The organism is Pararhizobium polonicum, assembly GCF_001687365.1.
GTDB lineage: Bacteria > Pseudomonadota > Alphaproteobacteria > Rhizobiales > Rhizobiaceae > Pararhizobium > Pararhizobium polonicum.
The window spans coordinates 107,574-220,210 of the sequence record NZ_LGLV01000005.1 but is presented as its reverse complement, the minus strand read 5'-3'; the positions used below and the strand labels follow the sequence as shown (position 1 = coordinate 220,210).

The following is a 112,637-nucleotide window of genomic DNA, read 5'->3' as shown; positions in this document are numbered from 1 at the left end:
AGCGACGAGGCTGCCCAGGTGCCGCCGCCGGACAAAACCTCCTTGTAAAGAGAGACCGCCCTGGCAATATCGCGCGGCACAAGAACGCCCTCGGCATAGACGCTCGCCATCCCCGCCTTTGCCCCTGCATCGCCGGCCGCTATCCCCTGCTCGTAAAAGCCGAGGGCCTTGGCAGGATCGAGACCGACGGCCTGCCCCTGACGGTAGAGGTCGCCGAGCTTGGCGGCAGCCGCCAACCTGCCCGCCTCAAGCGCCTTCGCATAGAGATCGACAGCCCTGGGAATATCCTTCGCAACCACCTTGCCGTCACGATAGATGTTGCCAAGGCTGATCATCGCGCCGGCATCACCGGCCCGAACCGCCTGTTCGTAATAGCCAACCGCCTTGGCAGGATCGAGACCGACCTCATCCCCTTTGAGATAGAGCCCGGCCAGCGATGAGGCTGCCCATGTGCCGCCCGCGGAAATGATTTCCTCATAGAGAGCAACCGCTTTCGGAACATCGCGTCCGACCAGAACACCGTCTGCATAAAGGCTTGCCATCCCGGCTTTTGCCCCGGCATCGCCAGCCGCTATACCCTGCTCGTAAAAGCCGATAGCCTTGGCGGGATCGAGGCCGAGCGTCTGGCCCTGACGATAGAGATCGCCGAGCTTGCCTGCTGCCGCGACCCCGCCCTGCGCGAAGGCTTCGGTATAGAAATCGACCGCTTTGGCGATATCCTGCGGAACAACCTTGCCGTCTCGGTAGAGATCGCCTGCCGCTTGCAGTGCCGTCGCATCCCCTTGCTGCGCCATGGCTTCGATGCCTGCAACAGCGGATGAGAGATCATCCCCCGGCTTTGCCGCCTTTATCGTCGCCAGCAGCGCCTTTAGCGCCTGCTGCTGCGGCGTCTCCGGCGCTTTCTGGTCCGTGCTGCCAGCGGCCTGCTGTGAAAAGGAAGGAGAGGCGTTCAATACAGCCAAACCCAGTGCGCAATAAAAAAAAGCGGACTTATGACCCAGTTTCATGATAAAATCCCACTGGTTTATTGAGATAAAATATAATTTTGACGTGAAATTACCTTATTGATGCAGAAATCGGCATCGAACGAACATATGTCCAGCAACCATGCTGCGAAAATCGATCTGTATTATTTTTTTATCCGGCCTGCTTTAAACAACACACCGTCGCAGCGCGCGGAGCACCACACATATCAAGCAATGACAACCGTACATCTATCTTTTCAGAATATGCATAACCTTCAGGCTGTCTCCAGCCCGCGTCTCAAAGAAACGCGCCTTAACTATTCCATCTCGCAACTGCGAAAGCCTCTATGAAATTCAATTGAAGTATGTGAAAACATTCGTACCAAAACAAGCCAAAAGCGACGACGACCTTGATCTAAGAGGTCAATTTTAAGTCGTTCCGGCCTGTTAGAATATGCATATTATATACGTATAAATGAGCAGGCTCTGTCCTTCAAGGCTGGTATTTTCAGCGACAGAGATCAAGCATACCATTGTTTTATAATCGCATTTCGTTTTTTTTCGACGAGATCGCGCCTGACTATTTTGATTACGAATTGTTAGACCTAAAGGACATATTGCATGAAAATCGCGATTTTCGGCTTGGGTTACGTCGGATTCACCGCAATGTGCTGCATCGCAAAAGAAGGCCATCACGTTGTTGGCTTCGATGTCAGCGAAAAAAAAGTAAACCAGATCAATCAAGGGACTGCGCCGATCACCGAGCCGGGGGTCGAAGCCCTCTTGCGGGAAGGTCTTGAGGCCGGACGGATCTCCGCCCATACCGAGATCAGGCAGCATCTTCAGGACTGCGACATGGCGATCGTCTGCGTCGGCACGCCGAGCGCGCCCGACGGCTCGCACAACATGACCTATATCGCCGAAGTCACACGCCAGATCGCCGCCGCCGTCGGCAGGAACAGACCGTCGCCGCTGACCGTCGTCTATCGCTCGACCATCCGGCCGGGAACGGTCGAGGGGCTGATCGCCCCCATCCTTGCCGCCGAACTGGGCGATGCGTTCGAGCAGAGCGTCGAGCTCGTCTACAACCCGGAATTCCTGCGGGAATCCTCGGCGATCCAGGATTACTTCGATCCGCCCAAGATCGTCATCGGAACGGTCGACGGCAAGCCGAACGCGCGAATGGACCGGCTCAACCAGAATATCGCGGCCCCGACCTTCTATGTGCATCTGGGCGAGGCCGAGATCACCAAGTTCGTCGACAACACCTGGCATGCGGTCAAGGTCGCCTATGCCAATGAGATCGGCCGTGTCTGCCTGCAGCTCGGCCTGAGCGCCACCAAGGTGCACGAGATCTTCGTCTCCGATACCAAGCTGAATATCTCGCCCTATTATACCCGCCCCGGTGGGGCCTTCGGCGGCTCCTGCCTGCCCAAGGATGTGCGCGCGATGCAATATATCGCCGCCGATTGCGGCGCCCATACCCATCTGGTCGATGCGCTGCTGCGCTCAAACGAGGCGCATAAATACCGGCTTTTCCAGCATGTGACGCGCAATCTGGCGCCCGGCGCCACGGTCCTGCTCGTCGGGCTTGCCTTCAAGGCGGACACCGACGACCTGCGCGAAAGTCCCAATATCGACCTGGCGCGCGGATTGCTGCGCGAGGGCTACAAACTGTCGATCTTCGATCCGGCAATCGACGCGACCAAGCTTGTCGGCGCCAATCTGGGCTATGCCTATACCCAGATCCCGACGCTGTCGCACCTGCTGGTCTCGAAGGAGACGGCGGAGGCCAGGGCCTATGACCGCGTCATCACCACCAACCTTACCTACAGGAAAATCAACCTTGAGAAGAATGGCGATGTCGTCAATCTGAATGCGTTGTCGTGAGGGCCGCCGCGATGGACACGACAGTTCAAACCGCCGACGCCAGCGCAACCACATGGAGCACGGCCATTTCCGGCGCGCTTTCAGGCCGCAAGATTCTGATCATCGTCGAAAACCTGCCGGTGCCCTTCGACCGCCGCGTCTGGCAGGAGGCGAGAACCCTGCGCGCCGCCGGCGCCGAAGTCGCCATCATCTGCCCGACCGGCAAGGGCTACACCGCGCGCTACGAGCATCTGGACGGCATCCACATCTACCGTCATCCGCTGCCGCTCGATGCCGGGGGTGCGCTCGGCTACCTGCTGGAATATGGCGCGGCACTGACCTGGGAAACGCTGCTTGCCTGGAAAATCCTGTTTCGCCACGGCTTTGACACGCTGCACGGCTGCAATCCGCCGGACCTGATCTTCCTGATCGCCTGGCAGTTCAAGCTGATCGGCAAGCGCTACATCTTCGATCACCACGATATCAATCCGGAGCTTTACGAAGCCAAGTTCAACAAACGCGGTTTCTTCTGGCGGCTGATGTGCCTTTTCGAATGGCTCACCTTCAAGACGGCGAACACGGTGATCTCCACCAACGAGAGTTACAAGAAAATCGCGATCGAGCGCGGCGGCAAGAAGGCAAAAGACATCTTCGTCGTCCGTAGCGGCCCGGACCTGACGCGCGTGAAGGCGGTGCCGCCGAATCCCGCCTTGAAGAACGGCCGTGCGTTTCTGGTCGGCTATGTCGGCGTCATGGGCGATCAGGAAGGCATCGACCTGCTGCTCGAGGCGGCCCGCAATCTGGTCTACGATCTCGGCCGGCAGGACATCCAGTTCGTGCTGGTCGGCGGCGGCCCGAGCCTTGCGGCGTTGCAGGCGATGTCGGACAGCATGGGACTTGCGGACCACGTCACCTTCACCGGCCGCGCACCGGACCAGACGCTGTTCGAAGTCCTGTCGACGGCGGATGTCTGCGTCAACCCAGACCGCGTCAATCCGATGAACGACAAATCGACGATGAACAAGATCCTCGAATACATGGCCGTCGGCAAGCCGATCGTCCAGTTCGACGTCACCGAGGGCCGCTTCAGCGCCCAGGAAGCCTCGCTCTACGCCAAGGCGAACGATCCCGTCGATTTTGCCGGCAAGATCGCCGAGCTGCTGGCCGATCCCGATCGCTGCGCCCGGATGGGCGCTTTCGGACGCAACCGCGTCGAGACGCAGATGGCCTGGAGCTACGAGGTGCCCAAGCTGATCGATGCCTACAGGAATGCATGCCCCTAGGCCCGCTACGACGCTGTTTCGCGGGGCCGCCGGTATGTTTGAAGCGATGTTGCACAGGTTGATGGATGGCGATCAAGGACGTAATCGCAGGTTTGAAACCCCACCGCGCCGACATGCGATTGCCGGGCGCCGGTGGAGCCCTGCCCTGCATATGTGCAAGGCTTCCACGATGAAGGTCGCTGTCGTCACCTATTTTCACGACAATCTCACCGGTTTCATGGATTTTTCCTACCGGGTGGCTGCGCTGGGCACGATTGCAGACGTCGATCTCTATTGCCGGTATTCGGTGCGGCAACGGCAGGAGTTTGCCACCTCCCGCTTCGACGAGATCGTCGTTCTACCCAGATTCAAAGGGCTTCTGTCGCAGCTTGACTATTTCATGCGCGTCACACGTCTTATCCGGAAAAAGGCCTATGATCTCGTCGTGATGCTGGGAAGCCAGGGCAGCGCCTTCGTTCCGGCCTTGCCGAGGACAGCGCGTATTGCACTCTACTGGAACGAACATCCGTCCCATTTCTTCGGACCGAGCCGCCTGCGGCCGATGCGGCCGATCCGCAAGATTCTCCGTGGCCTGTGTTATGCGGGGGCTAAGAAAGCCGATCTCGTCATGCCGATCGGCGAAGCGCATCGCCAGGACCTGCTCGCACACGGCGTTGAGGCGCAGAAAACGCAGCTCATCCAGATGGGCGTCTCGGATGCCTTCCGGCCAATCACCACAGGCGGCGAACCCGCCGTCAACGGCAGGGTTCGCTTCGTCTATGCCGGTTCCGTCGAGCCGGATCGCGGCCGTGACATCATGCTCGATGCATTCTGCAGCGCGCAGGACAAGGGGCTTCCGGTTCACCTGACCATCGTCGGCGCCGTCGAAGCACAGCGGCAATACTGCCAGGATTTCATCAGGCAGCGCGGCGCCGAAAACACCATTACCGTGCTTGGCCGGGTTTCCGGCGCCGAGGTGATCGGCCATCTCCGCGACAAGGATTTCGGCATCTGCATCTGGGCGGACAAGGAATATTACCGGTTCAATCCACCGACGAAACTGTTCGAATATCAGGTCGCGGGGCTTCCGGTCCTCGCCAACACGATCGCGACCCACACGCATTTCATCGACAACGGCGAAAACGGCGTCATCTTCGAATACGATTCGCAATCGCTTTTGCAGGCATTGGCCCAAATTACCCGGCATCCGGAAAAAATCGCGCACCTGAAAACGCGGTCGCTTTCGAGGTCGGAACATTATCTCTGGAGGAATATCGAGCCTGAATTTCTGCGGCAGATCGAGGCGGCCACGGCCGGAGACCGGCCATGAACAGGTTCATCCTCTATCTCTCGGGCCGTATCCCGGCGCTGTTCATCACATTTTTCTTTCAGATCTTCCTTGTCCGGCATCTGGACATGCACGAATACGCGATCGTCGGCATCGTCTTTGCATTCGCCTCTCTGACGGGCACGCTGATGTCTGCGGGAACCCAGCGCATCATTCCGAAATACATCCCCGCGGTCTCGTTTTCGAACCTGTCGCTTCGTCCCATCCTGGCGATCCTGGGTGGAAAATATGCCGCGATCGCCATTGTCCTTTCCCTCTGCCTTGCCGCCGCGCAAGGGTCGGATCTGGAAATCGCGATGCTGATCGCCGGCAGCAGTGCCTGGATCATCGCCTTTTACTGCATTGCCTCCTGCCTGTACCTGGATACGGAAGCGGTATCGCAGACGCTGGACCAGCAACGCATATCGCGCATCATCGCGCTCGGTGAACCGGCGATCCGCGTTCTCATCATCCTCGGCCTCTACGTCCTGCATGCGCCGCTCGACAGCACGGTGGTGATTGCCGTGATGGCGGCAACGCAGGGCATCGCCTGCCTTGTTCTCGGCGCGAACAGCCTGCGCGTGCTGATCAGGCGGCGGGCGGCGGAACGCACTCTCCCGGCCACGGCCCCAGTCACGGCATTGTCTGATGTCTTCGCAACCGGGCTGGCCGGGTATATCGCCGGCCTTGCCTATCTCGCCACGTCGCCGGCCATGCTGCGGCTTCTGGTGGTCGGCGCATTTACGACGCAGCAGCTGGCCGCGCTGATCTTCTGCCAGTCTCTCGTCAGCAGCCTGATCCGCTATGCGCCCGGCGCCATGATCTTTCCGCTGGTGGAAGCGCGGGCCGCAAACTACCGCGCCGACAGCGGGCTGATTGATGTCCAGAGGGGGGGCACGCTGTTTTCCCTGCTGATCAAGCTGGATGCGATCCTCATTCTGCTGGTGCTGACGATCGTTGCCCCGCATGGCGAATTGATCTTGCATATCCTCGCGGGCGACCGGTTTGCCGGGCTCGGCTATTTTCTCCCCATCCTGCTGATGATGCCGACGATTGCCATCAGCGTCGCGGTGTTGCAGGTGATCGCCAGTTTCTCTGGATCCTACCGGGGCCAGAACCTGTCCGCGCTGGTCAGCGTGATCTCCATCTCGGCCATTCTGTTGTTCGCCGGCCGCCTGAGCGCGCCGGTCATCATGATGATCCCCGTGGCGGATAGCATCGTTCGCGCAGCCGTCATCTATCTGACAATCCCACGGGAAAACCGGGCCTTTCTCGATTTGAAATTTCTGGGCTGGACCAGCGCCATCAGCGCGGCACTGCTGACCTACGCTTTCGCCCGATCCCCCTCGTTGCCGGCGGACCTCGCCGTGCAAGTCGTCCTGATGGCCTTGATCGCCTATGTCCTGCTGTTCAGGAATGCGCTGGCCGAGCCGGAAAAACGGGTCCTGCACAGCCAAATCCCCGCCCGGCTTTTGGCCCGCATACCGTTTGCCTCACGGGTCCTTGCGACGGGTGGCACGCCATGAACGACACCCGGACATCCATCTTCATCGTCACCAAGGACAAATATCCCCCCTTCCGGGTCGATATCACCGAGCTCTATCTGCGGTATCTCTCCCGCGACTACCGGCTGACATTCGTGATGCGGCGGGATGAGGATTCCCGCCCGCAACCGCAACCCAATGCGAATGTCGACTATCTGCTGCCGCCAGCACATACCGGAGGCCGGATGAGCCGGTTTCTGAGCGGCTTCAGGCTGCATATCGCCGGCATAAAACGAATTCTGCGCGACCGGCCCGATATTATCCAGTGCCGCGACACCATGTTTCTGGCCCTGGTCTATAGCCTTGTTGCACTGCTGATACGGCGCCCCTTCGTTTACTGGATGTCGTTTCCGATGGAGCTCGGCAATCTCCACAGGGCCAAGATCTATTTTTCCCGGCGGGCGCCTTGGAAAGGGCTGCTGCAGCTCGGCTATGGCTGCCTGGGCTTTGTCAGCCTCTATCTGATCGTCCTGCGTCTGGCCCGCCACATTTTCGTCCAGAGCGACCAGATGAAAAAGGACGTCGCTGCACTCGGCATAGACGAAACCAAAATCACCGCCGTACCGATGGGGATCAATCTCGACCGCTTCAATCCCGATACGATCCCCGCGTCCACCGACCCTATCTACGGCAATCGTCAATCGGTCTTCTATTCCGGCACGCTCGATCCTTCCCGCACCATGGAAGTCCCGTCTGCGGGCGTCGCACGCTTCATCGCACGGCATCGGGACATGATCTTCGTGATCGCCGGCAGGGCAACGCCGGCAGAGCGCGATGTCGTTCGGCGTGCCATGCGCCAGCACGGCGTCGAAGATCACCTCGTCCTTCTCGACCATATGCCGCTGGAAGACATGCTGTCGCATGTCAAGCATGCCAGCGTCTGCCTCGCCCCCTACCCGGTTTACTCGAGGATGCTGCGCTCGGCCACGCCGACGAAGCTGGTCGAATATCTGGCCATGGGAAAAAGGACCGTCGCCAATGCGCACCCGGATCAGGTGTTTCTGCTCGATCACACCGGATTGGGCGTTGTCACGGATTTCACGGCAGAGGGTTTCGAAGCCGGATTGCAACGCGCATTCGAGGCGGGCGAGCCTTCGCCGGAGGATATTTCCAAGGCCAAACATTGGCTTGAGAACAACCGCTCCTACCGCGTCCTGTCCGGCCTCGTCACGGATGCCTACCGCGCCCATTGTACCGGAGCCCGATGAATGATGCTTGAGACCGCCCCCTCGCAAAAACCTGTGGGCACGTTGGCCTACATGTTCTTTTTCATCTCGCTTCTGTTCCTTTGCGGCGCCTACAGCCTTTACTTCAATCCGATCGAGATCACGCGGGGACCGGAGAGCACGACGGATATCCGGCGCTATCTGCTCTTGCTGATCATGCTGATCTCCGTGCTCCTTATCGCCGGGCGATCGGGATCCCTGCTCACTCTGATCATCCGGTCAAAGTACCATTTTCTCTTTGTCTGCCTCTGCTTCCTGTCTGCCCTATGGTCTGTGGACCGCTATATGACCATCACCTGGTCGATTTCGCTTTTTTGCCTTTACGTCTTTGCACTGGCCATCACGCTCCGGCTATCGGGCGACGCCATTCTCGACCTCTACCTCAAAGTCGGTGCGACCCTCATCCTGCTGTCGATTGCCACGGTCGTTCTCTTGCCGGAGATGGGTATTCATCAGCAGAGCGACGCGGTGCAGTATGTGCATGCGGGATCCTGGCGGGGTGTTTTCGATCACAGGACGAAGCTCGGACAGTTTTCCGCGCTTTATGTCGCCATTCTCTTCTTCTGCGGCGCACCGACCTTCCGCATCGCCAGCCGCATCCTGATCGGCCTTGGCGCATTGACATGCATCATCATGTCGAACTCCGGCGGAGCGCTGATCTCGTTGGTCGTCTGCCTGATCGCCGGCTTCGTGGCGCGCAGCTTCTACCAACGCGACAATCGCTTTCTCTTCACACTGACCATCCTTTTCGCAACAACCATCGTCCTGTTCTTCGGCATCAGCCTGTTTTACGCGACGCTCGACGTCCTCGGCAAATCCACCGACCTGACAGGCAGGGCCCCCCTCTGGCAGATGATCCTGAACATCCTCGGCCCCGACAACTGGCTGGGATACGGCTATGTCGCCGGCTTCTTCCAATGGGTCCGCCCCAATCTCGGCTACGAACTGGCAACACTGCCGAACAGCCAGAATGCGTATCTCGATCTGTTTGTTTATTTTGGGTATCTTGGTGTGGGATTGTTGGTTTTATTTTCGGTATGTGAGTTTTTGAGGATGTACAAAATATTAAATAAAAAGGAAAACCTAAATATATTGATCTCTACATTTACTATATATATCTTCACAATACAAATTAGCTTCGTAGAGTCATTTATACTGGAATATTTATCGTTCCTTATTACTGTATTTTTTACATTCTCCATTTCCAACTCATATAAATCTAAAAAATTTGCAAAAAAACAGATACACCTAAAAATTCATGACTCCATACGAATGGAACCCATTATGTATTCTCAAATGGATATTTAAATGCCCGCTATCAGTAAGATCATCAACTTAGGACAGTTTTTCGAGCACAAGCGTCTCCGCCTCCTATCACGAGCGGCAGAAGGCGTAATTCGCGTTTTATTCCAGGCGTCTATACCAGCCCGTGCACAGATCGCGAAGTCTGTTTTCTTCCACCACAGCGGCCTCGGCGTGGTCATCAACCGCCTATCGGTGATTGAGGATGATTGTGAGATCGGTGTCCATGTCGTTCTGGGCGGCAAGGCTCCGACTATAGGCGCTCCTCACCTTGAAAAAGGGGTGATCGTCCACGCAGGCGCGAGAATCATCGGCCCGATACGCATCGGCGCAGGAAGCGTCGTGGCCGCGAATGCCGTGGTCACTAAGGACGTGCCACCGAATAGTCTTGTTGCCGGCGTTCCGGCTGTCGTCAAGCGTTCCGATATCGACAATAAAATGTACCGGCACGATGCACCTCAGATCGCGCTGTCCAAAGCGGCAGAGCTTTAACAGTTTCTGCAATTGCAAAGAGTTTTCGACATGCCCCGTCGCCCCACCTATGTCTTGATTGCCACCCCGCTTGGCGAAGGGGGAATGGGTGGCATTGACCGTATTATGGATGAGGTACGCAAGATAGCACGGTTGATGCCCCTCGAATACGTCAGTATTTCCTTTGGTGCAACGCGCGGCCAGGGAAGTATAGCGCTCTCTCCGTTCTATCTTGCCTGGTTTCTCGTAAGGATGGCGCTGCTCAAGGCTCTGGGCAAAATCGACGTCCTGCATATCAACCTGTCCAGCCATGGAAGTACCCGGCGCAAGATCATCGTTGCACGGTGGTCAGCTATTTTGCGCATACCCTACATCGTTCATCTTCATGGATCCCGCTTCCGGCGATTCTGGAATGAGAGCACGCCGAGCGTTGCAAGCGCAATCGTAGAAATGTTCGCATCGGCTTCTCGTATTGTCGTTCTCGGAAATATCTGGAAATCCTTTGTAGCGGAGAAAGTTCCCGACACCATCAACCGGATCGTCATCATTCCCAATGCGACGCCGACGCCCCGGCTTTCTCATGTGGAAGACGAAACAGGCCGCCTGCGAATCTTGTTCCTTGGCCGCGTCGGCGCTCGAAAAGGTGTACCGCAGCTTGTCGAGGCGCTGTCTATGCTTCCGAAAAATGATAACTGGCGTGCAACCATTGCCGGCGATGGCGACGTAGAAGAAATGCGTCAGGAGATTGAGCGACGGGGCCTGAGCGATCTGGTCGCACTGCCGGGCTGGGTTGGGCCGGATGACGTGGCCAAACTACTGGCCGAGTCGGATGTTCTCGTGCTGCCGTCCTTTGACGAAAACTTGCCGATGTCGGTCATTGAGGGCATGGCCGCAGGCCTCGCGGTCATTGCAACACCGGTCGGCGCGGTCGAGGATATCATTATCGACAGAGAAACCGGTCTGCTCGTCCCCACCGGAGATTCGAAGGCAATTGCTGCTTCGATCCAGTTTCTTCTCGATCAGCCGCAGGCACGCGAAGCCCTTGGAGAAAAGGCTAGGCGCCTGCACAGGGAGCGGCTGGAAATTGGCATGTATTTTGCCGAGCTTATTGATCTTTGGACAGGAGAAAAATTTGGGCATAACAATTTTCGGCGGCCATATGGAGACCAGAATGGTCTATGATTTCAAAGATATAAAATACATACCCGGACTAGATGGAATTAGGTTCTTCGCCGTCAGCATAGTGTTGATGTCACATTTCGGTTTTGGCAAATGGATACCCGGCGGCTTTGGTGTCACCATCTTTTTCTTTCTGAGCGGTTTCCTGATCACGACACTTTTGATCCAGGAGAGCCAAAAGAAAGGCACCATCTCGATTGGCAATTTTTATATTAGGAGATTTATTCGCCTCGCTCCGGAAATGATCATTCTTCTCATTGGATCGTCCGCCATCGCCCAATCGATAGGCCTTTCGCCTTCGCTCGGAGACATCGTAGCTGCTCTCACATATACGACAAATTACTATATTATTTACCTTCAAAGCGTTGCCTCTGACGGAGTCGCCCACATGTGGTGGCCCCATTTATGGTCACTTGCCGTCGAAGAGCATTATTACCTGTCATTCCCACTTATATTCGGGCCGATTTTCAAAGGTCCGAAACTCCTCTTGTTGTTTTTTTTCGTGTCACTTTTCGGCTGTCTGGTTTGGCGGTATTTTGTCATTGTTAACGAAATTTCCGGAATCGATTGGCAACATGCGTACGGCTATCTTGCATCCGAGACACGTTTCGATTCGATCGCTTACGGTGCGTTGTTTGCTTTTGTAGCGCAGAGACCGGAGCGTCTGTCTTCTTCCGCAAGCGGCACGACGTTGGTTGCTGGACTGATCCTCTTATTAGCATGCCTAATTGTACGTGATGAATTTTTCCGCGAAACTCTCAGATACAGCCTTCAAGGCATCGGGATTTTTCTTGTTTTTTCGCATATGTATCTGTCAGCAAGTCCGAGTTGGCTCACCCGGATTTCAGAGTTCACGCCGCTTCGCATTGGCGGCGTTTTATCCTACGGTGCCTATCTTTGGCATCTGGAGTTTTTGCGCCTTACCCATCATTTTTTCAACATTACGCCCGTAGCCCTGCCTATACATCAGAGACTTCCATTTGCAGTAGCAGGATTTGCCTGCACGTTTGCTGTGGCCTGGCTATCCTATCGCTACATCGCCAAACCCGTAATGAGGTTTAGGGCTAATTTCGGATCCCATACCGTCGTAGGAATATCCAACACGCAGCCAGAGCCCGTTGGCCAGACTGCCGTGCCTCGGGAAACATTCTGACATATTGAATTCATAATTTCTCTAGGAGAGACCAATGAGTGCTTTTCAAACTCACCTTTCTTTGCAGCAGTCAAAATATGCAATTCTTGTTTTCACAACATTGCTCGCCGGCATTTTTCTGAGCCACCGACCGAGTCACGCAGCAGATAATTGCGATGTCTACGAAACTCGAGTCGTTACAACCCCGGCTCCTCCGCAATGGGGGCCAACATATAAGAACTACGATGCTATGTTGGCAAAATTCCCCACGAAGGCTGACGCTATCCTTTTCGGGGATTCCCTGGCAGAAGGCTGGCCGACGGAATCATTCAGATCGATTTTCCCAGGCAAGGCGATCGGCAATCTCGGCGTCGGCGGCGATCTCATTCAAAACGCGCTCTGGCGTCTTGAACAGATGCCGGTTTCCGAGATTTCTCCTGAAACGATTGTGATGATCCTAGGCACCAACAATCTAAAGGCACGCTCCAAGCCCTGCGCAATAGAAGCCGGTCTAACGAAAGCAGTCGAAAAGCTGCACGAAATCTGGCCGCAGGCCGTCATCTACATGTTTACGATTCCTCCGCGCGGCAAAATCTTTAACGATTTTGAGGCTGACCGCCAGGCTGTCAATAGTTTCATTGAGACGATGCCGTCTCAAAACAGCTATGTGCGAACAGTTACGGGTTTCGATGATCTGATCGCTTGTGGAATGAGAGGAACAGATCAAATGCAATCCTGGTTTCCCAATTATTTTCCCGACAAATGCGCCAATTATCGCGACGACAGTTTGCATCTGACCTCGGCCGGTTACGACGTGCTGTCAGGAATATTGAAGCAAGGAAACAACTAACCCGTGCCGCCCTCCTGGTACATCAACCGCCTGCGAGCAATGAGCCCCGCCGAGGTCGCGCATCGCATTGCCGAGAAGGCCAAAAAGTCGCGCGCCAAGGGACGGATCGAGGGGTGGGAGCGGTATCGGGATTCCGGTCCCCTGCCCCGTCTTCCGGGCTTGCGCGAAAATCTCGCCGCTGCACCGAAGCGGGTGAAGCGTGAGATCATCGAGGCGAGTGCCTCCATCCTGTCGGGCCGTTTCGAGGCTCTGGGCGCCGACTGGCCGCCGAGGGCACCGGAAAGTCTGTTCCCGGCGGAGATCTGGCGGTTCGATCCCGTGACCGGCGGGTTGTGGCCGGGGGCGGACAAATATTGTTTTGACATTCCGTATCGGCACGAGCGGGTGCTTGGCGATGTCAAATATGTCTGGGAATTCAACCGGCTGCAATTCTTGCAGCCGCTCGCGGCCGATGCGGCGCTGACCGGCAATCAAGCGGCCCTTGCGGTGATCGAAGCGGCGGTTGAAAGCTGGTATGCGGCCAATCCGCCCTTCCGGGGCATCTGCTGGAATTCAGGCATCGAACTTGGGCTGCGCGCCATCAGCCTTCTCATCGTCACAAGCCTGTGCGGCACACTTCTCTCGGCAACGACGGTCGACAGGATCCGCGCGATCCTGCATGCCCACATGGTCTGGATGGCGCGGTACCCGTCGCGCTTTTCCTCCGCCAACAATCATCTGGTCGCGGAGGTCGCGGGGGAGTTGCTGATCGCGCTTGCCATGCCGGACTTGCCTCTGTCTGCCAAGCTTGAAGCCAAGGGCCGGAGGATTCTGGTCGAAGAGGCAAACAGGCAGATCCTGAACGACGGCGTCGGCGCCGAGCAGTCGCCGACCTATGGGGCGTTTACCGCTGAATTCATTCTCCTCTGCAGCTTCGTGGCGCGGGAGGCCGGGAGGCCGCTGGCATCCAGGATCGACGCGCGGCTGAGGCTGTTTTCGATCCATATCGCGTGGTTGTCCAGCGACGACGGGCGCGTGCCAGGCATTTGCGATGACGACGAAGGGCGCGTCCTGACGCTTGCGCGGCACGAGCCGGCCTATGCTGCTTCCGTCTGCGCCGCGATCGCCGGTTATCTCGGTGAACGACCGGCCGGGCCTCGTCCGCCGGAGATGGATTTGCGCGACGCGCTGTTTGGTTCGGCTTTGGCCGGCAGTCCTGCGCCCTCCGGGTTCAAAACGTTTGCCGAGGGTGGCTATACGGTGATCCGCGAAGCGAAACGCGGCCGCGATCTCGGGATCGTCTTCGATCATGCGCCGCTCGGCTATCTCTCGATTGCCGCCCATGGCCATGCCGATGCGCTGTCGGTGATCGTCACGTTCGATGGCGAGCCGCTGTTCGTCGATCCCGGCACCTATCTCTACCATTCGGGCGGAGAATGGCGGGACTGGTTTCGCGGGACACGCGCCCACAACACGCTGAATATCGGCAGTGCCGACCAGAGCATCATGTCCGGTGCCTTCAACTGGTCGCACAAGGCCGTGACGACGCTGGAAGCTGCAGCCGGCGGCGAGGCCTGGTCAGTGACTGCGGCGCATGACGGCTATCAAAAGCGTTTTGGCGTGGTCCATCGCCGCACCCTGTTTTCGACGCAGGATGGCTTTGCCATCCGTGACGAATTGACCGGGATCGGCAGCCACACGGCCGAGATCGTCTTCCAGCTTTCGCCCGAATGCGATGCCGCAATGGAAGATGGACAGGTGTTGATCGCCCGCGGCGGCAAGACCGTCGCGGTGCTGTCCTGGCAGGAGCCGGGCGATATCACCATCAAGGCGGGCGGTGGGATCGGCGAAGGCGGATGGTATTCGCCCGCCTTCGGGAAAAAGGTCGAGGCCAAACGCATCCGCTGGCGCGGCATCGTTCCGCTGGAAGGTGTCACCTGCCGCCTTTCGCTCACCAAGGCTGAGTAGCCTGGGTCCGGTGGCCGAGGCGACCGGCAACCCAATCTCCAGACGGTGGGCGTGCTATTTCCGCTTCATCGCCTCGGCCAGTGCGGCGCCAAAGGCACCTTGGGACGGCGCCTGCGGTTTTTGCTGCTGGGTGCGGGCGAGCGTCTGGCGGGCCTGATGGGCGGCCTTCGGATCGCTCTTCATCTCGCGGGTGCCTGACTCGGCGGCACCGTCCTTGCGCATGGTGAGGCCGATGCGCTTGCGGGGGACGTCCACCTCGGTGACGCGCACCTGCACGACATCGCCGGCTTTCACCACCTCATGCGGATCCTTGATGAAGCGGTCGGCCAGCTGAGAGACGTGCACGAGGCCATCCTGATGCACGCCGATATCGACGAAGGCACCGAAGGCGGCGACGTTGGTGACGGTGCCTTCGAGCAGCATGCCCGGCTTCAGGTCCTTGATGTCGTCGACACCGTCGGCAAAGGTCGCGGTCTTGAAGCTCGGGCGCGGGTCGCGGCCGGGCTTTTCGAGCTCGGCGAAAATGTCCTTCACCGTCGGCAGGCCGAAGCGCTCGTCGACGAAGGTTTTCGGGTCAAGCTGCTTCAGCGCGGCGCTGTCGCCCATGATGGCGCGCAGATCACGGCCGCAGGCGGCGACGATCTTCTTGGCGATGCCATAGGCTTCGGGATGCACGGAGGAGGCATCGAGCGGCTCCTTGCCGTCGCGGATGCGCAGGAAGCCGGCGCATTGCTCGAAGGTGCGGGCGCCAAGGCGCGGCACCTTCATCAGGTCCTTGCGGCTGGTAAAGGCGCCGGTCGCATCGCGGTGGGCGACGATCGCCTCGGCCGAGGATTTGCCGAGGCCGGAAACGCGGGCCAGCAGTGGCGCCGAGGCCGTGTTCAGATCGACACCAACAGCATTCACCGCATCTTCGACGACAGCTTCCAGCGAGCGATTGAGACGGCCCTGATCGACATCGTGTTGGTACTGGCCGACACCGATCGATTTCGGCTCGATCTTCACCAGCTCGGCAAGCGGGTCCTGCAGACGGCGGGCAATGGAGACGGCGCCGCGCAGCGAGACGTCGAGACCGGGGAATTCATCGGCGGCGGCCTGCGAGGCGGAATAGACCGAGGCGCCGGCTTCCGAGACGATGACCTTGGTCGGCTTGGGGCCAGCCGGCAGCTGCGTCAGCATGTCAGCGACGAGACGCTCGGTCTCGCGGCTGCCGGTGCCATTGCCGATAGCGATCAGTTCGATCTTGTGCTTGCGGATCAGGCTTGCGAGCTCGGCCTGCGTGCCGCGAATATCGTTCTTCGGCGGGAACGGATAGACGGTCGTGGTCTCGAGCAGCTTGCCGGTGCCATCGACGATGGCCACCTTGACGCCGGTGCGGATGCCCGGATCAAGCCCCATCGTCGCACGCGATCCGGCCGGAGCTGCGAGCAGCAGGTCCTTGAGATTGCGGGCAAACACATGGATCGCCTCTTCTTCGGCCCGTTCGCGCAGCTCGCGCATCAGGTCGAGCGACAGCGACATGGACAGCTTGACGCGCCAGGTCCAGCCGATCATCTCCATCAGCCATTTGTCGCCCGGCAGCGTGCCGCCGACCCTGTAGACGGCGGCGATGGTGCGTTCCACCGGCTTGACCGGCGATGTGTCGTCGAGATCGACGACGATATCGACGGAGAGGAATTCCTCGTTCCAGCCGCGCAGCATGGCAAGCGCCCGGTGGCCGGCAACGGTTGCCCATTTTTCCGAATGATCGAAATAATCCGAAAACTTGGCACCGGCCTCCTGCTTGCCCTCGACAACCTTGGAGCGGATCAGTGCGGCCTGGCGCATATGGGCGCGCAACCGGCCCAAGAGATCGGCATTTTCGCTGATGCCTTCGGCGATGATGTCGCGGGCGCCGTCGAGCGCCGTTTTCACATCCGGCACATCGGCGGTGATATAGGCGGTGGCGCGGTCTGCCGGCGCGATGATCCGGTCGGCAAGAATGGCTTCGGCCAGCGGTCCGAGCCCCCGCTCGCGGGCGATTTCAGCCTTGGTGCGGCGCTTCGGCTTGTAGGGCAGATAGATGTCTTCCAGTTCCGCCTTGGTGGTGACAGCAGCGATCTTGGTTTCCAGCTCGGCCGTCAGCTTGTCCTGGCTGCGGATCGAATCGAGGATGGAGATCCTGCGGGCCTCAAGTTCGCGCAGGTAGACCAGCCGTTCGGCCAGATTGCGCAGCTGCGTGTCGTCCAGCCCACCCGTCACTTCCTTGCGGTAGCGCGCGATGAAGGGAACGGTCGCGCCCTCGTCCAGAAGCTCGATGGCTGCGATCGCCTGAGCGGGCGTGGCCTTGATTTCCTGGGCGATGAGGACGGCGATGGACTTTGATGGCAGGGACATGGCATTCCGTGGTTTGCTGTGATTTGGCAGGGACCATAGATGTACATGCCTTCAAGGCCAAGTGAAGGCGCCCGCCAGCCACCGGGCGTCCACAGATGGATGCCGGGTGGCTGGCGAGATGCTCAGAATTCCACCGGCTCCAACGGTGGGCGGATCTTTTCGAATTGCCGCAGGCGCTCCTCCCGCTCGCCGATATAGTTGCGCGTATAGGGTACCGCTTCCAGCTCATGCGACAGCTGGATCTGGAAGATCGACAGCTTGTCATAGAGGAAGGCCGTTTCCGACGATGCCAGGTAGAATTCCCACATCCGGAAGAACCGCTCGTCATAGAGCCGGACCGCTTCCTCCTTGCGGGCGGTGAACCGTTCGCGCCAGGCCCGCAACGTATGGGCATAGTGCATCGGCAATATCTCGATATCGCGGATCACCAGCCGAGCCTTCTCGATGGCCGGGACGACTTCCGACAGCGCTGGCATGTAACCGCCGGGGAAGATATATTTCTCGATCCAGGGATTGGTCGCCCAGGGTTTTTCCGCCTGGCCGATCGAATGCAGCACCATCACGCCCTTGGGCGCCAAGAGGCCTGCCATCTTGGTGAAGAAATGACCATAGTTCGCCATGCCGACATGCTCGAACATGCCGACCGAAACGATGCGGTCGAACTGGCGATCGACCATCGTCCGGTAATCCTGCATCTCGAACCGGACGCGATCCCCAAGCCCGCGCTTTTGCGCCCGGGTGCGCGACACCTTCAGCTGTTCTTCACTCAGCGTAATGCCGGTGACATCAACGCCGGACGACTCGGCCAGATACATTCCCATGCCGCCCCAGCCGGAGCCGACCTCGAGCACCGTCTGGCCCGGCTCCAGCAGAAGCTTGGCGGCGATATGGCGTTTCTTCGCCGCCTGCGCCTCGTCCAGGCCGATCCCGGGCGGATCGAAATAGGCGCAGGAATATTGCCAGTCCTGATCGAGGAACAGGTCGAACAGCTTGCCGTCGAGATCGTAGTGGTGGGCGACATTGTGCCTGTTGCGGTTGACCGGCAGGCGGCTTTTGATCTGCTGCTCGGCCACATGCAGGAGCGCCGTCGCCGTGTTGCTGATCGTTGCCGCCTTTTCCAGGCCGTTGGCCTTCACCATCGACAACAGGTCGAAAATATTGCCGTCGTCGATGACGATGCGACCCTCGACATACATTTCCCCGAACCGGAGGCCCGGATCGCGCAGAATGGCCTTTTCAGCTTCCTCATCCAGCGTCCGCACGGTCACCGGAACGCCGGACCCGTCGCCGAGAATGGCTCTTTCTCCAGATGAGAGGATGAGTGTCAGATTGCCTTTTTGAACCAGCCGGCGGAGCATTTTCAGAAATGTCGTGTTCATTCCGGACCTCGACCACAGATGCACAGCATTCTGGTGAATGGTCACGTGCCGCCGGCCTTGGCTTTGCCGGACGTCAGGAAACGAGGAGAACCGCAGCTGGAGCGCCGTCGGCGTCGTCCGGGAAGACGGGATGTGGGCAATTCGCTAGAGCGGTTGCCATCCGGCTGCCGGGCAGATCGTCTGGGCGCCCCTATCCGGGAGCTCTATCCATCAGAACACCCGTTAAACTAGCGCCGTTTCGCCAATCCGCAATGGCTTTGCGGGGCCCTCAAAGATTTATTTACTTAGCAAATCCCGGGTATCAGAGAGTAACCACGCCCTCTCCCGCAAGACGGCGGCGGTCATGCGGACGGTCAAGGTCGAGTACAGGGCCGAGCGGAACAATTCCGGTCGGGTTGATATGAGCGATCGAATAGTAACCGCGCTTGATATGATCGATCCGCGCCGTTTCGCGAATACCCGGCCACTGGTAGATTTCGCGCAGATAGTTCGACAGGTTGGGATAATCCTCCAGCCGCCGCAGATTGCACTTGAAAGCGCCGTGATAGGCGGCATCGAAACGGATCAGCGTGACGAACAGGCGGATGTCTGCCTCCGTCAGGTGGGTTCCGGCGATATAGCGGTTCTGCGACAGATGCGTTTCGAGCGTGTCCAGCATGCCGAAAAGGCTGGTGACGGCCTCCTCGTAGGCGCCTTGCGTCCTGGCAAAGCCGGCCCGGTAAACACCGTTGTTGACCCTGTCGTAGATCGGTGCGTTCCAGCGATCGATGACCGGACGCAGGCTTTGCGGATAGAAATCCTGCGTATCGCCCGTCAGATGATTAAAGGCCGTGTTGAGGATGCGGATGATATCGGCGGATTCGTTGTTGACGATCCGGCCCTCCTTGCGGTCCCATAGTACGGGGACGGAGACCTTGCCGGTATAATGCGGATCGGATGCCGTGTAGAGTTCATGCTGATAGCGGATCTTGCCGGTGCGTGAACCGGCATCCTGCGGCTCGGCATAGGTCCAACCGTTTTCGCCCAGTTCCGGCTCGGCAATGGATACGGAGATGATATCCTGCAGGCCCTTCAGATTGCGCATCATCAACGTGCGCGAGGCCCAGGGGCAGATGAAGGCGACAAACAGCTGATAGCGGCCGGCCTCGGCGGGACATGCTGCCTGCCCGTCCGGTCCCGGTGATCCATCGGCCGTGATCCAGCTGCGGAAGCTCGTCGGTTCGCGATGAAAGGCGCCGTTCTTCATCTCGCTGGCGGCAACCTCGCCCTTTTCCCACTTCCCATCGACCAGCTGCGGCATCGTCACTGTCCTTGTCCGGGCCCGGATGTTCCGGACGCTTCATGCCGCTCTGGAATCTCACGCGCGCGCGCAGACGGCAAGCCGCCGCCTCTTCAACAGACTGTTCGATGATTGGTACCGCCAACCGGCGGAGGCAGCCCCGTCTTGACGGGATGATATTATGTCGATAATTCTCGACATATGGACAATACGACCACCGTCACCGCTCTTGCAGCCCTCGCCCAGACCACGCGCCTGGATGCCTTCCGGCTGCTCGTCACCCACGAGCCCGATGGATTGCCCGCCGGTGAAATCGCCCGGCTGCTCGGCATTCCGCACAACACCATGTCGACACATCTGGCGACGCTGCAACGGGCCGGCCTGATCACCGCCGAGCGGCAGAGCCGTTCCATCGTCTACCGCGCCAGCCTCGACAGCCTGCGCGATGTCGTGACGTTCCTTCTGAAAGACTGCTGCGCCGGCCATCCCGATCTGTGCGCGCCGTTGATCGCAGACCTCGTCCCCTGCTGCCCGCCACGGGAAAAGACCCATGTCTGACGGTGTGGAACAGCGGCGTTCTCCAGACATCCAGTTGCGACGGCGGATCGTCGCCGAGGCGCTTGGAACCGGCCTGCTGGTTGCAACGGTGGTTGGCTCCGGCATCATGGCCGATACGCTGACGAACGATGCGGCGCTGGCGCTGCTTGGCAATACGCTTGCGACCGGCGCCATACTGGTGGTGCTCATCACCCTTTTCGGACCGATCTCCGGCGCGCATCTCAATCCGGCCGTATCGCTGATTTTCGTCCTGAAGGGCGATCTGCCGTGGCGCGACTTCGGGTTCTATGTCGCGGCACAGATTGTCGGCGGCATTGCCGGAACGGTAGCGGCGCACCTGATGTTCGATCTCCCGATCATCGAGGCGTCGCTGAAGGTCCGAACCGGCGGTGCGCAATGGTTTTCCGAGTGGGTGGCAACCTTTGGCCTCGTTGCCACGATCCTCGCCGGCATCCGTTTCGAACAGAGGTCCGTCGCATGGCTGGTCGGGCTCTACATCACCGCCGCCTACTGGTTTACCGCGTCGACGTCCTTTGCCAACCCCGCCGTGGCGCTGGCGAGATCGCTGACCAATACTTTCTCCGGCATCCGGCCGCTCGACCTGCCAGGCTTCGTCATCGCCGAATTTCTGGGCGCGCTGTGTGCGTTTGCCCTGATGAGCTGGCTGCTGCGGCAGCCCTCCACCAACGTTGACCTGCGAGACCCATCATGACCGTCACCATCTACCACAATCCCGACTGCGGCACGTCCCGCAACACCCTGGCGATGATCCGCAATGCCGGGATCGAGCCAACCGTGATCGACTATCTGCAAAACCCGCCGAGCCGCGACGAACTCAAGGCGATGATCGCAGATGCGGGCCTCAGCATCCGCGAGGCGATCCGCGAGAAAGGCACGCCCTTCGACGCACTCGGCCTTGGCGATCCCGCGCTCAGTGACGGCCAGCTTCTGGACGCGATGCTGGCGCACCCCATCCTGATCAATCGGCCCTTCGTCATCACGCCGTTGGGCACACGGCTGTGCCGTCCCTCCGAGGTGGTGCTCGATATCCTGCCGCAGACGCACAAGAGCGCCTTTGCCAAGGAAGACGGCGAACAGGTGCTTGATGAAAAGGGCAACCGTCTTGTCTGATTTGCCCGCAGCCAGCCTTACCCATCTGCGGCAGCCGGACATGGACGCATTGCGTGCGCCGTTCTCCAGCCACCCGCCGCGCATTCTCATCCTCTACGGCTCGCTCCGGACCGTATCCTACAGCCGCCTGCTTGCCGAGGAAGCGGGCCGTCTGCTGACGCATTTCGGCGCGGAGGTGAAGTTTTTCAATCCGGACGGCCTGCCCCTGCCCGACGCGGTGCCGGCCAGCCATCCGAAGGTCCAGGAACTGCGCGACCTGTCCTTATGGTCGGAAGGCCAGGTCTGGGTCAGCCCGGAGCGGCACGGCGCCATGAGCGGTATCATGAAGGCGCAGATCGACTGGATCCCGCTGTCGGTCGGGTCGGTGCGCCCGACGCAAGGGCGGACGCTGGCGGTCATGCAGGTCTGCGGCGGCTCGCAGAGCTTCAACGCCCTTAACCAGATGCGCATCCTCGGCCGCTGGATGCGGATGATCACCATTCCCAACCAGTCCTCCGTCGCCAAGGCCTATCAGGAATTCGACGCGGACGGCCGGATGAAGCCGTCCGCCTATTACGACCGGGTGGTTGATGTGACGGAGGAACTGGTCAAGTTCACGCTGATCACGCGCGATGTCTCCGGCACTCTCACCGACCGCTATAGCGAGCGCAAGGAAGAGGCTGAAAAGCTCGAACAGCGCGTCAACCTGAAGAGCCTATGAGATAGAGAAAAGGCGCCGTTTCCAGCGCCTTCCACTTACTTCGGGAATTCCAGGCCCATTTCGCGGAAACGCTCGGGGTCGTCGCCCCAGTTTTCGCGCACCTTGACGAACAGGAACAGGTGCACCGGCTGTTCGAGGATTTCTGACAGCTCCTTGCGCGACGCCATGGAGATCGCCTTGATCGCATCGCCGTTCTTGCCGAGCGCGATCTTCTTCTGGCTGTCGCGCTCGACATAGATGACCTGTTCGATGCGCACCGAGCCGTCCTTGCGCTCTTCCCACTTCTCCGTCTCGACATGCGACGAATAGGGCAGTTCCTGATGCAGGCGCAGGAACAGCTTTTCGCGGGTGATTTCAGCGGCAAGCTGGCGCATCGGCAGATCGGAAATCTGGTCCTCCGGGTAATACCAGGGACCTTCCGGCAGCTTCATGGCGAGATAGTCGAGCACGTCGTCGCAGCCGGAGCCGGTCAGCGCCGAGATCATGAAGGTGCGCTCGAAATCGACGAATTCGTTGGCGGCGGTCGCCAGCTTCAGAAGATCTTCGCGCTCGACCTGATCGATCTTGTTGAGAACCAGCATCTTCGGCTGTTCGACATGCTTCAAGCCTTCGAGAATGGTCTCGGCATCGCCCTTCAGGCCGCGCTCGCTGTCGATCAGCATCATGATCGCGTCGGCATCCTTGGCGCCGCCCCAGGCGGTCGTCACCATGGCGCGGTCGAGGCGACGGCGCGGCTTGAAGATGCCGGGCGTGTCCATGAAAACGATCTGCGCATTGTTGTGGATGGCAATGCCACGCACGATGGCGCGCGTCGTCTGCACCTTGTGGCTGACGATCGACACCTTGGCGCCGACCAGCTTGTTGACCAGCGTCGACTTGCCGGCATTGGTAGCGCCGATCAGGGCGACGAAACCGGACCGGGTCGGGCCTTTTTCGGTTTCTGCTGCGGTTGATTCTGTTTCGCTCATAATATCCGTAATTTCCGATTGGGCGGCCGGGCGCCGGTCAGGCGCGCGAGATCGCATTGTCTGTCAAAGGATTGCCTGATCTTTCGGGAGGAAACTGCCTCCGGACAGATCAGGCCGTCGTCGCTTTCTTCCAGACGCCTTCGCGCTCCAGAATTTTCGTGGCGGCCACCTGCTCGGCGGCACGCTTGGACCGGTCGATGCCCGTTTCCGGCGCAATGCCCGGGATCTCGACCGTCACCGTGAAGCGCGGATCATGGTCCGGGCCGGAGCGATCGTCGATCCGGTAGTTTGGCGTCGCCCCGAACCTGGCGTGTGCCCATTCCTGCAATTCGGTCTTGGCGTCGCGCCGCGCACCGTCGACACGGCTTGCCCGCGCTGCCCAGTGACGCTGGATGAATCCACGCGCCGCCTCCAGCCCGCCATCGAGATAGATCGCGGCAATCAACGACTCTACCACATCGGCGCGCACATTGAGCATCGATTTTCCGGTGAGCTTCTTTACGTCGGCGCCGGTGCGGATGAACAGATGCAGCGACAGCGTATCGGCAACGAGCGCGCAGCTGTCGGCACTGACAAGCTGGTTCAGGCGAACCGACAGCTCGCCCTCGTCGGCATCCTTGAAGGTCTGGAACAGCAGTTCGGCAACGCAGAGCCCGAGCACCCGGTCGCCCAGAAACTCCAGCCGCTCATAATTGGAACCTCTGGCATTGCGGGCGCTGGCATGCGTCAGCGCCCGGTCGAGCCGTTCCTTCTGGACGAAGCTGTAACCGATCGCCGCCTCAAGCCGCTCCCGGTCCTCCGTGTTCAGCGAACGGCCCTTGCTCATTCGACGCTCTTGAAAAGACGGTCGTAACGCAGGTTGGCCGGCCACTTCCAGATTTGCGCGAACGAGGTGTCGTGGCCGAGCGAGAAGAAGATCATCGAGGCGCGGCCGACAAGGTTCTGGGCCGGGACGAAGCCGACATCGAAGCGGCTGTCAGCCGAGTTGTCGCGGTTGTCGCCCATCATGAAATAATGGCCTTCGGGAACGATGAACTCGCGGGTATTGTCGCCGCGCGAATTCTGCTCGATGTCGAGCGTGTCGAAATTGACGCCATTATCCAGCGTTTCGCGGTAGACTGGAACATCGGCGCCGGTGTCATACTGATCGTCGGCGCGGAACATGCCATCCGGCACGCGCTGCACGGCCTTGTCGTTGATGTAGAGAATGCTGTCGCGAACCTGGACCCTGTCGCCCGGCAGGCCGACCAGCCGCTTGATATAGTCGATATCCGGGTTCGGCGGGAAGCGGAACACCACGACATCGCCACGCTTGGGCTCGCTGGCAAAGATGCGGCCGCTGAACAGGTCCGGCGAAAACGGCAGCGAGTATTTCGAATAACCGTAGGCGAACTTGTTGACGAAGATGTAGTCGCCGACCAGCAGCGTCGGCATCATCGAGCCCGACGGAATGGTGAAGGGCTGGAAGAACACGGTCCGGATCACCACAGCCAGGAGCAGCGCCTGGATGATGACCTTGACGTTTTCCCAAAGGCCGTCGCTCTGCTTCTTTTCGATATTGTCTGCCACGCCACTTATTCCTTGATCTGGTCACCGCGCGGACCTTCAAAGTCTCGAGCGGATGTATCGTTTGCGGTTCCGTATCCTGCCGGAGCATCCGATCGGAGGCTGCCTGACGCATATCGTGCGCGGCGCCGTCTTTTCAAATGAACTTGAGCCCGCTTTTGCGGTCCGCTTCATCCGGACATGCTCTAAACGCTTCCTCAATCGGGGGCAACGGGCAGAGCTTCAATTATGACGAAGGCCTGCGCCAGCGGGAAATCGTCTGTGATGGTCAGGTGAATGACGCCGCGGTGGCCGGCGGGCAGCATTTCCGCGAGCCGCTCGGCGGCGCCACCGGTGAGTTGCATGGTCGGCTTGCCGCCCGGCAGATTGACGACGCCCATGTCCTTCCAGAAGACGCCCTGCGCCAATCCGGTTCCGAGCGCCTTGGAACAGGCCTCCTTGGCCGCGAAACGTTTGGCATAGGACTCGGCGCGGTTTTTCCGGCCTTCCGATTTGCGGATTTCGATATCGGTGAAACAGCGCTGGCTGAAGCGCTCGCCGAAGCGTTCGAGGGAACTCGCGATGCGCCTGATGTCGATCAGATCACTGCCGATGCCGATAATCATCGAAACGAAAACACCTTAGTGAGAGTTCATGCGCAACAGCTGCGACAAGAGCAAACAGTCTGCCGCCTGCCAAGTTAAAATTTCGACAGAAACCAAAGATCGCCCGTTCATCCGGCCGTGTGTGTCTGCAGCTTGCTTTGACGACGCAGCTGCCGGCGGGACTGAAACAGCTTGGCCGCATAGAAAGCCGCCACATAGAACACAACGGCGCTGGCGGCGGCAACCGGCACGGAACCGATCAGCATCGGCTTCAGGACCGGTTCCCACAGATGGGAGAGCTCGAGATGACGCAGCATGTGGAGAATGTCCTGACCGGCCAGAGCGCCGCTTCCTCCCGTCCCAAGAACGATGAGGCCAACCTCATAGGTTGCCGCGAGAATGAACGGGATGGTCAGGGGATTGGCAAGTGCCGTCGATATGCCGGCGGCGATCAGATTTCCCGACAGGAGATAGGCAACGGCCAGAGCAATCAGAATGTGAAAGCCGACAAACGGAGTTGCCGAGGACGCAGCACCGGCTGCAACGCCGACCGCGATCGAATGGGGTGACGACGCCAGCCTGAGCACGCGGATCGACAGATAACGAAGCCCGCGCGAAAAACCCTTTCGCGGCCAAAGAAACTCACGGAGCTTTCCCGACCAAGTGGCCGGCTTCTTGCGTCTGAACAACATGATGCTCTGATAGACGATGCGGATATGGCTGTTCAATGGCAGAGACGCGAAAATCGGCATTTCCCGCGTTTGAAGCACAAATATGCCGCATACCGGGCGTTCATGCCCATGCGCTCAGCGGAGACTGCGCATCATGCGCAGAGAGCGGACCCGCTATACGCCATTTGCATAGGTCCCGGCAGCCTGTCGATACAGGCAGCCGGACGATGGCGTGGCTTAGAACGAGTTGCGGAACAGGCCACGATCGATCTGACGCTGACGGTATTCCAGGTCGATACGGTCGAGCGAACCATTGAGATAGTTCAGTTCACGCTCTTCGGCAGTCGGTACGCGCAGGGCGCGGGTGATTTTCTTCAGTTGCTTAAACATGGTAAACCTCTTTTGTTTACCTCCCGACGCTGAAGATAGTCGAGGCGGCGCTTCTTCACCAGAGCTACAAAGAGGCGGCAGCCATGCACATGATGCATGGCCTCCACCTTTCTGCCCCAGAGAATGCACAATCGAAGTGCAATTGCTGCCGGGCTATGCGGAAAGACGGCCAATCGTGGCCGAATATAGACGTGGACAGGATCGGCGTTTTCCGCAGATGAGACGGCAAGGCCGCGAAACAGCCCTACTCGAAGACGCGCTTGACCGTGGAGACGCTCGGCAGGTCGCGGATCTGGGTGATCAGGTGATTGAGCTGGCGCAGGTCCCAGACCTCGATATCCAGCTGGAATTCGCTGAAATCCGCCGCCACCTGCCCCATCGACAGGGTGCGGATGTTGATGTCGCTGGTGGCGATCGCCTGGGCGATTTCGGCAAGGGTACCCGGTTCGTTCAAGGCATTGATCTGAATGCGCGCCATGAAGCGGGTGTTGTTCGCCTCGTCGAGATCCCAGCGCACATCGATCCAGCGCTCCGTTTCCTCGTCGAACTTCTGCAGGTTCAGGGACTGGATCGGATAGATGGTGATCCCCTTGTCCTTTTCCATGATGCCGACGATGCGGTCGCCCGGCACGGCGCCGGAGGGACTGAAATGCACCTCGGCATTGCCCGACAGCCCACGGATGGGCAGGGCCTCCGGGCCTTCGCCCTCAAGAATATCGAACATGTCCTTCGGACGTCCGGGCAGCTTGAACACCATGCCGGCGGCGCTGCGCATGTTGAACCAGCCCTCGTCCTGCGGCTTGACCGTAACGCGCTCGTCCTGATGATCGGGAAAGACCGCCCTGAGCACATCGAGCGACGAAAGTTCGCCACGGCCGACGGCGGCAATCGCATCCTCGATTTCCTTGTGGCCGAGGCGGTGCAGAACAGGCTTCATCGCCTCACGGGTAAACGACTTGCCCGCCCGTTCGAACGTGCGCTCGAGGATGCGGTAGCCCAGGCCTGAATATTGTTTCCTGACGGCAGCGCGCGTGGCACGGCGGATCGCGGCGCGGGCCTTGCCGGTCACAACGATCTCTTCCCATGCCGGCGGCGGCACCTGGATACCGGAGCGGACGATCTCGACTTCGTCGCCGTTGTTGAGGCGGGTGACGAGCGGCATGATGCGGCCGTTGATCTTGGCGCCGACGCAGGTATCGCCGATATTGGTGTGCACCGCATAGGCAAAGTCGATCGGCGTCGCGCCGCGCGGCAGCGCGATCAGCTGGCCCTTCGGCGTGAAACAGAAGACCTGATCCTGGAAGAGTTCGAGCTTGGTATGCTCGAGGAATTCTTCCGGATTGTCGCCTTCGGCCAGACTTTCGATGGTCCGGCGCAACCAGGAATAGGCATTGGATTTCGGCGACAGCTTGACCTCGCCCACCGGCTCGACGCTGTCCTTGTAGAGAGTATGGGCAGCAATGCCGTATTCGGCAATCTCGTGCATCAGCCGGGTGCGGATCTGCAATTCGATGCGCTGACGCGACGGGCCGACGATCGTCGTGTGGATCGACTGGTAATCGTTCTGCTTCGGCGTCGAGATATAATCCTTGAATCGGCCGGGAACGACGCGCCAGCGGGTGTGGACGATGCCGAGCGCGCGGTAGCAATCGGGGATATCGGCGACGATGATGCGGAAACCCCAGACGTCGGACAGCTGCTCGAAGGACAACGACTTCGACTGCATCTTCTTGAAAACCGAATAGGGCTTCTTCTGCCTGCCCTTGACGACGGGACCCGTCAGGCCCCTGGCCTGCAGCAATTCGCCCAGTTCGTCCTCGATCTTCTTGATCAGGCCTTCGTTGCGGGTCGAAAGCTCTTCCAGCCGCTTGGTGACGGTTTCGAAGGCTTCGGGATTGATATGACGGAAGGAGAGGTTTTCAAGCTCCTCGCGCATATCCTGCATACCCATGCGGCCGGCAAGCGGCGCATAGATATCCATCGTCTCTTCGGAAATGCGGGCGCGCTTTTCCGCCGACATGTGGTCGAGCGTGCGCATGTTGTGCAGACGGTCGGCAAGCTTGACGAGGAGTACGCGCACATCGTCGGAGATTGCCAGCAGCAGCTTGCGCAGGTTTTCGGCCTGCTTGGCCTTCTTGGTCACAAGATCGAGCTTCTTGATCTTGGTCAGCCCTTCGACCAGTGCGCCGATATCCTCGCCGAACAGATCGTCGATTTCGGCACGCGTCGCCGTCGTATCCTCGATCGTGTCGTGCAGCAGCGCCACGGCGATCGTCGATTCATCGAGATGCATCTCGGTGAGGATGGCTGCAACTTCAAGCGGATGGGAGATGTAGGGGTCGCCGCTCGCCCGTTTCTGCTGGCCATGCTTCTGCATGGCGTAAACATAGGCCTTGTTGAGAAGCGCTTCGTTTACATCGGGCTTGTATTTTTGAACGCGCTCAACGAGCTCGTATTGGCGCATCATCCGCTAGAGGCTCCAGGAGAGATCCGGACAGAACCGGAAAAGAAAAAGTGCGCCAATCATAGGAGTGGCGCACTGCTTTGCAAATACCGGTGTTACGCGAATTCTGAACGAAAACGCGGCATTGCATCAGAGCGTCGCATCCGGCGATGGGCCGGATACGGCATCGGCTCAATAGTCGTCGCTTTTTTCCGGCGGAACCAGGCCTTCGATACCGGCCAGCAACTCTTCTTCCGACATGCGGTCGAAGGTCACGACTTCCGGCTGATCGTCGTCTTCGCCCGACTGGTCGGCAAAAACCGTGGCAGCGTCGCCGCCGATCATCGAAGCCGGATCGGGCTCGGGCTCATCGACTTCGACATGCTTCTGCAGCGAATGGATCAGGTCTTCCTTGAGATCGCCCGGCGACAGCGTTTCGTCGGCGATTTCGCGAAGCGCGACGACCGGGTTCTTGTCGTTGTCGCGGTCGATGGTGATCGAGGCACCCTGCGAGATCAGGCGGGCGCGGTGGCTTGCGAGAAGCACGAGCTCGAAACGGTTATCGACTTTGTCGATGCAATCTTCAACGGTGACGCGGGCCATTGCCTGTCCTTTGGATCTCAAGAGCGCAGTTTCAATCGCGGATGCCGTAAGACGTCCCGGTCGCTGCGCTGATTAACAACACCGGAACCCGTCCAGCCGTCGGCTTGACGGTATGCGCGGCTCCGATTTCAGGAATTAACCTGCCCGATACAATCAAAACCACACAAATTCAAGTTTTTCCTGCATTGCGCAAAAAGATATCCGGGCAATTTCAAGCGGGGCTCGATCGCTCGACAAAAAAGCGGCGGCGGAGGCCGTGGCAAATCGATAGGCTTTGACATCCGTACAAATGATGATTGAATGCCCGCCTAGCCCTGTTGCCGCTCTGGGGAGAGAGAAGATATCGGCAACGAACAGGACCTCCTCTACCTGTTGGCAAAGAATCCCTAAACAAAGGTAGATATTTCTTATTTTGAACAAAAAACTGCAAGAAATAGCTATTCCAACTGGAATTTTCTTAGACTAAAGCGAATGCTGGCTTAGAGAGCTGGAATACAATAAAATCTTAATGTAATCGAACCGTTCCGACACTGACGACTTTTCTGCTCGGTCAGGTTGAAAAATCAAAAACATTGAGACAACAAAAAGGAAATACGATGTTCGACCCACGCGAAAAAATCGCGCTCTTTATCGATGGGGCCAACCTCTATGCCGCGTCGAAAAGCCTTGGTTTCGACATTGACTACCGCAAGCTGCTCAAGGCCTTCCAGAAGCGGGGCTACCTTCTGCGCGCCTACTACTACACGGCGCTGATCGAGGACCAGGAATATTCCTCCATCCGGCCGCTGATCGACTGGCTAGACTATAACGGTTACAAGGTCGTGACAAAGCCCGCGAAAGAGTTCACCGATTCGCTCGGACGGCGCAAAATCAAGGGTAACATGGATATCGAACTGGCCATCGACGCGATGGAACAGTCCGAAACGGTCGATCATCTGGTGATCTTCTCCGGCGACGGCGACTTCACCACGCTGGTGGAAGCGCTGCAACGCAAGGGCCGCAAGGTCTCGGTCGTCTCCACCATGTCGACCCAGCCGCCGATGATCGCCGACGATCTGCGCCGGCAGGCCGATCACTTCATCGAACTGGTCAGCCTCAAGGCCGAAGTCGGCCGCGACCCCTCCGAGCGCCCGGTCCGCGTGACCGAACCGGTCCACGACGAATTCCACGACTGAATATGAAAAAGGACCGGCCGGGTTTCGGCTGGTCCTTTTCTTCGTCGTTCCGGCTGTCCCGCGTCACCCGCGTCAGTGGTGATCCTTCATAATTCTGCTCTTCTGCCTGTTCCAGTCGCGTTCCTTCTCGGTCTCGCGCTTGTCATGCAGCTTCTTGCCCTTGCCAAGCGCCAGCTCCAGCTTCGCCCTGCCCTGATCGTTGAAATAGATCTTCAGCGGGATGAGCGTCATGCCGTCACGATTGATGGCGTTCTGCAGCCGGTGCGCCTCGCGTTTCGACAGAAGCAGCTTGCGGCGGCGGCGCGGCTCGTGGTTGAAACGATTGGCCTGCAGATATTCCGGCAGGTAGGAATTGATCAGCCACATCTCGCCGCCTTCGTCGGTGGCGTAGGATTCGGCGATATTGGCCTTGCCTTCGCGCAGCGACTTGACCTCGGTGCCGGTCAGAACCAGACCGGCCTCGTAGGTGTCGATGATCTCGTAATTGAAGCGGGCCTTCCGGTTCTCCGCGACAATTTTATTGACCACGCGCTGGCTGCCTTTGGGTGCCATCAGTTCATCAGCCCCGCATGGCGCAAGGCTGCGTCAATGGCGGCCTCCGTGGCCGGCTCGAGCGTGGACAACAGCGGCGAGCGCACGGTGCGGCTCATCTGGCGCAGGCGGTTGAGCGCATATTTCGCGCCGCAGAGACCGGGCTCCATGAAGATCGCCTTGTGCAGCGGCATCAGCTTGTCCTGATAGTCGAGCGCCTTGGCATAATCGCCGGCCAGCGTCGCCTCCTGGAATTCGGCGCAAAGCCGCGGCGCCACGTTGGCGGTTACGGAGATGCAGCCGACGCCGCCATGGGCGTTGAAACCCAGAGCCGTCGCATCCTCGCCGGAAAGCTGGACGAAACCTGTACCGCAAGCCATGCGCTGCTCGGAAACACGCTCGATCTTGCCGGTCGCATCCTTGACGCCCATGATCGACGGATAGGCCTTGTGCAGGGCGGCCATCGTTTCGACGCTCATATCCACGACCGAACGGCCGGGAATGTTGTAGATGACGATCGGCAGCTTCACGCTTTCGGCAACCGCCGCAAAATGCGCAAAAAGCCCCTTCTGGGTGGGCTTGTTATAATAGGGTGTCACCACCAGAACAGCGTCGGCACCGGCCTTTTCGGCATGCTGCGCCAGCTCGACGGCTTCAGTCGTGTTGTTGGACCCGGCACCTGCGATGACCGGCACGCGCTTTGCCGCGGTCTCGATGCAGAGTTCCACCACCTGTTTGTGCTCGGCATGCGACAGGGTCGGCGATTCACCGGTGGTGCCGACCGGCACGAGGCCGTGGCTGCCTTCGCTGATCTGCCATTCGACATAGGCGGCAAAACTATCCGTATCCACGGCTCCGGAAGCGGTGAACGGGGTGATGAGAGCGGGAATGGATCCCTTGAACATGCACGACTCCTGACGGCGCCCGGGAAGCTAGAAACCAACCCACGCTTTGGCCGCATTTCATGGTTAGAAAACTGGCGCACCATAATCATGTGAGGTGCCTGCGGCAAGCACTCTATCGCGCCATTCATCGCCGGTTTCCGTGTAATCCTCCGGCATCAGCGGCGTTTCATGCATTTCGGGGCGAAACCATCCGCCGGCGTGGACGCGCCGATATTTATGGGATTGAATGGAAACGGGTAACCTTTCGTTAACAATTGCATCGCCAAATGAGGCACTGGCACGGGGAAGCGTGGGGTTCTTGATGCGTGGACATATCTCTCGCCGGATGATCGCGGTTCTTGGCGCGTCGGCGGTGCTGCTGTCGTCGTTTGCCGCCGTCGCGCAGGACACCCCGATTCCGCTCCCCCGGTTCAAGCCGCAGACGCTGGCAAAAACGGACAGGTCGCCCTCCCCTGAAGTCACCGGCTCGATCGTCTCCGCCACCGCCGTCGTGCCGATCAATTCGGACCTCAAGACCGGGCTGGATGCGCTTTCCAACAAGGATGCCGGGAAGGCCATTGCGGTGCGCGACACCATGACCAAAGGCACGCTCGACCGCCATATCCTCACCTGGGCCATTGCCGTTTCCGGGCAGAAGGGCGTGCCCTCCTACGAGATCGCCAGCGCCCAGCAGGAACTGAAGGGCTGGCCGGGCCTTGGCGCGCTGCGCGCCAATTCGGAACGCGCCCTGTATCGCGAAAACCCACCGGCCGCCGACATTCTATCGGCTTTCGGAACCACACGGCCGGAAACACCCGAAGGCACCATTATCCTTGCCCGCGCCTTGCAGGCGAACGGAGACAAGGCCACAGCGGGCAAACTGCTGCGTGGCCTCTGGGTGAAAGACACCCTCGACAAGGACACCGAAACCAAAATCCTCGCCGAATTTCCGGACCTCTTGACCACCGCCGACCATCAGCGCCGCATGGAAATGCTGCTCTATCGCAGCCGTCTGGATCAGGCCGCGCGCTTTGCCGATCTCGGCAAGGCCCAGTCGCTTTACCGGGCGTGGGTCGCGGTCGCGAAAAAAGCCGGCAATGCGGAAGCGCTGATCGCTGCCGTCGATCCCTCCTGGCACAGCAAACCGGCCTACCTGTTCATCCGCATCGAGTATCTGCGCAAGCAGGAGAAATACGAAGAGGCGGCCGCGCTGCTGGCCAATCTGCCGAAAGACAAGGATGCACTCGTCAACACCGGCGAATGGTGGGTGGAACAACGGATCATCAGCCGGGGATTGCTGGACCGGGGCAAGTTCAAGGCTGCCTATACGATTGCGGCCAACCATGTCGCGTCCGACCCGGCCGATATCGTCGATGCGGAATTCCATGCCGGCTGGTTTGCCTTGCGCGGACTTGAAGACGCGCCGGCTGCCGCGCAGCACTTTCAGCGCATCCTGAAGGCGTCCAACAGGCCGATTTCGGTTTCGCGCGCCTGGTACTGGATGGGCCGCGCCGCCGAAGCCGGTGCCCCCGGCAACGCGACCGAGTATTTCACCAAGGCTGCGGCCCTTCCCGGCACATTCTATGGCCAGCTTGCAGCGGCCAAGCTTGGCCGCACGGGCCTGAATGTCACCTACCCATCGCCGACGGCCGACGACCGGACACGCTTCGATAATCGCGAGGCGGTCCGCGCCATTGCGCGTCTGGAAGATGCCGGGCATGGCTGGCGGGCAGACAGCCTCTACCGGGCACTTGCCGAGGAGATGACGAGCCCCGGAGAGCTTGCCATGCTGTCGGCGCGGGCGGAAAAGACCGGAGGCCACCAGCTGTCGCTGCAGATCGGCAAGATTGCCTTCGGCCGCGGCATCGATGTGGCGGCCCTCGCCTTCCCGATCGGCGTCATTCCGGCAAGCGCCAATATCAGCGGTTCCGGCAAGGCGCTGGCCTATGCCATCGCCCGCCAAGAAAGCGCCTTCAACCCGGCTGCCATCTCGCCTGCGAATGCGCGCGGGCTGCTGCAGATTCTTCCCGGTACGGCCAAAGGGGTCGCCGGACGCCACGGCCTTGCCTATTCCCAGGAACGGCTGACGACCGATACCGCCTACAATGCCACGCTGGGCGCGCACTATCTCGGCGAACAGATCGACGATTTCGGCGGCTCCTATATCCTCACCTTCGTCGCCTACAATGCCGGCCCCCGCCGCGTGCCGGACTGGATCAACCGCTACGGCGATCCGCGCGGCAAATCGATCGACGACGTCGTCGACTGGATCGAGCGCATTCCCTTCGCCGAAACCCGCAACTATGTGCAGCGGGTAATGGAGAACTATCAGGTCTACAAGTCCCGGCTCGGGCAGACGGCCGATATCGTCCACGATCTGCGCATGGGCCGCTGACCCAAAGGCAGGCCTGCAAACCAGCTGGAACGAATACCGGCCTTGTCCGGCCGCACAAAGTCCGGCCGCCCTCTTCCCGTGCCGCCTCGATTCGCTATGGTTCTCCTACTGTGAGTGGAGGAAGAGCGCGTGACGAACACCATCGGGACCAGCTTTGAGGAGCGTCGTTTTTCAGCCAGCGACGGGTTGCAGCTTTATGCCCGCGACTACGGCCATGACGATCCGAAAACGCGGGGATCGCTGCCGATCGTCTGCCTGCCCGGCCTCAGCCGCAACAGCCGCGACTTTCATCTCCTGGCAACGCAGCTCACCAGGCAGCCGGAAAGGCCACGCCGCGTCGTCACGCTCGATTATCGCGGACGCGGATGTTCATCCTGGGATCCCGACAAAAGCCACTATCAGCTGCCGGTGGAAGCCAGTGACGTGCTGACCGCCTGCGCGGTTCTGGATATCGGCCGGGCGATTTTCATCGGCACCTCGCGCGGCGGCCTGATCCTGCATCTTCTCGCGGCCATGCGCCCGGCATTGCTCGGCGGCATCGTGCTCAACGATATCGGACCGGTCATCGAAATCGCCGGCCTGCTTCTGATCCGCCAGTATCTGGAGGCACAACAGGTTCTGTCCAGCTGGGAAGAGGCGACCGAAAGCCTGCGGTGCGTGCACGGAACGGCCTTCCCGGCACTCGACGCCGCCGACTGGGCTGATATGACAACGGCGATCTTCCGGGAAAAGGACGGCAAGATCATTGCAGATTTCGACCCCGCCCTGATCGAACCGCTCCGGAGCATGGATGCAAACACACCGATGCCGGATCTCTGGGCGCTGTACGACGGTTTCAAAACGATGCCCCTGATGGCCATCCGGGGAGAAAACTCCAGCATCCTATCGCCGGCAACCTTCGCGGAAATGGCGCTGCGGCATCCGGACATGACCTCGGTCATCGCCCACGGCCAGGGTCACGCCCCCCTGTTACATCGCCCCGATCTGTTTGCCGAGATCACCGCATTCATCGACGGGATTTCATAGGAGTGCACTTCTGCCGCGGCACGCCGAAAAAACACCATCAAACGGAAAAAGCCCGATCTTTCGACCGGGCTTTCCATCACTGACATGAAGCCAGAGATTAGAAGTCGCGCTGCAGACGCAGGAAACCGGTGGTTTCGTCGCCACCGACCTGCTTGTAGGTAGCCGTTTTGTCGACGTCCTGGTACTGGACAGTCGCCAGAGCCTTGAGGCCAGCCGTGATCTTGTAACCAACGGTCAGGCCAACACGCCAGGCATCGACGCCATCGATGAACGCGTAGTCACCGAAGTACTGAGCAGCCGGTGTGATTGTCAGCTTGTCGGTTGCCTTGAACTCGTACGATGCTGCAACGGTCCATTTGGATTCGTTGTAGTATGCGTTCGGGTCCGTTGCGTAGATGCCAGCAAGGTTCAGCGTGCCGGCGCCGATTGCAGCGGTCAGGATAGCGCGGATGGCGCCTTCTTCACGGTCATTGTCATAACCACCGAGAACGGTCGCTGTTACACCGCCAACCGAGCCGGAAAGCATGGCAGCAACGCCGAAGGCGTTGTCCTCAAGAAGGAAATCGTTCGGCAAGGCCGGCAGAGCAGCCGTACGGCCGATGCCCTCGAGTTCGTCAACGGAGATACCGGCCTTGAATGCGCCACCATCGTACGTATACGAGATCGAGTTGAACAGGGAGTTGGACTGAAGCACGTCGGTTTCGCCAGCGATACCGTCATCCCACCAGCTGTAGTAATAGCCGAACTTGAAGCCGGCAATCTTGAACGAAGCCGTATCAAGCTTGGTCGCGCCACCATTGCCGGCGAGATCGGCATTGGTCTGCAAAACGATCGTGCTTTCAAGCGTGCCAAGTTCCGTGTCGTTCTTGGCGTCGATCTGCAGCTGACCACGGGTAACCGTATCCCAATCGGACGTACCACGGCCGCGCGATTTACCGCGAAGGTCCAGATCAGGACCGAAATTGGTCTGAAAACGGATGTAGCCGCCGATTTTCAGGCAGGTTTCCGTACCCGGGATGTAAAAATAGCCCGTGCCGAAAGCGTCGCAAACGCGAACATATTCCATAGGTTCCGGCTCAGCAGCTACGATTGCGTCAGCTGCCTGGGCGCCGGATACTGCTGCGAGAGCTGCAGCGGAGCCGAGAAGAAGGCTCTTGATGTTCATTCTGATCTCCAGTCAAAAATTTAAAATAAAGCCACGTGTCATACTGAAGACGGTATTCTTTTCCCCCATCCCCAACACAAGAAGCCGGGCGACCTATCGTCCGAGCTTCCGGGAGGGTAATTACGAGGGCGCGGATTCGGCAGAATGACAGACCGGCCCATTTATCCAGTGCGACAGGCCTTCTTTGTATGACGTTGCAGGAATGCCACAATTTCGCCTCAAAGCGCGCGACGGCGGTGGCACACCTCTAAGAACCCTTTGTTTACAATGTGATCTGAAAATTCTTCGCGGCCAGCCAGCAGGCAATGACACAGCCGGAATCGGCGAAATAACTGGTCAGCGCTATTCCAAGGCGAGCTGGAGACACCTGTGGATTCTTGTCAGGCCTGTCCGGACAGAACAGTCTGCCGGTGTTTGGGAGGGAAGCCTGCGAAGATTGCGGCATACGAAGCAAATGGCTTCCAAGAATTGCGGTCGTCTGCATAACCGGGCACTCGCCGGGTATTGATTCTCGCCGAATAGAATCCGGATCCTGAAACCCGGAATTCAGCAGCCATATTCGGAAGCAATATCCGTCGCCGCATACTGCCAAAGCAATGCTTGATCGCCGCACACACAGGGATGGCTCGGTGAAATATGGTCGTTCGTCAAAGGTTTGACAGGGCTACATTGAAAAAGGACTAAACGCAAAAAGCCCGGTCTTTCGACCGGGCTTTCCATCACTGACATGAAGCCAGAGATTAGAAGTCGCGCTGCAGGCGGAGGAAACCAGTGGTCTGGTCGCCGATGACGTCAACATCCTGATACTGAACGTAGGCGAGAGCCTTGAGACCGTCCGTGATCTGGTAGCCAGCCGTCAGGCCAACACGCCAAGCATCAATACCATTGATGAAAGCGAAGTCGCCGAAGTACTGAGCGCCGGGCGTGATCGTCAGCTTGTCAGTAGCCTTGAACTCGTACGATGCTGCAACGGTCCACTCGGATTCGCTGTAGTAAGCGTTCGGGTCGCTTGCATAGATACCAGCAAGGTTGAAGGTGCCCGGGCCAACTTCAGCGGTCAAGATTGCGCGGATCGCGCCTTCTTCACGCTCTGTGTCATAGCCACCAAGCAATGTAGCGGTTACACCGCCGACCGAACCGGAGACCATAGCAGCGACGCCAACACCGTTCGGGTGAGTCGTGATGCCATCAAGCTCGTCAACCGAAACGCCGGCCTTGAATGCGCCGCCATCATAGGTGTACGAGATCGAGTTGAACAGGGAGTTGGTCTGAAGCACGTCGGTCTCGCCGGCAATACCATCATCCCACCAGCTGTAGTAGTAACCGAACTTGAAGCCAGCGATCGCGATCGAAGCTGTATCAAGGAAGGTCGAACCACTGTTGCCAGCCTGGCTAGCATTGGTCTGCAGAACGATCGTGCTTTCGAGCGTGCCGAGTTCCGTGTCGTTCTTGGCGTCGAACTGCAGCTGACCACGAGTGAACGTGTTCCAGTCGGAGAAACCACCAACGTTAGGACCGAAGTTGGTCTGGAAACGGACGTAGCCGCCGATCTTCAGGCAGGTTTCCGTGCCCGGGATGTAGAAGTAGCCCGTGCCGAAAGCGTCGCAAACGCGAACGTATTCCAAAGGTTCCGGCTCAGCAGCTACGATAGCGTCAGCTGCCTGGGCGCCGGATACTGCTGCGAGAGCTGCAGCGGAGCCGAGAAGAAGGCTCTTGATGTTCATTTCTGACCTCCAGTCAAAAGTTTCAAACAGGTCTGGGTATTATACTGAAGGACAGTATTCCCTGCCCCATCCCCAACATTTAAGAAGTCGGACGATCAACCGCCCTTGCTTCCGGAGTTGAAAATACAAGACGGGACCGTCGGCGCAATCACCAACTTGCGAGTTCGCCATGTTTGGCCCGCCCTTCCCCCTGCGCTGTTGCTGAAACGACACAAAACTGCCGTAAGCGGGCGGAGGTTCTTAACAAGAGGTTAAGAAAACCCTTTATTCATCGGGGTTTAGCGGATGCCTTGCGTGCCTTCTCCGTGTCATAACGAGGCAGAAAGGGGGCAAAACCGCGATAGAAAGGCGGATTCGCCGCGTCGCGCAGGCCCGGCTGCGATTTCCGCGCGGACAATCACAGGCACCGGCGAAACGGAATCACGCTGCATCCGAACGGAACAAGCGGGGAGAATCACAGAATCGCGTCGCAATGGCTTCGTTATTGATTCGAGCGGTGCTTCGATGGGCGCGGCAAACAGACGCTCACCCCGCCCTTTCGCACCCCATAAGAAGGAAGCGGCCCGCCCCGTCCCGTTCAGCAATCAACGGGACATTGGCGAAGGCATCTTCGTCAGCGGCGATGGAAAGGCTTAACGGGTGGCCAAATGACAGAAAACATACCGGCGTCTCTATTTACCCTTTGACGTAGCGCGGGTTTGATTTGCGCCCAGACGGACGCTCAAACTGTGCGGCCCTTGCTTATATGTTCGGGAAGACTGCCGGACCTTCCAGAAAGCCGGGCCAGAAAGCGGGGGTGGAGCCACGGCCAACAAAGATGAGTACTCTGTCTACGCTATAGCCCGCTAACGCCACACGGATTGACCGCCGCGAGCAACATCGGACAGGTGCGGCGTGCTGATCACATACCTTGGCGCCGGTATCCGGCACCAAGCCAGCCAGGGTTTATAGCTTGGCGTCGGGACCCGAAGCTTTGGCAGCGCCTTTGATGGGCTCTCCCAGTGTCTGCTTGAACCAGCTCACCACCCGGTCGATGACGGGGCCCTGATACCAGCGGAGATCGCCATGTCCAGCGCCTTCCACCAGCACATAGTCAACCTTGTTTCCCTCCGCCTTGAGTGCTTCGTAAAGCTTTTGGCTCTGTCTTGGGGATACCAGCGTATCGGCACTGCCGTGCATGATCAGAAAAGGCGGCTTCTCGCCTTTGACGTGACCGATCGGACTTGCCGCAAGCGCTTGCTCGGGGTTGGCGGTGACCGTGGCCCCCGGAAATTCTCCAAAGGCAGGACCATTCAACAGCAGTGCTTCCGTTACCGCCGGCGACTGGTGCACCTTTTGCACTGCTTCAGGAAAGCCTTCCCCGATACTCCGGAGGTCGGAAATCCCATAGAGCGTCACTGCCGCCTGCACGTCGGAGGATTTGTCGAGAAATTGCCCCGTGTCGAAGGTCTTCTCGCCATTGGTGGCTCCAAGCATCTGCGCGACATAGCCTCCGGCCGAATCGCCGATCACGCCAATCCGTGCCGGGTCGATGCCGTATTCCGCCGCATGTTCGCGCAGATATCGGACGGCGGCCTTGCCGTCCTCCACCAGTGCCGGAAACTGGTCCGGTACAACGCGGTATTCCGCTGCGGCAACGACGAAGCCAGCTTGCGCCAAGGCCGTGCGCATCTCGGTGAATTTCTCATATTCCGCCGATATAAAGCCGCCGCCGGGAAAATAGACGATCGCCGGCTTCAGATCGTTCGCCCGGGGCACCAGAACCGTCATCCGGAGCTGGCGCACGGAGCGCGTCGCCTTCACCTGGGAATAGATCACGCCGCCGATCGTATCGATCTGCCCCCTGGTCACGTCGACGCGCATCACCTGGGCGCCATCCGCATAACCCGGCAAGCCGGTTTGCGCCATCGCTGCTCCATTCGCCGCTGCCATCAGCAGAACTCCCGCTATCAAAAGCCTTGTTCGTTTCATCGCTCGGCTCCTTCCGACACACTACACAGGCCGATGCATTCTGCAGGCACAACCCGCTTTATCGAACATCCACGTGATGTGATCGTCAACCCCATGACGGAGCGCTTGATGGCGCTACTGCCCATAAGGGGCACCCTGCACCATAGCCGCACAAGCATGTACCACGGCGGTGATGTCGAAGCTGCTCAGATAAACGGATGGTTCGGACGCTATTCGTAGCGGAAATGGAGATCGCTGCCCGCGTCGTCCGTATGGCAATCGTCGGCGATTGCGGAACGATGCGTCGATAAAGGGATAATGGCGGAGAAGATGGGATTCGAACCCACGATACCCTTCCGGGTATACTCCCTTAGCAGGGGAGCGCCTTCGACCACTCGGCCACCTCTCCGTTAGCGCCTGACTAGAGTCAGGAGCCCTCCATTGCAAGGAGTTTTTGCGGTTTCCCGTGACAAAGTTGATTTTCCATACGCCTCCGGCCCGGCACGGGCGGATGGAAAACGGGTTGGCGGCCGCGAGATCGGGCAATCGGCATCCATTGGCGATTGCCCGCCGCAGCGCTCTTGCGCTAATCCTTTTGCCTGAAAAGCTGTCCCGCCCGATTTTCCGGGCGGCAGAAAACGACGGGTTCGGAAACAGACAATGAGCAATGACAGCAAACCGGAAATCCAGGTCACCATCGAGAAGCTGCGCAATGGGCGATGGGCTTTCGTTCTGAAACGCGGAACGGTCGTCTATCCGGCCCACGGCCAGTTCACCAGCCAGCTTGCAGCGCATGCCGCCGGACAGGCCGCCCTTAAAGCGCTGGAAAACAACCGCTAATCCAGATCCTCAAAACGAAAAAGGCCGGACCTGCTGCCACAGGTCCGGCCTTTCATTTCGCGGCTTAAAGCCGGTGAGCTTCAGCTCCTTTTGGCCAGCCGGTCTATCGCATTCTGGGTCGCTGCACCGAAATCGCCGTCGAGCGGACCGCTGTAATAGCCACGGTCCTTGAGCAGCGCCTGGATTTCCTTGCGGAAGGCGGGCGTGAAATTGTCCGGGGACGTCTTCATCTCCTGCAGCTTCGACGGATCGCCGCCCTCGATGCTCGCCGCCGCCCAGCGCGCCGCCTCCTTCGGGTCTGCCCGGGTGCCGAGCCCCCAGTCATAGAGTCGGCTCAGATTGCCCATGGCATAGGCGCTGCCCGCATTGGACGCCATCTCATACCAGTTGCGCGCCTGCGCATAGTCCTGCGGCACGGCCTTGCCGTCATCGTAGAACCAGCCGAGCAAGGCCATCGAATAGGCATCGCCGACATTGGCGGCCTTTTCGTACCATGTCTTTGCCTGCGCATAATCCTGCGCCGTGCCAAGGCCGTTCTGGTAGGCCCAGCCGAGTGAGGACATCGCGTTGGCGTCGCCGCCTTCGGCCGCCTTCTGATACCAGGACAGCGACTGGCCGAAATCCTTGGCGACACCGTTTCCTTCGCGGTAGAACCAGCCGAGCGTCGCCATTGCGTTGGCATAGCCCTGATTGGCCGAGAGCTGGTACCATCTCAGCGATTCCGCAAAATCCTGCGGCACGCCGCCATAGCCTTCGCGATAGAGCCAGCCGAGCGACGCCTGGGCGTAGGAATTGCCGTTATTGGCGGCATGCTCGAACATCCGCTTGCCCTTGTCGGTATCGACGGGGCCGTCGGTGCCATAGATAGAGAACCAGGCAAGGTTGGTCAGCGCATACATATTGCCGCCGTCTGCCGCCTTCTGGTAGTTGCGGCGGGCCTCGACATAGTTGCGGCCGGCATCCTGCGCCCGCCCGAGCATATTGACGAGCATCATGTCATCGGGATTCTCGTTGACGGCCTGGGCGCAAGCGGTGAGCGCGCGCGCCGAATCGATCTTCAGGAAATTGACGCCGAGGAAGCCCGGCATCGACTGCGGCTCACCCGCAAGCAGGTAGCAGTCGCGCGAGGCCTGCGTGTCCTTGCCGGTCTGCGAGATATTCAGCCCCTTCTTCGGCTCGAGCGCGGCAATCTGGGTTTCCGCTTCCGCCTTGTGCCTGCTGTCCGGATACCGTTCGATGAAGCGGGTCAGCGCCGCACCATCGGTCGATTGCTTCAGCGCATCCCAGGCGATTTCGTCGGGGCTCGTCGTCGATGTCTGCGCGGCTTCGGCCAGAAGCTTCAGCTTCTTTTCGGCCAGCATCCTGTAGACGGGATCGGAGCCATGCTTGGCAAGGAACACCTCGATCAGGTCCTTGTCGGCGAGATCGCGGATATTCTGCCAGTCGGCGGCCGCTTCCGACTGGCCGGTCGGCGAGACTTCCTGCGTGTTGCCGTTGTTGGTGATGTTGATATTCACTTCCTTGATATTGAGGAAGATCTGCGCGCCGCCGAGCGAGCCGTAGACAAACGGCTCCTGGCCGCGGTTGGTGGCGGTCACCACATCGTCGCGCACCTTGCCGAGCGCGATGCGGACATCGACGCCGGGCTCGGTCAGATATTTCGACAGCGCCGTGGCAAACGGGCTGTTCTTGCCCTCCCCGTCCATCGCCACCGTGCCGGCCTTGGAGGCAAAGGCAACCAGCAGATCGGCCGATTCGGGCTCGACACGCGCCAGGCCGCGGCTGACGGCCCGGGTCGAGATCGAACGGGTCATGGACTGCTCGAAGGGATTGTTGCGGCAGGCATCGAGGATGACCAGCTTCAGCTTGGTCGCACCTTCCAGCGAGCGCTGCACGCGGTCGAGCGGGATCGCTTCGTCTTCCACGTCCTTGTCGGTCTTCAGGCTGACATCCACAGGCAGGAGGAAATTCTGGCCATTCATCTCCATGCCGTGGCCGGAATAGTAGATGATGGCGACATCCGCGCCGGCGGCGGTGTCCTCGAAATCGCGCAATGCGCGCACCATCGCGGCGCGGCCGAGATCGTGAACGGCGGTCACCGTATCGAATCCGGCATCCTCGAACGAGGTCTTCATCAGTTCGACATCGTTGGCGGGGTTGTTCAGCTGCGATGTCGCCTCGTATTTCTCGTTGCCGATCAACAGGGCAACCCGTTTTGCCGCCTCGGCAGCACCGGCCTGAAACACGGCAATCGACAGCGCCAGAACGAAGATCGGCAGCCAACCTTGTACCCAACCCCTTGGATAACCCCTGAACATGATTTTCCCTCCGCGCTCGCGCAACGGGCCGGAACGCTTTGCGCCCCCGCTCACCACATGAACATGATCCCTGTTGCGCGAGGTTCTTATCCTCACCGCGCTTTGCATGAAAGTATTACGTATGGCCTACCCCGTTTCAATGTCCGCCTTTATGCTTTTTTAAGCAAGGCTCTAGAGAGGCAGGGGAAGACACAAGCTCAGAGCAAGGCTGGCGACGGAAACTGCTATCATGGCAGGACACGGGCGCGATCCAAACGCAGCGCGTGTTCTGATCGAACCTTGCAACATCCAGCCGAAACGGCCAGCCGCCGCGGATTTTCCGGAGTTTCCCATGTCGATGGTGATGCATCTCGCCGAGGCAAAGCCGGGTCAACTGACCACCAGCCACAAGCACTATTATATAGAGCGCCCCTGCCGCATCCTGGTCGTCGGGCAGCATTTGAAGGCGAAGACGAAATATCAGTGCCTGCTGCGCCATATTTCGGTCGGCGGCGCGATGGTGGATTTCAACGCCAATATCCTGCTGCCGAAACATTTCTTCCTGGAAATCGACGGTTTTCGCGAGGAGATCGGCTGCTCGCAGGTGTATCGGCACCGAACCGAACTCGGCGTGCGTTTCAACATGCAGCTGGCGCCGGAATTTATCAGCCGCCTCATCCGGATGGCATTTACCAGCGGCATGATCTGATCTCGCCACGGCCTTATGTTATAGCGCCGTTCTCGCTCTCATCGCTTACGGAACCGACGACATCACCAATCTGGCGACACCGAAAGGCTGGCCTCTGGCCGTCAATCTGGCCGATACGCCATGAGGCGCATTCGTGACGGCGTTTTCGGCAGGCTGCGGCCTCCTTGCCAGCCGCCATTTTGCAGGTCAGACACCCTGAAACGGCTATCCGGACATACTGTTTGGTGCCGATTGATGCCCTGATTAAATTTTTAAGGACTGTTTTCAACGGATTGCAATCTTCCTCAACGATTCTGCATCCTGTCGCCTGCTGCCGTCAGGAGGAGGACAACACGCGACGAGCGCAAACGGTGCGACAGCCCTGGATCACGGATCCACCGTCCATCGCTATCGAGGAAGTGATGATGCAGAACTCGACGATGTACTCCGTGGTCAGCTCCAAACTGTACGAGCAGCGCTTCGAGCGCTTCATCATCGGACAGGCGGGCACGCTGATGGCCGTGCGGCCGGCGCTGGGCGGCGTCTCGACCCGCACCTGCAAGATGCTGGAAATCTCACGCGGCGGCGCTGCCTTTACCGTCAATACGACGATCGGCCTGCCGCAGCATTATTACCTGACTATTGTCGGCACCAAGAGGCGAATCGGCTGCGCCGAGATCTACCGCAGCGACCACCGTATCCAGGTGCACTTCATCAAGCCGATCGACGAGGAATTCCTGCACCAGATCGTCCGCTATGAATTCTTCACCGGGAGTGAGCTGAAGAAGAAGCACTGACCGGCTGGCACCTGCCGCGCGGATACTCTAGTCTCTGCGGCGATTTCATCCATCGTCAGGCTCGATCCCCAGCAATGTCCGCATTTTCCAGATTTACGCCGCTTGTCCAGTCGCTCCCCTCCACCATTCCGTTTGTCGGACCTGAAGCGATCGAGCGCCAGCGCGGCCGGCCGGTCGCGGCGCGAATCGGCGCCAACGAAAGCGGCTTCGGCCCTGCGCCGTCGGTTCTGTCGGCCATGGGCGCGGCGGCAACGGGGATCTGGCAGTATAATGACCCGGAAAATTTCGAGCTGAAGCAGGCGCTGGCCCGCCATCTGGGCACGCAGCCGGCCAATCTTGCCATTGGCGAGGGTATCGACGGCCTGCTCGGCCAGATCGTTCGCATGGTCATCGAGCCCGGCCTGCCCGTCGTCACCTCGCTCGGCGGCTATCCGACATTCAACTTTCACGTGGCAGGTCATGGCGGGCGGCTGGTAACGGTGCCTTATGTCAACGACCGCGAAGATCTCGACGGACTGCTGGCGGCGGTCAGACGCGAGGATGCGCCGCTGGTCTATTTTGCCAATCCGGACAATCCGATGGGGAGCTGGTGGGATGCCGATAGCGTGGTCGCCTTTGCCCGGGCATTGCCGCAGACATGTCTGCTCGTACTTGACGAGGCCTATGGCGAGACGGCGCCGGCCGGCACCATCCCCGCGATCAGCGCCCTGATCGGCATGCCGAACGTGATCCGCACCCGCACCTTTTCCAAGGCCTACGGCCTGGCGGGTGCCCGCGTCGGCTATGTCATCGGCACGCCGGAAACCGCTCAGGCGTTCGACAAGATCCGCAATCACTTCGGCATGAACAGGATCGGCACCGCAGCAGCACTGGCAGCGCTCGCGGATCAGGACTATCTGGCCGATGTGCTCGGGAAAATCGCCGCGTCCCGCAAGAGAATCGCCGGGATCGCCACCGCGAACGGGTTGAAGCCCCTGCCCTCGGCAACGAATTTCGTGGCCATTGATTGCGGAAAGGACGCGGTTTTTGCGCGGGCGATCGTCGACCGGCTGATGGCCGACCACGGCATTTTCATCCGCATGCCGGGTGTTGCTCCTCTCAACCGGTGCATCCGGATCAGTACCGGGCCGGAGGAGGAAATGATGCTTCTGGAGGAAGCTCTTCCGAAGGTCATTGAATCGCTCGGCAGGCAGTAGAGACCGCGCCCCATCTTCGGAGGTCTCGGCCTCTACCGCCTGTCGGCGATGCGATCATATTTCAATGCATTGTCATCCATTCGCGTGCGGCGCGCAGGGCCGTGGCGAGATCGGTCTTGCACATGGTCATCGTCAGCTCCGCCCGCAGCGCAGCGGCCCGGTCCGAGCCCTTGATTGCGGCGATGTTCAGCCATTTGTGGGCGGCGACGAGATCGATGTCGCAGCCACGTCCGGTTGCATACATCAAACCCATTTCGCAAAAAACGTCCGCGCGATTTTCGCCACCCATCGCGGCATCCGAAGCATTCTGAATGTCAAAGCGTGCCATTGTCTATGTCCCTGTTTGCCTGGTTTCTACCGTCTGCAGTCCCTGTTTTATCTGCCTTTTTCAGGCTCCTTAGAGGGACGGCCGTCTTGTGCGGCTTCGCCCCTCGAAGGGTTCCGGCGGGGTGTTTGTCCCCTGCTCGTCTTATGGGTTGGAGTATGCAGCAGGGGTTTCAATACACGCTTAAAATGCATGATTAATGTGAAACGAACAAAGTTCAAACGATTGGTAAACTTGGCTTTTTGTTAAACATCCGACTGCCGTCAAACGCTGGCTTTTGCCTCAATCTTTACGGAAAATTCAGGTGCCGATTTCAACCAATCGCTAACCACACAAAACGGTGGTGCGCGGCGCCCTGGGGAAAACGCCGGGCTGCAAGCCGTGCTTCACCCGGAATTTTCTCCGAAAAACAGCGTGAACACATATTTACGTTTACGTCCGCGTAAGCTAATTTCCGCGCATTGAGCGGTGAGGAGACCGGCTCTGGCAACATTTCGCCCGGACCATGCGGCAAGGCAGCGATATCCGGCGATATTCTATGGGAGGAACAGCATGATCCGCACATTCATTCTCGCCGCGGCGATGACGCTGGCAACGACGGCTTCCGGCTTCTCCGCCGAGCCGATCGTCGGCAACTGGAAGACCGCGAGCGGCGAGACGGCCGCCATCGCCTCCTGCGGCGGCAGCTATTGCATCACGCTGAAGACGGGAAAGCATGCCGGCAAGCGCATCGGCAACCTGGCCGGCAGCGGCGACAGCTATTCCGGTGAGATCACCGACCCGGCCAATGACAAGACCTATAGCGGATCGGCATCGATTTCGGGCAGTTCGCTGAAGATGCAGGGCTGCGTCCTGAAGGTACTCTGCAAGTCGCAGACCTGGACCCGGATGTAGTCAGGTCCTCGTTCCGGCGGGCCCTGCCCGCCGGGCTCAACTCCCATCTTTTTCAGCCGGCAATCCATTTCGCTGGGCGGTCCGGCCAAACAGAATGTTCCGGGCCTGCGATCGCCGGCACACATTGCCCGGAGCGGTCCCGCCGGCGCAAAGCGCCCACCCCTGCCCATCTTGAGATAGTCACCTCGCAGGGAATGCCGCATTCCGTGAACATAAGCGTTATTTCCAGCCGCTCAGGGCCCGCCGATCATCGGTTCTTTCCTGCTGGGGAACCCAGTCGAGACCTTCAGCGCCCCGTTTGCACGACCGCTCGCTGCGAAGATGAACGGGAGATGAACCGGGGTCTCAGGAAGAGTTCAGTTTGCATGTGCGAAAAGGTCATCATCGCGTTGAACCCCGATCGACACACGAAGCAAAAACGGACAAAGCCATGGACATTCTCGCCCGCCGCCTCACCATCATCAGCATGCTTATGGTCGTCTTTGCTTTGACGCTCGCAGCCGCCGTCAGCGCAGATACAGAGCGCCGCCGCCACAACTATGCCGGTTCGATCGCCGACTGCACCGTGCACACCACGAAATTCTGCGAACAAGCCAAGCTTTAAGGTCACAAGCCATGTCCACCATGCTCACCTCTGCGACCGTTGCACTGCGCATGCTCGCATTGGCGAGCCTCCTGATGGCCCCGATGGGGGCCGTCGCCTACAGCAAGGCTTCCGGCCACGGTATCGGCAAGCAGGGTGCAGGCCTCGTGCTGTTCGTGACGCTGCAGCGCCAGTCGATGAGCTGACGCCGCAGGCGCGCGTAAAATACTTGCGCATTTGAATCCGCTGCCTTCCTATGGATTGCCAAGGAAGGAACGCCATGCCCATCTCCGCATTCGCCATCTATGCTCTTGCCGCTGTTGCGGAAATCGCCGGATGCTTTTCCTTCTGGGCGTGGCTGAAGCTTGACAAGCCGATCTGGTGGCTCATTCCGGGCATGGCGAGCCTCGCGCTCTTCGCCTGGCTCCTCACCCTCATCGATTCGGCCGCGGCCGGACGCGCCTATGCGGCCTATGGCGGCATCTATATCGCCGCGTCGCTTGCCTGGCTGTGGATTGTCGAGGGCGTCCGCCCGGACCGGTGGGACGCAACCGGCGTGGCGCTTGCCCTGGCCGGAACGGTCATCATTCTGGCAGGACCGCGCTGAGCACACTTTTCCCGACGGGTTGCAGCCTATTCAAATCTTGTCGTTTGCTTGTAAAAAACGGCATCCTATAATGCCGCATGAGCAAACGAATCTCTTCCCTTTCCGCCCTTTCCATCGCCACGCCCGACGTTTTCGAGCCGCAGACGTTCGATGATCCCGCCGCGGCGGTCGATGCCCTGTCGGCGCTTTACGAACGCAACACGAAATTCCTGGTCGATGCCTTCACCGAGCTTGGCCGCACGGGAACGCCGACCTCGCGCTATCGCGCCTGCTATCCGCAGGTCAGCATCGAGACCAGCAGCTTCAGCCATGTCGATTCGCGCCTGTCCTACGGCTATGTCAGCGCACCCGGCGTCTACACCACCACCGTCACCCGCCCAAAGCTGTTCCGGCATTATCTGAAAGAACAGCTTGGCCTGCTGATCCGCAGCCACGGCGTCGGCGTCACCGTGTCCGAATCGGCAACCCCGATCCCGCTGCATTTCGCCTTCGGCGAAGGCGCTTATGTTGAGGCGGCGATGGCTGAGAATATCGACATTCCGCTGCGCGACCTGTTCGACACGCCGGACCTGACGACCACGGACGACGAGATTGCCAACGGCTCCTACGAGCCGGGCCCCGGCGAACCCTCGCCGCTGGCGCCGTTCACCGCGCAGCGTATCGACTATTCGCTGGCGCGGCTGAGCCACTACACGGCGACGAGCGCCACGCATTTCCAGAATTTCGTACTGTTCACCAACTACCAGTTCTATGTGGACGAATTCTGCGCCTGGGCGCGCCAGCAGATGGCCGAGGGCGGCAATGGCTATACCTCATTCGTCGAACCGGGAAACATCATCACCCAGCCCGGATCGGACAGGCCGGAAACGGACCTGTCGCTTGCCCGCCTGCCGCAGATGCCGGCCTATCACATCAAGAAGAAAGGCCATGGCGGCATCACCGTCGTCAATATCGGCGTCGGGCCGTCCAACGCCAAGACGATTACCGATCATATCGCCGTGCTCAGGCCCCATGCCTGGCTGATGCTTGGCCATTGCGCCGGCCTGCGCAACAGCCAGACGCTGGGCGACTACGTGCTGGCGCATGCCTATGTGCGTGAGGACCACGTGCTCGACGACGACCTGCCGGTGTGGATCCCGATCCCGGCGCTGGCCGAGGTTCAGGTGGCGCTGCAGGACGCTGTAGCGGAAGTGACCGGCTATGAGGGCTACGACCTGAAGCGGATCATGCGGACCGGAACGGTCGCGACGATCGACAACCGCAACTGGGAACTGCGCGACCAGCGCGGCCCGGTCAAGCGGTTGTCGCAGTCCCGCGCCATCGCGCTCGATATGGAATCGGCCACCGTCGCTGCCAACGGCTTCCGCTTCCGCGTGCCCTACGGCACGCTGCTCTGCGTTTCCGACAAGCCGCTGCATGGCGAACTGAAATTGCCGGGCATGGCCACGGCCTTTTACAAGACGCAGGTCAGCCAGCATCTGCAGATCGGCATTCTGGCGCTGCAGAAACTGGCCGCCATGCCGCCAGAAAAGCTGCATTCGCGCAAGCTGCGCAGCTTCTTCGAAACGGCGTTTCAATAAACCTCAGCGACGCGGTGAAAGCAGCACCGACAGCAAGGTTCCGGCTACCGCCGAAACGATGATCAGCAGATGGGCGTTGACGCTGGCGCTGGCCAGCAGATCGAAAGCGCTGCCGCTTGCCGGTGCGCCGAACGAGATCGCGCCAGCAGTGATGCCTGCCGGATAGGTCCCCACACCGGCCGGCGCATGGACCGGCAGGACCGACGACAATTCGCCGCCAAGGGCCCCGCCGAAACAGGCGGCGAACGGCAGCACGCCCATGGTGGCCAGAACCCAGGCAAGCACCGCCACCTTCGTCGACCAGTTCAGCACCGTCATCAGCCAGGCGCGGACGAAGACCAGCGCATTGGCCGGCAGGCCGGCTTCCACCTCGACCAGCAATTTGCCTAGCTTTTCCGGCAGGCGCCGCTGCAAAAGAGCAAGCATGCTGCCTTTCAGCAGAAAAAGCGCCAGCGGCGACACCAGGAACAGCCCCCACAGCAGCCAGCCAAGCGCCTGATCATCACGCGCGATGACGAGGCCGATGCCGGCCGCGGCAAACAGCGCATGCAGGTCGAGCAGCCGCATCAGCAGCAGCGCCGACGTGCTGCGTGCCAGGGGAACCGCGAATTCCGAGCGCATCAGGATCGGAAAGCTGGTTTCCCCGGCACGAAAGGGCAGCATGATGTTGAGAAGATTGTGAACCTGCGTCACCCGCAGGAGCGTCAGGAACCGGCCCCGGGTTTCCGTGGGGAAATAGTCGTAGATCCGGTAGCAGCGGATGAAATAGGTGCCGACCAGAAGAGCCAGTGCCGACAGCACCGGAATGAGGCCAATCTCAGCCCATTGCCGGAAGAGCACCGGCCAACCCCAGATCCACTGGACGAATGCGGCGTAGGCAACCACGGCGCTCAAGGACAGCACGGTCATCCGGTTGCGGACAAGCCATGAAACCCGGCTGGCATCCCCTTCTGCATTCATATATTTGCTACTTTCCTGTCCGGTGCTATGGGATCAAGGCTGGTTATCACGATAACCCGAACGAGAGAACCTGCGGCGATTTAGAGGCTTTGATAGTGGATCCCATCTTGGAAGCAAACAGGGCAGAGACCGGCACCGCCGTGTCCATCGAATTGTCCGTGGTCGTGCCGATCTACAATGAAGAGGAGAGCGTGCGCCCGCTGGTCACGCGCATCCGCGAAGCCATGGCGGATTTCGGCAAGCCCTGGGAACTCATCCTCGTCAATGACGGAAGCACCGACGCGACGCTGGTCAATGCGCGCAAGGAACTTGCCATTGGCGACCTGCGGCTGAAAATCGTCGAGCTGCAGCGCAATTTCGGCCAGACCGCCGCCATGCAGGCTGGTATCGACATCGCTGCCGGCCGGCTGATCGCCACGCTCGACGGCGACCTGCAGAACGATCCGCGTGACATCCCGGCGATGGTGACCGCGATCGAGGAACGCGAGCTCGATCTTCTTGTCGGCTGGCGCAAGAACCGGCAGGACGGGCTGTTCCTGCGCAAGATCCCGTCCTGGTGCGCCAATTATCTGATCGGCAAGATCACCGGCGTGAAGCTGCACGATTATGGGTGCAGTCTGAAAGTCTATCAGGCCTCGATCATCAAGCAGGTCAAGCTGATGGGCGAGATGCACCGCTTCATTCCGGCCTGGGTCGCAGGTGTCGTGCCAAGCAGCCGTATCGGCGAAATGCCGGTCACCCACCATGCGCGTCAGCATGGAACCTCGAAATACGGCATTTCACGCACCTTCCGGGTGATCCTCGATCTGCTCTCGGTGCTGTTCTTCATGCGCTACAAGGCGCGGCCGGGGCATTTCTTCGGCTCGATCGGGCTGGCGGCCGGCGGCCTCAGCGCTCTGATCCTGTTCTACCTGTTCATCGACAAGTTCGTGCTCGGCAACGATATCGGCACAAGGCCGATGCTGATCGTCGGGGTCATGCTGTTCCTCTCTTCGGTGCAGCTGATCACCACCGGCATTCTCTCCGAGATGATGGCACGCCTCTATTCGGGCGAGAACGACACCCCGCCCTATATCGTGCGCAAGGTCTTCGATCGGGAAGGATCCGATGCCTAACGTCGCTTCCCGCCGCGCCGACCCGATAATCTATGACGCGATGATCTACGCGGTCGCCGCCTATTTTATCCTGTGTGTGGCCATTCGGGTGTTCGTCTCATCGTCGCTCGAAATCGACGAGGGCGAACAGGCCTTCGTCTCGCAGTTTCTGGCGCTGGGATACGGCCGCCAGCCGCCCTTCTACAACTGGCTGCAATATGCGGTGGTGGAGACGTTCGGTCTTTCGCTGACGGCGCTGACGGCTGTCAAGCACGTACAGCTTTTCCTCTGTTGCCTGTTTTACGGCCTCGCCGCCAGGATCGTCATCAAGGACCGGTCCCTGGCAACGATGGCCATGCTCGGCGTGCTCACCCTGCCGCCGGTCTTTCTGCTGGCGCAACGGGACCTCTCGCACACGGTCTCCGCCCTGTTTGCCGTGTCGCTGTTTCTCTACGGCTTCTTCAGGACGATGCGCAGTCCGAGTGCCTTTTCCTATCTCGTGACCGGGATTGCGGTCGGCATAGGATTGATTTCCAAATACAATTTCGCGCTTGTGCCGGTCGCCGCGATCCTTGCCGTCCTGCCGGAGCGGGATTTGCGCCAGCGCATCTTCGACTGGCGGATCCTCCTGTCGCTTACCGTCGCCGGCGCGATCGTCCTGCCGCACGCCTACTGGATTGTCCACAACCTGGCATGGGCTTCCGCCGGCACGATCAAGGAAATGAAGGAGGGGATGTCCGGCGGACGGCTGACCCAGGCGTTCCAGGGAACCTTCTCGCTGCTTTCGGCCTTCATCAGCGGCAGCGTCCTGCCGCTCGTGTTCTTTGCCGTGGTTTTTCCCTTCGACATCAAGCGCATCTGTCGCGCCGAAAGCCAATGGACCCGGATCACCGGACGGATGATCGTTCTGTGCGTGCTTGCCGTACTGCTGATCGTTCTCGGCCTCGGCGCCACCAATATCCGCGAGAAATGGCTGGCGCTGTTCCTTGTGCTGTGGCCAATCTACCTCTGTCTGAAGATCGATGCGGCCGGCATCGAGATGACAGGCAGGCTGAAGCGCTTCGCCATCCCGCTGTTCATCATGATCGTCGCGGTGCTTATCGGCGTGTCCGCGCGGGTCGTGACATCGCAGATGCTTGGAACCTACAACAAACTCAATATTCCCTATGACGCCTTCATCAGCGAGATCACCAACAACCGCTCCGTTCAGCCTGCGCTGCTGATTACCGAGGACACCAATCTTGCCGGCAATGCACGGCTGCAGCTGCCGCATACCCCTGTCATCATGCCCTCCGACCCGCCAACGCCGCTGGCCGCGGACTGGAGGTCGGCCGGGCCGGTTCTGGTGATCTGGCGCAGCAACGGCGCGTTGGAGCCGGCGTTTCCCGAAAGCCTCGCACAGAAGCTGCGCGAAGGCGGCGTGGCGAGCGAAGAGATCAAGCCGCTCTACGCGGCACCGTCCTATTACCTCGGCAAGGAGGCCGACCGCTACGGCTTCGGCTATCTCTGGCTGCCGCAGAAAGGTAACTGAAGCCTACCGCCTGCCCGGTCACGTGCCGACAAGAAGCTTCAGTTCGCCCGGATGCACGCGCAGAGCGACGTCGCGGCCAACCGGCAGCAGTTCGCCGTCGATGACGCAGTTGGTGTTGTGACGCGCCTTCGGGAAATGCAGGTTCACGGTCGACACGCTCATTTCGGTGATCAGCGCACTTTCGCGGAACTTGCCGCGCATGATGTCGAATGTCAGCTTGGCGACGCCGGACGGCTTCAAGGGCGGCGCTGTATAGAAACCCAGATGCCCGCCGGTCACGTCATCGGCATACATCAGCGCGTTGGGACCGAAATGATTGTTGGACACCGAGATGGCCGACACGCTGCGCTTTTCGCGCACGCCGTCCACCTCGAACTCGATCTCGAATTCCGGTGGATTGAACATCACCCCCAGCGCCGCACGCGTGCTGGCGCGCATTTTTCCCAGCCGTGAGGCAAAGCTGAAGGATTCGCGATAGCGCACCATGCGGGCGTGCAGCCCCATGGAAAACTGGTGGACGAACGCCCGGCCATCGGCGCTGCCGATATCGGCCTCAACGATGCGGCCGTCAGCCAGCACATCCAGCACCTTCCAGATGTCCAGCGGCAATTTCAACGACCGGGCAAACAGATTCATCGTTCCGGCCGGAACCACGCCGAGCGGCATGCCATTCTTCCAGGCGACAGCCGCCGCCGCCGAGATCGTTCCGTCGCCGCCGCCGGCCAGCATCGCATCCAGATCGTCGCGGCGGGCCGTCTTCTCGAGGAGCTCGGCCAACCCGTCTCCGGACGCGACCGCAATTTCGATGTCATGCCCGGCAGCGTGAAAGACCTCTTCGGCCTTTCTGCCATAGGCCTCCATATCGGTCGTGCGGAACGTTCCGCCGTCGCGATTGAATATGGCCTTGATTTTCATTCGTGCTCCTTGCCGCTTGTCTGGGGACATATGGAGCGGCACGGACCGGTTTTCAGCAGGTCTTGGTAAAATAACGAATGTTTCATATTCGCGGCCGGGAAATCGGCGCGGGCAGACCGGCTACTCGGCCGCCTGCGGCAGGATATGCTCGTCGCCCCAGCGCTTCATCGCCATGATGACGGGTTCAAGGCTGCGGCCGCGCGGCGTCAGGCAATAGTCGACCCTTGGCGGCACCACGGCAAAAACCGTTCGCTCGATCAGTCCGTCAGCCTCCAGCTCGCGCAGCTGCTTCGTTAGCATCCGCTGGGTGATCGTCGTCAGGCGGCGACCGATTTCGTTGAAGCGCATCGTGCCGTCCAGCAGATGATAGAGGATCACACCCTTCCACTTGCCGTCGATCAGGTGAAGCACGCCCTCGACCGGGCAGCCGGGAGAACAGGTCAGCAGCTTGTGGCGAACACGCGGCATTCACGGTATCCTTTTGTGTACTCTGTACACTTCCTGTGCATTCTTGCGCCTTCGGAACATAATGCGCATCTAGCTTCTGTTCAAACATGAAGGAGCCTGCCATGCGCGCTATCGCCTACAAGATCCCCCAGGCCATCACAGCCGAAACCTCGCTGCTCGATGTGGAGCTGCCCGTCCCCGTGCCGGAAGGCCGGGATCTGCTGGTCGAAATCAAGGCCGTCTCGGTCAACCCGGTGGACACCAAAGTCCGCGCCAACGCCAAGCCGGAACCCGACCAGCTGAAGGTGCTCGGCTGGGACGCGGCCGGGATCGTCAAGGCGGTCGGCCCGGGTGTGAAACTGTTCCAGCCGGGTGACGCGGTCTTTTATGCCGGTGCCATCGACCGGCCAGGCTCGAATGCGGAATTCCATCTGGTCGATGAACGCATCGTCGGCAAGAAGCCGAAAACGCTGGACTTTCCGGCCGCCGCCGCCCTGCCGCTGACCTCGCTCACGGCCTGGGAAGCACTGTTCGACCGGCTGAAGGTCAACGATCCGGTGCCCGGCGCCTCCAATGCGATCCTGATCATCGGCGGTGCCGGCGGCGTCGGTTCGATCGCCATCCAGCTGGCGCGGGCCCTGACCAACCTCACCGTGATCGCCACCGCATCGCGCCCCGAGACACAGAAATGGGCCTATGATCTCGGCGCCCATCATGTGCTCGACCATTCAAAGCCGCTGGCCCACCAGATCGACCAGCTGGCGCTCGGCGCGCCGGCCTTCGTCTTTTCGACCACCAACACCACCGACCACCTGGAGGACATCATCCAGCTGATCGCACCGCAGGGCCGATTCGGGCTGATCGACGATCCGAAGATGCTGGATGTCGTGCCGTTCAAGCGCAAGGCCGTTTCCGTTCACTGGGAGCTGATGTTCACCCGCTCGCTGTTCAAGACGAAGGACATGGAGGAGCAGAACCGGATTCTCAACGAGGTCGCCCGGCTGGTCGATACCGGCAAGATCCGCTCGACGCTGACGGAGACGCTGGGGGCGATCAACGCGGAAAACCTGAAAAAGGCGCATGCATTGATCGAAACCGGCCGGACCAGAGGCAAGCTGGTGCTCGCCGGTTTCTGAAGCGTCCGGCCCCGGCAAAACGAGGCTTTTGTGCAGTTCCCCCGGGAACCTCCCGCCGTCTGCGCTCCCCATAAACAGGAGACGGCGCGGCACATCGAACCCAATCTCCCAAACCGGTGTTGCTGCGCTGCCCCGGGAACCGGCCCAGACCCCGCAACAGGGACCGGTTCCCGGGGCAGTTTCATCACCTGCCACCGGAGAGAAAAATGCCTTCCTTTATCGATTCCCTTATCAGTTCCCGCGCGTTCGGCTATTTTGCCCGCACCGTTTTCACCTACATGTTCTGGGCAAGCGGTCTTGCCAAGCTGATCGACTTCAATGCCGGCGCAGCCGAGATGGCGCATTTCGGGCTCGAACCGGCTCCGCTGTTCAATATCGCCGTGATCATCACACAGCTCGGCGGCTCGGCCCTCGTCATCGCCAATCGCTGGACCTGGCTTGGTGCCGGCGCCCTTGCCGTCTTCACCCTGCTCACCATCCCGATCGCCCACACGTTCTGGACCATGCAGGAGCCGATCAAGACACTCGAATTCTATGTCGTCATGGAGCACATCACGGTGATCGGCGGCCTGATGGTGGTCGCGTGGAAATCGGCACCTGAACGTGCCCCCGTCCCTGCCACCCGCGCCGGCCTTGCGGAAATCAACGCGTAGCATTGCCAGCACGGACACGAGCGAGCACCTGCCGGACAGCCTCCGGCGGGTGCTTTTCGTCAACCCGGTTCCGGTGGTATCGGGCGGCGATCAGGCCTGCAGCACGACGACGCGGCCGCCGACGGTGGCGCGCTCGAACAGGTGGACGACATCGTGATTGAGCATGCGGACACAGCCGCTCGACATCGCCTGTCCGATCGACCAGGGCTGCGTGGTGCCGTGGATGCGGAACATCGTGTCGTTGCCGTTCTGATAGAGATAGATGGCTCTCGCACCGAGCGGGTTGTTCGGCCCGCCGGGAACGCCGCCGGCATATTTGAGGTTCCGGTCCGGATCGCGGCGGATCATGTTGTCCGTCGGCGTCCATGACGGCCATTCCGCCTTGCGGCCGATATAGGCCGAGCCTGCCAGCGCATAACCGTTGCGGCCGACGCCGATGCCGTAGCGCATGGCCCGTCCTTCACCCAGAACATGGTAAAGCCGCCGCGCCGGCGTATCGACGACGATGGTGCCCGCATCATATGGCGTCGCATAGGCCACCTCCTGCCGCCGCAGTTCCGGCTTGATCTTTTCAAGCGGCATGGCAGGCAGCGGAAACTTCTCGTCCGGCAGCGATGCATAGTTGGCCGCATGGTTCGGGCCATTGGTCGAGCAGCCGGCAAGAAGAGCAGACAGCCCGAGAAGCAGGCCACGGCGGGAGAGCGACATAAGCGGTTCCTTAACATCGGGTTGATGCAACCGAAATTAAGGAAAACATGGTTAATAGCCGGTTAAGGTTGCGGACCTGATTGGTCAACAAGTGCCTGTTTGAGTATGACGCTCAAACCATTTGTCGATTATTTGATTACACCCGCTATTCGCGGATCGTAATCCCCTTCGTCAATCAACGCCAGGAACTCGGCAGGCGTGAAATCCTCCCAAGCCTCTTGAGGCACGCGATCTTCTTTGGGGCGGGCAAGGGAATAGACCCCAAAGAAACCCGTCGACAGCTGCTCACGCACGGCAATTTTCTGAGCATCGGACAAACCCGAAAGTGCCTCGAAAGACCGCTCATCTTCGCTGTCCATGGACCAGACTAACCTGACCGAAGGAGTGCATATGTCGATGACTGGGTTCCAGCTTTGGCACACGCCGACAGTTACGTCGTCGCAGTTCCATACCTGCTTTCGCAGCACTTGAGCTGGCGTCATATCTTCGTGCAGGCAGTCGCCGGCCACGCGCAACGTCCGGCAAACCCCGACAAACTTCTTGTCCTGTGGTGGCAAATTACGCAGTTTTAAGCTTTGCAGCCGGTAAGGCGGCTCAGGCGCAAACCCGATCTCCAGATGACGGGAGTATCCCCAATACAGTGGCACCGGTTCATCATATGCGTCGGTGACCCACCAGTCAGGCGGTCCGAGAAGTGCGGAAATTTCCAGCATGGTGAGACCGAGGCTGAGCGGCCCCAATTCTCCGCTCAGCAAGAACGATCGCAACGACGCCGTATAACGCAGCGGCCTTTTGCCCATCTCCATCACATATTCGGATAAACCGGCCCTTCGCCGCCCTGTGGCGGCACCCAGTTGATGTTCTGGTTGGGGTCCTTGATGTCGCAGGTCTTGCAGTGGACACAGTTCTGGGCGTTGATGACGAAGACGTCCTCGCCGTCCTTCTCCACCCATTCGTAGACGCCGGCCGGACAGTAGCGGGTCGAGGGACCGGCATAGATGTCGTGCTCAGACGACTTCTGCAGCGCCATATCCTTGACCTTCAGATGCACCGGCTCGTTTTCCTCATGATTGGTGTTCGACAGGAACACCGAGGAGAGACGATCGAAGGTGAGCACGCCGTCCGGACGCGGATAATCGATCTTCTTGTGTTTGGCGGCCGGCTCCAGCGACTGCGCATCGGTCTTGCCGTGTTTCAGCGTGCCGAAGACGGAGAGGCCGAACAGCGTGTTGGTCCACATGTCGAGACCGCCCAAGGCGACACCAATCGCCGTGCCGAACCGCGACCACAGCGGCTTGACGTTGCGCACCTTTTTCAGGTCCTGGCCGATGGCGCTGTCGCGCCAGCCGTTCTCGATTTCCACCGGTTCATCATTGGCGCGGCCGGCCGCGATCGCATCGGCGATCTTTTCGGCCGAGAGGATGCCCGACAGAACCGCATTGTGGCTGCCCTTGATGCGCGGCAGGTTGACGAAGCCGGCCGAACAGCCGATCAGCGCACCGCCGGGGAAGGACAGCTTCGGCACCGACTGCCAGCCGCCCTCGGTGATCGCACGGGCGCCATAGGTCAGCCGCTTGCCGCCTTCAAAGGTGCCGCGGATCGCCGGATGCGTCTTGAAGCGCTGGAATTCCTCGAACGGATAGAGGTAGGGGTTCTTGTAGTTGAGATGGACGACGAAGCCGACGGCGACCAGATTGTCTTCCAGATGATAGAGGAAGGAACCGCCACCGGTCTTCATGCCGAGCGGCCAGCCGAAGGAATGCTGGACGAGGCCCTGCTTGTGGTTCTCCGGCTTGACCTGCCAGAGTTCCTTGATGCCGAGGCCGAATTTCTGCGGCTCGCGATCCTTCTGCAGGTCGAATTTGGCGATCAGCTGCTTGGCGAGCGAGCCGCGCACACCCTCGCCGATCAGCGTATACTTGCCGCGCAGCTCCATGCCGCGGGCAAAGTTGGGGCCCGGCTCGCCGTTCTTCTCGACGCCCATGTCGCCGGTGGCAACGCCGACGACGGCGCCCTCGTCATTGTAGAGCATTTCGGTGGCGGCAAAGCCCGGATAGATCTCGACGCCGAGCGCCTCGGCCTTTTCGGCAAGCCACCGACAGACGAGGCCGAGCGAGACGATATAGTTGCCGTGATTGCTCATCAGCGGCGGCATGGCGAAATTGGGCAGGCGGATCGAGCCGGCGGGACCAAGCAGCAGGAACTGGTCGTCCTTGACCTCGGTCCTGAAGGGATGCCCCTCCTCTTCACGCCAGCCCGGCAACAGCCGGTCGATGCCGATCGGATCGACCACCGCACCCGACAGGATATGCGCACCGACCTCGGCACCCTTTTCCAGAACAACCACCGAAAGCTCCGGATTGACCTGCTTCAGACGGATGGCGGCAGCCAAACCCGCAGGACCGGCGCCGACGATCACAACGTCGAAGTCCATGCTCTCGCGCTCGGGCAGGTCCTGTGGCTCGCTCATCTCATCGTCTCCAGTCATATCCCGGAATTCTTGTCCGGTTTTGTTCCCAATTCTTGATCTCCGTCATGGCAAATACGGCAGGACTTGTCGAGCCGATCTGCGACGACAGCCTTACGCATTTGCGCATGACATCATGCGGCAGGATACAAATATATTACGTGCACGTAAACGTAATATATCGTCGCAGCCGCATATAATCTTGGGATCGGCCACTTGCAGAAGTTGTCGCCGGCACCGGTTGCGCCACGCAGGTGGAATCGATGCCCCAACGATCATGGCCGCCTTGCTTTTGACCAGTCCCTATGCGAGGACGCGCCCTTCAAAACACGCAATCGCATTCGCGAGCAACCGCGAAAAGCAGCAATCCCGACCACCTATAGGCGACATAGGGCCACATGACACCGTGGCACCCTGGCGCGTGGCACGGACGCATGACCACTGGAGACCAACATGGCAAAAGCACTCGGCTTCGATTTCGGCACCACCAATTCGGTTCTGGCCGCTTCGCAGGGCGACACCACCCAGTCGCTGAGCTTTACCAGCGCGGCCGGCACCACCGATTCGATGCGCACCGCCCTGTCGTTCATGAAACATGCGCAGCTGGGCGCCGCCGCCGTCAAGATCGAGGCAGGCCAGGCGGCGATCCAGCAGTTCATCGACAATCCGGGCGAAGCGCGCTTCCTGCAGTCGATCAAGACCTTTGCCGCCAGTCCCCTGTTCCAGGGCACGCTGATCTTTGCCCGGCGCAACAGTTTCGAGGACCTGATGCGCTCCTTCCTCAGCCGGATCGCCGATTATGCCGGTGATGGCTGGGCTCAGGACTACAAACGCATCGTCGTCGGCCGGCCGGTGCGTTTTGCCGGCACCAGCCCGGACGAGACGCTAGCCCTGGAGCGCTACGGCCGGGCGCTGTCGTCCTTCGATTTTCCGGAAATCCATTATGTCTACGAACCGGTCGCAGCCGCCTTCTATTTCGCCCAGAACCTGAAGAAGGACGCTACCGTGCTGGTCGCCGATTTCGGCGGCGGCACCACCGACTATTCGATCATCCGCTTCGAAAGCCACGCGGGCAAGCTGACGGCCGTTCCGGTCGGCCATTCCGGCGTTGGCGTCGCCGGCGATCATTTCGACTTCCGCATCATCGACACGGTGGTCTCGCCGCTGATCGGCAAGGGCAGCCAGTTCAAGAGCTTCGACAAGCTGCTCGACGTTCCCTCCAGCTACTATGCCAATTTCGGCCGCTGGAACCAGCTGTCGATCTTCAAGACGCTGAAGGACTTTACCGATCTCAAGCAGCTGGTCCGCTCTGCCGTCGAGCCGGAAAAGCTCGAGGCCTTCGTCGATCTCGTCGATCACGACGAGGGCTATCCGCTCTATCAGGCGATCTCGGCCACCAAGATGCGGCTGTCGCACGCGGAGGAAACCGAGTTCTATTTCGCACCGCTTGGCGAAAAGAGCCGCCAGACGGTGCGCCGCAGCGATTTCGAAAGCTGGATCGCACCCGATCTCGCCCGGATCGAGGAAGCGCTGGACGAGGTCTTGGTCACAACCAACACGCTGCCCGACGGCATCGACAAGGTGTTCCTCACCGGCGGCACATCCTTCGTGCCCGCCATCCGCCGCATCTTCGAAAACCGTTTCGCGGCCGACCGCATCGAAAGCGGCGGCGAACTGCTTTCGATCGCCCACGGGCTGGCGCTGATCGGCGAGCGCGACGATATCGAGCGCTGGACGGCAATGGCGGCGTGACGTTCGAGGAGGCTTCCCTGCCTCCCCAAGCTTCTGTACAAGACAATCATGATCTCAACAGACACCATGAGCCCGGCCGAACTTGCCGCCCTTCTGCATTTCCATGCGGAAGCCGGGGTGGAATGGCTGCTGGAAGAGGAGCCCGTCGACCGGTTCGCGGAGTTCGCGCAGGCAAAGGCGTCGCGTGGCAATGGCGCGCCGCAAGCCATGCAAAAAACGCACAGCTCAGAGCAGAACGATGCGTCGCGTGCGCCGGTCGCCCGGGAAAGCGGCAATCGCACCGCCAGCAGGGCGCCCGCGGCACCCGCCGCCGCCCCGCAAATGGCCATTCCCGACGAGCAAGCCATTGCCGAAGCGCGGTTTGCGGCCGATTCCGCCCGGTCCCTGCCTGAACTGAAAAGCGCCATGGAGGCCTTTTCCGGCTGCAATCTCAGAAACAGCGCCCGCAACATGGTCTTTGCCGATGGCAACCCGTCGGCCGGCATCATGGTGATCGGCCCTGTGCCGAACGGTGACGACGACCGCGAGGGTGTTCCCTTTTCGGGCAAGCAGGGCCAGATGCTGGAGCGGATGCTGGCGGCGATCGGGCTCGACCGCTCGTCGGTGCTGCTCACCAATGTCATTCCCTGGCGGCCGCCCGGAAACCGCCCGCCGTCGTCGCGCGAAACCGATATCTGCCGTCCGTTCATCGAGCGCCAGATCATGCTGGCCGAGCCACGGCACCTGCTTGTGCTGGGCAATTTCGCCGCCCGGTTTTTCTTTGGCGGCAACGAGATGATCCACCATATGCGCGGCGAATGGCGCGATATTCCGGTCGGCGGACCGGCCGGTGGCGCAACGGTTCCGGCGCTTGCCACCCTGCACCCGCAGGACCTGATTTCGGCGCCCGCCAGCAAGCGGCTCGCTTGGCAGGATCTTCTCGCATTTCGCGCCCGGATTCGTGGTTAAAACCGGCTGAACGCTGCTCCTGCCCGATTTATAAACAAACGATGAAGAAAGCCATGCGGATTGCGCATACCAGCAACGCGAATGCATCCGTTGTGAAATCGATGCTGCGGTGCAATATAAAGCAACGGGGGGACTGGAATTAAGGAATTGAACCATGACTGCCCGTTTTCGCCCTCTGCACAGCAGTTTCGAAACGCTCCGCCACGCCGGCTCGGCCCTTCGCACGCCGTTCAACAGCTTCGGCTCGGCAGCAAACGAACAGATGACTGCCGCAGGCTACGGCCGCACGACGCGCCCGGCCCAGATTTTCGCGGAATTCATCCAGCGTTAAAAAACAAGGGTTTGCGCGCTCGCGCACCCTTGTTCTTGTCACCGCTTTCTCAAAGGTATCCGATCATGTCAGCATCCATCCGCTCGCTCCGGGTCCTCCTCGACGACATCGGCACCGCCGTGCGCGCCTCGCGCGAATACACGCGCCTGAGCCGGGAAGCCCCCGCGGCCAATGCCGACCGCCAGGCGGTCAGCGGTTTCCTGCCGAAGTAATTCTTGTCTCGCGGCCGCATCGCGGCCATTTCCCCGTTCTGCGCCACGCCCTGTCGCAATCGACAGCGCAGGAGAGATTGGTTAAAGCGACACTCGTTCTTTGATTCCAAGAGCGGCGTGCCGGGCGTTTCCCAGATCGTGCAATCCGCTCCAACCTTTTTCAGCGCATCCCTGACCGCTTGACCGTTTTCAAGCATCCGGCAGGCCGCGCATCCGGAGCCTTCATGCTGGCCAGCCTCAGATCCGTGTTCAGCCTGATGCTCTCGACGCTGCTGATGATGGTCGGCTTCGGGCTGGCAAGCTATGTGCTGCCGGTGCGCTCGGTCATCGAAGGCTGGTCGACGCTGACCATCTCGCTGATCGCCACCGGCTATACGCTGGGCTTCACCCTCTCCTGCATCATCACCCCGAAATTCGTGGCGCGCGTCGGCCATGTGCGGGTGTTCGCCGCGCTGATCACGCTGCTCAGCATTGCCATCCTGATGTGCGGGCTGGTGATCGACTGGCGGGCCTGGATCGTCTTTCGCGCCATTTCCGGCTTTGCGATTGCGGGAAGCTATCTGGTCATCGAGAGCTGGCTCAACGAGCGGGTGACCAATGAAAACCGGGGCATGCTGTTTTCGTGCTACCTGATCACCACCATGGTCGGCACCATCGGCGGCCAGTATCTGGTGCCGCTCGGCGACCCCACCAATTCGTCGCTGTTCATTCTGTGCGGCGTACTCTTTTCGCTGGCTCTGCTGCCGACGGCGCTGTCTTCCTCGGCCATGCCCGCGCCACCGGTGCAGGCGAGCTTCGATGTGCCGGGGCTGTTCCGCCGCTCGCCGGTTGCCGTCGTCGGCGCGTTTCTTGCGGGCGCGATGTCCGGCGCCTGGCTCAATCTCGGCGGCGTCTTTACCCAGAAGATCGGCCTTTCGACCGCCGAGGGCGCCACGCTCCTGGCAGCGCTGCTCGCAGGCAGCGCCATCTCGCAAATCCCGATCGGGCGGGCATCCGACAAGATGGACCGCCGCATCGTCATGGTCGGCTGCGGCATCGCCGGCGTCGTCTCCTGCCTGGCGATGGTCGCCTTCTCCGGTTCCAGCCCGCTGGTGCTCTATGTGATCGCGGCCTTCGTCGGCTCGGTGCTGTTTCCGATCTATGCGCTCAACGTGGCGCATGCCAACGACCTCGCCCGGCCGAACGAATATGTCGAGATCTCCTCGGGCATGATGATCACCTACGGCATCGGCACGATCTCGGGGCCGCTGATGGTCGGCCCGGTGATGGACCGGTTCGGTCCCGCCTCGCTGTTCATGGTGATCGCCGTCTATTTCGCGCTCTACGCCGCCTATGCGGCCTGGCGCATCGCCCAGCGCGGCCACACCGACGGGCTCGTTTCAAAATCCGATTTCCAGGCCAACACCGTGCCGACGCCCGGAACCGAAGCCGTCAACGCCATGAACCAGGCGGTGCGCCCGTCCGAACGGGTCGAAGACGACACGGCTCCGCCCCAATCGTCCTGACACCGCCCGCCAAACCGGTGGTGATCCCGATCGTTATCCCTGCGGCGTCACGTGCTTGCGGGCGCCCATGCGCTCCAGTCCCAGCTGATGCTCGCGGAAGATGATGAAGATGCCGGCCGCAACCACGATCGCCGTGCCGATCAGCATGACGCCGGTCGGAACCTCATCGAACAGGAAATAGCCGATCAGCAGGCCAAGCAGGATCGACGTGTATTCGAACGGCGCGATCGTCGACATGTCGGCATAGCGATAGCTCTGCGTCAAAAGGATCTGCGCGACACCGCCGCAAAATCCGGCCCCCATCAGAAGCAGGAAGGAATTCCACGGCAGCGGCTCCCAGCCGAAGGGCAGCGTCAGCAACGAGAAACAGGAGGCCGAGAGGGAGAAATACAGCACGATCGTATGCGTGCGCTCCTTGGCGATCAGCTTGCGCACCAGCACCATGGCGATGGCGCCAAGAGCAGCCGACAGGAGCACGGCCAGGGCGCCGAGTGCCTCCTGCGAACCAAAACCGCCGTCACGCAACAGCGTCACGCGCGGCCAGGTGATGATCATCACGCCGACAAGTCCGACCAGCACCGCCGACCAGCGATAGATCCGCACCGTTTCCTTGAGAAAGACAGCCGCAAAGACGACGGCCAGCAACGGCATGGCATAGCCGATGGCGATCGCCTCGGGCAACGGCAGGTGCACGAGACCATAAAAGCCGAAGCTCATGGCCAGAATACCGATGAAACCGCGCGCCAGATGGCCGAAAATATCCTTGGTGTGAAAGGCCGTGCGCAGATGTCCTTTGACCGCCAGATAACCCAGGATCGGCACCATCGCAAAAGCGGAGCGATAAAAAGTGATCTGGCCGGTGGCGATATCCGTTCCCGCCGCCTTGATCAGCGTGGACATGCAGACGAAAACCAGCACGGACAGAACCTTGAGGGAAATGCCCTTCATCGGGTGGGGAAATTCGGAATCCATGCGGGTCGCACTCATCGGACTGACGGCAGCGGGCCGGAAATCGATGCAAACGACGGGCTGCGGGGAAAATGCGATCGGAGAATCCGTCGCCAAGACCCCGTCACCTTAGCGTGCGATCCTCAAAAAAGGGATCAATTTTCGTGATGCACCGGGGAAATATTTGATGCCGCCACACGGATACCCTACGGTGGGCCATAACGGTTGGGGCGTGTCGAGGAGGGACGGCTCACCGCTCCATTCCACGGCAGGGACGGCAAGCCGGAAAATTGCATAAGCTGTGCCAAAAATACACGGCCGGTTTAAATATTGTTAGGGCGGATTTCGTAAGTCTCTGGTGCAAGCACAGCAACGGGACGGATCAGGCCCGCCGGAAGACGGCGTGCCCCAACGAAAACCGCCTCGCGATCACACCGGAAGCTCCGCGTTATCAGCGCAGCCTCTTCACCAAGACCAAGCCTCACCCTGGCGTCCTGACGCAGCGGGCGACGCAAGCGGGATGAACAATGCGGACAGATACGGGCGAAATCATTCATCTGGAAGACTATCGGCCGACGGATTTCGTCCTTGAGAGGGTGGATCTCACCTTCGAACTCGATCCCACGGAAACCAAGGTCGAAGCCCGGCTGATCTTTCACCGGCGCGAAGGCGTCAGCGCCGACGCACCGCTTGTACTGGACGGCGACGAGCTGACGATGACCGGCCTGCTGCTCGACCAGGAAGAGATCGCGGCTGCGAATTACGATGCGGCCGAACACACGCTGACCATCCGCCATCTGCCGGCGGCAGCGCCCTTCGAGATCACCATCACCACGCAGATCAACCCCGAGGCCAATACCACGCTGATGGGGCTCTACCGCACCAGCAATGTCTATTGCACCCAGTGCGAGGCGGAAGGCTTCCGCCGCATCACCTATTTCCCGGACCGGCCGGATGTGCTGGCCGTCTACACGGTCAACATCATCGCCGACAAGGCAAGCACGCCGCTTCTGCTCTCCAACGGCAACTATCTCGGCGGCGCCGGTATGGGCGACGGCCGGCATTTCGCCGCCTGGTTCGATCCGCATCCCAAGCCAAGCTACCTTTTTGCGCTGGTCGCCGGCGATCTCGGCGTCGTCGAGGACACGTTCACGACCCTGTCGGGCCGCGAGGTCGCGCTGAAAATCTATGTCGAGCACGGCAAGGAGCCACGCGCCACCTATGCCATGGATGCGCTGAAGCGATCGATGTCATGGGACGAGGAACGCTTCGGCCGCGAATACGACTTGGACATCTTCATGATCGTCGCCGTATCCGATTTCAACATGGGCGCCATGGAGAACAAGGGCCTGAATGTCTTCAACGACAAGTATGTCCTTGCCGATCCGGAAACCGCCACCGATGCCGACTATGCCAATATCGAGGCGATCATCGCGCATGAATATTTCCACAACTGGACCGGCAACCGCATCACCTGCCGCGACTGGTTCCAGCTTTGCCTGAAAGAAGGCCTGACGGTCTATCGCGACCACGAATTCTCGGCCGACCAGCGCTCGCGCACCGTCAAGCGCATCGCCGAGGTCCGCCATCTGAAGGCCGAGCAGTTTCCGGAGGATGCGGGCCCCCTCGCCCACCCCGTCCGGCCGACGAAATTCCGCGAGATCAACAACTTCTACACGACGACCGTCTATGAAAAGGGCAGCGAAGTCACCCGCATGATCGCCACGGTGCTCGGCGCGGACCTGTTCAAGAAGGGCATGGACCTTTATTTCGAGCGCCACGACGGACAGGCGGTAACGATCGAGGATTTCGTCGCCTGCTTTGCCGAGGTCAGCAAACGCGACCTGACGCAGTTTTCGCTCTGGTACCATCAGGCGGGCACGCCGCTCGTCAGCGCCTCCACAGCCTATGACGCCGCCAGGCAGACCCTGACGCTGTCGCTCGAGCAGATGGTGCCGCCGACGCCCGGACAGAGCAGCAAGGAACCGATGCATATTCCGTTGCGCATCGGGCTTTTGCTGGAAGACGGCACGGAGGCCCAGGTGACTTCGGTCAGCGGCGCCGAAATGACCGGCGACGTGCTGCATCTCGTCGAGCGCAAGCAGACCGTTGTCTTCGCCGGCATCACCTCGCGGCCCGTCCTGTCGCTGAACCGTGGCTTCTCTGCGCCGATCAACCTGCATTTCGAACAGACACCGGCCGATCGCGCCCATATCGCCAGATACGAAAGCGATCTCTTCGCCCGCTGGCAGGCGCTGAACGATCTTGCTCTTCCCAATCTGGTCGCCGCCGCCGCCAGTGCAAAGGCGGGTAAGCCCGTGCACTGCGATGCGTCGCTGATCGACGCCTTGCTGGCCGCAGCCGCCGACGGCGATCTCGAACCGGCTTTCCGGGCACAGGCACTGTCCCTGCCGAGCGAAGCCGACATCGCCCGCGAAATCGGTGGCAACAACGACCCGGACGCCATCCACGCAGGACGCCAGCAGATCATGTCGGCCATCGCGAAAGCCGGCCAGACGATCTTCGAAAAGCTCACCGACGAGATGGTGGTTTCCGGTCCGTTCAGCCCGGACGCGGCCAGCGCCGGACGCCGGGCGCTGCGCAACACCGCCCTCTCCTATCTCGTCTATGCCGAAAACCAGCCTGCCCGGGCGGTGGATGCCTTCAACGCCGCCAACAACATGACCGATCTCAGCCAGGCGCTGACGATCCTGGCGCACCGGTTCCCGGAATCGGCCGAGGCGGCGCAGGCCCTTGCCACGTTCAAGGCGCGCTTTGCCGACAATGCGCTCGTGATCGACAAGTGGTTCACCATCCAGGCGACCATCCCCGGTGCGGCAGCGCTGAACCGTGTCACGGCGCTGATGGCCGATCCGCTGTTCAACGGCTCCAACCCGAACCGGGTCCGGGCGCTTGTCGGCACCTTCGCCTTCTCGAACCCGACCGGGTTCAACCGTGCCGATGGTGAAGGCTACCGCTTCCTCGCCCGCCAGATCCTCGATATCGACACGCGCAATCCGCAGCTTGCCGCGCGCATCCTCACCTCGATGCGGTCGTGGCGTTCGCTCGAAGACGTCCGCGCCGGGCATGCCCGCAACGCGCTGCGCGACATCACGGCCGGCAAGAAGCTGTCCGCCGATGTCAGCGACATCGTCGAGCGCATGCTCAAAGGATAGAAAATATCAAGAGGAAATGCCCGTGAAACCCCGCAATTGCGGGGTTTTTCCGTTTCCGGCCGCACGCCGCCGCCGGCAGTATGATTTTCCAATGGCGATAAATGGTTAACAAAGTTTTACGTTTTCCTCTGGACAAGGCGAATCACAATTGATTCATTGGGCCAGGTTCGAGCGAGCGGCGCATCGAATCACATGAGGATTTACAGATTTGACGAAGATGGCGGAAGCGCAGCGGGGACGCGCAGCCGGTGAGCGGTTGCATCCAAAATTTCCGGGCTTTTCGAAGCTGGAAAGGGATGTCCTCCAGCGCGCACGGATTTTTACCGAGCCGGCCTCTCTGCGCCTGGCGCAGGCAGAGCCCTTGCTGAAGCGCTCGATCCCGATCCTGATCACCGCGTTTCTTCTCGTCGTCGCCATTTCCCGCGTCAGCGGCATCATGGTCGAATATGCGCGCATGGAGGCCAGTTCCCGCCAGGTCACCATGCTTGCCGCAGCGACCGCAAGTGCGGCGCTTCAGGAAAACGGGGTGGCTCTGTTCGACAAGGCCCAGAAATGGGATGTCGAGCAGCGGCTGAACACCTTCCTATCCCCCGACATGCTGGAGGCCGGCGCCTTCGTTCTCACCGTGCGCAACGATGGCCGGATTTTCGCAAGCACCCCGGAAGGCTCCGTCTATACCGGGCGGACGCTGACCGCCGTGGCGCCGGAAGTGGCGGCCTTCCAGTATTTCGGCGAACGCTCGACGGTGATGAAAACCTTCATCGGCGGTGCCGAGCATATCGTCGCCTTGATGCAGGTGCCCGGCGGGGCCGGAACGCTGCTGGTTGCAACGCCGCTGGCGCGGATCGAAAAGCTGTGGCGCGACGAGGTCTCACTGAACGTCACGCTCTTCGCCGGCATTTCGGCGATCCTGCTGGTCGTGCTCTATGCCTATTACATCCAGGCCAAGCGCGCCCGTGACGCCGACCAGATCTTTGCGGAATCCAACCTGCGGGTCGAGACGGCTCTTTCGCGCGGACGCTGCGGCCTGTGGGATTTTGACATGCCCAACCGCCGGCTGTTCTGGTCGCGCTCGATGTACGAAATGCTTGGCATGCCGCCGCAAAGCAGCGTGCTTTCGTTCGGCGATGCGGCCCGGCTGATGCACCCGGATGACGGCAGCATCTACAAGGTCGCCCGCACCATCGCCAAGGGCGATGCCCGCCAGATCGACCAGATCTTCCGGATGCGCCATGCCGATGGCCACTATGTCTGGATGCGCGCCCGCGCGCAGGTGATCCGCACCACATCCGGCCGCGTCCACCTGATCGGGATCGCCATGGACGTTACCGAACAGCACCGGCTCGCCCAGCGCTATGCGGAAGCCGACCAGCGTCTGGCCGATGCCATCGAATGTACCTCCGAGGCCTTCGTGCTCTGGGACAAGAACGACCGGCTTGTCATGTGCAACACCCACTATCAGCAGGCCTACAAGCTGCCCGACCGGGTTCTCGTTGCCGGCACCGAACGCTCCGTGGTCAACGCGGCCGCGGCCCGCCCGATCATCGAGCGGCGGATCGCCGATCCCGACCGTTCGAATCATTCGCAGACCTCGGAAGTGCAACTCTCCGACCAGCGCTGGCTGCAGATCAACGACCGGCGCACCCGCGACGGCGGTCTGGTTTCCGTCGGCACCGATATCACCCTGCTCAAGCGGCACCAGGTGCGCCTGCGCGAATCCGAACGCCGCCTGATGGCGACCATCGGCGATCTCTCCACCTCGCGCATCACGCTGGAGCGCCAGAAGGCCGAACTTTCCGTCGCCAATGCCAACTACCAGGCGGAAAAGGAACGCGCGGAAGCCGCCAACCGGGCGAAATCCGAGTTCCTTGCCAACATGTCGCACGAATTGCGCACACCGCTGAATGCCATCCTCGGATTCTCGGAAATCCTGCAGAACCAGATGTTCGGTCCGCTCGGTTCGGAAAAATACGACGAGTATTCGCACGACATCCACGACAGCGGCAAACATCTGCTCAATGTCATCAACGACATCCTCGACATGTCGAAGATCGAGGCCGGCCAGATGAAGCTCAATCGCGAAACCATCGATCTCGCGCCGCTGATCATGGAAACCCTACGCTTCACCACGATCCCGGCGCAGCAGAAGAACATCTGCGTCGACCAGAAGATCTCCTCCGGCCTGACGATCACCGCCGACCGCCGCGCCATGAAACAGGTGCTGCTGAACCTCCTGTCGAACGCGGTCAAATTCACCAACGAGGGCGGCAGAATCTCGCTGCGCGCCCGCAAGGTCGCCGGCGCCGTGACGCTGACCATCGCCGATACCGGCATCGGCATTCCACGCGTCGCGCTGCAGAAGATCGGCCAGCCGTTCGAGCAGGTCCAGAGCCAGTACGCCAAGAGCAAGGGCGGCTCCGGCCTGGGTCTCGCCATCTCGCGGTCGCTGACCAACCTGCACGGCGGCGCCATGAAGATCTACTCCCAGGAAAACGTCGGCACGATCATCTCCCTGCGCATCCCCGATACGGTTCCGCGTGCCGTTTGCGAGACGAAGGCCAATCCCGTCTATGCTTGAGGCTTGACGATCGTCTGGAAGATCCGGCGCACCGCTTTCGAAAGCCGCCGGATATCGGCCTCCAGCACCTTGGCATCCGGCGCATCGCCCGCCCGGCAGAGAAGCTCGATCAGTCCGGCCGGTGCGTCCTTTGCCTCCAGATCCCCTTCGATGCACAGACGCACGATCTGCGACAGATCGGTAAACAGCGCCAGCGCGTCCTGTACTGTGTCAAGTTCACCGGGAACCATCAGCGCCGGGCCGAGAAGCCGCAGCACATCCGCCGTCGATGTACCGCCAGGCGGTGGCGCGACGCCGCGCGCAGGCGCGATCAGGGCCAGGTATTGCGCAATGAATTCGATATCCACCAGCCCGCCGGGAATGAGCTTGAAATCCCAGACATCGCTCGGCGGTTTTTCCTTGTCGATCAGCCTGCGCATCTCCGCGACATCCGCCGTGATCTTTCCAATATCGCGGGTCTGGCCAAGGACCTCGCGGAAAATCGTGCCGGCTTGCGCAATCAGGCTGTCTTCGCCGCACAGCGCACGGGCGCGCGTCAGCGCCATATGCTCCCAGGTCCAGGCCTCTTCGCGCTGGTATTTTGCAAAGGCGTTGATGCGAGTGGCGACGGGCCCCTTGTTGCCCGACGGCCGCAACCGCATGTCGACCTCGTAGAGCACACCTTCGGCCGTAGGCGCCGAAAGCGCTGCGATCAGTCGCTGGGTGATGCGGGTAAAGTAGCGGATGGAATCGAGCGGCTTTGCCCCATCGGATTCTGCCGCCTCGTCGTCATGGTCGTAGAGCAGGATGATATCGACATCGGAACCGGCGGTCAGTTCGTGGCTGCCGAGCTTGCCCATGCCGATCACGGCCACGCGCCCGCCCGGGAATTTTCCATGCGCTGTCTCGACCTCGCGCAACACGGCATCCAGCGCCGCAGTAATGATCAGGTCGGCGAGGTCGGTGAAGGCATGCCCTGCCTGCACACCGGTGATGACGCCGGTCAGCAACCTTATGCCGATCAGAAACCGCTGCTCCGACGCGGTGATCCGCAGCCGGTCGAGAATATCCTCATAGTGCCTTGCACCGGAGAGAAACCCCTTGATGCGGTCGGCCAGATAGTCCCGGGTCGGCAGCTCGGCGAGAAGCCGGGGATCGAGCATGCCGTCGAAGACATGCGGCTTGCTGGCAATGATGTCGGCCAGCCGCGGCGCTGACGACATGATGTTGACGATCAGGGACAGGAGCCCCGGATTGTTACCAAGTAGTGAAAACAGCTGGATTCCGGCCGGCAGACCGGCGATGAAATGATCGAAGCGCAACAGCGCCTCGTCGGCGCGCTTGTTCTGGCCGAAGACGCGCAGGAGTTCGGGCGTCAGCTCGGTCAGCCGCTCGCGCGCCTCGACCGATTGCGTGGCCCGATAACGACCGTAATGCCAGGTGCGGATGGTGCGGGAAATATCCTGCGGCCGTTCGAACCCAAGCTTTTTCAGCGTCTCCAGCGTATCCGGATCGTCCCTTTGTCCGGTGAAAACCAGATTGCCGGTCTCGGTCGAAAGCTTCGCCTCCTGCTCGAAGAGCTGGGCATAGCGCCGCTCCACCGTCTTCAGCACGCGCGACAGTTCGGCCGAAAACGCTGCGGCATCTGCAAAGCCCATCATATAGGCGATGCGCTTCAGTTCGGCATCGGTGGCCGGCAGCACATGGGTCTGCTCATCGCGCACCATCTGAACCCTGTGCTCGACATCGCGCAGGAACCAGTAGGCGGACACCAGCTCCTCGGCCGTCGTCGTATCGATCCAGTTTGCCCGGGCAAGGCCGTTCAGCATCGGCTCGGTGGCGCGCAACCTCAGCTCCGGCATCCGCCCGCCGGCAATCAGCTGCTGCGTCTGGACGAAGAATTCGATTTCCCGGATGCCGCCGCGGCCAAGCTTGATGTTGTGGCCCTTGACCGCGATTTCGCCATGTCCCTTGTGGGCATGGATCTGCCGCTTGATCGAATGAATGTCGGCAATCGCCGCATAGTCGAGATATTTGCGGAACATGAACGGCGTCAGGTCGCGCAAAAAGGCCTCGCCGGCCTTGATATCACCGGCGACCGGACGCGCCTTGATGAACGCCGCCCGTTCCCAGTTCTGCCCCCTGCTCTCGTAATAGAGCATCGCCGCCTCGACCGGGATGGCGAGCGGTGTCGCGCCAGGATCGGGCCGCAGACGCAGGTCGGTGCGGAAAACATAACCGTCGCCGCTGCGCTCCTGCAGGATGCGGATCAACCGGCGCAGCAGCCGGGCAAAGGTCTCCGGCGCCTCTTCCGGATCGATGATCAGCGGCGCCTGCGGCTCATAGAACACCACCAGATCGATATCGGAGGAGTAATTCAGCTCGAAGGCGCCCAGCTTGCCCATGCCGAGAGCAACGACACCCGACTGTTCGCTGGGGTGTTCGACGTCGACGACATTGAGCTTGCCGCTGTCATGGGCGCTCAGAAGCAGGTGGTCGATTGTCGCGGAAACGGCCGCACCGGCAAATTCGCTCAGCCACCGGGTCGTTTCCCGCGCATCGAGAAGCCGGGAGAGATCGGCCAGCGCCAGCGCAAAGGCCATGTCCCGCTTGGCTTGCCTCAGACGCGTCATGATCTCGGCATCGGACAGAGGCTTGGCCGTCTCTCCGCTTTTCCAGGCCTCGCGCGCGGCCCGAATACACGTTTCCAGATAGGGGACAAGCGGCCCGGCAAGGGCCCGGACAAGCACCGCGGGATGGGAAACGGCGGTATCGCGCAGATAGGGCGAAAGCGAGAAAGCCGCGACGATGAAGTCCTTGAGCGGCGTTTCCGTGGCCAGCAGATCGGCAATCTCCGGATGGCTCCTGGCCATATCCTTGAGACCGGACAGAACGGATTTGGCATCCGTCTGGCTCATCGGCCGGATGGCGCATGCGCCGATCTGCGTTAAACGCCGCGTATCCGTCTGCATCGTGACCTCTCCCCCGCCGCTCCCGATTTCGGCTGCCCCATGCCTATCAGGCCGCGCGGAAAGGGAAAACCATGCTGGCGGTCAAACCACGATTGTTTTCAGCATCCGCAACCGTGTCGCTCAGTTCGAGGGAACCCTGATGCATCTCCATCACCGCCTCGACAAGCGACAGGCCCAGTCCGGTTCCCGGCTTGCTGCGGCTTTCGTCCAGCCGCACGAAACGCTCCACCACGTCCTCGCGCCTGTTGGCCGGCACACCGGGGCCATGATCCGCCACGGCAAGAACGACAGCCCCGTCCCGTCTCACGAGGCTGACCTTGATCAGCGGATTTTCGCCGCCGTCGGAATATTTGATGGCATTGTCGATCAGGTTGCCGAGCGCCTGCCCGATCAGCTCACGATTGCCCGAAATATGGATATCGGCAGGTACATCGGCCTCCAGTTTCAGCGCCTGTTCGTCGGCCACCGGCTCGTAGAGCTCGACGCAGTCGGCAGCGCTCTGCGAAAGATTGACGTCGCTCATCTCCGCCGCCGCTGCCCCGGCTTCGACGCGCGAGATCATCAAGAGAGCGTTGAAGGTGCGGATCAGCTGGTCGGATTCGCCGATGATTTCCTCCAGCGAGGCGCGATAGCCGGAATTGGTCGCCTTGTGGGCCAGCGCCGCTTCGGCCTTGTTGCGCAGGCGGGTCAAGGGTGTCTTCAGGTCGTGGGCGATGTTGTCGGAAACCTGCCGCAGGCCCTCGTTCAACTTCTCGATCCGCCCGAGCATGGCATTGAGCGATTCCGACAAGCGGTCGAATTCATCGCCGGAACCGCTCATCGGCAGGCGCTGGGAGAGATCGCCCGCCATGATCCGCGTGCTGGCGTCCGACATGCGGTCGATCCGCTTCAGCGCATTGCGGCCGATGGCAAACCAGATGATCAGCGCGCCGATGCCCATGATCCCCAGCGCGACGACCAGAGCCTGGCGCACCAGCACGCGAAATTTCTCCGGCTCCTGCAGGTCGCGCCCGACCAGGATGCGCAATCCGTTGTCCAGCACCAGCACATGCGCCAGCGCGACATGGGTTTCCTTGCGGCTTTCATCGGTATAGCGCTGATAGCTGAAGGCTTCGCCGGTCCAGCCTTCCTTGTCGAGCAGGCCCGGCTGCAGCGAGGCAACGTTGCCCGCAAGGATTTCGCCCGTCGGTCCGGCAATCACGTAAAGATTGGCGCCCGGCTGCCGTGCCCGCCGCTCCAGCGTCCGCAGCAGACCGTTGACGCCTGCCCGGCCGTAGATCTGCTCGATCTGGGCAACTTCCGCCGCCACTGCGTCCTTGGTCTGCTGTTCCAGCAGCCGTTGCGACATGGCCGTGACGTAGAACACCAGGATCGCGGCGCAGAGCGAAAACAGCAGGAGATAAAGCGCCGAAAGGCGGACGGCAGTCGTGCGGAAGAGGACGCGCAACCGGCTCATGCGTCCGCGCGCCCGTCTTCCTTGATCATGTAGCCGGCACCGCGCACGGTGCGCAGCAGCGGCTGATCGAAATCCTTTTCGATCTTGGCGCGCAGCCGCGACACATGCACATCGATGACATTGGTCTGGGGATCGAAGTGATAGTCCCAGACATTTTCCAGAAGCATGGTGCGCGTCACCACCTGACCGGCGTTCTTCATCAGATATTCGAGCAGCCGGAATTCGCGCGGCTGCAGCAGAAGCTCGCGGCCCTGCCGGCGCACCGTGTGCGACAGCCGATCGAGCTCCAGATCACCGACGCGGTAGACCATGTCCTGTTCGGGAGCGCCCTTACGGCGTCCCAGCACCTCGACGCGCGCCAGCAGTTCGTTGAAGGCATAGGGTTTCGGCAGATAGTCGTCGCCACCGGCACGCAAGCCGGTGACACGATCGTCGACCTGGCCGAGCGCGGAAAGGATGAGCACCGGCGTATGAACGCCCTTGCGGCGCAGCTCGGAGATCACCGACAGCCCGTCGCGGCGCGGCAGCATGCGATCGATGACGAGCACGTCGTAGCTGTTCTCGCTCGCCATGAACAAGCCGCTTTCGCCGTCGCTGGCATGATCCGAGACAATGCCAGCCTCGCGAAAGGCTTTGGCCAGATAGGCAGCGGCTTCGAGGTCATCTTCGATGATCAGAATCTTCATGCGCGTAACCATAGCCCTGGACCTGTACTTTCTACAACCGGTTTACCCTTGTGAAATCACGCCCGTCTGCCCGGTTGCGCAGAGAAGCCGTGCCCTGAAACGCCGAACGCCGCGAAACCCTGGGGAAGGTCCGCGGCGCCCGGTTGTTCAGTAGAACCGCGTCAGCCCTGGCTGATCGGCAGTGCCACGAAGCGGCTGGCGTTGTCGGCCTCGATCTGGAACAGCGCCTTGGTGCGCCCGTCCTTCTTGGCAGCCTCGATGACCTTGAGGATGTCATCGGCAGACTTGACCTGCTGGTTGTTGACCGAAATGATCTTCTGGCCTTCCTTCAGGCCGCGATCGCTGGCGTCGGAGTCGGGATCGACCGCGGAGATTGTCACGCCGTTGCCGTCATCCGAGGGGGTCACGGTCACGCCGAGATCGGCAAGGGCCTTCTCGCTCGACGGCTGCTCTTCCTGCTGCGGCTGCTGGTCGGTGCCGGCGGATGCATCCTTCGTATCGGCCGGCAGTGTTCCGACTTCCAGCTTGACACTTTCGGCCTTGCCGTCACGCCAGAGCGCTACATCGACACTCGTGCCGGGACGCATCGCGCCGATCTTGCGGGCCAGTTCACGCGGCCCCTTGATCGGGTCGCCGTCGACGGCGGTGATCACGTCGCCCTTCTTGATGCCTGCCTTTTCCCCCGGAGAACCGGCCTGCGGCTCGATGACGAGCGCGCCGCTTGCCTCGGCAAGACCGAGCGATTCTGCCACATCCTTGTCGACCGGCTGGATCTGTACGCCGAGCCAGCCACGCGAGACCGAGCCGTCCTTCATCAGATCGGCCACGACATCCTTGGCGACGGAGGCCGGAATGGCAAAGGCAATACCGACGTTACCGCCCGATGGCGAGAAGATCGCCGTGTTGATCCCGACCACTTCGCCGTTGAGGTTGAAGGTCGGACCACCCGAGTTGCCACGGTTCACCGCCGCGTCGACCTGCAGGTAATCGTCGTAGGGGCCGGAACCGATATCGCGGCCACGCGCCGAAACGATACCGGCGGTCACGGTGCCACCGAGACCGAAGGGGTTGCCGACGGCAACCACCCAGTCGCCGACGCGAACCTTGCTGTCGTCGGCAAAGCTGACATAGGTGAACTTGCGCTTGTCATCGACCTTCAGCACGGCGAGATCGGTGCGGCTGTCCTTGCCGATCAGCTTGGCATCGAGTTCGGTGCCGTCGCTGAGGATGACGGTGAACGCCGAGCCGTCGGAAACGACGTGATTGTTGGTGACCAGATAGCCGTCTTCGGAGATGAAGAAGCCGGAGCCCTGCGATGTCGGGTGCAGACGGCCAGGCTTGCCGTCACGCGGGCCACGGTCGCGGTCGGCGCGCTTGCCGCCGTTCGGGCCGCCGAATTCCTTGAAGAAGCGCTTCAGCGGGTGATCGTCGGGGAGTTCGTCCAGGCCACGGCCGCCGAAATCGAAGCTGAAGCCGTTGCTGGCATCATCGGAAACGGGGTTGGCGCGCGATTGCACGCGCACGGAGACAACCGCCGGCGAAACGGCATCGACCACATTGGCAAAACTCGGAACCTGCGGTGCCTCGATCTTGACGGGAGCGGCAAAGGAATAGGTGACGGCGGCAGGGATGCCGGTCGACAGCATGACGGCCGCGAGCCCGGCGACAGTCGATGCCTTCAAAACGGTCTTGAGGGAAGGACGCAGTGTGTTTGTCTTGAACATCCGATTTGCCTTTTCTCTTCATGTGCATTGGCTGGACTGGAGGAACAGCCGATGAGAAAGGAATAGTCGAATGCACATTACTGACTTGTGTCCGCAACATGAACTTTTGGTAATGTTAGCCGTCTTTGCAAGACGGCTGGATGTGTATAGACTTCGAATTCAACACACATGGAGGCCGGTCATGCGCACCAATATCGATCTTGACGACACCCTGATGTCACAGGCCATGGCGGTCACCGGGCTTGCCACCAAAAAGGCGACGGTCGAACATGCACTGAGATTTCTTGTCCGCAACACTTTGCAGCGCAAGGCCATCAGCGACATGAACGGACTGGGGTGGGATGGCGATCTCGAGACGATGCGCCTTGATAAATCCGCCTGATCGGTACGCGGCATGATTGTCGTCGACAGTTCGGTCTGGATCGCAAACCTGCGCGGCCTCGACACGATCCCCGTGCGAAAACTTCAGGCAATCGAGAACACCAACGAGATACTGGTTGGCGACCTCATCTTGCTTGAGGTACTGCAAGGCGCGCGCAACGAGCGGCACGCCGTTCAGATCGAGCACGGCCTGCGTCAATTTTCCGTCGAGCGGATGCTGGATGACGCCATCGCGGTCCAAGCCGCACGCTATTACCGACTTTTACGAGAATCCGGACGAACACCGCGCAAAACGGTCGACATGATCATCGCGACGTTCTGCATCGAACGGCACCATCATCTTCTTCATGACGACCGGGACTTCGAGCCTATGGCAAAGCTTTTCGGCCTGCAGGTGCTTTAACGATCAAGATCGGGCGCAGTTTCGCCAAGAATTGTCGCCAGTCTGGCCTCTTCCGCTTCGGTCAAAGGCTTTCCCGTCGCCTTGCCCGTCCGGCGCCGGGCCGCAATCACCATGGCGGCCCCGCCGGCGAGAAGCAGCACGATCGGTGCCCCCCACAGGATCAATGTCTTCGTCTCGAAACGGGGATTGAGCAGCACGAACTCGCCGTAGCGCGAAACGACATAGGAAATGACCGCCTCGTCGCTATCGCCATCGGTGATCCGTTCGCGCACCAGCAGGCGCAGGTCCTTGGCAAGCTCGGCATTGGAATCGTCGATCGACTGGTTCTGGCACACCATGCAGCGCAGTTGCGCCGACAGCGCCCGCGCCCGCGCCTCCAGCGCCGGATCACCAAGCACCTCGTCCGGATTGACGGCAAAGACCGGCGATGCCGACAGCAGCAGGACCACGATGAGCAGCAGCCGGCGGATCATTGCGCCGGCTCCAGAGCCGGTTTCTTCTGTTTCTTCGCTTTCGAGGGAGCCCCGATCCGCAATCGCCTGTCGCTGAGCGAAACGGCGCCGCCCGCCATCATGAACAGCGTGCCGCCCCAGATGCAGAGGATCATCGGCTTCCACCAGACCCGCACGACCACGCCGCCATCCGTCATGCTGTCGCCCAGAGACACGTAGAGCTGGCTCACGCCGAACGTGCGGATTCCGGCCTCGGTGGTCGGCATGCGACGGGCCGTGTAGAAACGTTTCGACGACCAGACATCGCCAAGCTCGACACCAGCCCGGCTGATGGTGAAATGCCCGGATTCCTCGCTGTAGTTCGGGCCATTGCCGTTGCGCAATCCATCAAAGCGCAGCGTATAGCCGCCGGCATCCGTCGTCATTCCCGGCTTCATCTCGATGATGTGCTCGGTCTCGAACGCCGTGACCGCAACGATGCCGATCAGCGTCACGCCGACCCCGATATGCGCCAGCGCCGTCCCGAAAACCGAACGGGGCAGTCCGGACAGGCGGCGCAGCGCAACGGCGCCCGTTACCTTGCCAAGCCCGGAGCGCAGGTAAAGCTCCGTCAGCGATCCGGCGATCATATAGGCACCGAGCGCGATACCGAACAGCGCCATGACCGGCCCGCCATTGTAGGCGTAATAGATCGCGACACCGATAACGAGCCCGACCGCCACGGCGGCAAACAGCCGTTGTCCGGCGCCGAGCAGATCGCCGCGCTTCCAGGCCAGCAGCGGGCCGAACGGCACGGCCAGCAGCAACGGCAGCATCAGCAATCCGAAGGTCATGTTGAAGAAGGGCGGGCCAACGGAAATCTTCGCGCCGGTCACCGCTTCCAGCGCCAGCGGATAAAGCGTGCCGATCAGGACGGTGGCTGCCGCCGTCGTCAGGATCAGGTTGTTGAAAACCAGCGCCCCTTCGCGCGAAATCGGCGCAAACAACCCGCCGGCCTTCAGATGCGCGACACGGAAGGCAAACAGTGACAGCGCACCGCCGATGAACAGAATGAGGATCATCAGGATGAAGACGCCGCGCGTCGGATCGGTGGCAAAGGCGTGAACCGAGGTCAGCACGCCGGAGCGGACGAGGAAGGTGCCGAGCAGCGACATCGAAAATGTCATGATCGCCAAAAGCACCGTCCAGATCTTCAGCGCCTCGCGTTTTTCCATCACCAGCGCCGAATGCAGCAGCGCCGTTCCGGCAAGCCATGGAATGAAGGAGGCATTCTCGACCGGGTCCCAGAACCACCAGCCGCCCCAGCCGAGTTCGTAATAGGCCCAGTAGGAACCCATGGCGATGCCGGCCGTCAGACAGGTCCAGGCGGCAAGCGTCCATGGCCGCACCCAGCGCGCCCAGGCCGCATCCAGCCGCCCCTCGATCAGCGCCGCGACAGCAAAGGAGAAGCAGACGGAAAAGCCGACATAGCCGAGGTAGAGCAGCGGCGGATGAATGGCGAGGCCGATATCCTGGAGCACCGGATTGAGGTCCTGCCCCTCGCCCGGCACATCCAGCAGCCGGTTGAAGGGATTGGAGGTCAGGAGAATGAACAGCGAAAAGGCCGCCGCGATCCAGGCCTGCACAGCGAGCACATTGGCCTTCAGCGTCTCCGGCAGATTGTCCCCGAACAGGGCGACGAGCGCCGAAAAGAAGGTCAGGATCAGCACCCAGAGCAGCATCGAGCCTTCATGGTTGCCCCAGACACCGGAGAACTTGTAGATCAGCGGGATCTGCGAATGCGAATTCTCCCAGACGTTCTGGACGGAGAAATCGGATGTGACATGGGCATAGGTCAGGGCGGCGAAGGAAATGGCGACGAGAAAGAACGTCGCCTTGGCCGCGACCGTGCCGATCTCCATCAACGCCCGGTCGCCGCGCAGCGCGCCGATGACCGGCAGCACCGCCTGAAGCAGGGAGACGCCAAGCGCCAGAACCAGAGCGTAGTGGCCGAGTTCGATGATCATCGGATAGTCTCCTGGCCGCCGAGAGAAACGCCCTGCGCTTTCAGACGGTCTGCCACATCCTTCGGCATATAGGTTTCATCATGCTTGGCAAGCACGGTGTCCGCCACGAAAACCGGGCTTCCATCCCGGAAGCTGCCCTCGGCAACGACGCCCTGCCCCTCGCGAAAGAGGTCCGGCAATATCCCGGTATAGGTCACCGGCACGCGGTCCAGCGTATCGGTGACGGCGAAGGTGATGGTCATGCCGTCACCGCGCTTGAGCGAACCGTTCTCGACCAGACCGCCGAGCCGGATGCGCGTGCCCGGCGCCAGATGCACCTTGGCGAGATCGCCGGGCACATAGAAATAGGCGATTGCCTGGCTGAACGCGACCATTACCAGGAGCACGGCGGCGGCAATGAAGCTCACGCCGCCGGCAATGATCACCAGACGCTTCTGCTTGCGGGTCATTGCGCGCCTCCATCGGTCGTCAACCCAAGTTCGCCTGCCAGAGCCAGCAACTGTTTGCCCTCGTCACTATCCGCCGGAAAGGCAGCCAGTCCCTGTTTCAAGGCATCGGCGGCCTCATCTTTCCGGCCAAGTACCGAATAGGAACGGATGATGCGCATCCATCCTTCGAAATTCTTCGGGTCTTCCTTCAGTTTTTCGGCAAGGCTGCCGACCATGCCCTCGATCATCGCGGTGCGATCGCCGGCGTTCATCTCCTGCGCCGCGGCGATGTCCTCGCCGGTCGGGTTGCCAAGCGTTGCTGCCGCCTGACCGGCTGGCGCGGCGGCGGCCGTGAGGCCGGCAATATGTTCATTGACCAGCGGCAGCCAGGGGGCGCCGGCCGGCGATGTCCGGGCGATCTGCTGGAACGCCGCCAGCGCTTCCGGCGCCTTGCCCTCCTGTTTCAGGGCAAGAGCCAGATAGAATTGCGCGCGCGGATCGTTCGGCTCGATCGCCAGCGATTTCTGCAGGGCGTCCTGCGCCTCGGTCGTCACCAGTCCGCCGGATAGAGCGATCAGGCTTTCGGCATAGCCGCCCAGCCGCGCCGGGGTGGCGCCCAGAATCCGCAGCGCGTTGCGGAATGCCGCCGCTGCATCCTCGACACGGCCGCTGCGATAATAGATCGGCGCCAGAACGTCCCATCCCGCCCCGTCGTCCGGATTGGCGACGAGCTGCTGTTCGGCCCGCGCGATCAGGATGTTCATGTCGTTGCCGGGATTTGCCAGGCGTGCAGCCAGCGGCGCATCCGGCATATCCGGACTGCCGGTGCGCAAGTAAAGACAGAGGCCGACGGCGGGCAGGATGAGGATAATGGCAAGCTGCGCCAGACGGTTGGAACGCCGCACCGCGCGAGCAGGCCCGGCCGCTTTCACCGCGTCGGTCGCAACGAGGAGGCGGCGGGCCACTTCGGCGCGCGCGAAACCCGCATCCTCGCCGGAAATCAGGCCGCTCGTCTCATCGCGCTTCAGCTCTTCGAGCTGGTCGCGGTAGACTTCGACGTCATGGGATTGGGGGGCTTCCGTGCTGGCGGCGGCGCGCAGCAGGGGAAGCAGCAGAACAGCGGCGACGGCCGCCGTCAGGGTGGCAACTAGGATCCAGAACAGCATGTGCGCTCAATTACTATGCCGCGCACGCCATTCCAATCGGAAAACCGGAAATGACGGAAATTTGAGGCGTTTGGCCGCAACGATGCGGCGAAACCTCAGCCCAGCGGCGTCCAGGTGCCGTCGGCATTGCGGCAGGCTGCCCCGCGCGCGACGCTATCCTGCCCCTTGACGGTTACCGTATGGCTGTACTGGCGGCAATTCTGCGAGCCGACCTGATAGGGGGCGGCAGCGACGACGGAACCGCTGATCCCCGATCCCTGCCAGACCACCGGTTGCCCGCCGCGCGCCACTTCCAGGGCGCGATACTCGGCCTCCAGTGCGCGCTGACGGTCCGCCGTGCTGATCGCAAGTCCCGCCTGGCGGCCGATAACGCCACCGCCAAGGGCTGCGATATAGGAAGCCGAAGTATTGGTCGTAACGGGACCGCCGATTTTACCGGGACCACCGCGCGAGGTGGTGCCACAGCCGGCGAGAAGCAGCGACGCGGCCATCAGGCACGCGATGGGAGAAGCGGAGAGGATGGTCGGGAAACGGGCCTGGTTCTTCATCGTGTCGGGCAGCTCTCGCGATTTCCGTTGCATCGGCAGTCATGGGCGGCGTCATGCCGATTCCATGGCTCACTATCTTTTTACATTCCGTGATTGAGCAGGCAACATCGGAGAGGCCAAAGCCGTGCCATTGCGGAATTTTGCCTGCGCATCTGTCAAAAAAGTCACGCAACGGCACAAAATGCGTCCCATCATGACACAGCCGGCAAGACGATCATCGCCTTCAGCCCGCCCCGGTCGCCGCGCGACAGCCCGAGTGTGCCCTGATATTCGCCGGCAATCTCGCTGACGATCGACAGCCCCAATCCCGTCCCCGGCTTGCTTTCGTCCAGCCGCTTGCCGCGCTTGATGGCAACGGTGATCTGCTCTGGCTCAAGGCCCGGGCCATCGTCATCCACGTCGATGGCGATCCAGCTGCGCCGTCCGGGGTCTTTTCCCTGCACGCCCTCCGGCGCGATCTGCGCCGTCAGGCGAACCTCGTCGGCGGCATAGCGCGCGGCATTGTCCAGCAGGTTGCCGACCGTTTCCTCGACATCCTGCTGCTCCATCGCCAGAATCAGACCGGGCGGCGATACGGTCAGCAGAAAGGTCTTTTCCGGATGCAGCCGGCGCATCACCCGGACCAGCCGTTCCAGAACGGGTTCCACCTCGGTGCGCGCCAGAACCGATTCCCGCTGCGCGGCGATCCGCGCCCGGTTGAGATAGGACTGGACCTGCATCTGCATCGCATCCGCCTGCGCCTTGACGAGGTCGCCATGCGGCGCCTCGAGTATCCGCGCCTCGTTGATCAGCACGGCAAGCGGCGTCTTCAGCGAATGGGCGAGATTGCCGACCTGCATGCGGGCGCGCTCGATGATGCGGCGGTTGCTGTCGATCAGCGCATTGACCTCACTGGCCAGCGGCTGGATTTCGCGCGGGAACTCGCCGTCCAGCCGCTCGCTTTCGCCGCCGCGGATCTTTTCCAGCGACCGCCGCGCCTGATCGAGCGGCCGCAGGCCGAAGAGGATGGCCAGCGCGTTCATGCCCAGCCCGCCGAAACCGAAGATCGACAGCGCCAGGTAGAGATTGCGGTTGAAGCTGTCGATATCGGCTTCCAGCACGTCGCGATTGCCGGCAACCCGGAAACGGGCCGTATGCCCCTGAATATCGAGCACGACCTCGGTCTCGGCCACCTCGACCTCGTTGTTGAACGAATCGACGGTGGTATAGAAGCGCTCGTAGCGAATATCGAAGGGAACTTCATCGACGCTGGCGATCGGCAGCTTGCCCGATCCGAGCGAGGTCGAGATCAGCGGCGGCGTGTTGAATTCGCCGATCGGCTCGACGATCCAGTACCAGCCCGTCTGCGGCTGGGAGAAGCGAAGATCGCCCAGCTGCGGACTGCCGGCCAGCACCGACTTGTCGTTGACGACGATCGAATTGATGACGTTGTAGAGCTGCGCCCGCAAAAGGTCCTGAAAGCCCCGCTCCGAGCCCTGCCGGTACAGCGTCGAGATCACCACGCCGATCACCACCAGCGCAACCACGGCCCAGATGGTGGAGACCAGCAACACGCGGGCGGTGAGCGATTGCGGGCGCAGCATCATGGGTACGATCGAATATGGAGGAAGGACGATACGGCCGGACTGCGTCCGGCGCGGAGAAACGGCTGAGCTCTCAATCTGATCATGTCGATCCCGCTCAGGTTTTTGCGTCCTTGTTGACCAGGCCCGGTGCCTGCATGCGATAGCCGAGGCCACGCACGGTTTCGATCAGGTCATTGCCGATCTTCTTGCGAAGGCGGCCGACGAAAACCTCGATCGTGTTGGAATCACGGTCGAAATCCTGATCGTACATATGCTCGACCAGCTCCGTGCGCGACACCACCTGCCCCATGTGATGCATGAGATAGGACAGCAGCCGGAATTCATGCGAGGTCAGTTTCAGCGCCACGCCGTTGACCAGCGCCTTGGAGCCCTTGGTATCCAGCCGCACCGGCCCGCAGACAATTTCGGAACTGGCATGGCCAGCTGCGCGCCGGATCAGCGCACGGATCCGCGCCAGCACTTCCTCGACATGGAACGGTTTTGTCACATAGTCGTCGGCACCGGCGTCGATACCGGCGACCTTGTCGCTCCAGCGGTCGCGGGCGGTCAGAATCAGCACCGGCATGGTCTTGCCGGCACCGCGCCATTTTTCCAGTACGGTGACGCCGTCCATTTCCGGCAGGCCGATATCCAGGATCACCGCGTCATAGGGTTCCCCCTCGCCAAGATAATGGCCTTCCTCGCCGTCGAAGGCCTGATCGACGACATATCCCGCTTCCTTCAGAGTGTCCGTCAGCTGACGGTTGAGGTTGACGTCGTCTTCGACCACCAGAATGCGCATGAACAGACTTTCTTCCCTTCCGCGCCGGCATCCCCTCGGATTCGCCGTCGCGCTGCAAAACGAGACTTACTGCTTACCCTATTTCTTCCGGTTGGAGAATGTTTGACGGCAAGCATCCGGCAGCGGCTACATCGGCACCCGCATCGTCACCTTTTTCGGGCGGCCGCCATTGCCCGGGATCAGCACCGTGACGACGCATTGGCCGTCGCTGGTCGGCTGCGCGGATAGCAGTTCGCCACCGGTCTTGGCCACCACTTCGGCCGCCGCCTGGCCGCAATCGCCGTCCACCGCGACAACCATCGATGGCACATCAATCGCCAGCGGCGCGAATCCGGAGAGACCCGCTGCAAGCGTTGCTATGATCAAGGGTGAGGACATGAACGCACTTTCGGCTTGAAAACAATATTGGCGACTTGGGAAGCATCGTTGTAAATTCAATAAACGATACAGTCTGAATGGCAAATGAATGTCCTGAAAACACCGCGTTTTGCACGGCCTTGAACAATATCCTAGCGCAATCGCGCCCGCGCCGAAATCCGGCCCCAGATTGCGACAAGACCGCCGGCCGCCGCGGCAAGAGCCGTCAGTCCGTCGACAAGCCCGCTTTGCTCCTCATGCGTGATATCCAGTCCAAGCAGATTGGCACACGAGGCCAGGATTGCAACCACACCGCCCCAGACGGTCTTCGACAGATACCAGTTCTTCAAATCGTTCATCCGATGCTCCTCGTTTGCTTCATCCGGTTTGGATCGTTTGCAAGGCTTTACAGATCGAGCAGGGCTTGCTTGGCCACGCCGAAGGCAACCTTCCGGCCCCTTTGCCGCACGCGAACCGACACGGCCGCCTGCGGCATGCCGAAATCCTCGATCTCCAGGCTCGCCGCGTAGTCGAAGACCGGCCCCAAGACATCGACGGAACGCTTGACGGCTCCTCCGTCGAGAATGTCGACGCGATAGCGCTCCTCGGCCTCGTCAAGCGCGATATCGCCGTCCAGCCAGTGGTCCGCGTCGCGGCGGGCGCAGCGGATCCAGCTGATGCGGATGCCGCCGACCTCCAGCCGACGGGCGCGCAGATGCACCGGCGCGACCGGCGTTTCCGCCCTCAAACCGCCCGAGAAGGCGAAAGGTCCGGCGGGAGCGGCGGTCTGCCCGCCCGCTTCCGCGATCCAGTTGATCACTCGCCCCGCCTCGTCGATGCTGAGCCCCAGCGGCTTGACGGCCGCGTTGAGCACCACCACCGGCGCACCCGGCACGGCCCCCGCCAGCATCGCATCCGTGGTACCGCTCAGCCCACGCAAAAGCTTCGAAAGCCGCCAGCGACCGGGAGCAATTTCCTCGGCAACCTGAAAACCGATGATTTCCCACACGCCGTTTCCGGCAAGGATGGCGATACGGTTCTGGCCGTTCAGCACCGGCAACCGGCCTGCCGAGGACAGTCCGCCGAAATGCAGATCGAGCGTGATCGTCCGGGCAGCGTCGAACCTGCCGGTCACCCCCGCCTCCAGCGGCTCGGCCAGAACACCGGTCTGCGCCGGCTGGTCGAGCCTCACCCGTGCCTGATAACCTTCCGTCGTCGCCGACGACGACAGCGTCACCGCATGCCAGGGCCGCGCGAACACCGCGCCGCGTGCAAACGTGCTCGCCTCGCCCGCCTCGTATTGCGGCAGATCCATCAGATGCACGATCGGTGAAAACCCGTCCGACGGCACGCGCGGCGGATCGACAGACCGCGATTGCCTGTCCGCTCCACCACCGCCGGATGGCACGAACGCCCGTGCCTCGACCGAGCGCACGGCACCGTCCTCGATCCGGCCGACGATAAAATGACCCGCCGGCTCGTCCTCAAAGGCGATCACATCGCCCGGCTCCAGCTTTAGTTCTGCCGGAGACAGGGAAAACCGGACACTCCTGCGCGACACCTGATGATCCCGCAGCGCATCCTCGACGGCACCGGCCGCAGCACCCTCATGCAGGACACCCGGCACGGATAGCCGCAGCACCCGGTCATTGGCCGGCGATACCCGGCGGGAACGAGCCGTCGTCCGCTCATAGGCGTTTTGCGGATCGAAATGATCGAGAATGGCCTCGGCGGCAAAATCGCTGTCGTGACCGCGCGCCTCCTCGAACAGCGCCTGATTGTCCAGATCCGCCAGCACGGAGACGATGTGCGGTGCCGACGCCTGCTTCATCCGCGAGCGGAACCGCAGTGTGGCGCCGTCCTCGACCGCGTCGATCTGCAAGGCCGCCATCAAGGGTTCGAGCAGATCGCGGGCGCTGGCCTGTTCCGACTGCACGTAGCCGCAGAGATCACCGCTGACGAGGCTGGTATCGCCGCCCTCAAACCCATGATCGGCCAGCACCGCCGCGATCACATCGGCCGCCGTCGAAGCGCCAAGCCGCCCGTTCAGCCAATGGCCGGTCTGCCAGTTGGTCCCATCGGACCAGAGGCCGGTATTTTCCGGAAAGGCCGGCACCGGCCGCGCATCCCAGGTCCAGACGAACATATGGTCGGGATCGAGGCAGGCCGGTGCGTCCGGCCCTTGCCAGAACCGGTGCTGCGCCTCCAGAAACCGGCGCTGCATGGCATCGCGCCGGGCGCCATTCGAAAAATACGGAACCGCCGTCTCCGACGATTTCGGATCGGTAAAGACATTCGGCTGGTTCGCCCCCTTGTCGATCGCCGGGCAGCCGAGTTCGGTGAACCAGACCGGCTTGGACGCCGGAACCCAGGCTGTTGGCGCCGGCTGCTCGACGCCACCGATCCTGTTGTGGTGCGCCCGCCCCCACCAGCTGGCGATATCCTTGTAGCGATAGACCCAGGGCTTTCCGGCCAGCCCATCGGCAATCGGGCTGCGAACCCGGCCTTGCCGATCGGCCTCGCTGGCATAATACCAGTCATAGCCCTCACCGGCGGCAATCGTCGCCCGCATCGCGTCCGCGTCTTCCGCCAGCCGGAAGCCATCCGGATTGCCCTGTGAAAGGTCGCCGTCGCGCCAGTCGGACAGCGGCATGTAGTTGTCGATCCCCACGGCATCGATCGCCGCCGACGCCCAGAGTGGGTCGAGATTATAATGTACCTCGCCCGATCCATCCGGCGGGTGGTAACCGAAATATTCGCTCCAATCGGCTCCGTAGGTCAGCTTCGTACCGGCACCGAGAATGGCTCTGACATCGCTGGCAAGCCCGATCAGCTGCTCGACAAACGGAAACGCCCCCGCCCCGTCGCGCAGCTGCGTCAGCCCGCGCAGCTCGGAGCCGATGATGAAGCCGTCGACCCCGCCCGCCGCCTTGGCCAGCAGCGCGTAGTGCAGCACCAGCCGCCGATAGCCGTCGTCAGCCCCGGCCGACGTCACCGCCGTGCCGGAAACCGAAAAATCCCCAACGTCAGCCGTGCCGCAAAATACCTCAACCTGCGTGCGCGCCGCCGCCGTCCTGTCCACACTCCCGGCCAATCCCGGCGCCGGATGCGACGTGATGCGCCCGCGCCAGGGATAGGCCGGCTGCCCCGTGCCGCCATAGGGATTGGGCAGCGTATTGCCGGCCGGAATATCCATCATCACGAAGGGATAGAGATAGACCTTCAGCCCGCGTGCCTTCAGATCGGCAATCGCCGCCGCCACGCTTGCATCGCTCGGCGTACCGCCATAGGCCGGACCGCCGCCATTGCGGCTGACCAGCATCGCCTCGTTGCGCGACAGGCCGGACACCGACCAGGCCCGGCCTTCACCCTCGCGCACCGGCGTCTCGACACCCGGCACGATCCGGCAACGACCGGCGCGCAGGTCCGTTCCGAACCAGGAGACCACCAGCGCCACGCGTTCGAGATTGGGGCACAAGGCCTGCAACTCGTCGATCGACGCCTGCCAGTCGGAACGGGCGTGAAAGACATTGCGGTTGATCAGCCGGCTGGCGCCGGCGCCCGTCTTTTCGGCAACCACCGCCGGGTCGTAGCCATGCTCGCTCGAACCCGGAATGATCGTCACTGCCCGGATCGCCTTTTCCAGCACACCCACCGGCCGCAGCACCTCGAACTGGATGACCGGAATGCGGTTGCCATAACCATCCAGTGGAAAGCGCTCGAACACCGCATAGGCCAGCCCGCGATAGGCCGGCGTCTTTCCCGCGCCCTGCTTGGCCTCGATCAGCGGATCGGGCAGCTGATCGCCCGTCCCGCGATAGAGCCGCATCTCGACGCCAGTCAGATCGATCTCGCGTCCATCCGCCCAGACCCGCCGCACGCTGGCGATCTCGCCCTCGCAGATCCCCAGGGCAAAATTGGCATAATAGCGGAATGTCTCGACCCGCGGCCCGCTCGCCTTGCCGCCCTGCCGCTCGACGCGCACTTCTTCCTCGAACCGCGTCGCCCAGATCAGCGTGCCGCCGATCCTGACCGTGCCATAGGCCCGCGTGATCGCCGTGCCGTCCTCCGCCCCCGGTATGCGCGCATCGCCAAGCCGGGCGCCGGTGATCGTCGTACTACCGTTGATGAGGGCGCGGTCGATGGCCGATCCGGCCAGGGCACCGGCCGCACGCCCGAGTGCTGCCCCGACCGGGCCGAAAACGCCGCCAAGGGCCGCGCCCGCCGCCTGCAGGAGAATGGTTGCCATGACTGTCAGTCCTTTTCAGGAAAGCGAAACACCCCGGCGATCCGGCGCCGCCAGGAAGGCACGAGCGCCGACGAGATCACCGCCGCCTGCTCATAGGCATGGATGAACCGGCCGTCGGCACACAGAATCCCGGCATGCTTGGTCGGCAGGTCCGGCCGCCAGCGAAACAGCAGCAAATCGCCCGGCCGCATCTCCGCAACAGGCAACTCCACCCCGAAATGCCGCCGCGCCGCATCGCGCAGCCGGTCCTCGCCGCTGCGTTCCGCCCAGTCCGGCTGATAGGCCGGCGGCAATTCCGGCTCGGTGCCATAGAGCTCGCGCCAGACGCCGCGCACCAGCCCCAAACAGTCGCAGCCGACGCCCTTGAGGCTCGCCTGATGCCGGTACGGCGTGCCGATCCAGCTCTGCGCGGCAGCGACAATCTGCGCGGTGAACACGAAACCTTCACCCTCCCCTTGAGGGGGAGGGTCGGCGCAAAGCGCCGGGGTGGGGTGATCCTTTGGAGCAACACTGTCGTCACTCATACAACGGCCGCCCATCATGCACCGTATCGCCATCCGCATAACCGAAGGCGAAGTCCGTTCCCGGCAGATGCGGAAATCCCTGAAAATTCAGCGGGTTCGCAAACTTTTCGCTACAGGCGCCAAAACTCTTGTCGCACCCGGCCGTCACCGTGAACGTATCACCCACGGCCAGCGGCAAGGGCGGCGGCAGCCAGAGCGACAGCGTCACCGCATCGTCCTCCCTGCGGTGATCCTCGATATCGCAGACATGCCCGGCATTCGCGCCACTCGTGAATGTGAAGACGCCATATCGATAGAACCCCGTGGCCGCACCCAGCCCCGAGACGCTGACCCGCATCTCCGCCAGAACCGCCGAAATCGTGCCGCTGCCACGATAGGCCGGGTTGCCCAGATCGACCTTGCACCGCCCGTCTCCCAGCACCGCATCGCAGCGCCGCCCGTAAATCCGCCCCTGCACCTGCTCCAGCCGGTGCGTCAGGCGCCTCAACTCGGCGCGAAACGCCACGCCCGCCCGCACGACATCGCCGATCTCCTGCACCCGCAGCAGGATGCGTTCATCCGGTGCCTGCCAGTTGACCTGAAACACCTCGACCTTGGCGCCGTCGTAGCGCCCAGCCAACACATCCGCCTCGCTGATCGCAGCGCTCGAAAACCCGCCGGAAACCTCGCCCGCCTCGACGGAAAGCCCGCTCGCCGCCTCGCTATCGGCCGCCTGGAAACCGCTGGCGGCGAGAAAATCCGTCCCGTCGAACCGCAGATCATGGTCGTGCTCGGTAAAGCCGAGCACGACGCCATCCCGCCGCGTCACCCGCCAGCAATGGCACATCGTCGTGACGTCGCCCGCAAGATGCGCGGCCAGCGCTGCCGGAAGCGTTCTCATGGCTTGATCTCCACCAATGGAATGGACGGAATGCGCCCGGCCTGAAACTGCGCCAGATCGACATCGATCCGGTCGGTATCGAAGCGCACCGGCACGTCGAATTCGTAACCCGCCCGCACCACCGCGCCGCCTGCCGGAATTTTCGACGGCACGAAGGTCACACGCCCAGCCGCCGCATCCAGCGCAAAATCCGCCGGCGCCACGGCCACGCCAGCGACCGAAACCACCACCGTCCCGGCCACCGGCTTGGCGATCTCACGAATCGTAGCCCCACCCGCATCGCCATAGGTTTTGATCAGCTGGAACGCAGCCGTCACCCCATCCCCCGTCCCAATTACCTGATCGCCGGCACTGACAGTCCCCTCCGGCGCGCAGGACCGGAAATCCAGTGGATCGCGAAACCGGAACCCATAGAACTGCCCCGCCCGCGCCTCGAAGAATTCGAGCACGGCATAGAGATCGCCGATCGACCTGATGCCCGAGCCCGCATCGTAATGCCGGCGCGCATCGCGCCAGCGCCGGTTGCGATTTTCCCGCCCGTTCGAAAGACTGACAATATCCGTCCGCCTGACCGGCCCGCCGCTCGTGCCTAAAGCCAGGCGTAAGGGAAACCGGACTTCGTGGAAGCCTGTTGGCATGGTGATGTTCCGTGTGTGGGGATGTGGTTGGTGGGAGGTGTTCAGGCGTTGCTGCATGCGCGGAAGTGGAGGGCTCATCCGGTTTGCCGGGTATCCTGCAAGTGGAACGAAGGGGAAGCGGCACATTCAGTCGGCCTTCTTTCCGCCTATGGGAAGGCTGCAGCCTCGATCGTCTTCCCCCTCGCGATAAGTACGCTTTGTGCGACTCGTTGCTCCTTGACTTCAGTGTTCTGTTGCTCTCTCAATCCTGCTTTTTGGAGGGGACATGGGGCTTACAATCGGCGTCGGTTGGCTGGCGAGGGACTTAAAGGAGGACGGCGGCGATATCGCTGAGCTTCGGAAACCTTATGATATGCTGAACGAAGTGCTCTCAGAAGCGGGCATGGCTCCACATCATGAGCCTCATGATTTGCCAAGTGATGAGGTGTTTGAAGCCGAAATGTGGGGCTATGGCGGACTGCATGCGATTCGGCGCTTGGCTGCATATCACGTTTGTGAAGGGCGTCTTCCGCCTCAAGGAAGCTATGAAGATTACGTCAGCGATCCCGTAATAGAGCGCCTAGACCAAGAGCATCTCCGAAGCCTCGATAGGCGAAACGGCGGACTATTAAAAAGATGGATGTCAGCTCGCCGCTCAATTCCAAAATTTCAGCATCTACTTTTGCATTCGGACTGCGAGGGGTTTTATCTGCCATACGACTTCCAGCACGTTGTTTTCGACAACGCACAGCCTCAGCGAGATGGCATTGGAGGAATGATCGGTTCTTCACCCCGGCTTCTGCAAGAATGCATTGAACTAGCTGCATTAATTGAACTTCCGAAGGACATCGGCGTTGAGAGTGAAGAAATTTGGAAAAACGCGGACAACCCGTCTGCGGAAGGAAGACTCTGGCAGGTGTATGGTGTTGAAGCGTTTGGTCTTGTGCGTCTGATCCGCGGTTGTGAACTTTCAATTAAACACAGCGCGGCTCTTGTTTTTGGGTAAGGGTGTCCCGGGGCGATAGGCCCCCTAGACAAGACCGCCCCACCCTCACATCCCCCGCCGCCCGCGCCCCACCGTCCGCGTCAGCATCGCCGCAATCTGTCCCTCCGACTTGCGAAAACTCTGCGCATCCGGCGCCGTCACATTGAAGACAACGTTCATCGCCGCGCCGCCACCGGATGAGGCCACGCCCAGCGCGCCATCCGCACCGCGCTTCAGCGGCAGGATTGCCTCCGGCCCCGCCTCGCCCATCAGCCCGGTCTGTCCGTCCATGGGAAAATAGGTGGGCGTCGAAACCACACCGCCGGCGGCAAAGGGCGTCACCCTGCCGGGCACCCCGCCATCGGCAAAGGCCGTCGCGCCGCCAAGGCTGCCGGCCAGGCCCGAGATCGCCGAACCGAGCAGCCCCTCCAGCGGCTTCAGTCCCGCCGAAAGGGCGATCTCCGTCAGCCGCAGGCCGGCGCTGCGCAGCACGTCCTCCAGCCCCTTGCCGCCACGCGTCGCCGAAGCCAGCGCGCCTGTCAGCGCCGAGCCGAACGAGCGCGAGCGCTGCTCCAGATCGTCGAGCACATCCTTCAACGCCTCGGCATCGTCGGTGGTCGCCGCAAAATCCGTTTCGTCGGTCATGCTGGCTCTCCTTCTTGGGGCAACGGCAGTATTCGGTTTTCGCATCGATCCGGTATGCCTACTGCCTCTCTCAATCCGGAAACGCCCCCATCAACGCCTCCAGTCCCGTCCGGTCCGGCACGGCGTTGCGTGGCCGCAAGCCGCCCATAGCCGCCTGCATCTCGCGCGGCGTCATCGCCCAGAAATCCCGTGCTGGAAGCCGCAGCAGGCAAAGCCCGGCATGCATCGCCGATCCCCAGGGAAACGGCGGCGGCAGGCCGCCGCTGTCGCCCGCTGCGGCCCTCAAGGGTTTGGCCCGTCCTCCGCGCCGCCGAAGGTCGCGGCCAGAAGTTCGCCGGTCAGCCGCGCCAGGCCGGCAATGCCGCCATCGACGCTCATATCGGCGACATCCTCGTCGGAGATGAGGTTGCCGCCGCCGCGCAAACCGGCGCTGAGGATGCGGATCATATCCTCCGCCTTCAGCCGCCCGGTCGAAAAACGGGCGGCGAGTTCCATCAGATTGTCGGCGGCAAAGGCCGTCTCCAGCTCGGCAAGGCTGCCCAGCGTCAGGCAGAGGATGCGCCGCTCGCCGGAGATTACCGCCTCCACCTCGCCGCGATGCCGGTTCGCCCGGCCCGTAGCCACATTGTGCTGCGCCATGGCTACAACACCGCAAACGTCAGGACGCCGGCCGATTCCAGCGCGGTTTCGAACAGGATCTCGCCATTGTACTGGCCGGAATATTCCAGCGCCGTTACCTGGAAGGCACCGGTCAGCGTGCCGAAATCGGGAATGACGATCTGCCAGTTGAGGATTGCTCCATTGAAGAAGGCGGCGCGCACCAGCGCGTCCGAACTCTGGTCCTTGAAGATGCCGGCCCCTGAGACAGACGCCCGTTGCACACCGGCCCCGCCCAGAAGCTCCCTCCAGCGCCCCGCCGATTCCGCGTCGGTCGCATCGACGGTCTCGGCGTTGAACGCCAGCCGCTTGGAACGAAGCCCCGCCACCGTCACGTAGGAACCGCCATTGTCGATCTTCAAAAGAAGATCCTTCCCCTTCTGCGCCACCATGCTTTTGTCCTTTCCGAAACGAAAAAGGCGCCCGCAAGGGACGCCGTTGAAATCACCGCTCGAACAAGCGGGCGTCACTCCGTCACCGCCCGAAACACCATGTCCGCCACATGTCCCCTGGTCCTGGCATCGCGGCCGGTGCGGGTGCGCCGGTGAAGCAGGCTGACCAGCGCAAAGCCGTCGAGTGCGAGATCGGCGTCATCCAGCACAGCCCGCACGCGCGCTGCAATCTCCTGCGCTGCCCGGTTGCCGCCCTCTGCGGCCAGAACCTGCAGGGTCAGCAGATGCTCCTCGCCTGCCTCGCTCGCGGTTGACGCATCGAGGCTCTCGATCGCCGCGATGAAGATGCAGGGCCGGTGGGAGCGTGTCTGCATATGGTCATGGATCCCATCGGCTCCGACCATCGCCGTCAGTGCGGCATCGCCGGAGAGCGCCGCAAAGATCGCCTTCTGCAAGGCGCTGGCCGCGCTCATGGCCGCTCCTCCACGCAGCGGCAAACGACATAGCGCCCTGTCTCGTCCGGATCGTAAAAAGCCCGGACGGTAAAAATCCGGCCACCCTTGCGAAACCGCATGCCGGCGGCCAGGTCTTCGCGAAAACGGATCCAGATACGGTGCGTCACGGTGAACACCGCCGCATCCGCCCGCTCCTCCTCGGCAAGTGCAACCGGCTCGATCCGCGCCCAGAGCGATGCGACGGCGGCAAATCCCGCCACGATACCGCCCTGACCGTCGCGCGCATCGTCGCGCATTTCCAGGTCCAGCCGGGCCGACATCTGGCCGGGATCGAGAGCGACCGCACCCATGATCAAAGCCCCCGCCGGCAAAACGGCGCGATCAGCCGGTCGTATCCGGCAGGCACCGCCGCCGGCTGGCTGTCGGGCGCCACCGCGCCGCGAAATTCGTAGAGCAACGCCGCGTGCAACAGCATCGCCCGTTTCAGCGTGTCCGGTACGTCAGTGCCGGTTGCCCCGAAGCCGGCCGAAAAATCGATCTCGATGCCGTTGATCGCCTGCTCCGGCTCCGGCTGCCGCGGCAGGGCGAGCCTTGCCGGCCGCGCCTGCCCGTCGAGTACGAAACCGGACGCATCGATATCCGTCGCAATGCCATCGGCATCGTAAACCGTAACCGCTTCAATCGTTTGCACCGGATCTCTGCCAATCTGAATCACGCGGGAGCAAGGCCAGCCGTCGAGATAAAGCCGGAATGTCCGGGTGAGAAGCGCCAGCCCCGTTTCCCTCTCTATGTGCTCCCGCACGGTGCGGATCAGCGATGCGATCAGATCGTCCTCGGCGCTGCCGTCTATGCGCAGATGCGCCTTCGTTTCGGCAAGCGTCAGCGGCTCGCCGAGCGGCGGCGTCAGTTCGGTGATGGTCATGAAAGTCTCCGTCGAAGGACAGGAAAAGAGGCGGACGCGGAGGGAGGGAGGCCGCGTCCGCCCTCATGCGCAGCAGTCGCAAGGACCGCCGGCACGAATGGTCATACCCTTGAGAAAGGGCTGCCTTACGCTTTTTCAAGATGTCGCGAATTTAATCAGCTTGATTGCCTCGAAATTCTGCACCCCGCCGCCGACACGCTTGGTTGTGTAGAACAGCACGTAGGGCTTTGCCGAATAGGGATCGCGCAGCACGCGCACGCCGGTGCGGTCGACGATGAGATAGCCGGCGGCGAAATTGCCGAAGGCGATGGCCATGCTGCTGGCGGCGATATCCGGCATGTCCTCGGCCTCGGCGATAGGGAACCCCATCAGCGAAGCCTGCTGGCCGGCAGCAGCCGGCGGATGCCAGAGATAGTTGCCGTCGGCATCCTTGAACTTGCGGATTTCGGCCTGCGTCTTGCGGTTCATCACGAAGCTCGCGCTCTGCCGGTGCCCGGCCTTCAGCGCATAGATCGTGTCGATCAGCGTATCGGAGGGACCGCTCGCCCGGAAGGTGCCGGTGGCCCCGGTGGCGATATAGCCGATATTGCCCCAGCTCCAGCCGCTGTCCGCCACGTTGGTGTAGCTGAGGAACCCCTTCGGCTTGTTGGTGCCGTCGCCGGACACGAAGGCCGTGCCTTCCTGTTCGCCAAAGGCGATATCGACCTCGGAGGCGATCCAGTTTTCGATATCGACCGCCGCGTCGTCGAGCAGGGCGGCCGTTGCCGCCGGCATGGCGTAGAGTTCCATGGTCGGGAAGGACAGTTCGGCCAGCTGCGGCGTCGCCGTCTGCGGCCGGGCCGCCGTTTCCGCCACCCAGCCGGTGGCCATGCCGGCCAGCGCGAACGGCTTCTTCAACACCGCCCCCGAGACCTGCCGCACCGTCGCCATGGCGCGGATCGGCGAGACCACCGAAAGCCGTCGGCCGATCTCGGTATCCGTCTCGTTCGGCACCAGATAGCCGCCGTCGCTCGCCGAACCGATCGAAAATGCCTTGGCCTCCAGCTCGCGCAGCGCCTGTTCGTCGCCCTTGCGGATATAGCTTTCGAAGGCCGCCTTGTGCTCCATCGCCTCCAGGCTGGTTTCGCCGCTGCGCCCGAGCGCCGGCCGCGCCTTCTTCAGCGCCATCTGGTCGATCAGCCGCTTCTGCTCGTCCATGGTGCGGGTGATGCGGTCCATCTTGTCGCGGGTGACGACATCGGCGGTCAGCTTGCTTTCCAGCTCGCCCAGCCGCCGGTCGTTGGTTTCCTTGAACGCCTCGAAGGCGCCCATGAAATCCTCGAAGGCTGATGTCATCGTTTCCGGTGCCGTCTTGATCTCGGGCGCCATACTCTTGGTCTCGGTCATTGGCATATCCTTGTTTCACAGCTTCATCATCCGGGCCGCCCGCCGCATGGTGCGCACGAGCTCCGTTTCCTTGTCGCGGAAGAACCGCGCATTCTTGACGTTCGAAACCCTTGCCGACGGCAACATCGGAAAGGTGACGATCGAGATTTCCCAGAGGTCGGCTTCGAGAATGCGGCGCACGCCGGTCTTGCCGTCGGTCCTGGCCTTGACGGTCTGGAAGCCGATCGACAGCCCGTCGAGCGCGCCCGCCTTCATCAGCATGTGCACTTCCTGCGCCCGCGCTACGCCGGGCGAGAGTATCCCCTCGACGTAGAGCCCCCGCGCATCCTCGCGGATGGTCTTCCAGGCCCCCAGCGGCTCGCCCGGATCGTGCTGGAACAGCATGCGCACGCCGCTCGCGCCGCGCCGGGCCAGAGACTGCGCAAAGGCGCCGGGCGCAATCGCGTCCTTGCCGAGATCGACCTCGCCGAAGACACTGGCATAGCCGGAAAAACGCCCCTGCCCGGTCACCCCGGACAGCGTCAGATTGGCAAACTTCTTCGTTCGCCAGACAGGCAAGCTGTCGGTCGTCATGAGATGTCTCCGAATTTTGAGGGGAAGCAGTGAGTAGTGAGTAGTTTTCTAGTGGCGATCGTTCGGTGCTTTTCGTGACCTCCTGCTCACCGCTTCCACCGTTCCGCCACGCGTGCCGCCGCGCCCAGCACCCACCAGGCCGAAAGGCTGGCGGCGGCCGATCCGGTCAGCATCACCTCGGCGCCCGAGAGGCTGCCGCCGATGCCGAGCCTGGCGACAATCCAAAGCCCCGCCGGACCGCCGAAGATCAGGCCGCAGATCAGCCCAGTGAAGAAACGGGAAACCGCCTCGCGCCTGCCCCTGGGCAGCATATAGACGAGCGATACGGCAGCGCCCGCCAGCGAGCCGATACCCTTGGCAGCCCAAAGGCCCGGGTCATTGCCGAAATCAGCCATTTGTTAAGCCTTTGATGCTATTGTTGGAATTGCATAGAGCTCACCCGGCCGCAGCCATCTGCCGCACGGTGAGGCGCGGCCTGACGGTGCGGCAGGCGGGCACTTCTCTGAATCTTTTGAATCGGTTGGGACTGAATGCTGTGACGTTGAATCAACAGCTTCAGATATTGATTCAACGGCGAGCGCATCCGTCATCACGTTGCGCGGTCAAGTCGTTGAAAATCCTGGGTTCGTTACGTTTCGAACGTGTCGGGAAGTGCATCGTCCTGATCTGGAACACGGGGGCTTTGCCGGCCGTGCCGAATGGCGAGGACGACGATCGCGCCGCCGGTCTCGATATAGTCGATAATGTAGGGTGCCGACACATAACGCCGCACACCCGGTATCATCGGAACGGTCTGCCCCGCCTGCGGATATTCTGCGATGATCTCCGCGGCCTTCCTGATCTGCCGGGCCGTTGCCCGCGCCGCCCGCCTGTCGAAACGGGCCAGATAAGCCTGCTCCGATCTGAGATAGGCCAAAGCCCGGTCGGAAAAGCGGACCTTCATCAGGCAGCGTCGTCTTCAGCAAGCCGGTCGAGTTCGTTCAGAACAGCATCCAGATCGTGCAGCCTGCCGTCCCTGGCATCCTGCAGCCCTTGCGCAGTCTCCAGAATATCCGCACCTTCGTTGAGCAGATAATACCGCATCGCCCGAACCATCACCCAGCTGCGGGATCGCTCCGCCGTTTTGGCGATGGCCTCGATATCGGCGAGCACATCCACCGGCACGCGCAGCGCGATCGGATCGGAGAGAACGGGCTTGGTCATCATCGCATCCTTTTGTTATACGCCGTATAACAAAATACCAGCAATGCGCCCGTCCCTCAATAGCCCACCGCCTGCCGCTTCTCCTCGTCGGTGAGGAAATCCGCCTCCTTCATCCGCGCCCAGACCTCGCTGCGTTCGCCGGTCAGACCGGTGACCTGATCGAGATCCGGCACCAGCTTCACCGTCTCGCCAAACCGGCCCGACAGCCAGCCGGACAGTGCGGTGGCGGTGCGGAAGATCATCGGCAGAACGGTCAGGCGGTAGAAGGCGCGGTTGGCCTCCTGATAGTTGGCATAGGTGTTGTCGCCGGGAATGCCGATCAGCATCGGCGGCACACCGAAGGCGAGCGCGATATCGCGGGCAGCCCCGTTCTTCGCCTCGACGAAATCCATGTCCTTGGGCGAGAGCCCCATCGCCTTCCAGTCGAGCCCGCCTTCGAGCAGCAGCGGGCGGCCCGCCCGCATCGGCCCGGAATAGCCCTCGTCCAGCTCCGTCTTCAGCCGGTCGTACTGGTCGGCCGACAGATTGCCGCCCTCCTTCGGCTGGTAGACCAAGGCGCCGGAAGGCCGGGCGGAATTGTCGAGCAGCGCCTTGTTCCAGGTCGCCGCCGCATTGGAGAGATCGAGCGCCATCTGCGCGGCCGCCAGCGGCGGAAAGCCGAGATGATCGTCAAGCGGATGAAACAGCCGCAAATGCAGAAGCCCCTCCTCGCCCGCCGTAATCCGCCGTACGAGGCTGCCGACCCGGTATTCATAGGCTTCCGGCCAGCCGTCGCGGCCTTCGAGGATGCGGATGCGGTCGGGCCTGAGCAGATGCAGCTCCCGCACCGCGCCGCCGATCTCGGCCGCATCGACATAGGCATTGCCCGAGAGCAGCAGATGGCCATACAGCGTCTCGAGGAAGTCATGTCCGCCCATCCGCCCGTTCGGCCGGGCCAGCAGCGCCAATACCGGATGATCGCTGCGCTCCTGCGTGCCCTCATAGGCCAGCAGCGGTACGTTTGCCGCGGCTTCCGAAATCAGCCGCACCGCCCGGTGCGCCACCGGATTGCGCATGAACCCCTCGCGGGCAAGGGCGACATAGGAGCGGCCGGTCCAGTGCGCCCGGCCTTCATGCGCGATCGCGATGAAGCCGGAGGCCGCCTTGGTTTCGCGCAAGGCTTCGTGTCCCGCCGGGCGATGCCACGGCAGACGGAATGGGTTTTTCATCAGATCACGTCCCTTGATTGTCTGCGGTCAGCAAATGCGTCGACATCGGCCCCTCATCCGGCCCTATGGGCCACCTTCTCCCCGTAAACGGGGAGAAGGGATATGCGGCAACCTCTGTCGTCCCCTCTCCCCGCCTGCGGGGAGAGGGCTAGGGTGAGGGGCTATTCGGGGAAAGGATACGTTGACCCTGCCGGTTCACCCGCCAGCCTGCAGGATCGCCGCCAGATACCGCTTGCCGTAGCCCGCCACCAGCGCCGCCCTGTCACGGCCGTTGATGATCCGCCGCGCCCCCGTCCAGTCTTCCTTGGTGGCCGAAAAATAGTCTCCGAGCTTCCTGCCGGTGAAGGCGCCGCTTTCCATGCCCGCAAACAGAATATCGACGGAAACGGCAAGCTCCATCGCCAGATCCGGGCGGGCAACCAGATCGATCCCCGTCGCCGCCGTCATCTTTTCGTAATTTGCCCTGTGCGTCAGCTGCACCAGCCCGCGCCCCAGCCAGCTCTTGCCATCCGCATCCCGCCGCCAGTAGGGCACAGACACGGAGGGCAGCCGGCCCCGCCGGAAGGCCGCGTCGAGAATGGCGATTGCCCGGTCGTCGCTGGCCGCAAAGGTCTCGCGCACCGGCTGCATCGTGCGGCCGGTCTCGTGATGCGCGGTCGCCAGCATATAGGCCAGCCAGCGCCTGTCCGCCATTGCCGGCATCGGCCTGACAGCCGTTGCCGGCGTCCGCGCCCAGCGATCGAGAATCGCCGTTATCCCCTCGACCTGGCCCTGTCTCAAGGTCCCGTCGAACAGCGATGAACGGACCGTTTTGAAGAAGATCGTCCGATCGAAGGTCATCCGCGCTCCATTTCCGGCCACGCCACCTGAAAAATGTCGTGACTCTAAATCGATTTAAGCAATTTCAATCGTTTAAACTGTTTAATACCCTGATTTACTTTGTCTTTGGGATGTGGAAACTGAAAACAGCAAGATGATATTGCCTTTGATCGAGGAGGATCGAATGAACGCAGAAGTTAAGCAGCCGTCCGACACCACCCGTTCCACGATACCCCAGCACGTCGTCGACCGGATCGAGAACGAGTGGCACCAGATGCGTGCCAATGCCTCGAGCGCGCCCAAATCGTTCCATACCGGCGACGACAAGCGCTGACCGCCCATCCCGATTTTTTGGCCCGCCAACGCCCGGACATTTCAAAACCGCCCGGGGAACCTTCCGGCTCCAACCGCGTTGTCGAACGTTGCAGACGTGAAAGAAAGGATCGCCCATGACGACCCAGCAAATTCCCCAGGCCCAGTTCGACCGCCTCGAAAGCGAATGGCGCAAGATGCGCGAAAGCGCATCGGCAGCACCGAAGCCATCGGTCGCTGCATCGAGCAAATAAGACCAGCCATCCGGCACAGATGCCGCCAATAACCCTGCCCCTCGAGGGCAGGATTACTGCGCGTGGCTTTTCAGCTGGCCCCTCTTCTCCCCGGCGGGGAGAAGATGTCCGCAGGACAGATGAGGGGGGACGGCTGGTCCCTTCCTTTGAGGGGACAGTGCAAGCCTCCGGATGGAGTGATGCCCCGCTCCATCAGCAACCCTTCAAATCCCCCTGACGCGCGGCTCGCCGCTGCCTTCCAGCATCAGCGCCGTCAGCGCCCAGACCAGCGCATCCAGCCGGTCCGGCGAGCGTCCTGACGACAATCCGTCCGGTCCGAAATCGCACATCTGGTCTTCCAGTGCCGGAAACGACCCGGCATGCACCACCCGGCCCTGCTCGTAGAGCGCGGCCACCGGCTCGGCCCGCAGCCATTTGCCGCGTGATGCTCGCACCGCCGTCACCGGCAGCTGCGCGTCGATCCCCTTCAGCACCGCCGAAACCATATCGCCGCCCTGATTGACCTCCACGACGATCCGGTCGGCGTCGAACCGCCTGTAGGCCCGCACGACAGCCGTCGCCCATCCGGCCGGGCTTGCGCCCTCCACCGAACAATCGGCCAGAACCACGCCGCGCCCTGCCCGGTCGAGGCCGGCCACAATGATACCACAACAGGATTCCCGGCCCCCGCCGGCGGGCGGATCGACCGCCACGACGATGCGGCCGAGCGGCCCGGCATCGCGCAGTTTCAAGGCCTCGATATGGGCGCGCGACCACAGCGCGTCCTCTCGGTCCTCGATCATCTCGCCGTCGAGTTCCTGCCGCCCGAGCCGCGTGCCGCCGTAGCGCTCAGCCATGGCGGCGAGAAACCCCGGAGCGAGGTTCGAACTGTTGTCCGCTGTGCGTATCCGCCGCGTCGCCGTGCCGGGATCGGCGATCAGCGCTTTGAGCACCGGCACCGGCCGTGGCGTCGTCGTCACCAGCGCTCGTGGAGTGTCCCCGAGCCGCAGCGCAAACTGCAGCATGTCCCATGTCTCCTGCGCGTGTTTCCATTTGCCCAGCTCGTCGCACCAGGCATAATCGAATTGCGGCCCGCGCAGGCTTTCGGGATCTTCCGAGGAAAAGATCTGCGCCACCGTGCCATTCGGCCAGACCAGCCGCCGGCGGGAAGCCTCGAAATCGGGACGTCCCTGCCGCGCAATCCGGCAGATGCCGGAAACCCCGTCGATCATCACCTCGCGCGCATCCCCCAGCGTCTCGGCCACCAGCGCGATCCGCAGGCCGGGCCTTGCGGTCTTGCCTGCCGCCAGCTCCTGCACCCATTCGGCACCGGCCCGCGTCTTGCCGGACCCGCGCCCGCCCATCAAAAGCCACACCCGCCAGTCGCCCTTGGGCGGCTTTTGATCATCGCGGCGCGTTCCAGTCCAATCCCGCACAAACGTGGCGGCGTTGCGAAACCACTCAAGGCGTTTCGCATCATCCGAAGCCAAAATGCCCTCGACCAAACCATTTCCGGAGCCGCAGACATTGAGGCTGGGGGCCGGCATTCCGGCCAGCCCTTCCGACATCTCCGTGAGTGCGGCCTGTGATTTCGGATCGCCTGACAGCGTGCGCTCGTCTTGATCCCGTGCAAATCCGGCGGAGATCTCGACGTTCAGAGGTGTCTGAAGTTCGACACCGGCCGTCGTGCCTTGGAGATCACGCAGCAATACGCCTGTTTCCCTCGCGGCCTCGGCTCGCGCTGCATTCATGCGCCCAATGCGAATTCTTTGCTTCCGGTACCTCTTTTCCAGGCGGCGAAGCTCGGCTTCAGTTTTCCGGCGATCCTCGCGGGGCGCCGTTGCCGTCTGTTGCTCCGCCATCGCCATCATCACGACTGTTGGCCTCGCCACGCCGCTCGGCATCCGCGATGATTCTGGCTGCAAGTTCCCCTGCCCGTCGTTCAACGCGCAGGTCGATTTCGGCAACGAAGGCTTTGTAGCTGCCCTCATCAAAGGTGGTTTCTGCTTGCACCTGCCGGTCATGCGCAATCGTCCTTTGCAGGCTGTCGATCTTCTCCAGCGTCCGCACGATCACCGACATCGCGTCGATGCTCGCCTTGGCGTCGGCCTGGATCGCCTTGCGGTCGATCTCCTCGCCCGCAGCCTCCACTTTTTCGTCGACAATGCGCCTGAGCCGCCGGAACTGCTCCATCTGCTCGCGCAATTCCCGCGTCATGCCGTTCAGCATGTCCTGCAGGTCATCCAGCGGCGAGACCGCCTTGGTCTCGAGGATCACCCGCCGGGCGATCTCCTCCAGCCTGGCATCCGCCGCCTGCCGCGGCCAGCCGTCATAGACCGGCGCCTTCGGCCACAGACCAAAGAGCGCCGGATCGAAATCCAGATCAGACGTCATCACAATGTCCTTTGAAATCAGCAGCCGGAACTGAAACTGCGAAGCGAACGGCTTGCTCCCTCTTCTCCCCCGGGGAGAAGGTGGCCCGCAGGGCCGGATGAGGGGCCGCGCCCGCCGAAATGCTCAAACAGCAACAGCGGCGAAGCATCCCGCCTCACCCACTTTTCCGACTGTGCCATAACCCTATCAAACCACCGTCACGGCGTCAAGGATTATTTTCCTATTAGGATTATTTTCTTGAATTTGCGCATTCATCGATGCGTGTTACACTTTTGCCCATGAGAACCGAGGACCTGGAAAAGCGGGCTTTGGGCCTGCCAGGTGCTGTTGAAAGCGCCCATTTCGGCAAGCGCGATTTTCGCGTCGGCAACCGCATCTTCATGTCGCTGCCGGAAGCCGGCCGCGCCGTCGTCAAGTTCACCCCCGACCAGCAGAAACTGTTTCTCGAAACCGAACCCGGCGTCTGTGCCGCCGTACCCGGCGGCTGGGGCCTGAAAGGCTGGACGTCGGTCTATTTCGCCGATGCCGACGAAGATATCATCGGCCATGTGATGGACACCGCCTGGCGCAATGTCGCGCCCAAAACCCTGATCAAAACCACCGCCGGGGACTGAGCCAGATTCGGCCGAGGCTGAGGCGAAAATGGTGGTTTTCGAGAACCGGAGCGGAGCGTACATTCAGGGACGTGAGCACCGGAAGCGCAGAAAACCGCCATCTGCAGCCCAGTCTCCACTGAATATCTATCGCTCCCCGCGTTCCCCCACCGTCAGCGGCCAGGTCACCAGGTAATCCTCCAGATCCTCGACATCGATATCGTCCTCGGAGATCGTGCGTCCGCGCACCGAAATGCCGGCCTGATGCACCGTTTCCGGATCACCGGAAACCAGCGGATGCCACCAGTAGAGGTCGAGCCCGTCGCGCACCAGCCGGTAGCCACAGGTCGGCGGCAGCCAGCTCAGCGTCTCCACCTCATGCGGCGTCAGCTGGATGCAGTCCGGCACCGTTGCCTGCCGGTTGGGATAGTCCTTGCATTGACAGCTCTGGCCGTCCAGCAGCGTGCAGCCGACGCTGGTCCAGGCGATTTCCCCCGTGTCCCAGTCCTCCAGCTTGTTGAGACAACAGAGCCCGCAGCCGTCGCAGAGGCTTTCCCACTCGACGTTGGTCATCTCTGCCAGCGATTTCGTCTTCCAGAAGGGCTGTTCGCCCATGGCCATCATTCTTCCATTTGTTGGGTTTTGACGACAATTTTACAAAACATTGCCGGATTTTTAAGGCTCATTACCGATATCGACGTAGAATAGAAACCCGGCCCATGCAAATATTGGCCGGGACGTGTAGCCATCAGGACGCGACAAAGTTGCAGGATCCAAGCCAAGACGACAGCCCGAAAGAGCAAAACGGCGTCCCGCAGGACGACCGCCCGCGCAAGCGTCATATCCTGCTGCGCATCGATTCCCTCATCGATTCAACGGTTTGGAATGCCGGCTTCCGGCTGGGCGTCTGGTGGGAAGACATCACCATCTTCTTCCGCCGTTTTCGCGTGCGCGGCTGGAAGAAGGCGGTTTTCGAGGTGCTGGGCGAAGGCATGACCTGGGGCACCGCCGGTTCCGTGCTGATGCTGGCGCTCGCACTTCCGGCCTTTGAAGACACCAAGGGCAACTGGCGGGCGCAGAGCGATTTCGCCGTCACCTTCCTCGATCGCTACGGCAACGAGATCGGCCATCGCGGCATCATCCACGAGGATTCGGTGCCGGTCGACGAATTGCCGGACACGCTGGTCAAGGCGGTGCTGGCCACCGAAGACCGCCGTTTCTTCGATCATTACGGCATCGATTTCCTGGGCCTTGCCCGGGCCATGACGGTCAATGCGCGGGCCGGCGGCGTCGTCCAGGGCGGCTCGACGCTGACCCAGCAGCTGGCGAAAAACCTGTTCCTGTCGAACGAGCGCACCATCGAGCGCAAGATCAAGGAAGCGTTCCTGGCCGTCTGGCTGGAATGCAACCTGTCGAAGAAGGAAATCCTGCGGCTTTACCTCGACCGCGCCTATATGGGCGGCGGCACGTTCGGGGCGGCGGCCGCCTCGCAGTTCTATTTCGGCAAGAACATCACCGATATCAATCTGGCCGAAAGCGCCATGCTGGCCGGCCTGTTCAAGGCGCCGGCCCGCTATGCCCCGCATGTCAACCTGCCGGCCGCGCGCGCGCGCGCCAACGAGGTTTTGACCAATCTCGTCCAGGGCGGGCTGATGACCGAGGGCCAGGTGATCGCCGCCCGGCTCAATCCGGCAACGGTGATCGACCGCGCCGAAGTCCGCGCCCCGGATTTCTTCCTCGACTGGGCCTTCGACGAGACGCGCCGCATCGCCGGGCCCTTTGCCCAGCATTCGCTGGTGGTGCGCACCACCATCGACACCAGCCTGCAGCAGGCGGCCGAGGACTCCGTCGAATCCAGCCTGCGGCAGTATGGCGAGACCTACAAGGTCAAGCAGGGCGCCATGGTCATGGTCGAGAACGGCGGCGCCGTGCGCGCCATGGTCGGCGGCCGGGATTATGGCGAAAGCCAGTTCAATCGCGCCACCAAGGCGCTGCGCCAGCCGGGTTCCTCCTTCAAGGTCTATACCTATACGGCGGCGATGGAGACGGGCCTGAAGCCGGAATCGACCATCAGCGATGCGCCGATCACCTGGCGCGGCTGGTCGCCCCAGAACTATTCCAAGGGCAGCTATTCCGGCCGCGTCACGCTTTTGACCGCCATTGCCAAGTCGATCAACACCGTGCCGGTGCGCCTTGCCAAGGACGTGCTCGGCACCGAGGTCATCGCCGAAACCGCCAAGAAGATGGGCGTCGAAACCCCGATCCGCACCGACAAGACCATGCCGCTCGGCACCTCGGAAGTCACCGTGCTCGACCAGGCGACGGCTTATGCGGTGTTCCCCGCCGGCGGCATGCAATCACGCCGCCACGGCATCAGCCAGATCCTCAATTACGACGGCGATATCCTCTATGATTTCAATCGCGACGAACCGCCGGCCAAGCGCGTCGTCAGCGAGCAGGCCAATGCCAAGATGAACTATATGCTGACCCAGATCCCGATCATCGGCACCGCCCGCAAGGCAGCGCTCGACAACGGCATCGTCGCGGGCGGCAAGACCGGCACGACGCAGGCCTATCGCGACGCCTGGTTCATCGGCTTCACCGGCGATTACACCACCGCCGTCTGGTTCGGAAACGACGACTATACCTCGACCCACAACATGACCGGCGGCTCGCTGCCGGCGATGGCCTTCAAGCGGCTGATGGACTATGCCGAGCAGGGTATCGAGCACAAGCCGATCCCCGGAATCGACAACCCGCTGCCGGGCCCGGACAAGAAAAAGAAGGATGCCGCGGTCGCCGCCGCCAAGCCAACCGACGAAAACGCCCTGCCGCCGCTGGTGCGCCCCCGCTCGCTCTCCTCCGAGGTCACCCGCCTGCTGAAATCGATCGGCGAAAAATTCGACACCGCCCCGCCGCTCAAGGTTCCGGCCGAACTGCCCGGCAAGGTCGCCGAACTCGACCCGCAACCGACAGGCACGATCGTCAAGGGAGGCCGGGATGCGGGACGGTGAGGTGCTTGCATGGTGATGGCAGCCACGGGTCTCTCGCCCAGTCGCCCCCCTCTGTCCCTCCGGGACATCTCCCCCTCAAGGGGGGAGATCGGCCGAGAATTCAATGCCTGCTTTGTAAGGTGGCCAATGATGGTTATGGTAATCTCCCCCCTTGAGGGGGAGATGTCACGGAGTGACAGAGGGGGGTATGCTGCGGCATTATCGAAACTCACCGCTGTCTCATCCATCCCCCAGAATCCCCGGTAGTCCTCTTGTTCCGCATCCCTCTCCTCGTTGCCATTGCCCTGTCCGTCGCCTTCGGCGTCGGCATCGTCTCGACCGTATCGGCGCTCAAGGCGACGGTCGGTTTCGGGTCGATCGCGCTCGGCCCCTGGGTGGCCTTTCCCGAGGCGCAGACGGAGAATACCGATCCCTATGCCAAGGCGCACCGGGCGCGGGCGGGCAAGCTCCTGTATGGCGGGGCCGAAGGGCTGCAGTTCACCGCATCCGTGGATAGCGCCGGCGGCACGCTGTCGTCCGGCTGCACCTACGACATCGCCGGCACCACCCCGCCTGCCCGCTTCTGGACGCTCTACGCCACCAATGCCAACGATCAGCCGATCAAGCCCGGCCCGGGATTGCCGGCCGCGACCAATGCCTGGACGGTCCTGCGCGAGCCCGACAGTTCCTTCATCATCCATGTGTCGCCGGTCGCCCAGCCCGACAACTGGCTGGCGCTCAGCCGCGTCGGCTCCTTCAAGCTGGTGCTGACCCTGCTGGATACGCCGACGGCCGGCTCCTCCGGCCTGATCGACCTCACCATGCCGAAGATCGTCAAGACGGGATGCCCGGATGCGTAGCCTGCTCTTTGCCATCCTGGTCGGCCTGGTCGGCGCGGCGCTGCTGCATATCGTCATCATCCTGACCCTGCCGCAGTTTACCGGCAAGGACGCCTATAGCCGGGTGCTCGGCCTCTACGAAATGGACAGCTTCTTTCCGCTGACCAGCGAGCCGGGGCCGACGGGGCTTGCCAATGACGATCCGTACCTGCGCGTCGCCGTCTGCGGCTTCTCGGTCTCGGGCGGGCCGGCACGCTTCGTGGCCAAGGGCGCCATCCCGTTCTGGTCGCTGTCGATCTATGACGCCGATTCCAACGAGATTTTCAGCATGAACGACCATACGGCCGTCAACGGCAATCTCGATCTGGTCATGGCCACGCCGATCCAGCTCGTCGATCTGAGAAAGACGCCGCCGGAAAACCTTGCCCAGTCGATCATGGTGGAAATGCCGGATGAGGAGGGCTATGCCGTCCTGCGCGCGCTGGCGCCGATGGATAGTTTTGAGGAGAGTGTGCGCAATTTCCTGGCCGAATCGAGCTGCGAGCCCTTCCGCCGCTGATTTCAACCGGTGCGAACCTGGTCCAATCAATCTGTCAGTGTTTCTTGGCTTTGTCCTGAGCGGGGCCGCGAGCGGGTTTTGCCGGCGCGTCGCCCGGATGACCGTCCAGCCGCTCGTAGCGGATGCCGGTAAACAGCAGGATCACGGCCTTGCCCGGCGCCATCGGCCCCATGGACGGTTTTGGCGGTGCCCGCGTGAGGCGGTCCTCTAATCTGATAACCTCTGCCATGCTCGTCTCCAAAACGTGGTTGAGACGGATGAACGACCGTAACGATTTCACCCTGCCCGTTCTACGGGCTGGCGCATCCCCGGCATTTCCGCCCCGGGACATCTGCGCCTTTCTCGTTTACTCCTTCTTCCGGAACCCCCGGATTTTCATGCCAGTCATTTCAGGCCAGTCATTTCATACCAGTTCGGCTCATACCAGTTCGGCAAGCGGCCATTCCCGGCCTGAACCGCCGGAGCGCTGGCCATCCGCCCCTTCCGTTCGATTGAGCCATACGATAGTTAACAGCCCATTAATGATCGCGTCGATTTTCCCGATTAGGTTGTATTTTGAGAAAATCTCCCGTCAAATCATCTCCATCAAACCACGATAGATCAGCACCGCCGCCCGCGCAGTTCCGGATGGAACAGGTCCAAACGGAAGCGCGCAAGCTGTTGAAAGATCAGCGCCGCGCAAGCAGGCCGACCACGAAGGATACGCCGGCAATCGCCAGCAATGTCGAAACAGGCTCGTCACGAATGCGATCGCGCAGACGTTCGGTCAGCACTTCGGCTTCCGATGTCACGACAGCCTTGGCGCTTGTGCCGATGGCGGACACGGATTCCGTCAGCCGGGCAATCTCCGCCCGCAGTTCGGCAATCTGGCTGTCGAGATCGGCCTTCGCCGTGCTTGCCTCGGTTTCCGCCTCGTTCGGCACGGTTGCGAATTTCTTTTCGACCATAATTCAGAGCTCCTTTTTGCAATCCCTCATCAACGCACTAGCCTGGCTTTGGTTCCCCCTTCGACGGTTGCGGATCACCGCCACCGGCAATTTTTCATGCCCGGTTTTATCGGCCATGCGGCGTTCAGGCGGTCATGTGGATGCCTGTGGAACAAAGCGGGCCTCCTTCGCGTTTACGCCGCGGAACAGACGTGTCTGAGACATGACGTCATCTCAAAAAAGACACAAAAACAACGGTGTGTGTACAATAGGGCGCTGATCCCAAGACGCGCCGGAAGAACAGGGATGAACCACTCATGACGATACCGCGACGATATTCACTCAAGTCCGCGCTGCTGGCGATCGCCGCAGCCGCGGCGTTTCTGTTGCCGGCCGCCGCGCAGGCGGCCGAAGGTTTTTCCACCGCCAATGTCAACATGCGCTCGGGCCCCAGCACGCGCTACCCGGCGGTCACCGTCATTCCGGTCGGCACGCCGCTCGAAATTCACGGCTGCCTTGCCGATCTTCCCTGGTGCGACGTTTCCTTCTACGACGGCCGCGGCTGGGTCGCCGGGCGCTATGTCCAGGCGCAGTACCAGCAGCGCCGCGTCTATGTGGAGCCGGAGTATTACCGCCCGCTCGGCATTCCCATGGTGACCTTCGAAATCGGCAACTATTGGGAGCGCAATTACCGCAACCGCGATTTCTATGGCCAGCGTGACTATTACCGCCGCGACCGCGACAGGGACCGGGTCTTTGTGCCGGATCGCCGCCCCGGCCGCGATTACAATACGTTCGACCGTCCCCGCCGCAACAATGACGATGGCGTCTTCATCGAACGCCCACGCCGCGATCGTGACCGCGACCGTGAACGCATCGAGCGCCGCCGCGACAACATGGACCGGCAGTTCCGCAACGATCAGGACAACCGGCGCGACCGGGATCGCGAGCGGATCGAACGCCGCAACCGCGCCGGCGATCAGGGGTTTGAACGCCCCAATCGCGACCGCAACAACGACAACCGGCGCATCGAAAGACGCGACAATGATCGTATGAACAACGGTGATCGCTCGAACAATCGCGACCGTCCGAACGCGGGCCGCAACCGTGACGGCAACGACGGAAACCGGGATCAGAACCGCCGTCCGCGTTGCCTTCCGGGCTCCGACAACTGCACCTGATCCGGCCTCTTGCAGGAACGGATTTGACAGGACGGGCGGCGCAATGCCGCCCGTTTTCGTTTGCTGACAAACCCTGAAAGCGGCGGCTTGACGACAGCGGCATCCCATTCTCCGTCTTCCTCTCCTCGGGTTTAACCCGAGGACTTGTGGCGGGGATCCAGCGACCCGACGTCCGTCGGGTCAAAAGACCTTTTAGCCCAAGGACTTGGGCTGGCTGGATCCCTGTGACAAGCACAGGGATGACGGAGGTTTTGGTTGTCCCTTACCCCCCAATGACCTCCCAATAATGAGAAGATAACTTTGTCATCAGTCTGGCGCGCAGCGCGATGGCCACCCGTGTTTTCCACACCAGAAACCGATACAACCGCCACCTCCCCGCCTGACGCCGCCGACGCCCGCCGTCCGATATCAGCGGGACTTCAAAGGC

The 112,637-nt window shown here is 61.4% G+C and carries 109 protein-coding genes, 1 tRNA gene and 1 pseudogene (1 of these 111 only partly in view); 48 read left to right on the top strand and 63 right to left on the bottom strand.

Translation table 11 applies throughout. The annotated features are described in order from the left end of the window. A protein-coding gene (locus ADU59_RS06880) for a tetratricopeptide repeat protein (protein WP_068953035.1) crosses the window boundary here: on the bottom strand, positions 1 to 953 show its 5' portion. Its footprint begins 1,738 nt before the window's first position; the window shows 953 of its 2,691 coding nt (coding positions 1-953); the start codon lies at positions 951 to 953; its stop codon lies off the left edge, out of view. A gap of 633 nt (positions 954 to 1,586) precedes the next feature. On the opposite strand from ADU59_RS06880, the gene ADU59_RS06875 reads away from it, so the two are divergent. The 11 genes from ADU59_RS06875 (at position 1,587) to ADU59_RS06825 (ending at position 15,074) form a co-directional block, all read left to right on the top strand. Continuing rightward, entirely contained in the window at positions 1,587 to 2,855 is a 1,269-nt protein-coding gene (locus ADU59_RS06875; protein ID WP_068953033.1) for a nucleotide sugar dehydrogenase, read from the top strand. A gap of 11 nt (positions 2,856 to 2,866) precedes the next feature. Beyond that, complete coding sequence (locus ADU59_RS06870) at positions 2,867 to 4,117, top strand: glycosyltransferase family 4 protein (RefSeq protein WP_068953030.1); 1,251 nt, start codon at positions 2,867 to 2,869, stop codon at positions 4,115 to 4,117. A gap of 151 nt (positions 4,118 to 4,268) precedes the next feature. Continuing rightward, the gene (locus tag ADU59_RS06865) at positions 4,269 to 5,426 is read left to right on the top strand and encodes a glycosyltransferase family 4 protein (RefSeq protein ID WP_068953029.1); all 1,158 of its coding nucleotides are present in this window, start codon (positions 4,269 to 4,271) and stop codon (positions 5,424 to 5,426) included. Next, positions 5,423 to 6,949 carry a hypothetical protein gene (locus tag ADU59_RS06860; protein ID WP_068953027.1) on the top strand — a complete coding sequence of 509 codons (1,527 nt, stop codon included), beginning with the start codon at positions 5,423 to 5,425 and terminating at the stop codon, positions 6,947 to 6,949. The genes ADU59_RS06865 and ADU59_RS06860 overlap by 4 nt, the downstream gene beginning before the upstream one ends. Further along, the gene (locus ADU59_RS06855) at positions 6,946 to 8,175 is read left to right on the top strand and encodes a glycosyltransferase (protein ID WP_068953025.1); all 1,230 of its coding nucleotides are present in this window, start codon (positions 6,946 to 6,948) and stop codon (positions 8,173 to 8,175) included. The genes ADU59_RS06860 and ADU59_RS06855 overlap by 4 nt, the downstream gene beginning before the upstream one ends. Continuing rightward, positions 8,176 to 9,501: an O-antigen ligase family protein gene (locus tag ADU59_RS06850; RefSeq protein WP_068953023.1), complete on the top strand. Its 1,326-nt coding sequence runs from the start codon at positions 8,176 to 8,178 to the stop codon at positions 9,499 to 9,501. It abuts the gene before it with no gap. Next, positions 9,502 to 9,987 carry a serine O-acetyltransferase gene (locus ADU59_RS06845; RefSeq protein WP_068953021.1) on the top strand — a complete coding sequence of 162 codons (486 nt, stop codon included), beginning with the start codon at positions 9,502 to 9,504 and terminating at the stop codon, positions 9,985 to 9,987. It abuts the gene before it with no gap. Positions 9,988 to 10,017: 30 nt separating this feature from the next. Then, a complete protein-coding gene (locus ADU59_RS06840) occupies positions 10,018 to 11,148 on the top strand; it encodes a glycosyltransferase family 4 protein (protein WP_083198153.1) in 1,131 nt (376 codons plus the stop codon). Further along, the gene (locus ADU59_RS06835) at positions 11,138 to 12,298 is read left to right on the top strand and encodes an acyltransferase family protein (RefSeq protein ID WP_158515703.1); all 1,161 of its coding nucleotides are present in this window, start codon (positions 11,138 to 11,140) and stop codon (positions 12,296 to 12,298) included. The genes ADU59_RS06840 and ADU59_RS06835 overlap by 11 nt, the downstream gene beginning before the upstream one ends. Before the next feature lie 34 nt (positions 12,299 to 12,332). Continuing rightward, positions 12,333 to 13,127 carry a GDSL-type esterase/lipase family protein gene (locus tag ADU59_RS06830; RefSeq protein ID WP_083198152.1) on the top strand — a complete coding sequence of 265 codons (795 nt, stop codon included), beginning with the start codon at positions 12,333 to 12,335 and terminating at the stop codon, positions 13,125 to 13,127. Between the two features lie 3 nt (positions 13,128 to 13,130). Beyond that, positions 13,131 to 15,074 (top strand): heparinase II/III family protein, encoded by a 1,944-nt coding sequence (locus tag ADU59_RS06825; protein ID WP_099050769.1) that lies wholly within the window; start codon positions 13,131 to 13,133, stop codon positions 15,072 to 15,074. Positions 15,075 to 15,128: 54 nt separating this feature from the next. Here the strand turns inward: ADU59_RS06825 and ADU59_RS06820 are convergent, their stop codons facing one another. The 3 genes from ADU59_RS06820 to ADU59_RS06810 form a co-directional block, all read right to left on the bottom strand. Further along, positions 15,129 to 17,450 (bottom strand): Tex family protein, encoded by a 2,322-nt coding sequence (locus ADU59_RS06820; RefSeq protein WP_068953013.1) that lies wholly within the window; start codon positions 17,448 to 17,450, stop codon positions 15,129 to 15,131. Positions 17,451 to 17,572: 122 nt separating this feature from the next. Next, positions 17,573 to 18,829, bottom strand: a complete 1,257-nt coding sequence (locus ADU59_RS06815; protein ID WP_068953011.1) for a cyclopropane fatty acid synthase — start codon at positions 18,827 to 18,829, stop codon at positions 17,573 to 17,575. A gap of 301 nt (positions 18,830 to 19,130) precedes the next feature. Further along, positions 19,131 to 20,129: a glutathione S-transferase family protein gene (locus tag ADU59_RS06810; protein WP_068953009.1), complete on the bottom strand. Its 999-nt coding sequence runs from the start codon at positions 20,127 to 20,129 to the stop codon at positions 19,131 to 19,133. Between the two features lie 180 nt (positions 20,130 to 20,309). Between ADU59_RS06810 and ADU59_RS06805 the strand changes: the two genes are divergently transcribed. Genes ADU59_RS06805 through arsH form a run of 4 tightly spaced genes read left to right on the top strand, consistent with a single transcriptional unit; the run spans position 20,310 to position 22,497 of the window. Continuing rightward, positions 20,310 to 20,666 carry an ArsR/SmtB family transcription factor gene (locus ADU59_RS06805; protein WP_068953007.1) on the top strand — a complete coding sequence of 119 codons (357 nt, stop codon included), beginning with the start codon at positions 20,310 to 20,312 and terminating at the stop codon, positions 20,664 to 20,666. Further along, positions 20,659 to 21,378: an MIP/aquaporin family protein gene (locus tag ADU59_RS06800; protein WP_068953005.1), complete on the top strand. Its 720-nt coding sequence runs from the start codon at positions 20,659 to 20,661 to the stop codon at positions 21,376 to 21,378. Before ADU59_RS06805 ends, ADU59_RS06800 begins: the two co-directional genes overlap by 8 nt. After that, the gene (arsC, locus tag ADU59_RS06795) at positions 21,375 to 21,797 is read left to right on the top strand and encodes an arsenate reductase (glutaredoxin) (protein WP_068953004.1); all 423 of its coding nucleotides are present in this window, start codon (positions 21,375 to 21,377) and stop codon (positions 21,795 to 21,797) included. Before ADU59_RS06800 ends, arsC begins: the two co-directional genes overlap by 4 nt. Beyond that, entirely contained in the window at positions 21,772 to 22,497 is a 726-nt protein-coding gene (gene arsH, locus ADU59_RS06790) for an arsenical resistance protein ArsH (protein ID WP_068953001.1), read from the top strand. Before arsC ends, arsH begins: the two co-directional genes overlap by 26 nt. A gap of 35 nt (positions 22,498 to 22,532) precedes the next feature. Here the strand turns inward: arsH and era are convergent, their stop codons facing one another. From era to rpoZ, 8 genes are all read right to left on the bottom strand, one after another. Continuing rightward, a complete protein-coding gene (gene era / locus ADU59_RS06785) occupies positions 22,533 to 23,465 on the bottom strand; it encodes a GTPase Era (RefSeq protein WP_068952999.1) in 933 nt (310 codons plus the stop codon). 109 nt (positions 23,466 to 23,574) lie between these two features. After that, entirely contained in the window at positions 23,575 to 24,291 is a 717-nt protein-coding gene (gene rnc, locus ADU59_RS06780; RefSeq protein ID WP_068952997.1) for a ribonuclease III, read from the bottom strand. Beyond that, the gene (gene lepB, locus ADU59_RS06775) at positions 24,288 to 25,034 is read right to left on the bottom strand and encodes a signal peptidase I (protein ID WP_068952995.1); all 747 of its coding nucleotides are present in this window, start codon (positions 25,032 to 25,034) and stop codon (positions 24,288 to 24,290) included. The genes rnc and lepB overlap by 4 nt, the downstream gene beginning before the upstream one ends. Positions 25,035 to 25,228: 194 nt before the next feature. Next, positions 25,229 to 25,636, bottom strand: a complete 408-nt coding sequence (gene acpS, locus ADU59_RS06770) for a holo-ACP synthase (RefSeq protein WP_068952993.1) — start codon at positions 25,634 to 25,636, stop codon at positions 25,229 to 25,231. A gap of 107 nt (positions 25,637 to 25,743) precedes the next feature. Next, the gene (locus tag ADU59_RS06765) at positions 25,744 to 26,307 is read right to left on the bottom strand and encodes a DUF2062 domain-containing protein (protein ID WP_068953733.1); all 564 of its coding nucleotides are present in this window, start codon (positions 26,305 to 26,307) and stop codon (positions 25,744 to 25,746) included. A gap of 216 nt (positions 26,308 to 26,523) precedes the next feature. Next, complete coding sequence (locus tag ADU59_RS06760) at positions 26,524 to 26,676, bottom strand: DUF3563 family protein (protein WP_068952991.1); 153 nt, start codon at positions 26,674 to 26,676, stop codon at positions 26,524 to 26,526. A 244-nt stretch (positions 26,677 to 26,920) separates the two neighbouring features. Next, positions 26,921 to 29,143, bottom strand: a complete 2,223-nt coding sequence (locus ADU59_RS06755) for a RelA/SpoT family protein (protein ID WP_068952989.1) — start codon at positions 29,141 to 29,143, stop codon at positions 26,921 to 26,923. Positions 29,144 to 29,311: 168 nt separating this feature from the next. Continuing rightward, positions 29,312 to 29,722 carry a DNA-directed RNA polymerase subunit omega gene (gene rpoZ / locus ADU59_RS06750; protein ID WP_068952987.1) on the bottom strand — a complete coding sequence of 137 codons (411 nt, stop codon included), beginning with the start codon at positions 29,720 to 29,722 and terminating at the stop codon, positions 29,312 to 29,314. A 596-nt stretch (positions 29,723 to 30,318) separates the two neighbouring features. Here rpoZ and ADU59_RS06745 point away from each other — a divergent pair. Beyond that, positions 30,319 to 30,897, top strand: coding sequence for a LabA-like NYN domain-containing protein (locus ADU59_RS06745; protein ID WP_060641403.1), 579 nt, complete (start codon positions 30,319 to 30,321; stop codon positions 30,895 to 30,897). A 72-nt stretch (positions 30,898 to 30,969) separates the two neighbouring features. On the opposite strand, the gene smpB is transcribed toward ADU59_RS06745, so the two are convergent. After that, positions 30,970 to 31,449: an SsrA-binding protein SmpB gene (smpB, locus tag ADU59_RS06740; protein WP_068952985.1), complete on the bottom strand. Its 480-nt coding sequence runs from the start codon at positions 31,447 to 31,449 to the stop codon at positions 30,970 to 30,972. Next, entirely contained in the window at positions 31,449 to 32,333 is an 885-nt protein-coding gene (gene dapA / locus ADU59_RS06735) for a 4-hydroxy-tetrahydrodipicolinate synthase (RefSeq protein ID WP_068952983.1), read from the bottom strand. Before dapA ends, smpB begins: the two co-directional genes overlap by 1 nt. A gap of 301 nt (positions 32,334 to 32,634) precedes the next feature. On the opposite strand from dapA, the gene ADU59_RS06730 reads away from it, so the two are divergent. Together ADU59_RS06730 and ADU59_RS06725 are read left to right on the top strand one after the other, a co-directional pair. Continuing rightward, complete coding sequence (locus ADU59_RS06730; RefSeq protein WP_068952982.1) at positions 32,635 to 34,707, top strand: lytic transglycosylase domain-containing protein; 2,073 nt, start codon at positions 32,635 to 32,637, stop codon at positions 34,705 to 34,707. A 129-nt stretch (positions 34,708 to 34,836) separates the two neighbouring features. Next, positions 34,837 to 35,733: an alpha/beta fold hydrolase gene (locus tag ADU59_RS06725; RefSeq protein ID WP_068952980.1), complete on the top strand. Its 897-nt coding sequence runs from the start codon at positions 34,837 to 34,839 to the stop codon at positions 35,731 to 35,733. Positions 35,734 to 35,830: 97 nt separating this feature from the next. Here ADU59_RS06725 and ADU59_RS06720 read toward each other — a convergent pair whose 3' ends face one another. From ADU59_RS06720 to ADU59_RS06705, 4 genes are all read right to left on the bottom strand, one after another. Beyond that, entirely contained in the window at positions 35,831 to 36,898 is a 1,068-nt protein-coding gene (locus ADU59_RS06720) for a porin (RefSeq protein WP_068952978.1), read from the bottom strand. A gap of 740 nt (positions 36,899 to 37,638) precedes the next feature. Next, positions 37,639 to 38,622 (bottom strand): porin, encoded by a 984-nt coding sequence (locus ADU59_RS06715; RefSeq protein ID WP_068952977.1) that lies wholly within the window; start codon positions 38,620 to 38,622, stop codon positions 37,639 to 37,641. Between the two features lie 945 nt (positions 38,623 to 39,567). Then, on the bottom strand, positions 39,568 to 40,554 hold the full coding sequence (locus tag ADU59_RS06710) for an alpha/beta hydrolase (protein WP_244506364.1): 987 nt from the start codon (positions 40,552 to 40,554) through the stop codon (positions 39,568 to 39,570). A 337-nt stretch (positions 40,555 to 40,891) separates the two neighbouring features. Further along, positions 40,892 to 40,981: transfer RNA gene (locus ADU59_RS06705), tRNA-Ser, on the bottom strand. Between the two features lie 251 nt (positions 40,982 to 41,232). Here ADU59_RS06705 and ADU59_RS06700 point away from each other — a divergent pair. After that, entirely contained in the window at positions 41,233 to 41,412 is a 180-nt protein-coding gene (locus ADU59_RS06700; RefSeq protein ID WP_068952973.1) for a hypothetical protein, read from the top strand. Between the two features lie 80 nt (positions 41,413 to 41,492). On the opposite strand, the gene ADU59_RS06695 is transcribed toward ADU59_RS06700, so the two are convergent. After that, positions 41,493 to 43,730, bottom strand: a complete 2,238-nt coding sequence (locus tag ADU59_RS06695; RefSeq protein ID WP_068952971.1) for a caspase family protein — start codon at positions 43,728 to 43,730, stop codon at positions 41,493 to 41,495. Between the two features lie 331 nt (positions 43,731 to 44,061). Between ADU59_RS06695 and ADU59_RS06690 the strand changes: the two genes are divergently transcribed. The 4 genes and pseudogenes from ADU59_RS06690 (at position 44,062) to ADU59_RS06680 (ending at position 46,390) form a co-directional block, all read left to right on the top strand. After that, on the top strand, positions 44,062 to 44,418 hold the full coding sequence (locus ADU59_RS06690) for a PilZ domain-containing protein (RefSeq protein ID WP_068953732.1): 357 nt from the start codon (positions 44,062 to 44,064) through the stop codon (positions 44,416 to 44,418). Between the two features lie 13 nt (positions 44,419 to 44,431). Next, positions 44,432 to 44,542 (top strand): annotated as a pseudogene (locus tag ADU59_RS31305) (DUF2177 family protein); the annotation flags it as partial. A 226-nt stretch (positions 44,543 to 44,768) separates the two neighbouring features. After that, on the top strand, positions 44,769 to 45,194 hold the full coding sequence (locus ADU59_RS06685; protein WP_244506363.1) for a PilZ domain-containing protein: 426 nt from the start codon (positions 44,769 to 44,771) through the stop codon (positions 45,192 to 45,194). Between the two features lie 74 nt (positions 45,195 to 45,268). Beyond that, complete coding sequence (locus ADU59_RS06680; RefSeq protein WP_068952969.1) at positions 45,269 to 46,390, top strand: pyridoxal phosphate-dependent aminotransferase; 1,122 nt, start codon at positions 45,269 to 45,271, stop codon at positions 46,388 to 46,390. A 61-nt stretch (positions 46,391 to 46,451) separates the two neighbouring features. Here ADU59_RS06680 and ADU59_RS06675 read toward each other — a convergent pair whose 3' ends face one another. After that, on the bottom strand, positions 46,452 to 46,718 hold the full coding sequence (locus ADU59_RS06675) for a sel1 repeat family protein (protein WP_068952967.1): 267 nt from the start codon (positions 46,716 to 46,718) through the stop codon (positions 46,452 to 46,454). A gap of 549 nt (positions 46,719 to 47,267) precedes the next feature. On the opposite strand from ADU59_RS06675, the gene ADU59_RS06670 reads away from it, so the two are divergent. The 5 genes from ADU59_RS06670 to ADU59_RS06660 all read left to right on the top strand — a co-directional run bounded on the left by ADU59_RS06670 (position 47,268) and on the right by ADU59_RS06660 (position 50,379). Next, entirely contained in the window at positions 47,268 to 47,609 is a 342-nt protein-coding gene (locus ADU59_RS06670; RefSeq protein WP_068952966.1) for a DUF2147 domain-containing protein, read from the top strand. Between the two features lie 430 nt (positions 47,610 to 48,039). Continuing rightward, complete coding sequence (locus tag ADU59_RS30865) at positions 48,040 to 48,213, top strand: hypothetical protein (RefSeq protein WP_099050766.1); 174 nt, start codon at positions 48,040 to 48,042, stop codon at positions 48,211 to 48,213. Positions 48,214 to 48,224: 11 nt separating this feature from the next. Further along, positions 48,225 to 48,398: a hypothetical protein gene (locus tag ADU59_RS30860; RefSeq protein ID WP_099050765.1), complete on the top strand. Its 174-nt coding sequence runs from the start codon at positions 48,225 to 48,227 to the stop codon at positions 48,396 to 48,398. A gap of 80 nt (positions 48,399 to 48,478) precedes the next feature. After that, the gene (locus ADU59_RS06665; RefSeq protein ID WP_068953730.1) at positions 48,479 to 48,799 is read left to right on the top strand and encodes a YnfA family protein; all 321 of its coding nucleotides are present in this window, start codon (positions 48,479 to 48,481) and stop codon (positions 48,797 to 48,799) included. 77 nt (positions 48,800 to 48,876) lie between these two features. Further along, entirely contained in the window at positions 48,877 to 50,379 is a 1,503-nt protein-coding gene (locus ADU59_RS06660; RefSeq protein ID WP_068952964.1) for an AMP nucleosidase, read from the top strand. 3 nt (positions 50,380 to 50,382) lie between these two features. Here ADU59_RS06660 and ADU59_RS06655 read toward each other — a convergent pair whose 3' ends face one another. Continuing rightward, positions 50,383 to 51,339 (bottom strand): lysylphosphatidylglycerol synthase domain-containing protein, encoded by a 957-nt coding sequence (locus tag ADU59_RS06655; RefSeq protein WP_068952962.1) that lies wholly within the window; start codon positions 51,337 to 51,339, stop codon positions 50,383 to 50,385. Between the two features lie 107 nt (positions 51,340 to 51,446). Between ADU59_RS06655 and ADU59_RS06650 the strand changes: the two genes are divergently transcribed. Further along, positions 51,447 to 52,454 (top strand): glycosyltransferase family 2 protein, encoded by a 1,008-nt coding sequence (locus tag ADU59_RS06650; protein ID WP_193427069.1) that lies wholly within the window; start codon positions 51,447 to 51,449, stop codon positions 52,452 to 52,454. Then, positions 52,447 to 53,964: an ArnT family glycosyltransferase gene (locus tag ADU59_RS06645; RefSeq protein ID WP_068952958.1), complete on the top strand. Its 1,518-nt coding sequence runs from the start codon at positions 52,447 to 52,449 to the stop codon at positions 53,962 to 53,964. The genes ADU59_RS06650 and ADU59_RS06645 overlap by 8 nt, the downstream gene beginning before the upstream one ends. Positions 53,965 to 53,982: 18 nt before the next feature. Here the strand turns inward: ADU59_RS06645 and ADU59_RS06640 are convergent, their stop codons facing one another. Next, positions 53,983 to 54,879 (bottom strand): diacylglycerol/lipid kinase family protein, encoded by an 897-nt coding sequence (locus tag ADU59_RS06640; protein ID WP_068952956.1) that lies wholly within the window; start codon positions 54,877 to 54,879, stop codon positions 53,983 to 53,985. Positions 54,880 to 54,999: 120 nt separating this feature from the next. Continuing rightward, entirely contained in the window at positions 55,000 to 55,347 is a 348-nt protein-coding gene (locus tag ADU59_RS06635; RefSeq protein ID WP_068952954.1) for a winged helix-turn-helix transcriptional regulator, read from the bottom strand. 101 nt (positions 55,348 to 55,448) lie between these two features. Between ADU59_RS06635 and ADU59_RS06630 the strand changes: the two genes are divergently transcribed. Together ADU59_RS06630 and ADU59_RS06625 are read left to right on the top strand one after the other, a co-directional pair. Next, positions 55,449 to 56,462 (top strand): zinc-binding alcohol dehydrogenase family protein, encoded by a 1,014-nt coding sequence (locus ADU59_RS06630; protein ID WP_068953729.1) that lies wholly within the window; start codon positions 55,449 to 55,451, stop codon positions 56,460 to 56,462. A 206-nt stretch (positions 56,463 to 56,668) separates the two neighbouring features. Beyond that, positions 56,669 to 57,115, top strand: coding sequence for a DoxX family protein (locus ADU59_RS06625; RefSeq protein WP_068952952.1), 447 nt, complete (start codon positions 56,669 to 56,671; stop codon positions 57,113 to 57,115). A gap of 90 nt (positions 57,116 to 57,205) precedes the next feature. Here the strand turns inward: ADU59_RS06625 and ADU59_RS06620 are convergent, their stop codons facing one another. The 3 genes from ADU59_RS06620 to ADU59_RS06610 form a co-directional block, all read right to left on the bottom strand. Then, complete coding sequence (locus ADU59_RS06620; protein WP_068952950.1) at positions 57,206 to 57,823, bottom strand: L,D-transpeptidase; 618 nt, start codon at positions 57,821 to 57,823, stop codon at positions 57,206 to 57,208. Between the two features lie 128 nt (positions 57,824 to 57,951). Next, positions 57,952 to 58,629 (bottom strand): hypothetical protein, encoded by a 678-nt coding sequence (locus tag ADU59_RS06615; protein WP_068952948.1) that lies wholly within the window; start codon positions 58,627 to 58,629, stop codon positions 57,952 to 57,954. Beyond that, on the bottom strand, positions 58,629 to 60,293 hold the full coding sequence (locus ADU59_RS06610) for an electron transfer flavoprotein-ubiquinone oxidoreductase (protein ID WP_068952946.1): 1,665 nt from the start codon (positions 60,291 to 60,293) through the stop codon (positions 58,629 to 58,631). Before ADU59_RS06610 ends, ADU59_RS06615 begins: the two co-directional genes overlap by 1 nt. A gap of 450 nt (positions 60,294 to 60,743) precedes the next feature. Between ADU59_RS06610 and ADU59_RS06605 the strand changes: the two genes are divergently transcribed. The 5 genes from ADU59_RS06605 to ADU59_RS06595 all read left to right on the top strand — a co-directional run bounded on the left by ADU59_RS06605 (position 60,744) and on the right by ADU59_RS06595 (position 65,038). Next, positions 60,744 to 62,042, top strand: coding sequence for an Hsp70 family protein (locus tag ADU59_RS06605; RefSeq protein WP_068952944.1), 1,299 nt, complete (start codon positions 60,744 to 60,746; stop codon positions 62,040 to 62,042). A 48-nt stretch (positions 62,043 to 62,090) separates the two neighbouring features. After that, a complete protein-coding gene (locus ADU59_RS06600) occupies positions 62,091 to 62,990 on the top strand; it encodes a uracil-DNA glycosylase (protein WP_068952942.1) in 900 nt (299 codons plus the stop codon). 154 nt (positions 62,991 to 63,144) lie between these two features. Beyond that, positions 63,145 to 63,321 (top strand): hypothetical protein, encoded by a 177-nt coding sequence (locus ADU59_RS30855; protein ID WP_099050764.1) that lies wholly within the window; start codon positions 63,145 to 63,147, stop codon positions 63,319 to 63,321. A 65-nt stretch (positions 63,322 to 63,386) separates the two neighbouring features. Further along, a complete protein-coding gene (locus ADU59_RS30850; protein ID WP_099050763.1) occupies positions 63,387 to 63,533 on the top strand; it encodes a hypothetical protein in 147 nt (48 codons plus the stop codon). A 224-nt stretch (positions 63,534 to 63,757) separates the two neighbouring features. Then, positions 63,758 to 65,038, top strand: a complete 1,281-nt coding sequence (locus ADU59_RS06595) for an MFS transporter (protein ID WP_068953728.1) — start codon at positions 63,758 to 63,760, stop codon at positions 65,036 to 65,038. A 33-nt stretch (positions 65,039 to 65,071) separates the two neighbouring features. On the opposite strand, the gene ADU59_RS06590 is transcribed toward ADU59_RS06595, so the two are convergent. After that, entirely contained in the window at positions 65,072 to 66,010 is a 939-nt protein-coding gene (locus tag ADU59_RS06590) for a DMT family transporter (RefSeq protein ID WP_068953727.1), read from the bottom strand. Positions 66,011 to 66,513: 503 nt separating this feature from the next. Here ADU59_RS06590 and pepN point away from each other — a divergent pair. Continuing rightward, on the top strand, positions 66,514 to 69,162 hold the full coding sequence (pepN, locus tag ADU59_RS06585; protein WP_068952940.1) for an aminopeptidase N: 2,649 nt from the start codon (positions 66,514 to 66,516) through the stop codon (positions 69,160 to 69,162). 208 nt (positions 69,163 to 69,370) lie between these two features. Further along, positions 69,371 to 71,740, top strand: coding sequence for a PAS domain-containing sensor histidine kinase (locus ADU59_RS06580; RefSeq protein WP_068952938.1), 2,370 nt, complete (start codon positions 69,371 to 69,373; stop codon positions 71,738 to 71,740). Here the strand turns inward: ADU59_RS06580 and ADU59_RS06575 are convergent. From ADU59_RS06575 to ADU59_RS06560, 4 genes are all read right to left on the bottom strand, one after another. Further along, positions 71,731 to 74,691 carry a bifunctional [glutamine synthetase] adenylyltransferase/[glutamine synthetase]-adenylyl-L-tyrosine phosphorylase gene (locus tag ADU59_RS06575; RefSeq protein WP_068952936.1) on the bottom strand — a complete coding sequence of 987 codons (2,961 nt, stop codon included), beginning with the start codon at positions 74,689 to 74,691 and terminating at the stop codon, positions 71,731 to 71,733. The two genes, ADU59_RS06580 and ADU59_RS06575, sit on opposite strands and share 10 nt — an antisense overlap. Positions 74,692 to 74,737: 46 nt before the next feature. Continuing rightward, entirely contained in the window at positions 74,738 to 76,147 is a 1,410-nt protein-coding gene (locus tag ADU59_RS06570; protein ID WP_068952934.1) for a sensor histidine kinase, read from the bottom strand. Further along, positions 76,144 to 76,845: a response regulator transcription factor gene (locus ADU59_RS06565; RefSeq protein WP_068952932.1), complete on the bottom strand. Its 702-nt coding sequence runs from the start codon at positions 76,843 to 76,845 to the stop codon at positions 76,144 to 76,146. Before ADU59_RS06565 ends, ADU59_RS06570 begins: the two co-directional genes overlap by 4 nt. Before the next feature lie 149 nt (positions 76,846 to 76,994). Then, positions 76,995 to 78,557: a Do family serine endopeptidase gene (locus ADU59_RS06560; protein WP_068952930.1), complete on the bottom strand. Its 1,563-nt coding sequence runs from the start codon at positions 78,555 to 78,557 to the stop codon at positions 76,995 to 76,997. Positions 78,558 to 78,738: 181 nt separating this feature from the next. On the opposite strand from ADU59_RS06560, the gene ADU59_RS06555 reads away from it, so the two are divergent. Together ADU59_RS06555 and vapC are read left to right on the top strand one after the other, a co-directional pair. Then, positions 78,739 to 78,939: a type II toxin-antitoxin system VapB family antitoxin gene (locus ADU59_RS06555; protein ID WP_068952928.1), complete on the top strand. Its 201-nt coding sequence runs from the start codon at positions 78,739 to 78,741 to the stop codon at positions 78,937 to 78,939. Between the two features lie 12 nt (positions 78,940 to 78,951). Further along, positions 78,952 to 79,341: a type II toxin-antitoxin system VapC family toxin gene (gene vapC, locus ADU59_RS06550; protein WP_068952926.1), complete on the top strand. Its 390-nt coding sequence runs from the start codon at positions 78,952 to 78,954 to the stop codon at positions 79,339 to 79,341. On the opposite strand, the gene ADU59_RS06545 is transcribed toward vapC, so the two are convergent. The 13 genes from ADU59_RS06545 to ADU59_RS06485 form a co-directional block, all read right to left on the bottom strand. Beyond that, entirely contained in the window at positions 79,338 to 79,814 is a 477-nt protein-coding gene (locus ADU59_RS06545; RefSeq protein ID WP_068952924.1) for a cytochrome c-type biogenesis protein, read from the bottom strand. The genes vapC and ADU59_RS06545 overlap by 4 nt on opposite strands. Then, positions 79,811 to 81,799, bottom strand: coding sequence for a heme lyase CcmF/NrfE family subunit (locus ADU59_RS06540; RefSeq protein WP_068952922.1), 1,989 nt, complete (start codon positions 81,797 to 81,799; stop codon positions 79,811 to 79,813). The genes ADU59_RS06545 and ADU59_RS06540 overlap by 4 nt, the downstream gene beginning before the upstream one ends. Continuing rightward, positions 81,796 to 82,248 (bottom strand): cytochrome c maturation protein CcmE, encoded by a 453-nt coding sequence (gene ccmE, locus ADU59_RS06535; protein ID WP_068952920.1) that lies wholly within the window; start codon positions 82,246 to 82,248, stop codon positions 81,796 to 81,798. The genes ADU59_RS06540 and ccmE overlap by 4 nt, the downstream gene beginning before the upstream one ends. Beyond that, positions 82,245 to 83,393, bottom strand: coding sequence for a c-type cytochrome biogenesis protein CcmI (gene ccmI, locus ADU59_RS06530; protein ID WP_068952918.1), 1,149 nt, complete (start codon positions 83,391 to 83,393; stop codon positions 82,245 to 82,247). The genes ccmE and ccmI overlap by 4 nt, the downstream gene beginning before the upstream one ends. Before the next feature lie 95 nt (positions 83,394 to 83,488). Then, a complete protein-coding gene (locus ADU59_RS06525; protein ID WP_068952916.1) occupies positions 83,489 to 83,941 on the bottom strand; it encodes a hypothetical protein in 453 nt (150 codons plus the stop codon). Between the two features lie 191 nt (positions 83,942 to 84,132). Next, entirely contained in the window at positions 84,133 to 85,521 is a 1,389-nt protein-coding gene (locus ADU59_RS06520; protein ID WP_068953726.1) for an ATP-binding protein, read from the bottom strand. 100 nt (positions 85,522 to 85,621) lie between these two features. Beyond that, the gene (locus tag ADU59_RS06515; protein WP_068952914.1) at positions 85,622 to 86,308 is read right to left on the bottom strand and encodes a response regulator transcription factor; all 687 of its coding nucleotides are present in this window, start codon (positions 86,306 to 86,308) and stop codon (positions 85,622 to 85,624) included. A 126-nt stretch (positions 86,309 to 86,434) separates the two neighbouring features. Continuing rightward, entirely contained in the window at positions 86,435 to 86,686 is a 252-nt protein-coding gene (locus ADU59_RS06510; protein ID WP_068952912.1) for a hypothetical protein, read from the bottom strand. Positions 86,687 to 86,817: 131 nt separating this feature from the next. After that, positions 86,818 to 87,024 (bottom strand): hypothetical protein, encoded by a 207-nt coding sequence (locus ADU59_RS06505; RefSeq protein WP_068952910.1) that lies wholly within the window; start codon positions 87,022 to 87,024, stop codon positions 86,818 to 86,820. Between the two features lie 47 nt (positions 87,025 to 87,071). After that, entirely contained in the window at positions 87,072 to 90,914 is a 3,843-nt protein-coding gene (locus ADU59_RS06500) for a baseplate multidomain protein megatron (RefSeq protein WP_068952908.1), read from the bottom strand. 5 nt (positions 90,915 to 90,919) lie between these two features. Continuing rightward, positions 90,920 to 91,351, bottom strand: coding sequence for an NlpC/P60 family protein (locus tag ADU59_RS06495; protein ID WP_068952906.1), 432 nt, complete (start codon positions 91,349 to 91,351; stop codon positions 90,920 to 90,922). 79 nt (positions 91,352 to 91,430) lie between these two features. Continuing rightward, positions 91,431 to 92,318 (bottom strand): DUF2163 domain-containing protein, encoded by an 888-nt coding sequence (locus ADU59_RS06490; protein WP_068952904.1) that lies wholly within the window; start codon positions 92,316 to 92,318, stop codon positions 91,431 to 91,433. Next, entirely contained in the window at positions 92,315 to 92,956 is a 642-nt protein-coding gene (locus ADU59_RS06485; RefSeq protein ID WP_068952901.1) for a DUF2460 domain-containing protein, read from the bottom strand. Before ADU59_RS06485 ends, ADU59_RS06490 begins: the two co-directional genes overlap by 4 nt. A gap of 265 nt (positions 92,957 to 93,221) precedes the next feature. Between ADU59_RS06485 and ADU59_RS06480 the strand changes: the two genes are divergently transcribed. Further along, positions 93,222 to 93,941 (top strand): hypothetical protein, encoded by a 720-nt coding sequence (locus tag ADU59_RS06480; RefSeq protein ID WP_068952899.1) that lies wholly within the window; start codon positions 93,222 to 93,224, stop codon positions 93,939 to 93,941. Positions 93,942 to 93,986: 45 nt separating this feature from the next. Here ADU59_RS06480 and ADU59_RS06475 read toward each other — a convergent pair whose 3' ends face one another. From ADU59_RS06475 to ADU59_RS06410, 14 genes are all read right to left on the bottom strand, one after another. Continuing rightward, entirely contained in the window at positions 93,987 to 94,565 is a 579-nt protein-coding gene (locus ADU59_RS06475; RefSeq protein ID WP_068952897.1) for a phage tail tape measure protein, read from the bottom strand. A 70-nt stretch (positions 94,566 to 94,635) separates the two neighbouring features. Next, on the bottom strand, positions 94,636 to 94,851 hold the full coding sequence (locus ADU59_RS06470; RefSeq protein ID WP_068952895.1) for a rcc01693 family protein: 216 nt from the start codon (positions 94,849 to 94,851) through the stop codon (positions 94,636 to 94,638). Continuing rightward, complete coding sequence (locus ADU59_RS06465) at positions 94,848 to 95,204, bottom strand: gene transfer agent family protein (RefSeq protein ID WP_068952893.1); 357 nt, start codon at positions 95,202 to 95,204, stop codon at positions 94,848 to 94,850. Before ADU59_RS06465 ends, ADU59_RS06470 begins: the two co-directional genes overlap by 4 nt. Positions 95,205 to 95,206: 2 nt before the next feature. Then, positions 95,207 to 95,614: a phage major tail protein, TP901-1 family gene (locus ADU59_RS06460; protein ID WP_068952891.1), complete on the bottom strand. Its 408-nt coding sequence runs from the start codon at positions 95,612 to 95,614 to the stop codon at positions 95,207 to 95,209. A 74-nt stretch (positions 95,615 to 95,688) separates the two neighbouring features. Continuing rightward, positions 95,689 to 96,087, bottom strand: a complete 399-nt coding sequence (locus ADU59_RS06455) for a DUF3168 domain-containing protein (RefSeq protein WP_068952889.1) — start codon at positions 96,085 to 96,087, stop codon at positions 95,689 to 95,691. After that, a complete protein-coding gene (locus ADU59_RS06450; RefSeq protein ID WP_068952887.1) occupies positions 96,084 to 96,419 on the bottom strand; it encodes a phage head closure protein in 336 nt (111 codons plus the stop codon). Before ADU59_RS06450 ends, ADU59_RS06455 begins: the two co-directional genes overlap by 4 nt. Before the next feature lie 2 nt (positions 96,420 to 96,421). After that, entirely contained in the window at positions 96,422 to 96,991 is a 570-nt protein-coding gene (locus ADU59_RS06445; protein WP_068952885.1) for a head-tail connector protein, read from the bottom strand. A gap of 135 nt (positions 96,992 to 97,126) precedes the next feature. Further along, the gene (locus ADU59_RS06440; RefSeq protein ID WP_068952883.1) at positions 97,127 to 98,377 is read right to left on the bottom strand and encodes a phage major capsid protein; all 1,251 of its coding nucleotides are present in this window, start codon (positions 98,375 to 98,377) and stop codon (positions 97,127 to 97,129) included. A gap of 15 nt (positions 98,378 to 98,392) precedes the next feature. After that, entirely contained in the window at positions 98,393 to 98,950 is a 558-nt protein-coding gene (locus ADU59_RS06435; RefSeq protein ID WP_099050762.1) for an HK97 family phage prohead protease, read from the bottom strand. Between the two features lie 86 nt (positions 98,951 to 99,036). Beyond that, positions 99,037 to 99,345 carry a DUF6107 family protein gene (locus ADU59_RS06430; protein ID WP_068952881.1) on the bottom strand — a complete coding sequence of 103 codons (309 nt, stop codon included), beginning with the start codon at positions 99,343 to 99,345 and terminating at the stop codon, positions 99,037 to 99,039. Between the two features lie 233 nt (positions 99,346 to 99,578). Then, a complete protein-coding gene (locus ADU59_RS06425) occupies positions 99,579 to 99,893 on the bottom strand; it encodes a type II toxin-antitoxin system RelE/ParE family toxin (protein WP_068952879.1) in 315 nt (104 codons plus the stop codon). Next, positions 99,893 to 100,153 carry a CopG family ribbon-helix-helix protein gene (locus tag ADU59_RS06420; RefSeq protein ID WP_068953724.1) on the bottom strand — a complete coding sequence of 87 codons (261 nt, stop codon included), beginning with the start codon at positions 100,151 to 100,153 and terminating at the stop codon, positions 99,893 to 99,895. Before ADU59_RS06420 ends, ADU59_RS06425 begins: the two co-directional genes overlap by 1 nt. A 56-nt stretch (positions 100,154 to 100,209) precedes the next feature. Next, entirely contained in the window at positions 100,210 to 101,361 is a 1,152-nt protein-coding gene (locus tag ADU59_RS06415) for a phage portal protein (RefSeq protein ID WP_068952877.1), read from the bottom strand. 195 nt (positions 101,362 to 101,556) lie between these two features. After that, positions 101,557 to 102,201 carry a glycoside hydrolase family 19 protein gene (locus ADU59_RS06410; protein WP_068952875.1) on the bottom strand — a complete coding sequence of 215 codons (645 nt, stop codon included), beginning with the start codon at positions 102,199 to 102,201 and terminating at the stop codon, positions 101,557 to 101,559. Between the two features lie 163 nt (positions 102,202 to 102,364). Here ADU59_RS06410 and ADU59_RS30845 point away from each other — a divergent pair, with 163 nt between their 5' ends. Beyond that, positions 102,365 to 102,514, top strand: coding sequence for a hypothetical protein (locus ADU59_RS30845; protein WP_162843346.1), 150 nt, complete (start codon positions 102,365 to 102,367; stop codon positions 102,512 to 102,514). 435 nt (positions 102,515 to 102,949) lie between these two features. On the opposite strand, the gene ADU59_RS06400 is transcribed toward ADU59_RS30845, so the two are convergent. Next, positions 102,950 to 104,272 (bottom strand): DNA-packaging protein, encoded by a 1,323-nt coding sequence (locus ADU59_RS06400; protein WP_099050779.1) that lies wholly within the window; start codon positions 104,270 to 104,272, stop codon positions 102,950 to 102,952. Between the two features lie 262 nt (positions 104,273 to 104,534). After that, positions 104,535 to 105,119, bottom strand: a complete 585-nt coding sequence (locus tag ADU59_RS06395; protein WP_083198149.1) for a hypothetical protein — start codon at positions 105,117 to 105,119, stop codon at positions 104,535 to 104,537. Between the two features lie 278 nt (positions 105,120 to 105,397). Between ADU59_RS06395 and ADU59_RS06390 the strand changes: the two genes are divergently transcribed. After that, entirely contained in the window at positions 105,398 to 105,733 is a 336-nt protein-coding gene (locus tag ADU59_RS06390; RefSeq protein WP_068952869.1) for an MmcQ/YjbR family DNA-binding protein, read from the top strand. A 126-nt stretch (positions 105,734 to 105,859) separates the two neighbouring features. Here the strand turns inward: ADU59_RS06390 and ADU59_RS06385 are convergent, their stop codons facing one another. Further along, positions 105,860 to 106,327: a YcgN family cysteine cluster protein gene (locus tag ADU59_RS06385; protein WP_068953722.1), complete on the bottom strand. Its 468-nt coding sequence runs from the start codon at positions 106,325 to 106,327 to the stop codon at positions 105,860 to 105,862. A gap of 104 nt (positions 106,328 to 106,431) precedes the next feature. On the opposite strand from ADU59_RS06385, the gene ADU59_RS06380 reads away from it, so the two are divergent. The 3 genes from ADU59_RS06380 to ADU59_RS06370 all read left to right on the top strand — a co-directional run bounded on the left by ADU59_RS06380 (position 106,432) and on the right by ADU59_RS06370 (position 110,103). Continuing rightward, positions 106,432 to 108,726: a transglycosylase domain-containing protein gene (locus ADU59_RS06380; protein ID WP_425332000.1), complete on the top strand. Its 2,295-nt coding sequence runs from the start codon at positions 106,432 to 106,434 to the stop codon at positions 108,724 to 108,726. 251 nt (positions 108,727 to 108,977) lie between these two features. Next, on the top strand, positions 108,978 to 109,565 hold the full coding sequence (locus tag ADU59_RS06375; protein WP_068952865.1) for a DUF1214 domain-containing protein: 588 nt from the start codon (positions 108,978 to 108,980) through the stop codon (positions 109,563 to 109,565). Beyond that, complete coding sequence (locus tag ADU59_RS06370) at positions 109,558 to 110,103, top strand: DUF1254 domain-containing protein (protein ID WP_068952863.1); 546 nt, start codon at positions 109,558 to 109,560, stop codon at positions 110,101 to 110,103. Before ADU59_RS06375 ends, ADU59_RS06370 begins: the two co-directional genes overlap by 8 nt. 34 nt (positions 110,104 to 110,137) lie before the next feature. Here the strand turns inward: ADU59_RS06370 and ADU59_RS29535 are convergent, their stop codons facing one another. Both ADU59_RS29535 and ADU59_RS06365 read right to left on the bottom strand, forming a co-directional pair. Beyond that, positions 110,138 to 110,332 carry a hypothetical protein gene (locus tag ADU59_RS29535; RefSeq protein ID WP_139093150.1) on the bottom strand — a complete coding sequence of 65 codons (195 nt, stop codon included), beginning with the start codon at positions 110,330 to 110,332 and terminating at the stop codon, positions 110,138 to 110,140. Positions 110,333 to 110,771: 439 nt separating this feature from the next. Further along, positions 110,772 to 111,050, bottom strand: a complete 279-nt coding sequence (locus tag ADU59_RS06365; protein WP_068952861.1) for a hypothetical protein — start codon at positions 111,048 to 111,050, stop codon at positions 110,772 to 110,774. 296 nt (positions 111,051 to 111,346) lie between these two features. Here ADU59_RS06365 and ADU59_RS06360 point away from each other — a divergent pair, with 296 nt between their 5' ends. Further along, on the top strand, positions 111,347 to 112,210 hold the full coding sequence (locus ADU59_RS06360; RefSeq protein ID WP_068952859.1) for an SH3 domain-containing protein: 864 nt from the start codon (positions 111,347 to 111,349) through the stop codon (positions 112,208 to 112,210). Positions 112,211 to 112,637 lie beyond the last annotated feature (427 nt).

What these genes read in the sequence shown, in the direction of transcription:
- ADU59_RS06865 (WP_068953029.1), top strand. Translation starts at nt 4,269, where the DNA reads ATGTGCAAGGCTTCCACGATGAAGGTCGCTGTCGTCACCTATTTTCAC.
- ADU59_RS06815 (WP_068953011.1), bottom strand. Translation starts at nt 18,829, where the DNA reads ATGAACACGACATTTCTGAAAATGCTCCGCCGGCTGGTTCAAAAAGGC.
- ADU59_RS06460 (WP_068952891.1), bottom strand. Translation starts at nt 95,614, where the DNA reads ATGGTGGCGCAGAAGGGGAAGGATCTTCTTTTGAAGATCGACAATGGC.
- ADU59_RS06540 (WP_068952922.1), bottom strand. Translation starts at nt 81,799, where the DNA reads ATGATCATCGAACTCGGCCACTACGCTCTGGTTCTGGCGCTTGGCGTC.
- ADU59_RS06605 (WP_068952944.1), top strand. Translation starts at nt 60,744, where the DNA reads ATGGCAAAAGCACTCGGCTTCGATTTCGGCACCACCAATTCGGTTCTG.
- ADU59_RS06675 (WP_068952967.1), bottom strand. Translation starts at nt 46,718, where the DNA reads ATGGCACGCTTTGACATTCAGAATGCTTCGGATGCCGCGATGGGTGGC.
- ADU59_RS06720 (WP_068952978.1), bottom strand. Translation starts at nt 36,898, where the DNA reads ATGAACATCAAGAGCCTTCTTCTCGGCTCCGCTGCAGCTCTCGCAGCA.
- ADU59_RS06505 (WP_068952910.1), bottom strand. Translation starts at nt 87,024, where the DNA reads ATGAACGATTTGAAGAACTGGTATCTGTCGAAGACCGTCTGGGGCGGT.
- ADU59_RS06510 (WP_068952912.1), bottom strand. Translation starts at nt 86,686, where the DNA reads ATGTCCTCACCCTTGATCATAGCAACGCTTGCAGCGGGTCTCTCCGGA.
- ADU59_RS06600 (WP_068952942.1), top strand. Translation starts at nt 62,091, where the DNA reads ATGATCTCAACAGACACCATGAGCCCGGCCGAACTTGCCGCCCTTCTG.
- ADU59_RS06845 (WP_068953021.1), top strand. Translation starts at nt 9,502, where the DNA reads ATGCCCGCTATCAGTAAGATCATCAACTTAGGACAGTTTTTCGAGCAC.
- ADU59_RS06690 (WP_068953732.1), top strand. Translation starts at nt 44,062, where the DNA reads ATGTCGATGGTGATGCATCTCGCCGAGGCAAAGCCGGGTCAACTGACC.
- ADU59_RS06400 (WP_099050779.1), bottom strand. Translation starts at nt 104,272, where the DNA reads ATGCCGGCCCCCAGCCTCAATGTCTGCGGCTCCGGAAATGGTTTGGTC.
- ADU59_RS06830 (WP_083198152.1), top strand. Translation starts at nt 12,333, where the DNA reads ATGAGTGCTTTTCAAACTCACCTTTCTTTGCAGCAGTCAAAATATGCA.
- ccmE (WP_068952920.1), bottom strand. Translation starts at nt 82,248, where the DNA reads ATGACCCGCAAGCAGAAGCGTCTGGTGATCATTGCCGGCGGCGTGAGC.
- ADU59_RS06465 (WP_068952893.1), bottom strand. Translation starts at nt 95,204, where the DNA reads ATGGCGCAGCACAATGTGGCTACGGGCCGGGCGAACCGGCATCGCGGC.
- ADU59_RS06870 (WP_068953030.1), top strand. Translation starts at nt 2,867, where the DNA reads ATGGACACGACAGTTCAAACCGCCGACGCCAGCGCAACCACATGGAGC.
- smpB (WP_068952985.1), bottom strand. Translation starts at nt 31,449, where the DNA reads ATGGCACCCAAAGGCAGCCAGCGCGTGGTCAATAAAATTGTCGCGGAG.
- arsH (WP_068953001.1), top strand. Translation starts at nt 21,772, where the DNA reads ATGAAAAGGGCAACCGTCTTGTCTGATTTGCCCGCAGCCAGCCTTACC.
- ADU59_RS06615 (WP_068952948.1), bottom strand. Translation starts at nt 58,629, where the DNA reads ATGGAGATGGGCAAAAGGCCGCTGCGTTATACGGCGTCGTTGCGATCG.
- ADU59_RS06660 (WP_068952964.1), top strand. Translation starts at nt 48,877, where the DNA reads ATGAGCAAACGAATCTCTTCCCTTTCCGCCCTTTCCATCGCCACGCCC.
- ADU59_RS06860 (WP_068953027.1), top strand. Translation starts at nt 5,423, where the DNA reads ATGAACAGGTTCATCCTCTATCTCTCGGGCCGTATCCCGGCGCTGTTC.
- ADU59_RS06360 (WP_068952859.1), top strand. Translation starts at nt 111,347, where the DNA reads ATGACGATACCGCGACGATATTCACTCAAGTCCGCGCTGCTGGCGATC.
- ADU59_RS06455 (WP_068952889.1), bottom strand. Translation starts at nt 96,087, where the DNA reads ATGAGCGCGGCCAGCGCCTTGCAGAAGGCGATCTTTGCGGCGCTCTCC.
- ADU59_RS06760 (WP_068952991.1), bottom strand. Translation starts at nt 26,676, where the DNA reads ATGTTTAAGCAACTGAAGAAAATCACCCGCGCCCTGCGCGTACCGACT.
- ADU59_RS06560 (WP_068952930.1), bottom strand. Translation starts at nt 78,557, where the DNA reads ATGTTCAAGACAAACACACTGCGTCCTTCCCTCAAGACCGTTTTGAAG.
- ADU59_RS06645 (WP_068952958.1), top strand. Translation starts at nt 52,447, where the DNA reads ATGCCTAACGTCGCTTCCCGCCGCGCCGACCCGATAATCTATGACGCG.
- ADU59_RS06395 (WP_083198149.1), bottom strand. Translation starts at nt 105,119, where the DNA reads ATGACGTCTGATCTGGATTTCGATCCGGCGCTCTTTGGTCTGTGGCCG.
- ADU59_RS06515 (WP_068952914.1), bottom strand. Translation starts at nt 86,308, where the DNA reads ATGCGCATTCTGGTGGTCGAAGACGACGTCAACCTCAACCGTCAGCTG.
- ADU59_RS06640 (WP_068952956.1), bottom strand. Translation starts at nt 54,879, where the DNA reads ATGAAAATCAAGGCCATATTCAATCGCGACGGCGGAACGTTCCGCACG.
- arsC (WP_068953004.1), top strand. Translation starts at nt 21,375, where the DNA reads ATGACCGTCACCATCTACCACAATCCCGACTGCGGCACGTCCCGCAAC.
- ADU59_RS06565 (WP_068952932.1), bottom strand. Translation starts at nt 76,845, where the DNA reads ATGGTTACGCGCATGAAGATTCTGATCATCGAAGATGACCTCGAAGCC.
- ADU59_RS06635 (WP_068952954.1), bottom strand. Translation starts at nt 55,347, where the DNA reads ATGCCGCGTGTTCGCCACAAGCTGCTGACCTGTTCTCCCGGCTGCCCG.
- ccmI (WP_068952918.1), bottom strand. Translation starts at nt 83,393, where the DNA reads ATGCTGTTCTGGATCCTAGTTGCCACCCTGACGGCGGCCGTCGCCGCT.
- era (WP_068952999.1), bottom strand. Translation starts at nt 23,465, where the DNA reads ATGAGCGAAACAGAATCAACCGCAGCAGAAACCGAAAAAGGCCCGACC.
- ADU59_RS06680 (WP_068952969.1), top strand. Translation starts at nt 45,269, where the DNA reads ATGTCCGCATTTTCCAGATTTACGCCGCTTGTCCAGTCGCTCCCCTCC.
- ADU59_RS06670 (WP_068952966.1), top strand. Translation starts at nt 47,268, where the DNA reads ATGATCCGCACATTCATTCTCGCCGCGGCGATGACGCTGGCAACGACG.
- vapC (WP_068952926.1), top strand. Translation starts at nt 78,952, where the DNA reads ATGATTGTCGTCGACAGTTCGGTCTGGATCGCAAACCTGCGCGGCCTC.
- ADU59_RS06810 (WP_068953009.1), bottom strand. Translation starts at nt 20,129, where the DNA reads ATGCCGCAGCTGGTCGATGGGAAGTGGGAAAAGGGCGAGGTTGCCGCC.
- ADU59_RS06610 (WP_068952946.1), bottom strand. Translation starts at nt 60,293, where the DNA reads ATGAGCGAGCCACAGGACCTGCCCGAGCGCGAGAGCATGGACTTCGAC.
- ADU59_RS06715 (WP_068952977.1), bottom strand. Translation starts at nt 38,622, where the DNA reads ATGAACATCAAGAGCCTTCTTCTCGGCTCCGCTGCAGCTCTCGCAGCA.
- ADU59_RS06710 (WP_244506364.1), bottom strand. Translation starts at nt 40,554, where the DNA reads ATGGCAGCGGCGAATGGAGCAGCGATGGCGCAAACCGGCTTGCCGGGT.
- ADU59_RS06745 (WP_060641403.1), top strand. Translation starts at nt 30,319, where the DNA reads ATGTTCGACCCACGCGAAAAAATCGCGCTCTTTATCGATGGGGCCAAC.
- ADU59_RS06575 (WP_068952936.1), bottom strand. Translation starts at nt 74,691, where the DNA reads ATGCAGACGGATACGCGGCGTTTAACGCAGATCGGCGCATGCGCCATC.
- ADU59_RS06630 (WP_068953729.1), top strand. Translation starts at nt 55,449, where the DNA reads ATGCGCGCTATCGCCTACAAGATCCCCCAGGCCATCACAGCCGAAACC.
- rnc (WP_068952997.1), bottom strand. Translation starts at nt 24,291, where the DNA reads ATGAGCAAGGGCCGTTCGCTGAACACGGAGGACCGGGAGCGGCTTGAG.
- ADU59_RS06445 (WP_068952885.1), bottom strand. Translation starts at nt 96,991, where the DNA reads ATGACCATCACCGAACTGACGCCGCCGCTCGGCGAGCCGCTGACGCTT.
- ADU59_RS06765 (WP_068953733.1), bottom strand. Translation starts at nt 26,307, where the DNA reads ATGTTGTTCAGACGCAAGAAGCCGGCCACTTGGTCGGGAAAGCTCCGT.
- ADU59_RS06625 (WP_068952952.1), top strand. Translation starts at nt 56,669, where the DNA reads ATGCCTTCCTTTATCGATTCCCTTATCAGTTCCCGCGCGTTCGGCTAT.
- ADU59_RS06655 (WP_068952962.1), bottom strand. Translation starts at nt 51,339, where the DNA reads ATGAATGCAGAAGGGGATGCCAGCCGGGTTTCATGGCTTGTCCGCAAC.
- ADU59_RS06700 (WP_068952973.1), top strand. Translation starts at nt 41,233, where the DNA reads ATGAGCAATGACAGCAAACCGGAAATCCAGGTCACCATCGAGAAGCTG.
- ADU59_RS06850 (WP_068953023.1), top strand. Translation starts at nt 8,176, where the DNA reads ATGATGCTTGAGACCGCCCCCTCGCAAAAACCTGTGGGCACGTTGGCC.
- ADU59_RS06730 (WP_068952982.1), top strand. Translation starts at nt 32,635, where the DNA reads ATGCGTGGACATATCTCTCGCCGGATGATCGCGGTTCTTGGCGCGTCG.
- ADU59_RS06555 (WP_068952928.1), top strand. Translation starts at nt 78,739, where the DNA reads ATGCGCACCAATATCGATCTTGACGACACCCTGATGTCACAGGCCATG.
- ADU59_RS06820 (WP_068953013.1), bottom strand. Translation starts at nt 17,450, where the DNA reads ATGTCCCTGCCATCAAAGTCCATCGCCGTCCTCATCGCCCAGGAAATC.
- ADU59_RS06545 (WP_068952924.1), bottom strand. Translation starts at nt 79,814, where the DNA reads ATGATCCGCCGGCTGCTGCTCATCGTGGTCCTGCTGCTGTCGGCATCG.
- ADU59_RS06410 (WP_068952875.1), bottom strand. Translation starts at nt 102,201, where the DNA reads ATGACCTTCGATCGGACGATCTTCTTCAAAACGGTCCGTTCATCGCTG.
- ADU59_RS06570 (WP_068952934.1), bottom strand. Translation starts at nt 76,147, where the DNA reads ATGAGCCGGTTGCGCGTCCTCTTCCGCACGACTGCCGTCCGCCTTTCG.
- ADU59_RS06435 (WP_099050762.1), bottom strand. Translation starts at nt 98,950, where the DNA reads ATGACGACCGACAGCTTGCCTGTCTGGCGAACGAAGAAGTTTGCCAAT.
- ADU59_RS06420 (WP_068953724.1), bottom strand. Translation starts at nt 100,153, where the DNA reads ATGACCAAGCCCGTTCTCTCCGATCCGATCGCGCTGCGCGTGCCGGTG.
- ADU59_RS06855 (WP_068953025.1), top strand. Translation starts at nt 6,946, where the DNA reads ATGAACGACACCCGGACATCCATCTTCATCGTCACCAAGGACAAATAT.
- ADU59_RS06840 (WP_083198153.1), top strand. Translation starts at nt 10,018, where the DNA reads ATGCCCCGTCGCCCCACCTATGTCTTGATTGCCACCCCGCTTGGCGAA.
- pepN (WP_068952940.1), top strand. Translation starts at nt 66,514, where the DNA reads ATGCGGACAGATACGGGCGAAATCATTCATCTGGAAGACTATCGGCCG.
- rpoZ (WP_068952987.1), bottom strand. Translation starts at nt 29,722, where the DNA reads ATGGCCCGCGTCACCGTTGAAGATTGCATCGACAAAGTCGATAACCGT.
- ADU59_RS06480 (WP_068952899.1), top strand. Translation starts at nt 93,222, where the DNA reads ATGGGGCTTACAATCGGCGTCGGTTGGCTGGCGAGGGACTTAAAGGAG.
- ADU59_RS06370 (WP_068952863.1), top strand. Translation starts at nt 109,558, where the DNA reads ATGCGTAGCCTGCTCTTTGCCATCCTGGTCGGCCTGGTCGGCGCGGCG.
- ADU59_RS06380 (WP_425332000.1), top strand. Translation starts at nt 106,432, where the DNA reads ATGCAAATATTGGCCGGGACGTGTAGCCATCAGGACGCGACAAAGTTG.
- ADU59_RS06695 (WP_068952971.1), bottom strand. Translation starts at nt 43,730, where the DNA reads ATGTTCAGGGGTTATCCAAGGGGTTGGGTACAAGGTTGGCTGCCGATC.
- ADU59_RS06415 (WP_068952877.1), bottom strand. Translation starts at nt 101,361, where the DNA reads ATGAAAAACCCATTCCGTCTGCCGTGGCATCGCCCGGCGGGACACGAA.
- ADU59_RS30855 (WP_099050764.1), top strand. Translation starts at nt 63,145, where the DNA reads ATGACTGCCCGTTTTCGCCCTCTGCACAGCAGTTTCGAAACGCTCCGC.
- ADU59_RS06390 (WP_068952869.1), top strand. Translation starts at nt 105,398, where the DNA reads ATGAGAACCGAGGACCTGGAAAAGCGGGCTTTGGGCCTGCCAGGTGCT.
- ADU59_RS29535 (WP_139093150.1), bottom strand. Translation starts at nt 110,332, where the DNA reads ATGGCAGAGGTTATCAGATTAGAGGACCGCCTCACGCGGGCACCGCCA.
- ADU59_RS06590 (WP_068953727.1), bottom strand. Translation starts at nt 66,010, where the DNA reads ATGGATTCCGAATTTCCCCACCCGATGAAGGGCATTTCCCTCAAGGTT.
- ADU59_RS06365 (WP_068952861.1), bottom strand. Translation starts at nt 111,050, where the DNA reads ATGGTCGAAAAGAAATTCGCAACCGTGCCGAACGAGGCGGAAACCGAG.
- ADU59_RS30850 (WP_099050763.1), top strand. Translation starts at nt 63,387, where the DNA reads ATGTCAGCATCCATCCGCTCGCTCCGGGTCCTCCTCGACGACATCGGC.
- ADU59_RS06425 (WP_068952879.1), bottom strand. Translation starts at nt 99,893, where the DNA reads ATGAAGGTCCGCTTTTCCGACCGGGCTTTGGCCTATCTCAGATCGGAG.
- ADU59_RS06525 (WP_068952916.1), bottom strand. Translation starts at nt 83,941, where the DNA reads ATGAAGAACCAGGCCCGTTTCCCGACCATCCTCTCCGCTTCTCCCATC.
- ADU59_RS06875 (WP_068953033.1), top strand. Translation starts at nt 1,587, where the DNA reads ATGAAAATCGCGATTTTCGGCTTGGGTTACGTCGGATTCACCGCAATG.
- ADU59_RS06490 (WP_068952904.1), bottom strand. Translation starts at nt 92,318, where the DNA reads ATGAGAACGCTTCCGGCAGCGCTGGCCGCGCATCTTGCGGGCGACGTC.
- ADU59_RS30865 (WP_099050766.1), top strand. Translation starts at nt 48,040, where the DNA reads ATGGACATTCTCGCCCGCCGCCTCACCATCATCAGCATGCTTATGGTC.
- ADU59_RS06620 (WP_068952950.1), bottom strand. Translation starts at nt 57,823, where the DNA reads ATGTCGCTCTCCCGCCGTGGCCTGCTTCTCGGGCTGTCTGCTCTTCTT.
- ADU59_RS06430 (WP_068952881.1), bottom strand. Translation starts at nt 99,345, where the DNA reads ATGGCTGATTTCGGCAATGACCCGGGCCTTTGGGCTGCCAAGGGTATC.
- ADU59_RS30860 (WP_099050765.1), top strand. Translation starts at nt 48,225, where the DNA reads ATGTCCACCATGCTCACCTCTGCGACCGTTGCACTGCGCATGCTCGCA.
- ADU59_RS06805 (WP_068953007.1), top strand. Translation starts at nt 20,310, where the DNA reads ATGGACAATACGACCACCGTCACCGCTCTTGCAGCCCTCGCCCAGACC.
- ADU59_RS06835 (WP_158515703.1), top strand. Translation starts at nt 11,138, where the DNA reads ATGGTCTATGATTTCAAAGATATAAAATACATACCCGGACTAGATGGA.
- ADU59_RS06385 (WP_068953722.1), bottom strand. Translation starts at nt 106,327, where the DNA reads ATGGGCGAACAGCCCTTCTGGAAGACGAAATCGCTGGCAGAGATGACC.
- ADU59_RS06755 (WP_068952989.1), bottom strand. Translation starts at nt 29,143, where the DNA reads ATGATGCGCCAATACGAGCTCGTTGAGCGCGTTCAAAAATACAAGCCC.
- ADU59_RS06500 (WP_068952908.1), bottom strand. Translation starts at nt 90,914, where the DNA reads ATGGCAACCATTCTCCTGCAGGCGGCGGGCGCGGCCCTTGGCGGCGTT.
- ADU59_RS06485 (WP_068952901.1), bottom strand. Translation starts at nt 92,956, where the DNA reads ATGCCAACAGGCTTCCACGAAGTCCGGTTTCCCTTACGCCTGGCTTTA.
- ADU59_RS06475 (WP_068952897.1), bottom strand. Translation starts at nt 94,565, where the DNA reads ATGACCGACGAAACGGATTTTGCGGCGACCACCGACGATGCCGAGGCG.
- ADU59_RS06440 (WP_068952883.1), bottom strand. Translation starts at nt 98,377, where the DNA reads ATGACCGAGACCAAGAGTATGGCGCCCGAGATCAAGACGGCACCGGAA.
- ADU59_RS06595 (WP_068953728.1), top strand. Translation starts at nt 63,758, where the DNA reads ATGCTGGCCAGCCTCAGATCCGTGTTCAGCCTGATGCTCTCGACGCTG.
- ADU59_RS06800 (WP_068953005.1), top strand. Translation starts at nt 20,659, where the DNA reads ATGTCTGACGGTGTGGAACAGCGGCGTTCTCCAGACATCCAGTTGCGA.
- dapA (WP_068952983.1), bottom strand. Translation starts at nt 32,333, where the DNA reads ATGTTCAAGGGATCCATTCCCGCTCTCATCACCCCGTTCACCGCTTCC.
- acpS (WP_068952993.1), bottom strand. Translation starts at nt 25,636, where the DNA reads ATGATTATCGGCATCGGCAGTGATCTGATCGACATCAGGCGCATCGCG.
- ADU59_RS30845 (WP_162843346.1), top strand. Translation starts at nt 102,365, where the DNA reads ATGAACGCAGAAGTTAAGCAGCCGTCCGACACCACCCGTTCCACGATA.
- ADU59_RS06450 (WP_068952887.1), bottom strand. Translation starts at nt 96,419, where the DNA reads ATGGGTGCGGTCGCTCTCGATCCCGGCCAGATGTCGGCCCGGCTGGAC.